82 protein-coding genes, 1 tRNA gene, 1 pseudogene and 1 riboswitch are annotated in these 91,741 nt (G+C 40.2%); of the genes and pseudogenes, 32 read left to right on the forward strand and 52 right to left on the reverse strand.

Features of this window, described 5'->3' with window-relative positions:
• Positions 1–516: 516 nt before the first annotated feature.
• Positions 517–1,314 carry a TPM domain-containing protein gene (locus CUU59_RS07550; RefSeq protein ID WP_099951356.1) on the reverse strand — a complete coding sequence of 266 codons (798 nt, stop codon included), beginning with the start codon at positions 1,312–1,314 and terminating at the stop codon, positions 517–519.
• Between the two features lie 472 nt (positions 1,315–1,786).
• Positions 1,787–2,344, reverse strand: a complete 558-nt coding sequence (locus CUU59_RS07555; protein WP_099951427.1) for a LemA family protein — start codon at positions 2,342–2,344, stop codon at positions 1,787–1,789.
• Between the two features lie 332 nt (positions 2,345–2,676).
• On the opposite strand from CUU59_RS07555, the gene CUU59_RS07560 reads away from it, so the two are divergent.
• The gene (locus CUU59_RS07560; RefSeq protein WP_169922894.1) at positions 2,677–10,860 is read left to right on the forward strand and encodes a S8 family serine peptidase; all 8,184 of its coding nucleotides are present in this window, start codon (positions 2,677–2,679) and stop codon (positions 10,858–10,860) included.
• 919 nt (positions 10,861–11,779) lie between these two features.
• Here the strand turns inward: CUU59_RS07560 and CUU59_RS07565 are convergent.
• From CUU59_RS07565 to dnaA, 29 genes are all read right to left on the reverse strand, one after another.
• Entirely contained in the window at positions 11,780–13,552 is a 1,773-nt protein-coding gene (locus tag CUU59_RS07565; protein ID WP_169922895.1) for an ATP-binding cassette domain-containing protein, read from the reverse strand.
• Complete coding sequence (locus tag CUU59_RS07570) at positions 13,552–15,333, reverse strand: ABC transporter ATP-binding protein (protein WP_099951359.1); 1,782 nt, start codon at positions 15,331–15,333, stop codon at positions 13,552–13,554. The genes CUU59_RS07565 and CUU59_RS07570 overlap by 1 nt, the downstream gene beginning before the upstream one ends.
• A 385-nt stretch (positions 15,334–15,718) precedes the next feature.
• On the reverse strand, positions 15,719–15,943 hold the full coding sequence (locus CUU59_RS07575; RefSeq protein WP_099951360.1) for a helix-turn-helix domain-containing protein: 225 nt from the start codon (positions 15,941–15,943) through the stop codon (positions 15,719–15,721).
• A gap of 174 nt (positions 15,944–16,117) precedes the next feature.
• The gene (locus tag CUU59_RS07580; protein ID WP_169922896.1) at positions 16,118–16,690 is read right to left on the reverse strand and encodes a nucleoside triphosphate pyrophosphatase; all 573 of its coding nucleotides are present in this window, start codon (positions 16,688–16,690) and stop codon (positions 16,118–16,120) included.
• 594 nt (positions 16,691–17,284) lie between these two features.
• Positions 17,285–17,905, reverse strand: coding sequence for an HAD family hydrolase (locus CUU59_RS07585; protein ID WP_099951362.1), 621 nt, complete (start codon positions 17,903–17,905; stop codon positions 17,285–17,287).
• Between the two features lie 214 nt (positions 17,906–18,119).
• On the reverse strand, positions 18,120–18,848 hold the full coding sequence (locus tag CUU59_RS07590; protein ID WP_099951363.1) for a stalk domain-containing protein: 729 nt from the start codon (positions 18,846–18,848) through the stop codon (positions 18,120–18,122).
• Between the two features lie 136 nt (positions 18,849–18,984).
• A complete protein-coding gene (locus CUU59_RS07595) occupies positions 18,985–19,191 on the reverse strand; it encodes a hypothetical protein (RefSeq protein ID WP_099951364.1) in 207 nt (68 codons plus the stop codon).
• Between the two features lie 24 nt (positions 19,192–19,215).
• Positions 19,216–19,482, reverse strand: coding sequence for a hypothetical protein (locus CUU59_RS07600; protein ID WP_099951365.1), 267 nt, complete (start codon positions 19,480–19,482; stop codon positions 19,216–19,218).
• Positions 19,469–19,669 carry a hypothetical protein gene (locus CUU59_RS07605; protein ID WP_099951366.1) on the reverse strand — a complete coding sequence of 67 codons (201 nt, stop codon included), beginning with the start codon at positions 19,667–19,669 and terminating at the stop codon, positions 19,469–19,471. The genes CUU59_RS07600 and CUU59_RS07605 overlap by 14 nt, the downstream gene beginning before the upstream one ends.
• Positions 19,670–19,783: 114 nt before the next feature.
• Positions 19,784–20,797 (reverse strand): 5-methylcytosine-specific restriction endonuclease system specificity protein McrC, encoded by a 1,014-nt coding sequence (gene mcrC, locus CUU59_RS07610; RefSeq protein ID WP_099951367.1) that lies wholly within the window; start codon positions 20,795–20,797, stop codon positions 19,784–19,786.
• Positions 20,794–22,890, reverse strand: a complete 2,097-nt coding sequence (locus CUU59_RS07615; RefSeq protein WP_245870584.1) for an AAA family ATPase — start codon at positions 22,888–22,890, stop codon at positions 20,794–20,796. Before CUU59_RS07615 ends, mcrC begins: the two co-directional genes overlap by 4 nt.
• A gap of 47 nt (positions 22,891–22,937) precedes the next feature.
• Positions 22,938–23,345: an HIRAN domain-containing protein gene (locus CUU59_RS07620; RefSeq protein ID WP_099951368.1), complete on the reverse strand. Its 408-nt coding sequence runs from the start codon at positions 23,343–23,345 to the stop codon at positions 22,938–22,940.
• Complete coding sequence (locus tag CUU59_RS07625) at positions 23,335–24,144, reverse strand: DnaJ domain-containing protein (protein ID WP_099951369.1); 810 nt, start codon at positions 24,142–24,144, stop codon at positions 23,335–23,337. The genes CUU59_RS07620 and CUU59_RS07625 overlap by 11 nt, the downstream gene beginning before the upstream one ends.
• A gap of 132 nt (positions 24,145–24,276) precedes the next feature.
• Positions 24,277–25,170 (reverse strand): diacylglycerol/lipid kinase family protein, encoded by an 894-nt coding sequence (locus CUU59_RS07630; protein ID WP_099951370.1) that lies wholly within the window; start codon positions 25,168–25,170, stop codon positions 24,277–24,279.
• The gene (locus tag CUU59_RS07635; protein WP_169922897.1) at positions 25,170–26,051 is read right to left on the reverse strand and encodes an RluA family pseudouridine synthase; all 882 of its coding nucleotides are present in this window, start codon (positions 26,049–26,051) and stop codon (positions 25,170–25,172) included. Before CUU59_RS07635 ends, CUU59_RS07630 begins: the two co-directional genes overlap by 1 nt.
• Positions 26,038–27,360 (reverse strand): CapA family protein, encoded by a 1,323-nt coding sequence (locus tag CUU59_RS07640; protein ID WP_146036083.1) that lies wholly within the window; start codon positions 27,358–27,360, stop codon positions 26,038–26,040. The genes CUU59_RS07635 and CUU59_RS07640 overlap by 14 nt, the downstream gene beginning before the upstream one ends.
• Positions 27,344–27,904 (reverse strand): DUF5317 domain-containing protein, encoded by a 561-nt coding sequence (locus CUU59_RS07650; protein ID WP_099951374.1) that lies wholly within the window; start codon positions 27,902–27,904, stop codon positions 27,344–27,346. Before CUU59_RS07650 ends, CUU59_RS07640 begins: the two co-directional genes overlap by 17 nt.
• Before the next feature lies 1 nt (position 27,905).
• A complete protein-coding gene (locus CUU59_RS07655) occupies positions 27,906–29,231 on the reverse strand; it encodes an NAD(P)-dependent oxidoreductase (RefSeq protein ID WP_245870585.1) in 1,326 nt (441 codons plus the stop codon).
• Positions 29,225–30,013, reverse strand: coding sequence for a sulfide/dihydroorotate dehydrogenase-like FAD/NAD-binding protein (locus CUU59_RS07660; protein WP_099951375.1), 789 nt, complete (start codon positions 30,011–30,013; stop codon positions 29,225–29,227). Before CUU59_RS07660 ends, CUU59_RS07655 begins: the two co-directional genes overlap by 7 nt.
• Positions 30,003–31,175, reverse strand: a complete 1,173-nt coding sequence (locus CUU59_RS07665) for a triphosphoribosyl-dephospho-CoA synthase (protein ID WP_099951376.1) — start codon at positions 31,173–31,175, stop codon at positions 30,003–30,005. Before CUU59_RS07665 ends, CUU59_RS07660 begins: the two co-directional genes overlap by 11 nt.
• A complete protein-coding gene (locus CUU59_RS07670) occupies positions 31,175–31,978 on the reverse strand; it encodes a SigB/SigF/SigG family RNA polymerase sigma factor (RefSeq protein ID WP_075574365.1) in 804 nt (267 codons plus the stop codon). The genes CUU59_RS07665 and CUU59_RS07670 overlap by 1 nt, the downstream gene beginning before the upstream one ends.
• Entirely contained in the window at positions 31,979–32,317 is a 339-nt protein-coding gene (locus CUU59_RS07675) for an ATP-binding protein (RefSeq protein WP_075574364.1), read from the reverse strand.
• Positions 32,314–32,604, reverse strand: a complete 291-nt coding sequence (locus CUU59_RS07680) for an STAS domain-containing protein (protein ID WP_075574363.1) — start codon at positions 32,602–32,604, stop codon at positions 32,314–32,316. The genes CUU59_RS07675 and CUU59_RS07680 overlap by 4 nt, the downstream gene beginning before the upstream one ends.
• Positions 32,604–35,015, reverse strand: a complete 2,412-nt coding sequence (gene gyrA, locus CUU59_RS07685; protein WP_099951377.1) for a DNA gyrase subunit A — start codon at positions 35,013–35,015, stop codon at positions 32,604–32,606. The genes CUU59_RS07680 and gyrA overlap by 1 nt, the downstream gene beginning before the upstream one ends.
• A 7-nt stretch (positions 35,016–35,022) precedes the next feature.
• The gene (gene gyrB / locus CUU59_RS07690) at positions 35,023–36,933 is read right to left on the reverse strand and encodes a DNA topoisomerase (ATP-hydrolyzing) subunit B (protein WP_099951378.1); all 1,911 of its coding nucleotides are present in this window, start codon (positions 36,931–36,933) and stop codon (positions 35,023–35,025) included.
• A gap of 13 nt (positions 36,934–36,946) precedes the next feature.
• Positions 36,947–37,987: a DNA replication/repair protein RecF gene (recF, locus tag CUU59_RS07695; protein ID WP_099951379.1), complete on the reverse strand. Its 1,041-nt coding sequence runs from the start codon at positions 37,985–37,987 to the stop codon at positions 36,947–36,949.
• On the reverse strand, positions 37,987–38,193 hold the full coding sequence (locus tag CUU59_RS07700; protein ID WP_099951380.1) for an RNA-binding S4 domain-containing protein: 207 nt from the start codon (positions 38,191–38,193) through the stop codon (positions 37,987–37,989). The genes recF and CUU59_RS07700 overlap by 1 nt, the downstream gene beginning before the upstream one ends.
• A complete protein-coding gene (dnaN, locus tag CUU59_RS07705) occupies positions 38,190–39,287 on the reverse strand; it encodes a DNA polymerase III subunit beta (protein ID WP_099951381.1) in 1,098 nt (365 codons plus the stop codon). The genes CUU59_RS07700 and dnaN overlap by 4 nt, the downstream gene beginning before the upstream one ends.
• 149 nt (positions 39,288–39,436) lie before the next feature.
• The gene (gene dnaA, locus CUU59_RS07710) at positions 39,437–40,810 is read right to left on the reverse strand and encodes a chromosomal replication initiator protein DnaA (RefSeq protein ID WP_099951382.1); all 1,374 of its coding nucleotides are present in this window, start codon (positions 40,808–40,810) and stop codon (positions 39,437–39,439) included.
• A 502-nt stretch (positions 40,811–41,312) separates the two neighbouring features.
• On the opposite strand from dnaA, the gene CUU59_RS07715 reads away from it, so the two are divergent.
• Genes CUU59_RS07715 through CUU59_RS07725 form a run of 3 tightly spaced genes read left to right on the forward strand, consistent with a single transcriptional unit; the run spans position 41,313 to position 42,813 of the window.
• Positions 41,313–41,783, forward strand: a complete 471-nt coding sequence (locus tag CUU59_RS07715; RefSeq protein ID WP_099951383.1) for a Fur family transcriptional regulator — start codon at positions 41,313–41,315, stop codon at positions 41,781–41,783.
• Positions 41,783–42,292 (forward strand): chromate transporter, encoded by a 510-nt coding sequence (locus CUU59_RS07720; RefSeq protein ID WP_099951384.1) that lies wholly within the window; start codon positions 41,783–41,785, stop codon positions 42,290–42,292. The genes CUU59_RS07715 and CUU59_RS07720 overlap by 1 nt, the downstream gene beginning before the upstream one ends.
• Positions 42,289–42,813, forward strand: coding sequence for a chromate transporter (locus CUU59_RS07725; RefSeq protein ID WP_099951385.1), 525 nt, complete (start codon positions 42,289–42,291; stop codon positions 42,811–42,813). The genes CUU59_RS07720 and CUU59_RS07725 overlap by 4 nt, the downstream gene beginning before the upstream one ends.
• Positions 42,814–43,832: 1,019 nt before the next feature.
• Here CUU59_RS07725 and CUU59_RS07730 read toward each other — a convergent pair.
• Positions 43,833–44,414 carry a hypothetical protein gene (locus CUU59_RS07730; protein ID WP_099951386.1) on the reverse strand — a complete coding sequence of 194 codons (582 nt, stop codon included), beginning with the start codon at positions 44,412–44,414 and terminating at the stop codon, positions 43,833–43,835.
• Positions 44,415–44,677: 263 nt separating this feature from the next.
• Between CUU59_RS07730 and CUU59_RS07735 the strand changes: the two genes are divergently transcribed.
• A complete protein-coding gene (locus CUU59_RS07735) occupies positions 44,678–46,651 on the forward strand; it encodes an HsdM family class I SAM-dependent methyltransferase (RefSeq protein WP_099951387.1) in 1,974 nt (657 codons plus the stop codon).
• Complete coding sequence (locus tag CUU59_RS07740) at positions 46,638–48,245, forward strand: restriction endonuclease subunit S (RefSeq protein WP_169922898.1); 1,608 nt, start codon at positions 46,638–46,640, stop codon at positions 48,243–48,245. Before CUU59_RS07735 ends, CUU59_RS07740 begins: the two co-directional genes overlap by 14 nt.
• An 84-nt stretch (positions 48,246–48,329) precedes the next feature.
• Here the strand turns inward: CUU59_RS07740 and CUU59_RS07745 are convergent, their stop codons facing one another.
• Both CUU59_RS07745 and CUU59_RS07750 read right to left on the reverse strand, forming a co-directional pair.
• Positions 48,330–48,680 (reverse strand): Spx/MgsR family RNA polymerase-binding regulatory protein, encoded by a 351-nt coding sequence (locus CUU59_RS07745; protein WP_099951389.1) that lies wholly within the window; start codon positions 48,678–48,680, stop codon positions 48,330–48,332.
• Positions 48,677–49,318, reverse strand: coding sequence for a hypothetical protein (locus CUU59_RS07750; protein ID WP_099951390.1), 642 nt, complete (start codon positions 49,316–49,318; stop codon positions 48,677–48,679). The genes CUU59_RS07745 and CUU59_RS07750 overlap by 4 nt, the downstream gene beginning before the upstream one ends.
• A 96-nt stretch (positions 49,319–49,414) precedes the next feature.
• Here CUU59_RS07750 and CUU59_RS07755 point away from each other — a divergent pair, with 96 nt between their 5' ends.
• Positions 49,415–50,479, forward strand: a complete 1,065-nt coding sequence (locus CUU59_RS07755) for a patatin-like phospholipase family protein (RefSeq protein ID WP_169922899.1) — start codon at positions 49,415–49,417, stop codon at positions 50,477–50,479.
• A 359-nt stretch (positions 50,480–50,838) separates the two neighbouring features.
• On the opposite strand, the gene CUU59_RS07760 is transcribed toward CUU59_RS07755, so the two are convergent.
• The gene (locus CUU59_RS07760) at positions 50,839–51,102 is read right to left on the reverse strand and encodes a DUF3160 domain-containing protein (RefSeq protein WP_099951392.1); all 264 of its coding nucleotides are present in this window, start codon (positions 51,100–51,102) and stop codon (positions 50,839–50,841) included.
• Between the two features lie 14 nt (positions 51,103–51,116).
• On the opposite strand from CUU59_RS07760, the gene CUU59_RS08205 reads away from it, so the two are divergent.
• Positions 51,117–51,290 carry a helix-turn-helix domain-containing protein gene (locus CUU59_RS08205; protein ID WP_169922900.1) on the forward strand — a complete coding sequence of 58 codons (174 nt, stop codon included), beginning with the start codon at positions 51,117–51,119 and terminating at the stop codon, positions 51,288–51,290.
• Between the two features lie 171 nt (positions 51,291–51,461).
• Here CUU59_RS08205 and CUU59_RS07765 read toward each other — a convergent pair whose 3' ends face one another.
• The 14 genes from CUU59_RS07765 to CUU59_RS07830 form a co-directional block, all read right to left on the reverse strand.
• Positions 51,462–53,501: a DUF3160 domain-containing protein gene (locus tag CUU59_RS07765; protein ID WP_099951393.1), complete on the reverse strand. Its 2,040-nt coding sequence runs from the start codon at positions 53,499–53,501 to the stop codon at positions 51,462–51,464.
• A complete protein-coding gene (locus CUU59_RS07770; protein WP_169922901.1) occupies positions 53,491–54,105 on the reverse strand; it encodes a hypothetical protein in 615 nt (204 codons plus the stop codon). Before CUU59_RS07770 ends, CUU59_RS07765 begins: the two co-directional genes overlap by 11 nt.
• A gap of 379 nt (positions 54,106–54,484) precedes the next feature.
• Positions 54,485–54,892, reverse strand: coding sequence for an IS3 family transposase (locus CUU59_RS08380; protein WP_099951395.1), 408 nt, complete (start codon positions 54,890–54,892; stop codon positions 54,485–54,487).
• 206 nt (positions 54,893–55,098) lie between these two features.
• The gene (locus CUU59_RS07780) at positions 55,099–55,614 is read right to left on the reverse strand and encodes an adenine phosphoribosyltransferase (protein ID WP_075574345.1); all 516 of its coding nucleotides are present in this window, start codon (positions 55,612–55,614) and stop codon (positions 55,099–55,101) included.
• 13 nt (positions 55,615–55,627) lie between these two features.
• The gene (locus tag CUU59_RS07785) at positions 55,628–56,128 is read right to left on the reverse strand and encodes a DUF4446 family protein (RefSeq protein WP_099951396.1); all 501 of its coding nucleotides are present in this window, start codon (positions 56,126–56,128) and stop codon (positions 55,628–55,630) included.
• Positions 56,129–56,136: 8 nt separating this feature from the next.
• Positions 56,137–57,267, reverse strand: a complete 1,131-nt coding sequence (locus CUU59_RS07790) for an aminotransferase class V-fold PLP-dependent enzyme (RefSeq protein ID WP_099951397.1) — start codon at positions 57,265–57,267, stop codon at positions 56,137–56,139.
• A 1-nt stretch (position 57,268) separates the two neighbouring features.
• On the reverse strand, positions 57,269–57,910 hold the full coding sequence (locus tag CUU59_RS07795) for a cyclodeaminase/cyclohydrolase family protein (protein ID WP_099951398.1): 642 nt from the start codon (positions 57,908–57,910) through the stop codon (positions 57,269–57,271).
• Between the two features lie 72 nt (positions 57,911–57,982).
• Positions 57,983–58,864 (reverse strand): PhzF family phenazine biosynthesis protein, encoded by an 882-nt coding sequence (locus CUU59_RS07800; protein ID WP_099951399.1) that lies wholly within the window; start codon positions 58,862–58,864, stop codon positions 57,983–57,985.
• A 21-nt stretch (positions 58,865–58,885) separates the two neighbouring features.
• Positions 58,886–59,713, reverse strand: coding sequence for a ParB/RepB/Spo0J family partition protein (locus CUU59_RS07805; RefSeq protein WP_099951400.1), 828 nt, complete (start codon positions 59,711–59,713; stop codon positions 58,886–58,888).
• Between the two features lie 9 nt (positions 59,714–59,722).
• Positions 59,723–60,487 (reverse strand): ParA family protein, encoded by a 765-nt coding sequence (locus tag CUU59_RS07810; protein ID WP_099951401.1) that lies wholly within the window; start codon positions 60,485–60,487, stop codon positions 59,723–59,725.
• Positions 60,488–61,220: 733 nt separating this feature from the next.
• Positions 61,221–62,018 carry an ABC transporter ATP-binding protein gene (locus CUU59_RS07815; RefSeq protein ID WP_075574338.1) on the reverse strand — a complete coding sequence of 266 codons (798 nt, stop codon included), beginning with the start codon at positions 62,016–62,018 and terminating at the stop codon, positions 61,221–61,223.
• A gap of 7 nt (positions 62,019–62,025) precedes the next feature.
• Entirely contained in the window at positions 62,026–62,703 is a 678-nt protein-coding gene (gene cbiQ, locus CUU59_RS07820; protein WP_099951402.1) for a cobalt ECF transporter T component CbiQ, read from the reverse strand.
• On the reverse strand, positions 62,703–62,987 hold the full coding sequence (locus CUU59_RS07825) for an energy-coupling factor ABC transporter substrate-binding protein (protein ID WP_099951403.1): 285 nt from the start codon (positions 62,985–62,987) through the stop codon (positions 62,703–62,705). The genes cbiQ and CUU59_RS07825 overlap by 1 nt, the downstream gene beginning before the upstream one ends.
• Positions 62,971–63,696 carry an energy-coupling factor ABC transporter permease gene (locus CUU59_RS07830; RefSeq protein ID WP_099951404.1) on the reverse strand — a complete coding sequence of 242 codons (726 nt, stop codon included), beginning with the start codon at positions 63,694–63,696 and terminating at the stop codon, positions 62,971–62,973. The genes CUU59_RS07825 and CUU59_RS07830 overlap by 17 nt, the downstream gene beginning before the upstream one ends.
• Positions 63,697–63,769: 73 nt before the next feature.
• A riboswitch (cobalamin riboswitch) is annotated at positions 63,770–63,951 on the reverse strand.
• Between the two features lie 110 nt (positions 63,952–64,061).
• Between CUU59_RS07830 and CUU59_RS07835 the strand changes: the two genes are divergently transcribed.
• The 11 genes and pseudogenes from CUU59_RS07835 to CUU59_RS07890 all read left to right on the forward strand — a co-directional run bounded on the left by CUU59_RS07835 (position 64,062) and on the right by CUU59_RS07890 (position 73,756).
• Positions 64,062–65,264 carry a helical backbone metal receptor gene (locus CUU59_RS07835; protein WP_099951405.1) on the forward strand — a complete coding sequence of 401 codons (1,203 nt, stop codon included), beginning with the start codon at positions 64,062–64,064 and terminating at the stop codon, positions 65,262–65,264.
• A gap of 3 nt (positions 65,265–65,267) precedes the next feature.
• The gene (locus tag CUU59_RS07840) at positions 65,268–66,287 is read left to right on the forward strand and encodes a FecCD family ABC transporter permease (protein ID WP_099951406.1); all 1,020 of its coding nucleotides are present in this window, start codon (positions 65,268–65,270) and stop codon (positions 66,285–66,287) included.
• Positions 66,284–67,048 (forward strand): ABC transporter ATP-binding protein, encoded by a 765-nt coding sequence (locus CUU59_RS07845; RefSeq protein WP_099951407.1) that lies wholly within the window; start codon positions 66,284–66,286, stop codon positions 67,046–67,048. The genes CUU59_RS07840 and CUU59_RS07845 overlap by 4 nt, the downstream gene beginning before the upstream one ends.
• Before the next feature lie 73 nt (positions 67,049–67,121).
• Entirely contained in the window at positions 67,122–67,703 is a 582-nt protein-coding gene (locus tag CUU59_RS07850) for a hypothetical protein (protein WP_099951408.1), read from the forward strand.
• A gap of 10 nt (positions 67,704–67,713) precedes the next feature.
• A complete protein-coding gene (locus tag CUU59_RS07855) occupies positions 67,714–68,133 on the forward strand; it encodes a GTP pyrophosphokinase (RefSeq protein WP_099951409.1) in 420 nt (139 codons plus the stop codon).
• Positions 68,134–69,084: 951 nt separating this feature from the next.
• Complete coding sequence (locus tag CUU59_RS07860; protein WP_099951410.1) at positions 69,085–69,408, forward strand: ArsR/SmtB family transcription factor; 324 nt, start codon at positions 69,085–69,087, stop codon at positions 69,406–69,408.
• Between the two features lie 145 nt (positions 69,409–69,553).
• Complete coding sequence (gene arsD, locus CUU59_RS07865; RefSeq protein WP_099951411.1) at positions 69,554–69,922, forward strand: arsenite efflux transporter metallochaperone ArsD; 369 nt, start codon at positions 69,554–69,556, stop codon at positions 69,920–69,922.
• A gap of 13 nt (positions 69,923–69,935) precedes the next feature.
• Positions 69,936–71,666, forward strand: a complete 1,731-nt coding sequence (gene arsA, locus CUU59_RS07870) for an arsenical pump-driving ATPase (RefSeq protein ID WP_099951412.1) — start codon at positions 69,936–69,938, stop codon at positions 71,664–71,666.
• Between the two features lie 9 nt (positions 71,667–71,675).
• Positions 71,676–72,043 (forward strand): annotated as a pseudogene (locus CUU59_RS07875) (arsenate reductase/protein-tyrosine-phosphatase family protein).
• A gap of 31 nt (positions 72,044–72,074) precedes the next feature.
• Positions 72,075–73,133 (forward strand): ACR3 family arsenite efflux transporter, encoded by a 1,059-nt coding sequence (gene arsB / locus CUU59_RS07880; protein ID WP_099951413.1) that lies wholly within the window; start codon positions 72,075–72,077, stop codon positions 73,131–73,133.
• Positions 73,134–73,327: 194 nt separating this feature from the next.
• Complete coding sequence (locus CUU59_RS07890; RefSeq protein ID WP_099951414.1) at positions 73,328–73,756, forward strand: arsenate reductase ArsC; 429 nt, start codon at positions 73,328–73,330, stop codon at positions 73,754–73,756.
• Between the two features lie 46 nt (positions 73,757–73,802).
• Here the strand turns inward: CUU59_RS07890 and CUU59_RS07895 are convergent, their stop codons facing one another.
• From CUU59_RS07895 to CUU59_RS07905, 3 genes are all read right to left on the reverse strand, one after another.
• The gene (locus CUU59_RS07895) at positions 73,803–74,330 is read right to left on the reverse strand and encodes a DUF4358 domain-containing protein (protein ID WP_099951415.1); all 528 of its coding nucleotides are present in this window, start codon (positions 74,328–74,330) and stop codon (positions 73,803–73,805) included.
• A complete protein-coding gene (locus CUU59_RS07900) occupies positions 74,331–75,146 on the reverse strand; it encodes a GDSL-type esterase/lipase family protein (RefSeq protein WP_099951416.1) in 816 nt (271 codons plus the stop codon).
• Positions 75,147–75,166: 20 nt separating this feature from the next.
• Positions 75,167–75,243: transfer RNA gene (locus tag CUU59_RS07905), tRNA-Pro, on the reverse strand.
• 714 nt (positions 75,244–75,957) lie between these two features.
• On the opposite strand from CUU59_RS07905, the gene mgtE (CUU59_RS07910) reads away from it, so the two are divergent.
• The 13 genes from mgtE (CUU59_RS07910) to CUU59_RS08385 form a co-directional block, all read left to right on the forward strand.
• Positions 75,958–77,325, forward strand: a complete 1,368-nt coding sequence (gene mgtE / locus CUU59_RS07910; RefSeq protein WP_099951417.1) for a magnesium transporter — start codon at positions 75,958–75,960, stop codon at positions 77,323–77,325.
• An 8-nt stretch (positions 77,326–77,333) separates the two neighbouring features.
• Positions 77,334–78,707 carry a magnesium transporter gene (gene mgtE / locus CUU59_RS07915; RefSeq protein ID WP_099951418.1) on the forward strand — a complete coding sequence of 458 codons (1,374 nt, stop codon included), beginning with the start codon at positions 77,334–77,336 and terminating at the stop codon, positions 78,705–78,707.
• A gap of 8 nt (positions 78,708–78,715) precedes the next feature.
• A complete protein-coding gene (cysS, locus tag CUU59_RS07920) occupies positions 78,716–80,104 on the forward strand; it encodes a cysteine--tRNA ligase (protein WP_099951419.1) in 1,389 nt (462 codons plus the stop codon).
• Entirely contained in the window at positions 80,089–80,472 is a 384-nt protein-coding gene (locus CUU59_RS07925; protein WP_245870587.1) for a ribonuclease III domain-containing protein, read from the forward strand. Before cysS ends, CUU59_RS07925 begins: the two co-directional genes overlap by 16 nt.
• Entirely contained in the window at positions 80,472–81,179 is a 708-nt protein-coding gene (gene rlmB, locus CUU59_RS07930) for a 23S rRNA (guanosine(2251)-2'-O)-methyltransferase RlmB (protein ID WP_169922902.1), read from the forward strand. Before CUU59_RS07925 ends, rlmB begins: the two co-directional genes overlap by 1 nt.
• Before the next feature lie 9 nt (positions 81,180–81,188).
• Complete coding sequence (locus CUU59_RS07935) at positions 81,189–81,695, forward strand: NYN domain-containing protein (protein ID WP_099951421.1); 507 nt, start codon at positions 81,189–81,191, stop codon at positions 81,693–81,695.
• A 71-nt stretch (positions 81,696–81,766) separates the two neighbouring features.
• On the forward strand, positions 81,767–82,399 hold the full coding sequence (locus CUU59_RS07940; RefSeq protein WP_099951422.1) for an HAD family hydrolase: 633 nt from the start codon (positions 81,767–81,769) through the stop codon (positions 82,397–82,399).
• Between the two features lie 264 nt (positions 82,400–82,663).
• A complete protein-coding gene (locus CUU59_RS07945; protein WP_075574273.1) occupies positions 82,664–83,902 on the forward strand; it encodes an AI-2E family transporter in 1,239 nt (412 codons plus the stop codon).
• On the forward strand, positions 83,889–86,516 hold the full coding sequence (gene alaS, locus CUU59_RS07950; protein WP_099951423.1) for an alanine--tRNA ligase: 2,628 nt from the start codon (positions 83,889–83,891) through the stop codon (positions 86,514–86,516). The genes CUU59_RS07945 and alaS overlap by 14 nt, the downstream gene beginning before the upstream one ends.
• A 661-nt stretch (positions 86,517–87,177) precedes the next feature.
• Positions 87,178–88,011, forward strand: a complete 834-nt coding sequence (locus tag CUU59_RS07955; RefSeq protein ID WP_099951424.1) for a transglutaminase domain-containing protein — start codon at positions 87,178–87,180, stop codon at positions 88,009–88,011.
• Positions 88,012–88,254: 243 nt separating this feature from the next.
• Positions 88,255–89,631, forward strand: a complete 1,377-nt coding sequence (locus tag CUU59_RS07960; protein WP_099951425.1) for an MATE family efflux transporter — start codon at positions 88,255–88,257, stop codon at positions 89,629–89,631.
• Between the two features lie 490 nt (positions 89,632–90,121).
• The gene (locus CUU59_RS07965; protein WP_099951426.1) at positions 90,122–91,450 is read left to right on the forward strand and encodes an ATP-binding protein; all 1,329 of its coding nucleotides are present in this window, start codon (positions 90,122–90,124) and stop codon (positions 91,448–91,450) included.
• A 157-nt stretch (positions 91,451–91,607) separates the two neighbouring features.
• Positions 91,608–91,741, forward strand: a 134-nt coding sequence (locus CUU59_RS08385; protein WP_146036086.1) for a hypothetical protein, incomplete at its 3' end; no start/stop codon positions are given.

Here is a 91,741-nt window from a genome sequence, read left to right on the forward strand (position 1 = left end):
AAAAGGGCCAAGTATTACGAAGAAAAAGAAAGAGCATAAAGAAGCTTTCTTGCTATATGATAAATTTTTGAATAAGCTTTATGTCAAGGGCTATGCAAGTTGCTTCGCAACCCTTGACAATCGCATTCAAAAATTTAGTTAGCAAGTAGAAAGCATTCTTTTAGATGAACAAATTATTTGTCCAACTTTTTGGGAACACCCCACGGTCCACATAAAGTGGACCCTACAACGTTCTTAAAAATCGTTTTACTTTTACATCACTCTAAATTTGCTATAGCCGTAAGATTCACTTTATCTTTTATAAATATATTTCGCTGGAAAATTTGATGAGATTTGGAGTGGATGAATTTTTTGCCGACGCAGCTGTGCTCAAGTGTACATTTACATGAAATTTGCGAGGAAATTTCGATGAGAAAGGCGCAGTGCAGAAATTTTGCGAGTGAGGTGTACATATGGTACTCCGCAAGGAGCAAACATTTCGAAACGAGTGAAGGTCGCCGTTTTAACCGCAAATTTTTACCAGGAGCCGGAGCTACCTCCTCCCCCAGACCTCCCCCCTCCTCCAGAGAATCCACCACTACGGCCGCCACCAAAGCCACCGCCAAAGCCACCGCGGCCTCTACCACCGTAGTAGGTGCCGCCACCGAATGGATTAAAGAAGATGCGTGGGCCTCGGCCTCCGCTTTTTAGGAGAAAGAATAGTATTAGTAAGAGGATTATAAGTCTAGTCGCGCTCATGGCATCTTCTCCAGTGTCTGTGGAGACTGGTCTGATGCCCTCAAGTTTTACGCCTAGATAATCCGCAATTAGACCTAAGCTTATATTGTAGCCATCCATGATGCCCTGCTCCATATTGCCGTCTTTAAATTCGGGGATCATGACGTTTTGTATAACTTGGTTGGCCCTTTGGGCTGGCATAATTTTCATGAGCCCGTAGCCAACTTCGAGTCTAACTTCCCCTTTTGAAGTAGCGGTCTTTGGCTTAACCAAGATCAAAAGGCCCTGGTCGTTTTTGTCGCCAATCTCCCACTTCTCAAAGAGCCTGGTCGCGTAGGACTCTATGGTCATGTCATTTAAATCACTTACGACTGCCACTACGACTTGGACACCGGCCTTGTCATAGAGCTCGCTGGAGTGGTCTATGATAAATTTCTTGGAAGACTCGGACAAAGTTCCCGTCTCATCGTAGGCATAAAAATAATAGTCTTGATCGGGAAGTGAGTCATAGTCGAAATCACTTATCCTATCCGCATTTATGGAAAATGTAAATATCATCATAAATGCAATCAAAATATTTAAAAATTTTTTCATCATTCACTCCCCTCCTTTCTTTGTGTATCAATCTCGTCCTCGCGGCATCAAACCCCGTGTCCGAGATGGCTTCGCCTTACTTTTAGGGCAAGACTTTTGCGGGCGACATAAAGTCGCCCCTACAAACGTTCTGAACAATAATCGTAGGATAAATGCATTCATCCATTTTATCGCTCTCTTGGGCATACGAGGCGGTGGCGACAATAAAGTCGCCCCTACAACCGCAGAGCGATTTAAAAAATAAATACCATTGGGAAAAATTAAGATAAAATTATCTTCTCTCGATTTTAATACATCTCTTAATTTCGTAGGAAAATTTGATGAGATTCATCTTTACATAATTTGTTAGATAAAATTGATGRATTTTTGYAGCTTGAGACTTTTTAGGAATGAGGCGTAGTGAGTCCTACGCCGCAATGACGAAAAAGTCGAACACTGCAAAAAGTCGCAATTTTAGCAACAAATTAACAGCAAATTATTTGTTGAAGTCCACTTTCGGTGTCGCCTTATCTTCTTCCGATATTTGGAAGTATTCACTAGGTGAGAAACCAAACATAGAGGCAATAATTTTCTTTGGGAATCTCTTGACGTCTTGGTTGAAAACCTTGACCTTGTCATTGTAACGCATTCTTTCAGTTGAAAGTTCATTTTCAATCGATGAAAGTTCAGCTTGGAGGGCCATAAAGTTTTCGTTGGCCTTGAGTTCTGGATAATTTTCCACAACTACATTGATGTCGCCAATAGCCTTTGACAGTTCAGCATTTGCCTCTGCTGCTTCTTCAGGAGTCTTGGCATTTAAAACCTTTGATCTGGCCTCGGTAACCTTGATAAAAATATCTTCTTCATGTTGGGCGTAGCCCTTGACCGTTTCAACCAAGTTTGGAATGAGGTCCGCCCTCTTCTTCAATACGTTTTCAACTTGGGCCCATGCAGAGTCAACCTCTTCATTTTGGCCAACAAGACCATTGTACATGCCGCCAAAAATTACAGCTAGCACAACAATTACTATTATAATAGGTAAAAATTTCTTCATAATTATCTTCCTTTCTATATTAAATATCTTATGCCTATTATTACCCAAAAATTTTATAAAATAAATAAAAAATAAAAAGAAAGATAAATTACTAGTATAAGTGTGACCAATAAATTTTTCGAAAAAAATTTTCATAAATTTTCGCTTTAGTTGTTGACCTTATAAGTAATTTTTGTTACAATTAGATTACAGGTTGATGAATACCTTGTGTCATCAACAAAATGTGTAAGGACCATCTAGTGTTTTTTATTAAATTTAATGCGCTAAACCGAAATTTGCTTAGCCATATAATTCTAGTGGCCTGCACAAAAATATTTTTAGGAGGATTATTTATGAACAAAAGGATTGTTTCAGCTTTACTTTCAATTCTAATGGTTTTATCGCTATTTGCTGGCTTTAAAACCCCTGTACTAGCTGAAGAAGTTGGGGAGTATATTATCTACATAGCTGTAGAAAAATATGCTCCTCTTTACGTTAAGGCATACGAAGACAATGATTATGACAAGGCAATTGCCCTTGCTGATGAGGCGCTTGACTTCTACCAAAAGCAATTGGAAGAAGCCATACCGAGCTTAGAAGTTATTTCAAGGATAGAACTTCTGCTCCCTTCCCTCTGCGTCAAGACAGGCCAAAAAGATTTAGATCTTATTAAGAAATTTGACTTTGTAAAAAACATCTACGCTAACGAAATCATTCGTGAGGCCGATGTTGTTCGCTCAGACATTGCTGTCTTCCAAGACAAGACCGTGATAACCGATTCCATCAAGATGGTTAATTCAAATGAGCTAATCGGCAATGACGATGTTTTGCAAGAAAAATACAACGGCGCTGGCACAGTGCTTGCTATCATCGATAGTAATATGGACCCTAGCCACGAGGCATTTTATCTGACCAATGGCGGTCTTGCTAGACTTAGAAAACCCGACATCAATAGTCTGCTTACGACTGGCAAATTAACTGTAAAAGATAATAGTGCTGACAAGAAATTGTATGAAAAAGTTTACCGCAGCGAAAAAATTCCTTTCGGCTGGAATTACAATAATAATAATGAAAACCTAAATCCTGAAAAGGAACTTGCTGCTCACGGCCAACACGTTTCTGGTACAGTTGCAGGTAATGCGGTCCAAATCGATGGCAAGACTTGGAGGGGTGTGGCTCCTGAAGCTCAGCTTCTCATGATGAATGTTATGAGACAAGGATCGACTTCATCAAATATTTACATTAGAGCTATGCAAGACGCCATTGTTATGGGCGCAGACGCTGTTAACATGAGCTTGGGCTCAACCAAGGGTCTACCAAATAGTGTTCCTAAGTACATTACCGATGCAATCAACAACGGTTATGCAGCTGATACTAACATTGTTATAGCTGCTGGCAACGAGGGCGAATACCAAGGTAAATTAAACATAGAAAATCCAGATTTTGGTACTATGGCATCTCCTGGTATTGCTACTAATGCTATTACAGTTGCATCTTTGGAAAATAAGACTATGTATGCCCAAGTTATGGAATACGAAGGCATGAAACTTCCCTTTAGAAAAGCCGGAGATATATTCTTCGAAAAGGGCGACTACGAATTTATGGACTGCGGTCTAGGTAAACCTGAGGACTTTGAAGGCAAGGATGTAGAGGGAAAAGTCGCACTAATTAAAAGAGGCGGACTTACCTTTACTGAAAAAATTAAAAATGCTGAAGCTGCTAAAGCAGTTGGCGTAATTATTTACAACAATGTAGAAGGCGAATTGGGTCTTGCAATAGAAGGAACCAAGATTCCGGCAGTAGCTGTAGGCCTAAATGTTGGTGAAAAGCTTCTTAATGGAAAATCAAATACTGTTCACATCGACATGACTCCACGCGAAACGGCAAACCCAGAGTACGGTGAGCTAAGTGCTTTTACCAACTGGGGTCTGGCAGCTGGTGGTTACATGAAGCCGGATATCACTGCTCCTGGCGGCCACATTTACTCAACTCAAACTATGGGCAATACCTTTGGCGACATGAGTGGTACTTCTATGGCGACACCTCACGTAACTGGTGGCGTTGGCGTTATCCGCACTCGTCTAAATGACTTAATGTTTGCTGGCGAAGAACACAAAGCGGCTTTAACAAAGACCATACTCATGAACTCTGCTGTTCCACACATGGATCCAGTTACAGGATTTACAACCTCGCCTCGTCGTCAAGGCGCAGGTATCATGAACCTTGTAAAGGCAAGCAAACTTGATTTTACAGTTGTTGATAAAGATACCAAGATTGCTAGCAAATATGTAGGCGATGTTAATGATGAAATCACACTTAATTTAACTATTCATAATTACTCAGCTGAGCCAAAGACATTAACTCCATTCGTTCAAGCAACTATCGAAGCCCACGAAGGAAAGACTCTTTCACTTAGACCTGATAAATTATTTGACAAGAACTTTGATTATAAAATTGAAGTTCCTGGCCAAACAACTAAGGATGTTACAATTACATTCCCTATAGAAAACACTGAGAAATTTGCTGACTTTACTAATGGCGCTTTTGTTGAAGGTTTCCTTCACTTGACTGACCAAAATGGCATGGAAGCTTCCTTCCCATTCGTTTCATTTAAGGGCGAGTTCGGCAAGATTCCTTCGATTGAAAAACCATTATACGACTTTACTTTTGAAAACGGCGACGAACCGATGTACTGGTCATATAATTTCAAGAAAAACGATTGGTTTAAGTATTCAACACACTTTGAAACTATACAAGGATCATATGTAGGCGAAGACGGCAAGAAATATAACAATATCGTTATAGCTGGTCTTAAGAACTTTGATGATATCGATGCTTATAAGGCAGAAGCTAATGGCGTAGAACCAAAACCTGTCTTTGAACCTGTAGTTATCTCACCGAACGGAGATAATTATAATGACGCACTGGGTCTTAACCTAGTTATGACTAGAAGTGCCAACGTTAAGGCAACAGTTATTAACGAAGCAGGCGATGAAGATGATTATCCACTTGGTTTAAAATTAACTAATATATCATTTATACCAGATGATAACTCAAGAGCTACTTATCTTGGCTACACTTCACCAGGCACTATACCTGTAAAGGATTTAAAAGATGGTAATTACACTCTAAAACTATCTGCTGAAGCAGTTAAGAGCGCTAATGAAAATTATCCAGCTACTTTCAGAGAAATGAAGTTTATGATAGATACACTTGCTCCAGAATTTAAAGATGCTCATTATGATGAAAGTGCAAGAACGCTTACTTTTAATTTATTAGAAGAAGGTTCTGGATTAAGAGAATTTACTATAAAAGTAGATGATAAAGATATTCCATTTACAAATGAAGATGGTAAGATTACTGTAAAATTAGCTGAAGGAATTGAATTAAAAGATGTAGATATAAATGCTGTAGATAAAGGCTTTAACAAAAACGATGTAACAGCCGAGATGCTTGTATTTAAGGACATGTTTGGTTCACTTGAAGTAGAGATTAAACAAAATGGCAGAGAGCCACTAAATCTTGAATACAAAGTAGTGGATGAAGCTGGAAAAGAAGTTAAGTCTATAGAAAATCTTAAGTTTGGCAAATATAAACTAATCGTTACAGATTATTCAAGCAAATACGAACTCAAAGGCGAAAATGAAAATCCATTTGAAATATCGGAAGAAAATAAAGAGCACAAGATAGTTCTTGAATTTACAGAAATTCCAACAGCGAAATTATCAATAAAAGTTGAATCTCAAGATGATTTAAAAGCTGGTGACTTTAGACTATTTGCAAAGAATATTAACACTGAAAAAGTTATTGAATTTGAATATTCTCCTACATTTGGTGAATACTACGACGTAGAACTTCCATACGGCGAATACGATTTCTATGCAGAATTTAAAGAGGGCCTAGATGGTTATGAAATAACATTCCAAGAAGACATGCCCTTTACAGTTTCTAAAGAAACAGATTTTGAAACTATATATGCAAATATCAAGAGAACCGGCTTCTATAAGGTTCACGTTACAACTGAAGGCGTGGGTACTGGTCCTAAGTATATGGCAAAGAGCGAAAAAGGAGCTATAGTCGAGCTTGACGATTTAGCTGCCGGTACATGGATGATATTCCCAGCAGAGATGCCAGAAGGCTATTATCTTGAAAAGCCTTATGAATATGTAACACTAACAAATGAAAAGCCTCAAGCAAATGTAACATTCACATACAACGAAATCGGCGACAAGAAATTTAAATTTACTATTAAAGACAACTACGAAAATGCTGATTATTACATCTGCGACTTCTATGGATGGGTAACAAATGGCAAAGAAGGCAAGGCTTATGAATATGATAAAGCTGGCGTCGAATTAACACCAGGTTATTACTACGTCGAAGCTATTGCTGATAAAGAAAAATTTGGCGAGACAACTATAACCATTGATAATCAAAGCTATGAACAAGACTCGACTACATTTAAATCTGTTACAGAGCCTGTAGAAGTAGTATTTAATTGGATGGCTTATTCTGAGACAGATAAGGTTGGAGAAGGTATTATCTTTGTAAATGAAGATATCTTACCAATGGATAAACAAAAAGGATCATATGAATATGTTTTAACTGGAGCAAAGGGAGAAGCTATCAGTAAAACTTTTGGTATGAAAGATATAGACTCTTGGTTTGTTGACCTTCCATATGACTATTACAAGGTAGAAGTCAAAGGACTTCCTGAAGGATACACTGTTGATAAAAAAGATTTTGTTGTAGCATATCCGGAATTCCAAGTTGAACTCAAAATAATTCCTCAAGAGGAAGAAGAACCAGAAGAAAAAGTAAAAGTAAACTTTGAATTCTACTACGACGATGAAAAAATTAGCCCAGTTAGCTTTATACTAGATGGAGATGAAGAAACTAAATATACAGATGGCGAAGTAGAAATCACAGTTGGCGAGCACGCACTTGAAGTATTTGAACCATATGAGTATATTCAAAAAGAAGAATTTAATACAATAACAGTTACTAAAGATACAAAGAACTTACGTATAGAGCTCGAAGACTATAAGGAACCAGAACCTGACCCAACCCCATCAGGTGAGGGTACTCTTAAATTTGAGATTTGGGAATCAGACGGAAAAACTGAAAAGCAATCTGATATGTTTATCTCAGCATGGGCAGGGGCGATATATTTATCAAACAATGAAGTTAAGGATAAAGTTCCATATGGCACATATAAAGTTGAATTAAGCGATTATATGCTAGATCAAACTAAATATGATTTAGACAAATCTGAAATTGTAAAAACAGTTACAATAGATGATAAGAATCCAAATGCTGTAGTTAAATTTGTTCTAATGCTTAAAGGATCAACACCAGAACCAGACCCTAAGCCTGACAAACCAACAAAGGGTACAGCTAGCTGGGACTATGAGTACGATGGAAGTTCATCAAAAATTTTCCCAAGTGTAAAACTTTATAAGATTGTTAATGGACAAGACACAGTAGTTAATAATTTCCCATTGCAAAACGAAGTGTTTACCCTTGATTTCGGCAAGTATGCTTTTGTGCTAGCTCCATCAATATATCCAAAACTTGATTATGAAAATTCAAGAATAGAATTTGAGCTTACAGAAGAAAATCCGGAGTACAAAGCTGTATTTAAAATTTCAGATGCGAAAGAAACACAAAAAGTTAATGTTGTTAACTTTAAAGGCATAGATGAAAATTTATCAAAGGTCCAATTTAAAGTAATTGATCCAAATGAAAATGAAGTAAAAATTACAAAAACTGCAAACGGATTTGAATTCCCTGCAGTACAAGGCTTGCAATATAAAATAGTTGCCGAAGGCAATAAATATCCTTACTTCCCAACTCATATAGTAGCTTATCCTAAATCATCCTATCCACCTACTATTAGTTTTACAGTGCCTCTACCGGTAAATGTAAAATCACTTGCAGGTGCAAAAGAAATTTCAGCAAAATACGCTGTAATAGTTAACGGCGTATACAAGGTTTATACAGAAGATCTAACTATGATTCCTTATATACCAACAGGAACACAAGTATACCAAGTGAAATTCTTATCTTGTGATCAAGGATACAAACTTAAAGACGAAGAAATCAAGGAGTTTACAGTTACAGACTACCAAAAATTTGAGCTAACATTTAACTTTGAGCGCGATGAAAGCGAAGAAATAGTCAATAAAGATAACCTCGAAGCTCTTATCAAAGAATATGATGAATTAAAAGAAACAGACAAGTATAAAAATGCTGATGCGGCGAAGAGACAAGCATACGACGATGCTATCGCCGATGCAAAGGCAGAGCTTGAAAAGGACAAAACTACTCAAGAGGCCATCGACGATTTAGCTGAAAAAGTAAGATCAGCTCGTGATGCCATCATTGGTTCTATGGAAGACCTAAAAAAAGAAGAGCTCAAGAAACTTTTGGACGATGCAGAAAATGTAAGATCCAAAGACACTTACATCTTCGACACAGACGAAGATAAAAAGGCCTACGACGATGCACTTACAAATGGGCAAAATGTTTACGACAATCCAAATGCCACAGAAGAAGCCATCAACAATGCTATAGCAGATATCAAAGCAGCCCTCAAAAACCTAGACGGCTTTGATGAAGCAGACAAGTCTGAGCTAAAGAAACTTTTGGATGACTACAATAATATTTGCAAGTCCAAGAAATATTGGAACTCAACAGAAAAAGAAAGAGAAACCTACCAAGATGCTATAATCGAAGGTACAAATACTTTCAACAACAAAAAAGCCAGCCAAGAACAAGTCGACGCAGCCATCAAGGCTATCGAAGATGCTTTGGCAGATCTAAGCGGTATGGAAGAGCCGACCGAAAAAACTGACCCAGTCATCCTTAAAGACGCCTTTGTAAATGACAAGTATGTCAGAGGTACCGGTACAGTTGGAGCCACCATCTACTACGAAGTTGTTGGTAAGGAAGGCGCATTCGCAGACACAAAATCCAATCTAAGAACAGGTATGAGAATCGGTTCAACCGGCAAGTTCTCTATAAATGTAGGACAAGTTCGCCAAGGCGAAGAAATCATCGTCTACCAACAAGAAGTGAACAAACTCATTAGCGATGGAGTTAAGTTAAGAGTTCTCCCACTCGATAAGACAGAACTTGAAAATTTAGTCAAAGAAGCTAATGATATAAAATCTGACGAAAAATTCATCTACGGACCAGCAGACAAGAAAGAAAATCTAGAAGAAAAACTAACTGAAGCCGAAAAAGTTCTAAATGATGAAAACTCATCCAAGGAAGATATCGACAATGCTCTTATTAACCTAAAGAGTGCCTTGGCCATGATAAAAGACCTTAAGCTAGAAAAAGTTACTCTAACCTTCAAGGCTGAAAACGGCACAGATGATTTGACCCAAGAAATTATCAAGGGACAAAAAGCCCAAGAACCTGCAGAGCCAGTAAAAGAAGGCTATGAATTCCTAGGCTGGTTTGCAGGCGAAATCGCTGAAGAAGAATTTGATTTCAACACTCCTATCGAAGAGGATACAGTTCTCTACGCAAGATGGGAAGAAATTAAATACACAGTTACCTTTGACCCTGCAAATGGAGAAAAAGAATGGACAGTTCAAGTACCAAGTGGCAATACAATTGCAAGACCTGAAAAAGACCCAATCAAAGAGAACCACACTTTCCTAGGCTGGAAATTGGATGGTGAAGACTACGACTTTGCTGCAAAAGTAATTAAGGATATGAAACTTATCGCAGCTTACAAGAAAAATGAAGTCGCACCTGAGCCACAACCAGAACCACAACCTGAGCCAAAGCCAGAACCATATAACCCTGGTTACAAGTACGAACCATACGAACCTTACAAGCCAAGTACACCAGAAGTTGAAGAACCAAAGAAAGAAGAAAATAAAAAAGAAGAGGCAAAGAAAACAGAAACTGATCTTAAACCAGATGAGGAAAAGAAAGACTATGGAATCATAGAAACCAGGCCAATCTTACAAGCCGAATTCAAAGATCTCAAAGATGATGCCAACACAGAGGCAATTAACAATGTAGTTGCTCGTGGCATCCTAAAGGGAACTGACCAAGGCACCTTTGAAGGAGAAAAACCAGTTTCAAGAGCTATGGTTGCAACAGTCCTCATGAGAATATCCAAGGACAAAACTGTAAATGCCGGACTGACCTTTGGAGATATCAAACTCACAGATTGGTACTTCGACGCAGTCAGATGGGCAGCTAGCCATGGCCATGTAAAAGGATTTGAAGACGGAACTTACAAGCCAAACAAGCTGATCACCAGACAAGAAATGGCAGTTATCCTTGCCAGATTCCTAGAAAAACATGGAATCCAAATGCCAGAAACCGAAGAGCTGACCTACAATGATATCGACGGCCTGCTCGACTGGAGCAAGGACTCCGTAATCAAAATGGCAAAAATCGGCCTAATCAAAGGACAAACCGACGGCATGTACTATCCTAACAGTGAATTTACTAGAGCAGAACTTGCCGTTCTCCTAGACAAAATAATCACATGGATTGAAAACAACTAAAAATTGCTAGCGAACAATTACAAATCGCAGGCAAAGGAAAAGACGCCCCCACGGCGTCTTTTTTGTGTTTCGATAAATGCGATTTAAATAATAATTTCGATTTTAATATTTCTTAATTTCAATAACCTTGATCTAAATTTCGCCCTGCGGTGTAGAGGCCGATTGCAGCCACGCCCAAGAGACGAGCCTCGAAATTTTCAGGTAGCGTCCGATTTATTTCGGACTAAAAATTTCGAAAAGGCGAAGTCGATTGGCAAGCGTTGACTCACGCAACCTCTTGTTCAATCGTTGGACCGAAGGGAAAAACGATTGAGAGCAAGAGTCTGAGGAGAATTTCGGCCATTACGTTACCGATACCAGGTTAACCCCGGTTGAGGGACCGAGGTTTATAAAGCAGAATGTATTTCATTAATAATATGTAAATAAAAAGCCCACGTATAAAACGTGGGCAATGAATTTATTTTTCTACATACAATTTGCTATGGCCGTAAGATTCACCAATCGGTCAATTTCTTGGCGACCATTTCAGGATCGCCGCTACGGGAAATTGACCTCTTGGGCAAGACTTTTCGGTCCACATTCTCCTCAGACTATTTCAATCAATCAAACATCGCCTTTGGCTCGTTTTCTTGAGAAATAGGTTGCGTGAGTCACTGCTAGCCAATCATCTTCACGCTTTCGCGTTCGATTCTTGGGCAGGGCTGCAAGTGGACCCTACAACGTTCTGAAAAATCGTTTTGCCTTTATCCCTCTCTAAATTTGCGAGGAAACTTCGATGAGATTCATCTTTACATAATTTGCGAGGAAAAACGGATGAGATTCACGAAGTACAGAAATTTTGCGAATGAGGTGGGCTCAAGTGCCCTCCGCAGTGAGCAAACATTTCGAAACGAGTGAAGGTCGCCGTTTTAACCGCAAATTACTCAGAGTACCATTTGGCCTGTGCCTGCACCATCGAATAATACTCTCCCTTTCTCTCCATCAACTCTTCATGCGTGCCCCTTTCACTCACCTTGCCCCCATTCATGACGACGATTTCGTCGGCAATACGGGCTGATCCAATTCTGTGAGTTATTAGTAAACCAATTTTGCCTTCAGAGATTTCGCGGAGTTTATTATAGAGTGCAGATTCTTCCAGTGGGTCGATTGCCGCTGTTGGTTCGTCAAAAGCGATTATGTCGCGGTCGCGGTAGACGCCACGGGCGATTGCCACCCTTTGCCATTGGCCGCCGGAGAGGTCAACGCCGTGGAAGTCCCGGGCCAAAATTGTAGATCCTCCTTGGGGAAAGATTGCCATATTTTCTGAGAGGCCAGCTTTTTCTAGGGCTCCCTTGTAGGATTCATTTTTATTTAGGTCTGAGATTTCTATGTTTTCATCCAGTTGCATTTTGTATTTATAATAATCTTGGAAGATTGCGCTTGCTTTTTCCCTGAGGTTAGGTCCTATAATTTCCTGATTCATTTTATCGTAGTATTTTATATTACCTTCCCCACTATCATATAGGCCAAGGATTAATTTTAAGAGTGTCGACTTGCCTGACCCGTTTTCTCCAACTATTGCGAGTAATTTATTTTTCTCTAGGTCTAGGTTAACATCTTTTACTGCATAGTCTTCAGCTTTTGGATATTTAAATGACAGATTTCTTACAGATATTTTTTCTATATCTGTAAGATTTTTTCCAATTTCCTGGTCTGGTTCATTCATTAGCTGTAAGTAAAATTCTATACCGCTGTATCTCTCAGCTATTGGTTGGAAGAAGTTGGTCAAAAATTCTTCAATCATTTTAAACATAAATTCCATTGACCCAATTGTGGCTGCTAAAAATCCCGCATCAGCATCACCCAAGAGGGTGGCTCGAATTATCAGATAAATTACTCCGACATATGCACTTGCAGATACTAGTTGCAGAAGGGTTTCTATTATAAATATTTTTAAATTTGCCTTTAGCTTTAAGCTTTTTACGGCTTCCCATCCGGTTTTATACTTTCCGTACAAGAAATTATAAAAGCCCCCCATACGCATTTCTTTGGCAGCTGGCCCCACAATGTATTTTCTGTACTCATCACGAACTCTGGTTATTTGTGTTTCTTCTTTGCGCATTTTCACAAATATTTTTACCTTGACAAAATAAGCCAAAATCGCTGGTAGCAAGAGCAGTGGAAAGATTAAGGCCAAACTTGCATTTTTGCCTGCCATGTAGACTGTTGGTATGATAAAAAGTGGTAGGTATCCGGCTATGCTCATAATCAAAAGGACCAAGAAAAGTATGACGTCTTGAGCCCCTGCCCTTGCCCTTGAAAGCTTCAAGAGATTGTCTGGGTCTTCAAAATAGAGGGGCTTTAAAGTTTTTATCTTCCTCATCATATTGTTTTCTATAACCTTGTAGCCAGATTGGATAAACTTGTTAATGTAGAAATTTACAACTGCATTTATAATTTGCTGAAATATTATAAACGAAAAGAATATTCCCATCCACAAGGCAACAGTTTGGACTGGCCCGCCATTTATATACTCATTTACATATTGGAAAAATTTTGCCTGAACAATTATATTTAATCCCAAAAATGTCGATTGCAAAAAAGATGATATTAAAGTCATCCAAAAGTCTTTGGAGTTTTTCTTTAACATAGGTTTTAATGCGATTGGTGTAACATCTTTAAATGTTTTAAAAAATTTCTTTAGACCCTTCATTATAAATACCATTCCTTTTGTGAGTTATACATTTCAAAATAATCTCCCTCCAGAGCCATCATTTCTCCATGTGTGCCGTGCTCATAAACCTTGCCATCTTTAAACAAAAAGATTTCGTCGCTAAGCGAAGTGGACCCCAACCTATGTGAAATAAAAATGGTTGTGCGACCACTAGTTAGCTTGCCCATTTTATGGTAGAGCTTGGATTCAGTTGTTGGGTCCATAGCGGCAGTTGGCTCGTCCAGAACTATAACTGGAGAATCGGATACAACCGCACGAGCTAAGGCTATTCTCTGTCTTTGACCGCCAGATAAATCTGCTCCCTCTTGGTCCAGCTTGCCAATCTCCGTTTCAATTCCATCCGGCATCTTGTTAACCATTTCTCTTAAATCTAAGTCATCAATAGTTTCATTGATTTTTGCTTCCCTATTCTCATATCCCATAGCAATATTATTTCTAATGCTTGTTCCAAAAATCGTGTAATCTTGGAAGATTGCAGAGAAATACGCCCTCCGCTTGGCAAGAGGAATTGTACGTGCGTCTACTCCATTGATTAAAATTTCTCCATCGTAATTGTCGTAAAGACCAAGCATCAGCTTTATAACTGTAGATTTACCGCTACCATTAGCGCCTACCAATGAATAGTGACGGCCCTTATCAAATCTAAAACTCATACCCTTTAGGATTTCACGATCTGTACCCGGATAAGTAAAATAAACATTCTTAAATTCTATAGATTCAAAATTAGGAACTTCATTTGGTCTAACGAGAGCATTCTCTTCCTCGTCAAAGGACATAAATTTAAAGAAATCATTGAAAAATAATTTGGCGGTTGTAAATCCATCCATAACCTGTGGCACAGTCCAGCCAACACTTTGAACAAGGGCAGTAATAAGTCCAATAAGCGATGAATAGATACCAAAACTAATGATTCCAGCCCTTAAAGGTTGTAAAAGAATAATGGCAACTGAAAGCACAATCAAAGAAAAGACAACAGACCCAGCCTTGCTTCTAATAAACCAGTCACGCATAACCTTAAACTGAGCATCGTGAATTTGCATAAACTTATCTAGGTCTTTTTCGTTGTAATGGTCGGAATAGTCAAATAAGTAACGCTCTTTTGCGGCCTCCTTGCTCAAGAGCACCTCATCAAGACTATCGACATACCTCTTTTTGTCATTCAAAGACTTGTCTTCCTCATAAGTCTTCTTAGCGCCCTTATTGGCCAGCCACAAAAGCGGCATAACAATTACCAAAGTAACCGGCACAATCCACCAAACATACCTAGTAATGGTAATCATAGCAGACACAACTGTAAAACCTACAATAAACATCTGCTGATAAGTCATAATCACATTTGAAAATTGGGACAAAGTATCCTTATCAACCTGCTTTATAAGATCCAAAGATTCATTATCCTCAAGCCGCCAATACTTTAATTTGGTGTGCTTGTCGATAATCATCTCATTCAAAACGCCCTCAAGCTTTACATTAATAACAGATGATAGCCATTCCAAAAGCGGTTTGGAAATCATCTGATAAGCCATAAGGGCACACAAAATTCCCGCATACTTAAATACTAAAGACAGATCATCCATCTTTCCAACTTGGTCAATAACAGCATCAACTGTAAGACCCATAAAAATTGCAATGGCAGTTGGGCTAAGACCCCTAAGAATTGTAAAAACAACGTGAAAAATCACTGCCAGAGGAGCAGTTTTAAAAATCAGGCCATAACCCTTTAAACTTGCCCCCTTAACCTTTTCATCTTTCTCTTTCATAATCCCTCTCCTTTTGTTTTATTTTTTATACGCCATATGTATGGGTAAAATGTTTTGTAAATTTAATCTCGTCCTCGCGGCATCGAGCCTACTCGTACGAGGTCGTCGCATGCGAATATTTTTTGCCAATGTCCTTCATCGAAATTTCGCCTTGCGGTGTAGAGGCCGATTTATTTCGGCCTGGGGTGTTCCCAAAAAGTTGGACAAATAATTTGTTCATCTAAAAGAATGCTTTCTACTTGCTAACTAAATTTTTGAATGCGATTGTCAAGGGTTGCGAAGCAACTTGCATAGCCCTTGACATAAAGCTTATTCAAAAATTTATCATATAGCAAGAAAGCTTCTTTATGCTCTTTCTTTTTCTTCGTAATACTTGGCCCTTTTTTCATTTGGACTTAGGTAGTTGTTCTTTTCTTCTTTCTTGTAAAGTTAAGGTGTTTCTTTTGTTTGAGTCCATAAAGGCATCTGGTCCGTATTCGTTGTATGTTTGGATCCAACCTTGAAGGGTTGTTTTGGGTATGTTGTTAATTTTTACAAATTTTCTAAGTGATAGTTTTGAGTTTAGATATTCTTCTACTTTTTTCTTTTTGTAGTCTTTGGTGTAGTCCATGTTCTCCTCCTTTTGTGTCCAATTTTCGGGGAACAGGACAGCCATCTCGGACACGGGGTTCAATGCCCCGTGGTCGAGGATTTAGGCTACGGATATTTTTGTAGCCATGTACCGTCCACTTTATTGTGGACACCTCAATCACCTAGGCTCGATGCCAGGTGATTGAGACCTATTTTAAATCAAATATCTTATAGATTCTATCGGCAATCCCACGACGTTATAATAGTCGCCCTCTATCTCTTCCATAAAATACGCCCCCCTGTCTTGTATCCCATACGCCCCCGCCTTGCCTGTGGAATAACCATCCCTCACATAGGCTTTGGCAAAGGCCAGATAATTCTCATCCATAGGAATAAAGCGAACTGTAGATGTAACCGTTTTGTTAATTATATCATATTTACCTATAATAGCAAAGCCCGTCATCACCTCATGACTTTTGCCTGCCAAAGATTTTAGCATTTCAAGAGCGTCCTCGTCATCTTTGGGCTTGCCCAAGGGCTTATCTGCAAAGACCATGGTGTCAGCCGCCAAAATAATCTGGTCATCGCCGACCTTTTCTTGAATAGCCCTCGCCTTTGCCAAAGCCAGGGCCTTCAAGCACTCTTCACGTTCATTTTTGTCCGCCAAATCATATTTATTTCTAATAATATCCTCGTCAATGTCCGGCGCCATGGTCACAAAATCAATGGCAAACATTTCAAGGATTTCCCGCCGCCTGGGCGAAGATGATGCAAGGATTATAGACATAAGCACCCTCCTTCTTTTTTTATAATATCTCGTCCGCCTAAGCGAACGAGTGGCGACCATTTCAGGATCGCCGTTACAACGTTCTAAAAAATATTCGTAATCTATTGGTTTTTACGACAAATGTTCATACCCGCAAGGGGCAATCACATTCGCCGAATGTCTGGGATTTTCCTCAGATTGTTGCAACCAATCAAACAAAATTTTTTGTCCGAAATTCTCCTCAGACTCTTGTCCTCAATCGTTCTTCCCTTCGGTCTAACGATTGAACAAGAGGTTGCGTGAGTCAACGCTTGCCAATCATCTTCACGCTTTCGCGTTCGATTCTTGGGCGTGGCTGCAATCGGCCGCTACCAACGTTCTTATCAATATTTATATTTATATTTTTATTGTGCATAAAAATTTTTTATTGCTGAGCATAACCAATTTGTTAGATAAAATTGATGAATTTTTTAAACATATATTTCGCTAGAAAATTTGATGAAATTTGGAGTGGACGAATTTTTTGCCGACGCAGGTGTGCTAAGTGCACTCCGAGGAGGCAAATAAATTGGGGCCGCTTCAAAGGTCGCAATTTTAATGCGAAATATCGCGATTTTAACCGCAAATCTTTAATATATCTTTTGGCTCTTTAAACGATATCGCCTTTTCTTTTAGGTGTTCTGTGGTCCCCCACTCTGCAATTCCGTAACTTATTCCTGCGTCGATTGCGGCCATATGGTCGGTCACAGCATTGCCAATATAAATGGTCTCTGCCGGATTTAGTCCGTGCTTTTTCATATACCAGACCAGCATGTCGCCGGAGGGTTTGGGATTAGCCACATGGTCCCTGCAGGCGTAGTCGTCAAAGTACTCGCCCAGACCATTGTGGGCCAGGGCGTACTCGCACTCATCGGTGTCGCGATTAGACGCCATTCCCATAAAATTAACTTTAGTTTTTATTTGGTCCAAGACCTCCTTCATGCCGGGGAAAAATTTCAAACTCCCAGACAAATCGTGAAAGTGTCTGTAAAGCTCGGCCATATTTTCCTCATTGGTTTCTAGCCCTAAGGCCTTCAAAGTCTCCAACGAAGGATTGTGAAAGGCAAAGTCTCTCTCCTCCCCCTCTAAGTGGCGGCCAATTTTATCCATGGCCAGGCGGTCAAAAGCCTCTATAGTCTGCGAACGGGAATCCAAGAGAGTCCCGTCCACATCAAAAATAATATTCTTAAAAATCATTTAAAAGTCAACGCTCCCCAAAAGTTCTAAAACTTTTTTAATATTATCCATAAAAACCTCCTAAAAATTCTTCTTCGTGGCAATAATCATAAACCACCACATTTATTCTACACTAAATGCAAAGTAAAGTAAACAAAAAGCAGAGGCCGGAGCCTCCGCTTATTTTTTAATTTTATTTGCCCTAGGGCTTTTAGTGAAATTCTATAAAAGAATTTTATCTAACCATAATGTCTGTAAATGCTGAATTTGACTTCATAGAGTTGGAAATAACTTCATATTTGATTTCAAGAAGTCTAACACCTGTTACATTTAGGTTTACATCAACCGGAAGTTGGCCAGAGATTATATCATAAGACTGAATAATAGTACCATCTGCTATAAAATCAAAACGAATTGTACTTCCCTCTTGATCGGCACCCAATTTACCTGTTAGATTTGTATATTGTCCATCAAGATTAAAATTGGTATGACCTTTTCTGTCATAATATGACCTATATAGAACCCCATTAGTGTATTCTTTACCAGCTAATGATAGGGACTTCCTATCACTTGTTTTATAAACATTAGCTCTTTCTATGCTAAATGGATCCATAACATCTGTTAAATATTGGCCAGTGCTTGGAGCTGGAGTATTGTTTTGATTATCTGCAACTGGAGCTGCGGCGCCATCGCCAATAAAAATAGTCTTGGTTGCATCGTCCCATTGAACATTCTTGCCCAAAGCTTCTGCAAGAGCACGGACTGGGAGATAAGTGGTGCCTTCATAAGCAAATGGCTCGATCTTGTTGCCAGCCATGTCATTACCCATGACTACTTCCTTGCCGTCAACCACAAGCTTGATACCCATGTAGTCAACTGTGATGTTCTTTCTAAAACTTGCAGCAAAAATTGCTGATGAAAGTAAAAGAACGCCTACCAAAATAAATACTAAACGTTTTTTCATAATATAAATCCTCCTATATATTATTATATATAAATTTTACCACAAGAGTCATGTAAAGTAAATATAAAAACCCCCAGTCGTGGGAAATTAAATTTTTCACTTATTCAAGATTTTTCTGTCCGTACATACGAGACATTTAGCCATTAAGCCAATCCTCAAAATTATAACCCCGGGCTTCCAGCTGATTTTTGATAGAATCGAGGGCAAATATATAACCCGCTACAACCCCCTCATCAAAATCGCTCTTAATATTTTGCTTCCAGTATTCTTTACTATCTATAAGCACTTCAATAATTGCCTTTAAAGTCTCCTGAGACCAAGTCCAATCTTCATTCTCTATCATCTTTATCTCCTTTAATTCTATAAGCTAATCAATACCCGCGTGCCTCAAAAAGTCTTCGTCAATATACATTTGATATTTCTCTATCAAATACACAAGGCTTTCTTTCCATTGATATTTGTCGTCCCCAAAAATTTTATTCATTCCCAATTTCTTTTTTGTGACTGGGTCTACAAAAGATCCAGGAATTGCTGCAATTTGTTTATGTGATTTTAAATATTTTATTAAATCCTCTTTGTTTTTATAATTCGCTCTTCTTTCTAAATTGTATTCTACAGTTTTATAATTTATCATTTTTATCTCCTTTTATATTTTTTATAGGACTATCATCAACAATTTCAAAAATATCAGGTGGATATAAATAATCCTCACCCTCCTCGTCAATAATCCTGTACCATTCCTTCTCAATACTAATTACATCATAAACCTTGCCGTGCAATAAGTAAATAGGATCTGACTCACCCAAGAACCTGATCTTCATACCCCCACCCCCTCATATTAATAATAAACTAAGCTTGTTACAAGAACTTTGCTAAAGTGTTAAGCTTGTATTATAAATGCAAAAAGCCCACATAAGTGGGCCTGGGTGCGGGTGTTAAAAATTTCCTATTTGCTCTAGTTGAGCTTTTATTTTTGCAAATTCACAATCGAGGTCCAGGGTTTTTACGCTTATGGTATTTCCGGACATTTGATAGGTCTTATCTGGAAGTATTAGTTCATCAGTTTTTGCATAGAGGAGAAGTCCCGAGACCTTGCCACTTTTTTCTACATCATAATTTTTTACATAGGTATAAATTTGATAGAGGTTGGCCGAGTGCAAGGTGTTGGCATTGTAATAGTTTTGGGTGGTGCTTGCATAATATTTGGCATCTATTATCAAAGTTTTTTCTCCCTTTTTAAGCATAATGTCACTTTGCATTATAGGAAGCATGTCTAAATCTTCTCCGTCTATATCCCAGGGGATTTGCGAAGCAGATGCGCTGAGGTCCGGCCTTTCCTTGCGGTAATATTCAAGAATAAATTTCTCGTACAGCCTACACATCCTCTGCTCATCAAAAAAGTCCATGAGCCTGGTGGTTCCATCGTCATTTGTATGGAGGAGGCCTTTGATTACCAAATAGCAAATAAATATGAGCATCTGGTAGCTTTGATTGTTCTTGTTAAATTTGATTTTCCAATTAATATTTTCAATCCTTAGAGTTTGAACTCCTACAAAATAAACCCTTAATTTTCGAAGTTGCTTTTTTCTTCCCCTGTCAATATCACTTTTTATAAGGACTTCCATAGTGGTTTTGATAATCCTATTAAAATAAGAATTGACAGAAAATTCGTAGTAAGAGCAAACGAGTTTCCTCTTTAACATGGCCTGGCCTTTGATTGATGCGGATATATCAACTTTCCCCCTCAAAGTTGCCAGGGCTTCAGTTTGATTTATATATTCTTTTTCAAGGCCCCTTTTAACCTGGGCCGTTATCCCTTTGATAAGAATTGCTGCGCAAAGGTCTCCCCCGTTTTCAAATTCTTCCGTCTCCAGGTCCTTGTAGCCCTGCTCTTTTAAAATCTGAAAAGCATAGGAGAGCATGTAATAAATGTTTTTTATAGGAATCATTTTATGGCATCCCTGAGGATTGATGACCAGTTTAAAACCTTGGACGGTTCATCAAACCAATATTCTTTTATAAGAGGGATAATTTCATATTCTACTACAGATTTTAGCCAAGAGTCTGTAATCTCGGTGTCATTGCAAAAATAGCTGTGGCCTATTCTAAAGCCTTCACCCAGTGATTCATCGTCTTGGATTGCATTATTCAAACTCAAGACGCTAGTGATTAATCGATTTAGCTTTGGCGAATTCTTTTCTGCTAAATAGTTTTTAAATCCTTGAGATTCAAAAGCTGGAGGGAAGTCAAAAAAGGCAAACCTCCTCCTTAGGGCATAGTCCATCAGGGCCAAACTACGATCGGCTGTGTTCATCATTCCAATTATGTGGATATTTTTTGGAACAGAAAACCATTCATCAGAATAAAGCATCTTGATTTTCTCGCCCCGCTTATCATTTTCGATTAGCATCATGAGCTCGCCAAGGATCTTGCTTAGGTTGCCCCGATTTATTTCGTCAATTATGAAAAAGTATGGTCGGGCCTCATCTTCTTCTGCCCGCTTGCAAAACTTATAAAAAACTCCATCAACTAATTCAAATCCATCCTTTGATGGCCTGTAGCCTTGGATAAAATCCTCATAAGAATAACTTTGATGAAATTGAACCATGGCCACCCGGCTGACATCCTTCTCTCCCATAAGAGAGTAAGCAAGACGCTCAGCCACAAAGGTCTTGCCGACGCCAGGCGCACCTTGGAGGATGATATTTAATTTTTTATCCAAAAGATTGGCAAGTGTCGTGTAAGCATCCTCATCCATGTAGACTTCATTTAGAAAATCTTCTTTAGTATAAGTCTCATATATGGACTTAGTTGGAGGTGTTTCTGGCTCTACTTTTCCTCTAAACAAATTTTGCAGGCTTTTTAAATAATCTGAAAATTCAGTAATACATGTCAGAGTTTTCATGGGCGCCATTTCTTCGCTTTCCCGTTCACCCTTGTCTGTCCAGTTGACCTTCCTGATGTGTTTGAAGTCTTCTCTGTTTTCATCATAGATGTAATCTGAAGTGACCTCGCCCTTGCCAATTATAGTGTTTCTTCCTTTCTTGGCAAAAATTATATCCCCAACCTTAATTTCATTTGCAAATTGCCAGAGACAAAGACTATCATTTGTAGGTTCTTTCTCTGAATTATAAAGGACTTTCATTTTCTCCTGAATCTTTTCTCTTGACTTAAAGGTCTTAAGGTCTGAAAGTCGGTCCCAGCCGATTCCCATAATGCCAGCTTCATAAAACTCTTCCCACTTGCAAGCATTCTCTCCTGGAGAATATATCCAATAATTTTCTCCTTTAGAATTGATTTTCGTGGTTTTACTATGGAGCCAAGCCCCATAGGACAAGGCTGGAAAACTCTTGTAAGAAAAATCTTCAGAAGAAAAAGCTGCCTTTGCCATTTGGCAAATACTTAGGTAAGTTTCGCCATCAGGCAAATCCTCTTTTAAACCCATAATAATATTTACAAAATCCTGAGGGGCATTATTTATATACTTAAAAAAATCCCTGCTAACTGAATCCAAGCTCATAAAAGTATAGGGCCTAATCCAATAAAGGCCCATGGTTATATTCCACTTAACCCCTTTTTGCTTAATAACGACATCGTATTTTTCAACAAAATCCTCCCTGGCCTTAGCTGAATTATTATCAGCGTAAGTAAGGGCTTTTGCAAAAAAATCCCAGAGATTATCTACATCATCATCTTTTCTATTTCCCTTGTAGGCAAAAAACCAGGCATTCAAGGGCATAACCACAGGAATGCCATCAAGAGTCTTTGGTACCTCAGCTTTTACAGAAAAACGCTTTGCAAACTCTTCTAACAAAGCAATCCGATTTACATCATTCATGCGCTTATTAAAAGAAGCAAACACAGTAAAGGGGCAAATATCATCATAATCATCCTGACCCTTTTCCTTGAATGGGTAGTCCATGTTCAGAGTCTTATAAATATCTTTCAAAATATCCAGGAGCTCTGCCCTCTTGTCCTTGTATTCCAAAAGCTTAGAAGCCAGTTCCATATAAAAATATGTCCATTGAAATTGCTTTTCCATTACAGCCTCCTTTTAATAATTCTTTCCTTCATTATATCACAGTCGTCTTATATTTCCCACAGATAGATCCGTATCTCGACTTTAAGCCAGTCGTCTTGCCACTCTTTGGAGGTGATTTTGCCGTAGAGGTTTTTGCCGGCGTCCATGAGGCGGGCGAAGACGACGTTGTCGGCGCGGGGGACGTAGCCGATTTTTTGGTAGCCGATGGTTTCAATGCGGATGGCTTGGGGGTCGTGGGGGTTGGTTGGTTCTCTGTAGAAGTTAACCTTGTCGCCGATTTTAAGGAGGGGCTCTATGGATTTGATTTTTTCTATGTGGGTTGTCCCTGCCACGTGGGTGTCAAATAAATAGATTTCCCTTTCAAAGGGTTTGGGCATGTCGATGCCTCCAGCGTGGGCGGATATGAGGGCGAGTTTTTCTATGTCGTCGATTTTTGCTAGGTCTTTATCTGTCATCGGTCTCCTCCAATAAATTTTTTATGATTTCCTCCAGTGTGTCTATGGCATCTTTAAAAGATTTTTGAGCCTCTTTGAGTTCGGCGATTTTTTCTTCTTTTTTGATAGAGTCGTCTAGGATTTCCTTCCAAATGTATGGCGTGGTCGTTTTAATTTGCTGGATTTTTTCCTTGACTGCGTCAATGCTGTTAAGAAGCCTATATCTTTGTTCGGCCATTTCTTCCATGGTGGATTTGGTCTCGACCTCGACGTCTGCATCTACGACTTCGGCCAAGACTTGCATAAGGCTTAAATTGCCGTCCTTGTAGGCTTCGACGACCTTGTGGAAGAGTTCGATTTTGTCTGGGCTTTGGTCGGGGTGGAGGTCAGGGTGGAGTTTTTTGATGAGTTTTCTGTAGAGACTTTTGATTTCCCTGGTCTCTTCTGTGGTCAGGACTTCTTTTTCCAATTCTCCTGCGGCCTTGGTGATTTCCTCTGCCTGGTCGTCAAGGCGTTTTTGGTAGTCTGCAAACTCTTTGTCAAGGTCAGTGTCTATTATTTTTAGATCGATTTTTTCGTGGCGGTATTTGTGAAAGCGAATTCTCTCGGCCTTGCGTTTGAGGCGGAGGTAGAGGCAATAATCTTTGTAAACCAGGTATTCCAAGGTCCCAATCTCTAACATGTACTGGGTTTTTATGTTCTTGCAGATGATGTATTTGAGTTCGTCATATTTAAAAATCGTTTCCGTGAGTGTGTTTTTTAATTCTTGGATTTCATTTTTTAAATTTTCATATTCTTGGGATAGTTCAATATTTGCCATGGTGGTCCTTTCTATGTATTTTTGTGCGCCGATTGGTCAATTTTTTGGCGACCATTCGAATAAAAATTTTGTTTATTGGTGGTTTTTATTTTCCATAAATTATGCAAAAAAAGACCATTCTCGTGGCCTTGTTTACATCAAAAAATTAATGGCTTGGGGGAGGATTTCAAAATCGATCTCCCTAGTCTTACATACATCGCCGTCGTAGTTAAGATAGGTGTCTTGGCCCAGGCTTTTGATTTTGCCGGACTTGACTTCATAAGTAGATACGCATTTCATATTGAGATGCCTGCCTTTTTTGTACCTCATCATAAGGAGGGCGACTTTTAAATAGGATAAAGTTTCGACCAGGCTTAGGTTGATGATCCCGTCCCTGATGTCGGCCAGAGGGGCTGCCTTGAAGCCTCCGCCATAATAGGATCCGTTTGCTAGTGTCAGGAGCAAATATTCTCCTTGGCCAGAAATTTTTCTCCCGTCGACCAGGTCCAGCTCATAGGAAAGTGGAAAGACCCGGTCGTTTTTTAGTGACTGGAGGGCGCCCACAAGGTAGGACATGCCCTTGTACTTGCGGACGTTATTTACATTATTTACAACCCTGTAGACTGCGGCGGCGTCAAAGCCGATTGATCCAATGTTTATAGAATAGCGGTCGTTCATCTTGATTATGTCGATATTGGTCTTCTGGGCATTTTTAATTTCACTTAGGACTTGGTCAACCGTCTTGCCATCATGAATGGTCCGGCAAAAGTCGTTGCCAGTTCCGCAGGGGAGGACGCCCATGTATGAATCCATCCCCACCATAGCCGAGGCGACTTCGTTGATGGTCCCGTCTCCTCCGCAAGCGTAGATGGCTATGTCCGGTCCATATTTTGCCGCCTGGTCCTTGGCAATATCAAAAGGCTGGCCAGCGTAGGTCGTGTAGATGATCTCGTAGTCCTCGCCCGCCATTGCAGCTTTTATTTTATTTTCATCCGGCAAATTTTTCCCATCTGCCGCCTTGGTTGACATTATAAACAAATATTTCATCAAAATATTCTCCTGATTAATTCCTTCATATCATCTGGCATTTCCGCAAAGACGTCGACTTCCCGTCCGCCCGCATTGGTCCGCAACCTGTACGAATGCAATGCCTGGCGATACATGCCGTCGATCCCAACCCCGTACATCATGTCGCCCAGGATCTGTATACCTAAACTCATCAAGTGAACGCGGATTTGGTGGGTCCGCCCAGTTTTTATCTGGGCCTTGATAATAGAATAAGGTCCCTTATTATAAAGGGGCGTAAAAATGCTGTGGGCCTCTTGGCCTTCGCCCTCTGCTGCAAGAATCCGCCTGGTCCCAATCTCTTCGTGTCGGCCAATGGGCAGGTCGACCGGAGTTTTTTCGTAGAGGTTGCCCTTGCAAATGGCTATATATTCTTTGATTGTCGTATCCTTGTGGATTTTCGAATAAAGGCCCTGGGCTAAATCCGACTTGGCGATCAAAATAATCCCCGAAGTGTCCAAGTCCAAGCGATTTATAAAACGGACTTGCTGGCGGATGCCAAGCTTATAAAAAGTGTTCTTTGCGTAATCGCGAAAGGTAATGCCGTCGAAATTTCTGGTCTCGTGGGTTAAAATTCCAGCCGGCTTATTCATGGCGACAATGAGGTCGTCCTCAAAGAGAATTTCCCCCTCGGGCGCGCCCGGTGTGTAAGGCTGGTCGGATTTGTCAAATTCGTCGTCTATGTGAAAGGTGATGGTCGACCCTGCGTAGACGGGCGACTTGCCGTGGATAATTTCCCCGTCCACAAAAATCTTGTCCTGGTAAAAATACTTCCGATAATTTCTGTGGGAAATGGACAAGTCCATGAGGGCGTGGTTGAGATTGTAAGCGTCTTTTGAGACTTTAAAGTTAAGAATCTGCATTTGTGTCCTTAAAAATTTCCATAGTTCGATCGTAGGATTCTTGGAGGCGACCTTTGATAAAGTCGTCAAGGCCATTGATCTCGCCATTTAATCCAGCTTCGCAAGGATAAATTGTAAAGGATAGGGGCTTATTTATCCTGTTGACCCAGGTCGGATGATAGGTAACTGTGTCTGCGTAGACCCGGTCGCCAGATGATTTGATCTGAAGCTCGACGATGACCCCGTCCTCACCATAGGGTGATCCGCCCATGTACTCCCGCCTTTGGTTGGACAGGAAGTTCCCCATAGAATAAATGCAATAGGTCTGGAAGCCCTCGTGGTCTATAAATTCCGCCGGCTCGATGACGTGTGGATGAGAGCCAAGAATTATATCGACTCCGTTTTCAGCGAAAAATTTGGCCCAGTACTTTTGGTAATCGTCGGCCGTCCGCCTGTACTCCGTTCCCCAGTGGACGATGACAATTGTCCCCTGAGCGTTTTCTTTGGCGTAGGCAATGTCTTTCAAAACTTTTTCCTCGTTAAGGGTGTTTACCATATATTCCTTGCCTTCAATGTAGCGGTCAAGACCGTTGAGGCCGTAAGTGTAATTTAAAAAGGCGATTTTTCTGCCCTCGATTTCGACAATAGTTGGCTCAGTATTTTCGTCCTTGTAAGTGCCCACGTGGGCCAGCTGATAAAAATCTGCAGTCTCGATGGTCCTGATTACTCCCTGCATACCGCCATCAAGGGCGTGGTTGTTGGCCAGGGCCACCAGGTCAAAGCCCACGAATTTTACAGCGTTCATGGCATTGTGTGGAGTCCTAAAGGCCGGATAGCCGGAGAAATTGGCATCGGCTATTGTGCTTTCAAAGTTGGCAAGAGCGTAGCCCTTGGAAAGAAGGGGTCGCAGGTAGCGGAAGGTATTCATAAAAGAATAGGTCCCGTCAGCTTGTCTGGCCGCGTCCAATTGGGGGGAGTGGAACATAATGTCCCCTGCCACCATGAGGGTCGCCTGGTAATCTTCATTTGTATTTTTATTTTGATCAGAAAAATCTAAATTGCCATTTGCTTCTTCTTTTTCATTTTCGCTTGAGTTTGAACTTGAATTTGAATCTGCATTTGCATTTTCACTTTCGCTTGAGTCTGAATTTGAATTTAAATCTGTATTTTTATTTTCACTTTCACTTGCGTCTGCATCTGCATTTGAATTTGCCAGTATTTCCTTTTCATCAGTAAGCTGGGCCTTGTCCTCAGTCTTGTCTCCAGGCTTGCAGGAAACAAATAACAGGGCCATTATTAATAAAAGTATAATTCTAAACTTTCTCTTCATCTATATAATCTCCTTTTAAAACGCTGAGGCCCAGGACCAAAATTCCCGCTGCCAATATAATATCTCCAATGGACACGACCTTGGGGAAGGGATAGGGCCGCATAAAGGGAATGACGTCCCCCAGAAATTTAAAATTTGTCCCCTGGTCCATTATAAAGTGGTGGAAGCTGGCTCCTTTTTCAGTCAGCTGGTAGGCCTCGGGGCTTGCAATCAGCTGGTAATATTCTCCGCTGATGGGCATCCGCATGCCGTTTAATAACATGACAATAAAGTTTAATAAGCTCCCAATAAAGACCAATAAAATACCCCTATAATCTCTGTTGAAATACAAAAAGGCGAAGAGTAGGGTCTGGCTCATGAGGGAGAAAAACCTCAGGGCGCCAAAATCCACGCCGATTTTAATACACAAAAACACTATAACCTTTATCCCAATAAAGGCCGCCAAAAATTCCCAGGCCCGCTCGGGCAGGCTGGACAAATTTTCAAATGAATAGCGTTTGTATATTGCGATTACAAACAGAATTATAAGGGTCTCTGCAATCATTTTATTTTTCCTTTAATTTTTTTATTATATTTTTCCCGGCAATCCTCCCAGATTGGTAGGCCAAGATGACGGTAGCCGCGCCGGTAACTGCATCTCCGCCCGCGTAGATCCGTGGGTTTGAAGTCTGTAAGTTCTCGTCAACGACTATGAGCCCGTCCTTGGTTTTTATATTTTCCTTTTCATAGTCGATCAGTTTGTTGGGCTTAGTGCCAATGGCTATAATTACCAAATCAGCAGGTCGTCTGACTTCCTCGCCGTCCTTGGTAAAGATAATTTCATTTTCTCCAATGGCCTTTGGACTGTAGCCAAAGTGCATGTTCACGCCCTCTTCAATGGCGTGGTCGATTTCTTCGACACGAGCAGACATGTCCTCGTAAGCCCGCCTATAGTAGAGGTCGACCGAATCGTAATAGCGTCTGGCCACCCTGCTGGCGTCCATGGCCACATTGCCGCCGCCAATTACAGCCACGGATTTCCCCAGGGGCATGGGCGTGCGATAGGCCTCGTCATTGGCCCTTAATAAATTGACCCGGGTTAAAAATTCGTTGGCGGTTAAGACATTGTTGGCCTCTTCGCCAGGTATGCCCATGAGATTTGGAAGTCCTGCGCCGCTCGCTATAAATACATAATCGTGGATGGCCAAAAGTTCCTCGAAGCTCATGGTCTTGCCGACAATTACTCCCTTATGAACTTCCATGCCTGAGGCGATTAGATTTTCGATTTCTTCATTTACAATTTCTGCTGGCAGGCGGAATTCAGGGATTCCGTAGACCAAAACGCCACCCAGCTTATCAAAGGCCTCGTAGACTACGGGCTTGATATCTGCGCGAATTAAATCTGCAGCCAAAGCCATGGCGGCTGGGCCTGATCCCACAATGCCGATTGAGCCGATAAATTCATGCTTAGTAGCACGGGTTTTGCCACGCATCTTGTCGCCGACATAGCGTTCCAGCTTACCGATATTAATTGGTCTAGCTAATTTATTGTAGATGCACAGGCTTTCGCACTGGGTTTCCTGTGGGCAAACCCGGCCAGTTACGCAGGGGAAAGCGTGTGAGCTTTGAATTGTTTTGTAAGCCGACTCAACGTCGCCAGATTTAACTTCCATTATAAATTTTGGAATGTCTATGCCAACTGGACAGCCCTTAACGCACTTGGGGTCCTTGCAATTTGCACAGCGTTCTGCTTCGACGACAGCCTCTTCATCGGTAAATCCCAGGTTGACCTCATTGAAGTCCTGGATCCTCTCGTCAGCTGGTCGGTCAGCTGAATTTATCCGGTCGCGCTTGGCCGGTTTTAAATTTTTTTGCATTTCTAGATCTACCATCTCTTTAGCCTCCTTAGGGCGTCGTCCCAGTCCACTTCCTCGCCCCTAAATTCCGGGCCGTCTACGCAGGCAAATTTGGCCTTGCCCTCGACCATGCACCTGCAAGATCCGCACATGCCTGTCCCGTCAACCATAATTGGATTTAGGGAGACAATTATAGGTATGGATAATTTTTTTGCAGTCAGGGTCGCAAACTTCATCATAATCATAGGGCCAATGGCGACAATGCGCGTAAAGTCCGCCCCCTTGTCAACCAAGTCCACCAAGGCATCTGTGATAAGGCCGTTAAAGCCCTTGGACCCGTCATCAGTTGCTATGTGTAAATTGGCGACTGCTGCCAATTTTTCTTCATATATAAGTAAGGATTCATTTCTGGCGGCCAGGATTACGTCGGCCTTGATTCCGTGGTCGTGCAAGAATTTCGCCTGTGGATAAACGGGGGCCGCGCCAACGCCAGCTGCCAAAAATACCACGCGTTCTTTTTTTAATTGATCTTCGTCCATGAGGGCAAGGTCAGATGGATTGCCCAGAGGTCCGCAGACGTGGTAAAGTTCATCAGCCTTTACAAGATCGCAAGTGGAATCGCCCACTTCCATGACAACTATAGTGACTTCGCCAGTCTCTTTGTCGGCGTCGGCAATGGTCAAGGGGATCCGCTCGGACTTTTCGTCGGTTTGGACTATTAAAAATTGCCCGGGCTTGGCGTTTTTAACCAGGGCCGGGTCGGTGAATTTAATTTGGTAAATATTTTCTGCTAATTTTTCTCTTGAATTAATTTTCATTTATTATCTCCAATGATTTTGCAATAATTTCTGATATATCGTGAGCCCTCATAACCATGCAGGCCTTGGCTGTTCGGTTGCAGATTAAGCACTTGCGCTGGGGCAAATTCAGAGCCTTCCTATCGACCATAGTTTCTCCGTAGATGTCTATGTCTATTAGGGAATTTTGTTCCAATTCAACAGCCGCTAATTTTACGACGACTGGGTCTGCGTGGCCCAAATCGTAGATGGCCCTGTATCCAGTCTGGTCCTTGATTTCTTTAATAAGTTTAAAATTTTTATCGTAAATTTTTTTGTATTTTTCGTAAAAGCCTAAAAATTTTTCATGAGTCTTTATCCAACCAGGAAAAACCAGGGATAAGATGATTTTATTCTGGTAGCCCAGAGCCCCGACTTCTTCTTTGGTCGCTAGAATCTCCGCCTTCAAGGAATTCGAATATGATTTTTCACAGGCCAAAAAAGTCTGGATAAAAAAGGAATTTATAAGTATATCAGCCGCTCCGCCTGGAGACAGGCTATTTTTTTCAATTATCTTTCGAAGATCGCCTTTTGCCTCTTGGGATTTCAAAGATTTTTTGGCCAGGTCTTGGACTTGGGCTAGCAAGTCTTCTCCGCCCCTCCGTAAAATATTGGTATCCATGAGTTTTGAAATAATAAAATACAGGCGGTCGGATTTTTTATAGGCCAGGCTATCAAAAGTTATCTGATAGGCGGAGGCCACCTCTGCCCGGGCCCCAGATCTCTTTTCTTTTAATAGAAAATTTAATTTTAAATCCTCCAATTCTTTGGAGATTTCCACCTGATAATTATTTTTATCAATAAATAAGCCCCGAGATTTTATCCGCCCGGTCAAGTAGACGAGGATCCCTAGCTGAAAGATGGCCCCCATGTGGGTGTTCACTCCCCCGGTTGCTCTAAACATTTGGCGTTCCGCCCTTTGGCCCAAGTTTCTGACCTTAAAAAAAGGCTCTTTAAAAAAACCTAGAGAAAAGGCTTGTTCAAAATAAGACTCCAGGCTCCTAATCCCCCGCCGCATCAAAAAATAATCCATATCTCTATGGGATCCGTTTGATACAGGTGTGACCAGGCCTGGTTTATCAATCATGTCCAGCTCTTGGACCATGGCCCTGAGGGCCAGGGAAGAAATTTTTTTCTGGTACATTATTTCTTGGCCTTGGCCTTTTTTTCTACAGTCCCATTTTTAATGGCTGATTTTTGTAGCTCTTTGATAACGCGTTTTTCTATCCGAGAAACCGTCATCTGCGAAATGCCAAGCTCTTCGGCAATGGCAATTTGCGTTTTGCGGTTGATAAATCTTTCGATAATAATGGTTCTTTCGATTTCGTTTAAATTTTCCAGCTCCCGCTTGATAAAATCTAAGTTTTCTATCCTGTCATAGGTTGGGTCGTCGTCCCCAATGACATCGGACAAAAAGAGTTCGCTGCCATCGTCATTTGATTCGATGGAAATATCCAAACTGCCAGGTGTGTAGACCTTGGATGCCTCCATGACCTCAATTACCTCTTCTTCAGACAAATCCAAAAAGTCCGCTATATCCTTGGCCGTTGGCGCCTCGCCCATAACTTGGCTGAGGTGGATTTTGGCATTGGAAATCTTTTTGGACTGCTCTTGGATCCGGCGGGGAACTTTTATAGTCCAGCCCTTATCCCTAAAGTGCCTCTTGATCTCACCCATAATGGTCGGGGTTGCATAAGAGGTAAAGGCGTAGCCCTTGGATGGCTCAAAGCGGTCCACCGCAAGGATTAGACCAATGCAGGCTACCTGGTAGATATCGTCAAAGTCAATGCCCCGGTTTACATACTTGCGGGCCAGGATATCGCACAGGTACATGTTTTTTTCAATCAGTTGGTCGCGAATGGCAGGATCTCCGGTCTTATGAAATTCTTCAAACAGTTTATTTAATTCTTCTTTGCTGGGTTTCTTGTCGACCGTAGACTTTGTCATCTATGCCCCCCTTTTAAATTTAACGCAAACGGAGTCCTCTTGGATTTCCAGTTCATCACAGAGGGCTTCCATAATTTTTATAGATAAATCGTCCTTTTGGTCTTCTTCAACTAATGAGAAGATGGACAAGTATTTATCGCAAAGTTTAATATGGGTGACAAATTTATCAAAGTCGTCTTTGATGGCCATGACAAGCATCTCACTTACAACTAGCTTGATGTCTTCCATGGTGTCCACATCAAAACCAGCCCGGCTAGCTATACCTGAGGCCAAAAGCCTCAGGCTAGTCGTGTATTCTGCCTTGGCAGGTAATTCTAATTTAATATCTTCGCAGCTCATTTTATATCAAACACCTCTTCAAGTTCTGTTATAACAAAGATTTTTTTGATCTTTGGGTCCACATTGACAATCCTTAGCTTGTAGCCGTCGTCGTTTAAGACTTTTTGGATGGAGATAAGGACGCCTAGACCTGTGGAGTCCATAAAGCTTACGTGTGAAAAGTCCAGGACTATATCGGACTTGGATTTTTCGTATTCATCTAAAACTCTCACGCGGACATCTTGGGCGTTAAAGATATCTAATTCGCCATCAATATAAATTGTCCCGTCTTTTTTAAATATATTCATTATTCCTCCGTTTGAATTGCTGAAACAATTGTTTCATCGACTAGGTCCATGAGTTTGACCCCTGATGTGGCCCTGCCTGTTTCCCTGATGCCATCTGCGTCAATCCTGATGATTGTGCCGTTTGATGAGATGAGGAGCAGGTCTTTGCTTTCATATATTACAAGGCTGGTTGCCACGTCGCCTGTCTTCTTGGTGACCTTGTAGGTTATAAGTCCCTTGCCGCCCCGGCTTTGGCACTTGTACTCTTCAATTGAAGTGGCCTTGCCGTAACCCTTTTCACTTATGGATAAGAGTTTGGCGTTTTGCATAACTGGATCAGATGAAACAACTACGTCGTCCTTGTCCAGGCTAATTAATTTTACCCCACGGGCAGTCCTGCCTGATGGGCGGATGTCGTTTGCCTTAATCCTGATGGCCTTGCCCTTCTTGGTGGTTGTAATAATCTCTTCGTTATCATCGGTTAGGTAAACGCTGATGAGCTCGTCACCTTCGTTTAAGCCGATGGCAACAATGCCTGTCGACCTGATATTGGCAAAGAGGTCACGCTCTGTTCTCTTTATTATACCGCCCTTGGTAACAAAGGTGATGTATTCCTTGGTTTCGTTTTTCTTGACCGGTAAGATTGCAGAAATCTTTTCGTCGCCAGAAATTTGCAAGAGGTTAACAATCGCAGTTCCCTTGGCTGTCCTGCCTGCTTCTGGAATTTCAAAGGCCCGGAGTGAAAATACCCTGCCCTTGTCGGTGAAGAAAAATACCTTGTCGTGGGTGGTCAAAGTGTAAATGTCGTTTGGCTCGTCTTCACGGGCTGTGGACATGCCGCGAACGCCCTTGCCACCACGTCTTTGGGTCTTGTAGGCGGATTCGTTTACCCTCTTAATGTAGCCGCGGTCTGAAATAGTAATTACCACTGACTCGTCAGCTATCAGACTTTCGATATCGATGTCGCCTTCGTCTAGGACGATTTCTGAACGTCTTTCATCCCCGTATTTGTCGCGGATTTCGGTCAGCTCTTCCTTTATAATTTCTAAAAGCAATCTTTCATTTGAAAGAATTTCTTTGAATCTGGCAATTCTCTTGATCAGGTCTTCGTATTCGGCTTGGAGCTTGTCTTTTTCAAGTCCAGTTAACCTACGAAGTTGCATGGCAAGGATTGCGTTGGCTTGGATTTCTGTAAGTCCAAAGCCTGCCATCAACCTGTCTCTGGCCTCTGCGTCGTCTTTGGATGAACGGATGGTCTTGATAATTTCATCGATCCTGTCCAAAGCAATGAGTAGACCTTCGACTATGTGGGCCCTGGCTTCAGCCTTGGCCAAATCAAAACGAGTCCTCCTGGTTACGATTTCCTTTTGGTGTTCAAGGTAATAATATAAAAGTTCCTTAAGCGACAGGGTTTTTGGTTCCCCGTTTACAAGGGCCAGGTTGATTACACCAAAGGTGGTTTGCAGCTGGGTCCTCTTGTAGAGTTGGTTTAAGATGACCTTTGGATTAGCATCGCGTCTTAGCTCGATAACAATCCTCATGCCCTCTCTGTCCGACTCGTCTCTAATATCTGTAATGCCGTCGATTTCCTTGGTCTTAACAAGGTCGGCAATCTTAATAATTAAATTGGATTTATTTACTTGGTAAGGAATTTCCCTAACGACAATCCTGTTTCTCCCCTTGGAAGTGGTTTCAATTTCAGCCTTGGCGCGTAAGGTAATAAGTCCGCGTCCAGTCTTGTAGGCCTTTTTGATGCCAGCTGTTCCAACTATGTTGGCCCCAGTTGGGAAGTCAGGTCCCTTGATATATTTCATCAGGTCCTTGTAATCACAATCGGGATTATCCATCATATAAAAGAGGCCGTTAATTACCTCTACCAGATTGTGTGGAGCCATGTTGGTTGACATACCAACAGCTATACCCGAAGATCCGTTTACCAAGAGGTTTGGAAAGCGTGAAGGAAGAACATCTGGCTCTTGCAAACTCTCGTCAAAGTTTGGAGAAAAGTCTACAGTTTCCTTGTCGATATCCCTTAGCATTTCCTCAGCCAGCTTACTCATCCTGGCCTCTGTATAACGCATGGCCGCAGCCCCGTCCCCATCCACAGAACCAAAGTTACCGTGGCCGTCTACCAATGTGTACCTGGTGTTGAAGTCTTGGGCCAACCTTACCATGGCGTCATAAACAGCCGTGTCTGAGTGAGGGTGGTACTTACCTAATACGTCCCCAACCGTACGAGCACACTTTCTGTAAGGTTTGGATGAGGTATTGCCCAGGTCGTACATGGAGTACAAAATCCTCCTGTGAACTGGCTTTAACCCGTCCCTAACATCTGGCAGTGCCCTTGAAACTATAACGGACATGGAGTAATCCAGGTAAGATTTTTTCATTTCCTTTTCTATTTTTACATCTACTATATTATCTGGTCTCATAATTCACCTATATATCCAAGTTTGAAACGTACTTAGCGTTTTCTTCTATAAATTCTCTTCTCGGTGCTACCTTGTCACCCATAAGCATAGTAAAGATCTCGTCGCTCTTGTTCATATCTTCAATATTAACGCGGAGGAGAACTCTCTTTTCAGGATCCATGGTAGTTTCCCAAAGTTGGTCGTAGTTCATTTCCCCAAGACCCTTGTACCTTTGGATATTGATGCCATCGCGGCCAATTTCATCCAAAAATTCACTGAGCTCATCGTCAGAGTAGCAATATTTTAAGGTCTTGCCCTTGGTTACCTTGTATAGAGGCGGTTGGGCAATGTAGACATGGCCCTCTTCGATTAGAGGCGTCATGTACCTAAAGAAGAAAGTTAGGAGCAAAGTTCTGATGTGGGCGCCGTCGACGTCAGCATCCGTCATGATAATGATCTTGCCGTATCTGAGCTTTTCCATATCAAAATCTTCGCCAATACCTGTGCCAAAGGCTGTGATCATAGCCTTGATTTCCTCGTAGCCCAAAATCCTATCCAGCCTTGCCTTCTCAACGTTCATAATCTTACCCCTTAGAGGTAAAATTGCTTGGAAGTGCTTGTCGCGACCTTGTCTAGCTGAACCACCAGCTGAGTCCCCTTCGACGATGAAAACTTCTGTAATTCCATTGTCGTTGGACTGGCAGTCTGAAAGTTTACCAGGTAATGTCGCTGAATCCAAGATGGACCTGGACCTGGAGATTTCTCTGGCCTTTCTGGCGGCCTCTCTGGCGCGTTGTGATTTAATGGCCTTGTCGATAATTGCCTTGGCAATTTTTGGATTTTCTTCAAAATAAGCTGTTAGGCAGTCGCCCATAACCGAGTTTACAATGGAAGAAGTCTCTGAGTTACCGAGTTTTGCTTTTGTTTGCCCTTCGAATTGTGGCTGGGCCAGTTTAACTGAAATAACTGCAGTGATCCCTTCACGAACGTCATCACCTGAAAGGTTGGAGTCTTTTTCTTTTAAAATATTAAATTTACGACCGTAGTCGTTAATAGTCCTGGTTAAAGCCGTCCTAAAGCCTGATAAGTGGCTACCACCTTCTGGTGTGTGGATGTTGTTAGCAAAGGTCACCACATTTTCACTGTAGGCATCTGTGTATTGGATGGCGAACTCAACTTCTTGACCATCTCTTTCTTCATCGAAGTAAATTATTTCCTTAAAAATAGGAGTCTTGGACCTATTTAAATACTCGACCATCTCTTGGATACCGCCGTCGTACTTAAAGACCTTGTCCTTTTCTTGGCCAGGGCGTTTGTCAGCCAGTTCAATCCTAACCGATTTGTTTAGGAAGGCCATTTCCCTTAGCCTATCTTCTAGGGTATCGAAATCAAAAATAACAGTATCAAAAATTTCTGCATCTGGCATAAAGGAAATAGTTGTGCCTGTACCTTCAGCCTTGCCCACAATTTCCAGCTCACTAATGGCCTTGCCGCGGGCAAAATTTTGCTGGTAGATATTGCCATTTCTCTTGACCGTTGCCACCAGCCATTCGCTAAGGGCGTTTACAACTGAAACCCCAACCCCGTGGAGACCGCCCGAAACCTTGTAGGCATCGTTATTAAATTTACCACCTGCGTGCAAGATTGTAAGTACTGTTTCAACTGTTGACTTGCCTGTCTTTGGGTGGGTGTCTACTGGAATACCGCTACCATTGTCCTCAATAGTGGCAGATCCGTCTTCGTTAATTGTCACGCTAATGGTATCGCAAACGCCAGCTAGGGCCTCGTCGATTGAGTTGTCCACAACTTCGTAAATCAAGTGGTGGAGACCTCTTTCAGATGTGGAACCAATATACATACCAGGCCTTAGACGAACTGGTTCTAAGCCCTCCAAAACCTGGATATTAGAAGCTCCATACTCTCTCTTTTTATTTTCCATAAATACCTCTTTCTTATAAATATTTCATCTTGTTATCTTTTATTTCTATAATCGCATCCGCATCCATCAGTGAAGTCGAGGTCACAAATGCCGTCATACCCTTAATTTTATTTTCCAAATTCGCATTTCTAATGGAATCAAATTCATATAATAAATCGTCCAGCAAAATTATGGACTCGCGATTGGATAATCTCTTTAATATATCCAGATTTGCCAGCTTCATAGAGACCACAATGGCCCTCTTTTGCCCACGAGAAGCAGATGATTTTGCCAGCTGGCCATTAAATTCAATGACTATATCGTCCTTGTGGACCCCCCAGGTGGAATATCGCCGCCTCATGTCTTCAGCCAAGGCTTGGTCACGAAATTTCTCAGGATTTTCTATGTCCCAGGAATAGTCTATAGAAAATTTGACCTTCCAATTTGAATCTATATCGTAAAGATGCCTGGCCGTCCGCTTTTCCAAGAGCTCCATATACTTGATCCGGTCGTGGTTTATGGCCTGGCAAAGCTTGATGTAATCATCATCCATTAAATCCAAATGAAATTTGGGATTTGCCGTCTGCAAGTATTCATTTCTTAGCCTATAAAGATTGTTGAAGTCGCGGAGATTTTTCTCGTAAGACAGGCTGACATCTTGGATCATATCATCCAAAAACCGCCGCCTAAGTCCCGGGCTCCCATCTATTATAAAAGTGTCATAGGGTTCAAAGACAACCGCATTGTGGGTCTTGAAATTTCTAATCCTCCCCACCCGCTTGTCATTAATCTCACGGAGGACACCCTTGTCCTTTTTTATATAGACGATCTTTTCCATATCGCGAACGCCCTCTTTGAACTTGGCCCTGACCCCAGCTTGGGTCTGGTCTCTTTTCACCAAATCATAATAGGTGTCCTTAAAGACAGTTCCAGTTAAGGCCAGATAAAGGCCCTCCAAAAAAGTCGTCTTGCCGGCCCCGTTTTCCCCGTAAATCAGGTTCATGCCGGGCCTTATGTCCAGGGACTCATAGGAAAAATTTCTCAAATTATAAAATAAAATGCTCTTAAGTTCCATTATATAATAGAAATAGTCACTTCTTGGCCATTAAATTCAATCACGTCCCCGTCTGAAAGCTTATGAGAGGGCCTAGTTTCAACCTGGCCGTTTACCTTGACCTGGCCGTCCTTTATCAGGTGTTTGGAAACTCCGCCAGAATCAACTAAGCTCGCCAGCTTGAGGGCGTTTTTTAATTCTGTATCAACTCTAACTTCTAAAATCAATTTTGTAACCTCACTGGTAGTAAAATATATTTAAGGACGTCTTCACTTGTTCCGTAAACGTTAAGTGGACTAGCTGAATCCTTGAAAACCAGGCGGACAGTCTTGTCGGCAAAGAGGGAGACCCCTTCCTTTAAATACCTAGGATTAAAACCTATAACCAAGTCCTCGCCAGCTTTTTGGATTTCCATGTCATCTGAAGTTTCCCCCAAATTACCGGTGGAACCCAGGTGCATGTTGCCTTCCTTTATGTCCAGGCGAACCATATTTAAATTGCCCTTGGCCACAATCATGGACCTGTCCAAGCATTCCTTGAAAACATCCTTGTCCAAAACAACTTCAGTTGGACCGGACTCAGCCAAAAGGCCTGAGTAGTCGAAAAAGTCCCCGTCAAAGAGCCTGGTGTAGACTGCAGTTGATCCAAATAAAACCATGGCGTGGTTTTTAGCCCGCATTATAGTGACTTCATCATCGTCCTTGACCAATTTTTCCACTTCATAAAGGGAAACAGAAGGGACGATAAATTCGTCATTGGCATTTGAATGAATAGGCTTATCCACAATGGTAACCCTGTAGCCGTCCAGGCTGACCCCTGTTAGCTTTTCTTCGTTAACCTTGAATTTAATACCGGTGTAGATCATCCTATTTTCATCTATGGAAACTGAAATCCTATTCTTGTTGATGAGGTCCTTTAAAGCTTCGCCCTTGATTGTAAATCTGGTATCGTCGTTAATAGATGGAAACTCTGGAAAATCTCCAGAATTTAGGGCTTGGAAGTTCAAGCGACTCCTGCCCGAAGTAGCTTTGACGCCCATATTCTCGTCAACCTTAACCTCAATCATATCGTTGGATTTGAGTTTTGAAACAATATCATAAATTATATTTGAATTAAAAACATACTTGCCCTCTTCTCTTACATCGCATTCCACACTGGTTTTAACGGAAATCCTCAGATCAGTTGAATAGAGAATCAGGTCCTTACCCCTGGTTTCAAAGAGGATGCCCTCTAAAAGAGAAGACTGAGAACCCTTGCTAACACCGCGCAAGGCGATTCTGATAGCTGATAATAAATCACCAACACGAATTATAAAATGCATAATTCCCTCCTAAGTGCAAAAATTTTTGCCTTAATAATATACTATAAATATAGTAATAGTAGTAGGGCCTGTGAAATATGTTAAAAAATGGTCACAAGCCATTGCCTATAAGATTTTCCTTGTTTATATCTTGGGGATATTTATAAACATCATCTGAAGGATGATTTTTTAATATCCCTTACCATCTTGTCAACTGAGCGTTTTAGGCCCGGGTCCTTGGCTGTGGAATTTCTGATTTTATTCCAAGCATAAATAACCGAAGTATGGTCCTTGCCATAATAAGCTCCAATATTTGGAAAAGAAAGTTCGGTGAGCTCCCTGATCAGATACATGGAAATATGTCTGGCCTTGGAAACTTGGGCGCTTCTACTAGACCCAACTATATCTGAAACCTCAACTCCAAAACGTTGGGAAACGTATTCCAAAACCTGGTCGGGAGTAATATTTAACTCTCTCCTGGCCGCCATCTTCATCTCGGATAAAACAGCATTGCAAATTCTCTCGTAGCCCCTGACATCGCCTGGCTCAACATTCATAAACTTGGCCCTGACATCAGTCCTCCTAATGGCCGACTCCAGCTCGCGGATATTGTTGGTAATATTTTCTGCAATTATCCACATAACTTCGGATGGGACCTGGTATTTGTTAAATTCAGAAGTCTTTTCCAAAATCGCATAGCGGGTGACCTTGTCTGGCATCTTGATATCGGCTACAATTCCCGATTCAAAGCGGCTGACCAAACGCTCTTCTATGGGTTTAATCTCCTTGGGCAAGCGGTCAGAAGCCATTACAATTTGGGCCCCCTTGGACATCAGAGCATTAAAGGTGTGGAAAAATTCCTCTTGGACCACGTCCTTGCTTTCCAAAAACTGAATATCGTCTATAAGTAAGACGTCCAAATTCCTGTACTTGTTTTTAAAATTGGCCTTCATAGAAGGGTCCTTGGTATTTCTAATGGAAAAAATCAGTTCATTGGTAAAGGATTCGGTCGACACATAGTGGACCCGCTTTTCAGGATTTTCAGCCAAAACCTTGTGGCCGATTGCCTGCATCAAATGGGTTTTGCCAATTCCACTTTTACCGTAGATAAAAAACGGGTTAAAAACCGTACCCGGATTGTTGGAAATCGCCCAGGCAGTTGCGTGAGCCATAGAGTTTGCATCGCAGGTAACAAAATTTTCAAAAGTATACTTGGGATCCAAAACGGGCCTTATGCCCGGCATGGAAAAATCCACTTCAGGCAGGACTTCGTCTGCTTCTTTGACATACTTGTCCTCCTCTTCTGGAGTGATAAGCCTTAGTTTCATAGTAGAAATCCCAGCCATGGCCTTTTCCAAATGGTCTATAAACCGCCTCTCTACAATATTTAAAGTAAAGCGATTGGGAGCAAGCAATATTAAATTGTTATCCTTGATACAAATAGGAGTTAAAACGCGGATGTAGGCAGAAAATTCTGTAGGCGACATAAAATACTCGGCCTGCATTTTTTTCAGCACTTCCGTCCAAATTTCTACACTGGTCATAGGTCCTCTTTTCACAGCCTGTTAAAAACTTTCCAAGTATGTTGAAAGTGTTTTTCACAGGACAGATGTTAAATGTATTTAATAACTTGATGTTTACACAGTTTTGCCTGGCCAAAAATTCTAAAAAAACTCTTATAAAGATTGAAAAATACCTTTTGTTAAAGGATATTAACAATGGGGCGGATTTTTTCACATTTTACCCAGGCTGGCCTGTTAAAAACTAAAAAAATTAAAAAAATATCTTCAAAATTCCTTACATTTTCCACAGCTATTATACCACAAAAGCCCCTTCTATGCAAAGGAATTTGTATATTTATTATAGCAGATATGAAGTTATAATTCAAATGACCTGCATAAATGTGATTTTAAAATGCATATACAAATATTTTTTTAAAAGTGAAAATCAAAAGGCTTTTCAAATTTAAATAAATTCTCAATACGCTTGATATTTGAGAAATCTTATTATATAATTAGAATATATTATAGGTTATAGGAGGCAAATATGGGACTGGATAGAAATCAAGTCAAGAGCATTTTAAACGACAACGGCTACAAATTTACTACGCCACGCAGGCATATATACAATTTTTTTAATACGACCAAGTCGCATTTTACCATTCAAGAGGCCATTGCCGAACTGGAAAAAGACCACGATGTCGGCACGGCAACCATATATAGGAATATTGTTCTCTTTAACAAGCTGGGAATTTTGGACAAGGTAGTTCTCAAAGACAATGTGGTCAGGTACGAGATCAAAAATATAAAAAGAGACCACAACCACATGATTTGCTCCTGCTGCGGCAAGGTCATTGAAACCATGAGAAAGCCTGTGCCAGGCCTTTTACAATTGGCCGAAGACGAAGGCTTTTTGGTGGAAGACTATGAATTAAATTTTTACGGCCTCTGTAAGGACTGCCAAAAGACTTGCAAGTGCAAAGAGTCTAGCAAAAATAAAGGGGCATGTGACCATTAATGCTTTGGATTTTGTTTGAAAAGTTTTTTAAGATTGGCTTATTTTCCTTTGGGGGCGGCTATGCCATGCTCCCTCTTTTTAAGCGAGAATTTATCCAGGCGGGCATCATCACAGAGGAAGTTTTTTACGAGATAATCACCCTGTCTGAGATGACCCCGGGGAGTTTTGCGGTAAATGCGGCGACCTTTATAGGCAAGGAAAAAATGGGAATCCTAGGCGCTTTGGTATCCACCTTTGCAGTCTGCCTGCCCAGCGTCTTGCTCCTTATCCTCCTTATGGAGGTCATTAAAAAATACGACAAGTCGCCAGTTAAGGAAAAGATTTTCAAGGCTCTCCGCCCGGCCGTCTTTGGCTTTATCCTATCGGCCATTGCCATGCTCTTTAAACCAGCCATGGCAGACTGGACTTCTGTCATATTGTATTTGGCAAGCTTAGGCCTCATATATTCTAAAAAAGTTCACCCCATACTGGTAATATTTATAATGGGCTTTGTGAGGATGATTTTATGAATTATTTTAAATTTTTTCTGACCTTTTTAAAGCTCGGCTTTATCAGCTTTGGCGGAGGCTACGGTATGATACTCGTCATGAAAGAAGAGCTTATCAAAAAGAAATACATTAGCGAAGAGGACTTTATGGACGTCCTGGTCGTGGCTCAAAGCGTGCCTGGGCCCCTGGCGGTAAATATTGGAGTCGCCTCGGCCAAGCACATAGCAGGCAATCTCGGCGCCATAATTGCGGCAGTGGGAATTGTAATACCCAGCTTTATTATAATTTTAATTTTGACCTTGATTTTTAATTTGATCGAGGACAACCCTTATGTAGAAAAGTTTATGACTGGGACCAAACCAGCAGTTCTGGCCCTGATTTCCATGAGCTTTTTAAATCTCTTTAAGCATTACAAAAAAACCTGGCCGAGCTTAATCCTAATGGCCCTAACCGTTGTCTTAACCGTGGTCCTCAAAGTCCACCCGGCCTTGATACTAATAATAATCGTGGCAATCGGATATTTTATAAAAAATTTGGAATAGAAAAGATAAATGACAATCGGATGGTCGGTTGTCATTTTTTGTGGGAAAAACAATAATGGATAAAAAATTGGAATAGAAAATTAGAATTAAATATAATAAAAAATTAGCAATAGAAAATAATTTTGAAAACCCATGTTGTTTTAACAACGTGGATTATTGGGATAGAAAATACAATAGAGTATTCGAGTTTAATATATTAGAAAATTGAGATAGAAAATTGGATATAATTGAATATATAAGTACACAATAAAAAATTTTGTAATAAGAAATTGCAAAAAAATTTCAAAATCCATGTTGTTTTAACAACGTAGATTGTTGGGATAGAAAGGTCGAATTGAATATAATAAGAATTTGGAATAGAAAATTTAAAATATAAGTACGCAATAAATAACTTGAAAGAAATTGCACAAAAAATAAATTTTGAAAATCCATGTTGTTTTAACAACGTGGATTATTGAGATATTTTTACTTTTGAATTTTATGAGGATTGTAGGGATTAGTCTTAAGATATTTTTATAAATGTTTAGGGGAATTTTATTTTACTGGATGAAATAGGCTGATTTTAAAATACAAGTATGAAATAAATCATTTGAAAGAAATTGTGAAATAGTAATTTTTAAGATCTATGTTGTTTTAACAACGTGTATAATTAGAATAAGAAATTGAATTTAATATAAAAAATTTGCAATAAAGAATTTTGTAAAAAATAAATGCCAGTCATTATTCACCGCCCTCTTAAATCCAGACACGGTAATAAGGGGGTATTTTAATGAGAACAATAATTTTCAAAATCCATGTTGTTTTAACAACATAGATTATTGGAATATAAAATTTGCATTGAATATTCCAAAAAAATTAGAATAGAAATTTGAATTGAATATGTTAAATAATTGGGATAGAAAATGCAATAGAGTATTCGAGTTTAATATGTTAAAATATTGGGATAGAAAATTGGATGTCTAAGTACGAAATAAATAACTAAAAAAACTAAAAAAATCCCCCATCTCTGGGGGAAAATTTTACTTATCTTTTTTAATTAATTCGCCGCTTTCTAAATTGTATTCGTATTCAATGTCCTTGCCGGCCTTGGTTTTAACTTCGATTTCCAATTGATTGAAGGATCCGGTTTCCTCAAAATCAACAGAATATGAATCCAAGTAATAATCTGGGCCTGCGTCCTTTAGGGCAGCTTCGATTAATTCGTCTACTTTTGAAAGCAGAGATAAATCAATAGCTTGATTATTTGTTGTCCTATCTTTTTCTGCTTCTTCTTTGATAATTGAACCATCTGCAGCGGAAGTTTTTAAACCGTATTCGTGGGTCTCATCAAAACCTTCGATTTCGTATTCGTCGCCTGACATTTCCTTTTCAAAGCTGATCTCTTCGATGCTGGCATTTGGATACTTGTCTGTAAAAACCTTTACAGCATCAGCTAGGCTGATAATTTCAGCATCTGCCTTTGTATCTGTTTTTTCTTCTGTTTTAACATCTGCCTTAGATTCTGTTTGTGTGTCGGCCTTTGCTGGCGCAGGTGTATTAGCTGGCTTTTGGCAGCCTGCAAAACCCAGGGCCAGGGCCATTATTAAAATTAATTTCTTCATTAAATCATCCTTTCTTTTTTTGCGATACTTTACATATTTACCCAGGGATCGGCATTTTTACACATTTATATTTTTGCTTGTAGAAATCTTAGTTAGTAAGGAAAATATAAGCTTGTAATCTGTAGTAGAATATTATAGAATAAACATAAGAATAAGAAGCTTATAATAGGTAGGTTTTGAAATTTACCTAGGAAATTAGGGAAATAATTTGAGAATTTTGTAGGTATTTTAAGTTTGATTTATCGAAAATATTGGAGTTGAAAATGAGCAGAAAAGAAAAAAGTACAGATTTGTGGGTTTATGATTTATTAAAAGAGGCGGAATTAAATTTAGATGCCCAAGGCTCTACAATTAAAGAAATAGATGATGCACTTAAAACTGCTTCCAAGAGAGGTACGGGAAAAGTTGGTTTTCCTGAATATGTAGGAGTAATAAAAGATTTTATTATAGTTATTGAAGATAAGAGATCGCTTTCTATGCATGAAAAAAGGACAGATAAAGGAATATTGGCAGAGGATGTTTTATCTACCTGTGATTTTGCTGTAAATGGAGCATTATTTTATGCTAAGCACCTTATAAAAAACACATCTTATACAAAGGTGATTGCAATTGGTGTATCAGGCAATGAAAAGAAACATAGGATAAGTCCTTTATTTGTTAACGATAGGTTGGACTATTATGAACTTCCTGAAATAGAAACATTTATATCATTTAATGAAGATAACATTTATGAATACTATACAAAAGAAATTTTAAAAGAAAATACTAATTTTGAAAAAGAGACCAAAGAAATATTAAAAGATGCTGCTTTATTGCACGAAGATTTAAGAAATTATGGGTCAATTCAAGATAAGGATAAGCCGCTAATTGTATCTGGTATTTTACTTGCTCTTAGAGAAATGGAGTTCGGAAATTTTTCTATTGATATGTTGACAGGAGATTCTAAAAAAACTGATGGTCAAAAGATTTACGACGCTATAAGGGATAATCTCAATAGAGCAAATGTATCCCCTGATGTTAAAAGAGATAAATTACTGAATCAGTTTTCGGTTATCAAAGATACTACAAAAATAAATCAGATAGACTCCAACTTAGGTAAAACCCCAAACAGGCATTACACAGAGTTTTTATACAAAAGTATTTTTCAATCAATTAGATTTCACCAAAGTGGAGAAGATTTTTTAGGACGATTTTATGGGGAATTTATGTCTTATTCCGGTGGAGACGGTCAAACCCTTGGTATTATATTAACTCCAAGACATATTACTGAGTTATTTTGTGATTTGCTTGATCTGAAGCCGGATGACAAGGTAATAGACCCATGTTGCGGGACGGCAGGGTTTTTGATTGCTGCCATGCATGATATGTTACAAAAAACAGATGATGATTTTGTAAAAGATAACATCAGAAAAAATCAGCTTTTTGGTATAGAAGATCAATCGTATATGTTTACTATTGCCACAACAAATATGATTCTTAGGGGAGACGGGAAAAGTAATCTTGAAAATCAGGATTTTTTAAAGCAAAATCCTTCAAAATTACAACTTAAGGGTTGCACTGTAGGTATGATGAATCCTCCTTACTCTCAAGGGTCAAAGGATAATCCGAATATATATGAAATATCTTTTACAGAACATTTATTAGACTCGATTGTTGAAGGTGGCAGGGTTGCAGTTATTGTTCCTCAATCTACAATGACAGGTAAAACCAAATATGAGAAAGAAACCAAGGCCAATATTTTAAAACACCACACCTTAGAGGGAGTCATTACCCTAAATAAAAATACCTTCTATGGAGTTGGCACAAACCCTTGCATAGCTGTTTTTACAGCAGGTATCCCCCACCACCCAGACAAAGTATGTAAATTTATTAACTTTGAAGACGATGGATACGAAGTTGCAAAACATATTGGGCTTATAGAAACGCCATCGGCCAAGGATAAAAAGCAACATTTGCTTGATGTATGGTTTGATAGAATTGATGCAGAGACAAAATTCTGCGTTGAAACAACGATTGAAGCAGATGATGAATGGCTGCACTCTTTTTATTATTTTAATGATGAAATCCCGACCGACCAAGATTTTAGAAATACAATTGCAGATTATATTACTTTTGAAGTTAATATGATAACCCATGGCAGAGGGTATTTATTTGGAATTGAAGACGATGAGGAAGAATCCTCGGAAGAAGATTTCCTTTTAGCAGCTGACGATGGTGAAGACTATGAAGAAGAATAGATTATCACTAAATGATGTGGAATGGGGAGAATTTAGAATAGGAGATGTATTTGATGTATCTGGCACAATAACAACTCATCCTAGTAGTTTAAATAAACCTGGCAAATTTCCTAGAATTACTTGTGCGGGAACGAATAATGGTTTAGATGATTTTTACAATAATACTATAACTGAAACAGGAGGAGTATTGACTGTAGATAGTGCTACAGACGGCTATATATTTTACCAAAATAATGATTTTTTAGCCACAGATCACGTAGAGAAAATTTCAATGAAAAACGGACAGAAGATGTCAAAAGAGATAGGGTTATTTGTAAAAACAGCAATTGAAAATTCAAAAGATAAAAAATATGGATATGGATATAAGTTTAGTCAGTCTAGAATAAATAAACAAAAGATTAGTTTGCCGATTGATAACTTAAATAACCCCAACTGGAAATTTATGGAAGATTATATCAAGCAAGAGCAAAGAGAAATTGCACAAAAAATAGTTTCTTATTATGAGCAAAAAATGCTTGAAACAGGCTTTGATTTACTTGGACTTGAAGACCTCGAGTGGAAAACATTTAAAATAGAAGATGTTTTTGATATTAGACCTGTTAAAGGAAAGGTTATTTCTAATTATTCAGACGGTAATGTACCTTATATTTCGACTTCTAGTCAAAGCAATGGTTTAATAGGATTTGTTGATTCGGAAAAAGATATTAGTATGGAAAAATGTATATCAATAGATCCTATTGCTGGAAATTGTTTTTATCATGACTATAAATTTATTGGTCGTGGTGGAGCGGGTTCTGCTATCAATTTGCTTTATAATGAAAATTTAAACAGTCATAATGCAAAGTTTATTATAGGTTCATTAGAAACAGCATCTAAAAGTAAGGCATCTTATGGTCTAGCATTAAATGGAAACAGACTGAAAAATACAAAATTAATTTTACCTGCAGATAAAAATGGCAATCCTCATTGGGAATATATGAGTAAATTTATGCAAAAATTAGAAGCAAAAAAGCTCGAGAAAGTGCTTGACTATATATATATATATATATATATATATAGGTTAGCGGTTTGCAGGGAATCTGAACTAGCAGGTCTCTATGAAAAAGAATGGAAAGAATTTTGGCTTGAGGATATTGTGGATATTAAATCGGGACAAGATATTTATGCAAGAGAAAGAATTGAAGGCAATACCCCATATATAACTGCAACTGCACAAAATAATGGCATAGGTTATTTTGTAGATAACATAAACAAAACTTTGGAAGAAAAAGTTATAAGTGTAAACCGCAATGGTTCTGTAGGATATGCGTTTTACCATGATTATAAAGCTTTATATGGAAACGATACAAGACAATTAGTCCCTAAACATAAAAATAAATATTTTTCATTGTTCCTGACAAATGTTATTACTAAGCAGAAAGAGAAATATGGTTATGGTTATAAAATGGGAACAGGTAGGCTAAAGAGGCAAAAGATATTGTTGCCGATTAATAATTTAGGAGATTTGGATTTTGATTATATTGAGAAATATATGCAAATTCAGGAAATAAAAAAATATTATGATTTGATTTCTTATTATCAAAGTCAGATCTAAATTATATCGAAAAACTTTAGCTCTTTTTTGATTTTATTTTAATTTATAAACTTCAAAGAAAAAACGCCCGGCTGGGCGTTATTTTTATAAGGTCTCTATATATTTTTTGACATCTGGGCCCACGTAGATTTCCTCGTCATCGGTGATTAGGATTGGGCGTTTCACTAGCATGCCATCTGTGGCGAGGAGGTCGTATTTTTCCTTGTCTGTCATGTCAGGAAGTTTGTCTTTGAGGCCCTCATTTCTGTAGATTTGGCCGGATGTATTAAAAAATCTTTTGATGTCCAGGCCGGATTTTTTATGCCAGTCCTTTAATTCTTTGGCACTTGGATTGTCCTCTTTAATGTCCCTGTAGTCGTATTTTATTTTCTTTTCCTCTAGCATTTTTTCCACACCCCTGCAGGTGGTGCATTTTTTGTAGCAAATTAATTTCATTTCTTGTCTCCTTTCATATTTTTTGTTTTTCTTCTGCTGTCCACCAGATTTCCCCTGAGGAATTCTGAGTGGATGATGTATTCTAATCTTTCATTTATATAGATGGCAAACATTCGCTTGTGCCGGGTTTTGATTATAAAAAAGGCCATTGATAGGGCCACTGCGATTATGACGAGGACTATGAGGACGAAGGTCGCTATGGATATGCCAAATAGTGAACGTACATCCAAGTCCTTGATTGATCTCACTGTTAATAATACGGCACCAAATGATAGGAAAAATGGGAAGAGAAACTTCCATATTGGGGCGAAAAAGGACCCAAAGTTTACAAAACGATATTTAAAGTCCAAGAGGACGTTGATATTAGATGCAATCGTTATGACTTCGTCAATAGTGCCCTCATTCTTGTCATTAAATAAGTCCTTCATGACGTCTTCCAAGGCCTCTTCCTTGGCGTGGTGGATGAGATTTGCTATCCGCTTGAAGTGTTTTTTGAAAAAACCTTCCTTCTCGGTTAAATATAGGTCCTGAATCTCCTCCGCCAGGTCGGTTTTTATTGTATTTATATCCAAGGGGCCGTAGTCTTGGGGCTCGGTCTCAGTGTAAACAGTTAAATTATCTTTATCAAAGGTATTCATAAGTCCTCCATTTGTAGACTCTTACCCATTTTTAAGTAGACCTATTGCTTTTTTAAGAAAATTGTTGTATATTTGTGCCAAGGAGAGTGGAAGGAATTGACTAAATACGGATTAGTGCTTGAGGGAGGAGGCGCCAAGGGTTCTTACCAAATTGGAGCCTACCAAGCCCTCCAGGAATTGGGCTATGAATTTGAAGCGGTTGTTGGGACCTCAATTGGGGCCATTAATGGGGCCTTTATCGTTTGCGATGAGGTCGATAAGTGCAAGGAAATGTGGCGGACGCTTAACATGTCCGAATTTGACGAGCCTGAGCTTAAAGCTTTTGACGATAACGATGATATACTTACAATAATTGCCAATGCCATTAAGATTTTTAAAAATGGAAATATTTCACCAGAGCCTTTGAAACGCCTGGTTTATAATAATTTTGAAGAGGATAAGATTAGAGAATCCAAGATGCGTTTTGGCCTGGCTACTTTAAATGTGACCGACAGAAAGGCTGAGGACGTCTTTGCGGATGAAATCGAGGAGGGCTTACTTCTCGACTATATAGTTGGGTCTGCCTACCTGCCCTTTTTTAAGATGGAAAAGCTCCACGGTAAATATTTTTTGGACGGGGGCATGTACAATCGTATTCCCTTTAATATGGTAGTGGATATGGGCCTCACTCCTCTTATTATCAGGGCCAATCCCAAGGACCTAAGAGACCGGAATTTTCCCAAGGACGCTATCGTCATCGAACCTTCGACCAAGATCAATAACGTTTTAAATTTCAATACCCAAAAGGCCGACAAGCTCATTCAAATGGGCTATATGGATGCTATTAAAAAACTCAAAAACCTATCAGGCGACGAATATTATTTTGAAAAATTCACTGAAGCAGAAGCCCTAGAAATTTTTGAGGCCAAGGTCATGCCTGGCCTTATCATGACTAAAGAAGAGGGTCAAGTCTCATCGCCCTATCGCCTGCTCTTTGATAAATACCTGCCCATGGTCGAAGAAAACCTCCAGCTGGACTATGACTATCATCTAACGGATGCCCTGGTCGCCCTGGTTGAAAAATACATGACCAAGAAAAATCTGGACAAATTTAAAACTTACAAGATCAAAGACATAGCAGAACAAATGCAGGAAGCCGACTTCTACCCCAGCAGATGGTAGACACGACCACCCATGAGGGAAAATATGTAGAGAAGAAAACAATTTCTTTAACAGTAGGAGTATATTCTTTAACGACTATCAAGTTGTTAGCATCCGCCAGCTAATTAGCGACTGTCTACTCATTAATGCTTAGACATTCACTAGTACAATTACTCAAAAATTAAACTTATATAAGCAGATTAAGAATAAAATTCTTCTAATCTAATCCACACTAAAGCGTTACGCTTCAGTGTAAATACCAGTAGAGGCCAGCGTTTTTATAGCTATGTGTCAAATGTTAGGGAGAATCATTGAAAAATAATTCTCCCTTTCTTGTATTTTTTCCACAAAAAAATTGCAGGTTTTTGGCCTGCAATTTTTTAATAAATTCTGTCAACTATTTCTTCATAGAGTTCTTTTTCAAAGAATGGGTGAACTATTTCTATTTCTTCTGGATTTTCCGTATCCATTTGTCTGACACCTGTCCAGAAGCCGCCGAGTCTCATGGCAAAGTCTTCGTTGGTCATCCTTTCTTCAGAGAGGAATTCGTAGTAGTTAAAGACCGCACCCCTGCCCAGATAGTATTGGCCGTTTGACCTAAAGACTACATATATATCGTGTCCTGTTCCCCGAAAATTGGACACAAAAGGAGGAGAACATGGACTACACCAAAGACTACAAAAAGAAAAAAGTAGAAGAATATCTAAACTCAAAACTATCACTTAGAAAATTTGTAAAAATTAACAACATACCCAAAACAACCCTTCAAGGTTGGATCCAAACATACAACGAATACGGACCAGATGCCTTTATGGACTCAACAACTACCTAAGTCCAAATGAAAAAAGGGCCAAGTATTACGAAGAAAAAGAAAGAGCATAAAGAAGCTTTCTTGCTATATGATAAATTTTTGAATAAGCTTTATGTCAAGGGCTATGCAAGTTGCTTCGCAACCCTTGACAATCGCATTCAAAAATTTAGTTAGCAAGTAGAAAGCATTCTTTTAGATGAACAAATTATTTGTCCAACTTTTTGGGAACACCCCATCGGAGAATACGCCGGTCCCTACTTCCAGGTAAGAGCCTTCGGGTTCGCCCACTGCATTGGATCCTACCCTTTGGATGTCGGCTATATTTTGGGTTTCCCTCTCGCTGGCTCCTATGGAAAATTCTTCATCTTCTGGTGGTACATAGAAGCCTAGGAAAATGTTTTCCATCTCTCCGCCAATGGCTTCTAGCCTGTCGTTTTCGGCTTGGCTAATGGCTTCTTCACGTAGTTCTTTTTCGCTGACTGCCGATAGAAATTCCAAGAGGTCCTTGTAATCTTCCAGGGTTTTCTTTTTCTTTGCGTCAAGAATTCCATAAGCTTCTGCGTTTTCCCTTGTGTAATCGGTCATCCAAATGAGTCTTTGATAGACTTCGACATTTGGCTCTACATAGTGGTGGGTTGGGATTGGTTCAAAGCCGCCCATTTCTGCCCCAAATTGCTTGGAGTAAAGAATTGTATTGTGCTTGAGTTGGGCCCATGATGCCAGGGCTGTGTTTAGGTCCTTGTAGGCCCATTTTTCATTTTGCATAAAGGTCGGATAGCCAGTTAAATCTTGGTTGTTAAAGCCCTCAAGTGTCCACAGCCAGGTCTGGTAGATATTGGATCTTTTTTCCTCATCAGACCTGGAAGTGACTTGGGTCTTAATGGTTTCCAGCCTGTCTAAAAATTCATCCCACTTTAAATTCCTTTCACTTGTGGATGAAATCATATAGGCCAGGTCATTACCCATAACTGCCATTAGGTCAACGCCAGATGCGACTGGGCGCATGGAGGCTGGACGATCGTCGATGAGTCCTTGGAGCCAGATGTTATCCACAACCGCCCTTTGTGGGAGCAAGGACATTTGCATGCCCTTGGTCGGATTGATTTTCGGCCCTTCCATGGACTTTAAAACGTCGGCAACCTTTTTCACGACTATGTCTGAGCTAATTTTTTCCTTATCAAAATTGCTGTCGCCAGTAACATCGTAAACGATTTCAGCGAGCTTTAAAGGAGTTAAATCTTCTGTTGATTCCACCATAAAGCTGATGGGTTCATAGATTTCCTTCCACAGATTTGCAGCCTTTTCATCTATGACTAAGAGTCTGGATAAGAGGATGGCTGATCGAATGGCTTCATATTCGGGTTCATTGGAGAAATCTAAGACTCTAAAAAAGTTTTGCGAATAGAGCATATTGGCCTTAAAATATGATTTTAAGTCTTCAGACTTGGTGTAGTTGCCGCGGACCTTAAACATAGAGTAGTCGACTCGGGCTCCGGTGATATTGGATATGGCCATGGATTCACCATCGATATTGGCCATCTCTGCATCAGATATTTCCTCTACCTCTGCTGGCACATCGGCATCCTCGCCAAGGAGCCTGAGGCCAGTGTAAAATAAAGCAGCATTTCTAATAGAAGCTGGGTCCTCGTCCAGATCATCAAGAGCTGTCTCCAAGAGGCCCTCTGTCATGGCGAGGAGCTTGGATCTTAGGCCATTTGCCTCCATATTTTCCAGAAGGCCCAGATAGATTATATTGTAAAGGTGGAGGACAGAGTCCGTCGTTACAAAGGAATTGTTAAAGGTGTATTGGTTGTTTTCATAGACGGAAAATGGCTGTTGGTAGAGGTCGTAAGTGACCGCAAAGCCATCTTTTTCTATTGATTTAATGGCGTCTGGGAAAGTTTTGTACATGTAATCCATAACACCTTCAACATTGGCCAGGTTTTTTTCTATTACATAGGGCTCGACATTGGCTTGGGGCCTTTCGTAAGCAAAATCGCCTTGCTTAGGACCCTTTAGCTTAAAAAAGGACAAGAGCTGGGCTTCGTTAATTTTATTTTCTGCCTTACTATTATCTTTATCTTGGTCTTTGTCTTTGTCTTCCTTTTCCTTAACCTCTACTGGGTCAGGATCTTTTTCCTTGTCTCCGCTCGTAGACCCATCATGGCGCTTGCAGGATACAAATACTAGCATTAGTGCCAGGATTAGAGCGATAATTCTCTTAGTTTTCATATATACTTACCTCCTCATTTTTTAAGTACACTTGATGTTTTTGGTCGCCTACAATAAATAGGCCTTGGTCTATTAGGAAAAAATCTGCCTTGAAATCCAAATCAAATGATGAAATCAATTCGATTTTCAAATCGTACTGCCTGTACATATTCAAAGAATACTGGTCCTTATATTTCTCTATGGTGTAGATCTCGTCAAAGCCGTCGCCATTTAAATCGGCCAGGGCAAAGTCGACCATGGGCCTGATAAAACGCGAACAGCGGAACTTGGGCCGCAGGATCCCATCATCAATATAGTAGATGAACATGCGCTTGGCATAGACCTGGTGGGAGGGGGCCTTGTTGTAAACCCCGAAGGCAATGTCAAAGTTGGTCTCGTCGTTCACCCGGCCGGTCTGGACTTTATAAATATTGTGCTCGTACTTGCCCTTAAAGTCCCTGACGAATTTTTTATCTTCCGATTTAAAGATTAATTTATTGGAGTACTTGGACCAAAGGGGCCGGACCACAGTCATCTGCCAAGGGCGATTGTCCTCGTCAAAAACCTCAAAGGTCTGAGATTTTTTTGCAAAAAATATAAGCCAGATAAATACAAACAAAAGCAAAAATACCCATATTAATTTTTTCCTAGTGAATTTATATCTCATATCTAAGATAATTATAGTACTTTAGCATAATAATTGCAAGGCGGGAGAAATTTGGGGGCTTAAGGGGAAATATTTTTATTGATTTTTAATTTATATTTATTATATTGCGAATATAAATATTATCCGTAAAATATATGCGGGTGTACTTTTCGGGCTACATTTTTCTCAGATTGTTGACAATCGGTGGCCGAAATAAATCGGCCTCTACAAAGACGATTGTCAACATTTGCGTGAGTCACTGCATACCAATCGGTCAATTTTTATACGAGGCGGTGGCTACCATAAAGGTGAACTGCCCCTTGTCAAGTAGACACAACAATTAATTAAAAACACATATTTAAACTGCATACTCTCTGTACTCCAACGGAGCCATGCAGTTTAATCTTTTTTGAAACCTCTCGTTGTTGTAAAATTCAATATAATTAATAATTCTGTCTTTTAATTCTTCTAAAGAATTAAACTCTTTACCATAAAACATCTCTGTCTTTAATATACCAAAAAACCCTTCCATTGGTCCATTATCTATACATTTACCTACCCTTGACATACTATGCTTCATCCCTTGACCTTNAGTTCTTGACTTTAGAGCCTCTTCTCCTTTTTCCTTGTACTTTACATACCATGAGGCGACAGTTGTATCTCCTGCATTTATTTCCTTGGCTATTTCTATGAATGATTTGTTTCCTTTTTCGTATTCTTTACATGCTTGTATTTTTGTTTCTAAGTCAAATTTAATTTTCCCCATTTTTTCTCCTTTTATGGGTTTTTAATTAATTAGACTGTCTACTTTGCATGTATCATACCACCTTTATGGTGGCCATTTCGTCCGTGGAGACTCGATATCCAGCGGTCGAAATATTAAATATAAAAATTATTCCCAAAGCAATTATCACCCTCCCTAAATTTTCCCACAAAAAAACAGCCGCGTTTGCGGCTGCCCTACATTTTTTATTAGAATTCATATTTTACAATGGAATAGGTTTCGGTTTCCAATCTGTCCTTGCCTTTGAGGCCGGTTAGTTCAATCAAAAATCCTATATCCACAACTTCTGCTCCCATATTTTTGAGGAGTTTTTCGCAGGCCATAATGGTTCCGCCTGTTGCCAGTAGGTCATCGACAATCGCAACCCTGTCGCCAGGTTTGATGGCGTCCTTGTGGATGAAGAGTTCGTCTTCCCCGTATTCTTTTTCGTACTTGTAGGATACAGTTTCCCTTGGGAGCTTGCCCTTTTTCCTAACAGGGACAAAGCCTATGCCCAGCTCAACTGCGACTGTGCATCCAAAGATAAAGCCGCGAGCTTCAGGGGCTACAATGTATTTGATCCCCTTGCCTCTTAGTGGTTCTGCGAGTTGCTTGACCGCTTCCCTGTAGGCTTCTGGGTTTTGCAAGAGGGTTGTAATGTCCTTAAAGGATATGCCCTCTTTGGGAAAGTTTTCTATAACTGCTATTTCTTTTTTTAAATCCATAATTTCACTCTTTCTATTCTATAATATCGCCGCGAATTGCCTTGTCTATGGCGATTAGCTCCTCTTCTGAGAGGGGGATATTGGATCCCTTGTTTCTAATTGGCTTGGCATAGCTGATGGACTGGCTGCCAGCGTAAATGCTGGTCAAAATAAAGCCGTTGTAATAGGAGTCCAAAAATGCAATCGAAAAGGACAGGTCGCCACCTCGCCCTAATTTTTCATTGGCCAGGGCATTGTACCTGTAAAAGCCGACCTTGTTTATAGTAAAGCTGTAGGCCTGCTCCAATTTTGCAATCTTTTCTTCTCTCAAGATATTTCCCGTGTGGATGTCATTTATATCTTTTCTAAGTATGCCCAGTAGCTTTTCAAGGTCTATATCTTCGTAGCCGGCCATTTTGTCGAAGCGATTTTTTAGTTTTTTGATTCGATTCATGTTTATTATAACCAGGACTAAAAGTATTGCCGACAATCCGACTAGCCCGTAGATAATTTCCATTTGATATTTTTCTAACATGTTTTTACCTAATTATCTTGAATTATTTTTTCTAAAATTTTTGCGGCTTCATGGACCTCATCCATGGTGTTAAAGTAGCCAAAGGAAAATCTTACCATGCCCTGGTCTAGGGTATGGAAGTGTTTGTGGGAAAGCGGTGCACAGTGCATTTGGCTGCGAACGGCAACCTCCCCTTCCCTGTCTAGGGCCATGGCCACTTCGGCGCTGTCCCTGTCACTTATATTTAAACTTACTATGCTGGTGATTTGGTCATCGGATTCAATCCCGTAGACTATTACTCCAGGCATATCTTTTACCAGCCTATAAAAAGTCTTGGCCAAGTCTTTGACATGGGCTTCGATATTTTCTATGCCAACTTCATTAATCCAGTCTATACCTGCGCCCAGACCCACAATTCCGTGGAGGTTTTCAGTGCCCGCCTCGTACTTGTCGGGTGCAAAGTCCGGGTGGACCAGGGACTGGCTGCGTGATCCCGTGCCGCCAACCATAAAGGGTAAAACAGCGGTCTCGTCACGTACATACAAAAAGCCTGTTCCCATGGGCCCCATTAGAGCCTTATGGCCAGGTGCTGCCAAGAGGTCAATCCGCGCCTCTTCCACATCTATTGGCATGTGGCCAATGGATTGGGCTGCATCGACCAAAAATAATATATCTCTGGATAGGCTGTTGCCAATTTTTTTGATGTCTTTGACCCTGCCAACCAAGTTATCCACGTGGGAGATTGCAACCATCCTCGTGTTTGGCTTGATGGCTCTTAGGATATTATCCGCAAGGTCATCAATTGGACAATCCAAAATATCCAAGTCAACTCCCCTCTCCTCTAAAACGTGGAGGGGGCGGAGGATGGAATTGTGTTCATATACACTTGTAATGACGTGGTCTCCAGCTTGGAGAGACCCAAACATTGCGATATTTAAGCCTTCAGTACAGTTTTTTGTAAAGGCTATATTTTTTGTAGACTCTGCATTTATCAGGTCTTTTATTTTTTCGCGCACCTTAAAGACCTCACGAGCTGACTTCATAGCCAGCTGGTGAGCTCCTCTGCCCGGGTTTGCAGCATAGTCAAAAGCCTGGGCCACAGTCTCCTTTACAGAGGGAGGCTTGGGCCAAGAGGTTGCTGCATTGTCCAGATAAATCATATTATTGGAGTTTTGAGTAAACGATCTTTAGAGTTTCAGCTTTTTTATCTGCTGCTTCTTTTAGAAGTTCGTCTGCTTTCTTTCTGATGCCGTTTGCGTATTCTTCGTCTTTAATTGAATTTACGTTGATTAGTACATTAAAGAGAGCTCCTTCAAGTCCTGATTGAAGTAGAAGAGTGCCAACTCCAACGTCTGTGATAGCGTTTTTGTTGCCGCAGTTTGCGTAAATGCTTTGTAGATTTAGAGCCTTTAAGCAGAGTTCAGCTGCTCTTAGAGGAATTTCAAGAGCTTTCTTGTAGCCTTCTTGGATAGCTGCACTTCTAGCCTTCTTTTCTTCGTCAGTTTCCTTTGGAAGTTTGAAAGCTGCCATAACATCATCAAAGCTTGATGCGTCTGTGTCAACGATTTCTTCTAGCTCTTCTCTGATTGGATCGAGTTCAGCTTGGATTTTTTTCATTTCAGCTTTTTCGTCTTCTGTGAGACCTTCAAAAGCTTTTTTGTCGATTGTGAGGCTGCCAACCATTTGAGTTAGGGCAACACCGAGTGAACCTGCATAGGCTGAAACGCTTCCGCCGCCTGGTGCTGGAGCTTCTCCAAAAACTTCCTTATTGTAATCTCTTAAGCTTAAATCAATTAATTTCATATTGTCCTCCTATAATTTTAAAAATATTTTGCTTTTCTCTCCTATTATATATATGATGAACGTAGATGCAGTCTATAAATGCATTACGCTATCAGTAACTATCCTGCCAACTCCGCTCATTACGATTTGGCCATCTTCCCTGTAAATCTCAATTAGGCTGGGCCTCTTCATGGCCTGGCCTTGGTAGATTGTAATGTGGTCGCTGCCAATTTTATCCAAGAGGATTTTTCCAACTGAAGCCGCTGCAGAACCTGTGGCCGCTTCTTCAAAAAATCCAATGGCTGGTGAAAAATACCTGGTGTAGGCAAATTTCTTGTCCCCGTCAACTGAGGCGTAGACTAGGTATAAGCCAGATGCCTTGAGGTCTTCACTCAAAGTTATCAGGTCAAACATATCGGGCTTTGCCATATCTAAGGTCTCCTTGTCTTTGACAAAGACAATCAGGTCGTGGTTAAAGTAACCGCCCAGATGAATGTCGCCAAGCTTGTCTTCTTCGATTCTTAAAATCTGTCCAATCCTGGACTTGTCGACGCCGGCATTCTCTAGTTTAAAATATTTATTATCCATAACTATGCCGATCTTATCGACTTCATAGTCCTTGTAATCTATATTTACATCTAGGATTTCCCCGTCCTTTAATTCCAGCTCTGCCCTCTTGGTTCCCTCTTCTATAGGCCTGATGTAGCCCATGTTGGACAGGACATAAAAGGCGCCCAGGGCTGCGTGGCCAGAAAATTTTATCTCCTGGGTCGGGGTAAAAAATTCTATAAAAAATCTACCGCCCTCACGATTGTGGATAAAAGCACTCTGTGAGAGGTTGATCTCATTTGCAATTTGCGGATAATACATTTGAGGGACTTCTTCGCACTCCGGCACAACTGCGGCCGGGTTACCGCCAAAGCGGCACTGCGTGAAGCTATCAATTGTAATTAGCCTTAAGTCCATTAAATTCATATAATCACCCTTCTTATTATATCAAATGTGATTTAATAGTTCAATTAGTCGGTCCAGCTCGTCCATGGAATGATAGTCGATGACTATAGACCCCCTGCCCTTTTTGTCGTTGATGCGAACCTTAGCCATAAATTTATTTTGCAGGTCCTCTTCAATCTCTTTAATAAAAATATTTTCTACAGTCCCCTTGGCCTTCTTGGATTCTTTTTCCGTTTGACGGACATTTAGGCCCAGGGTTTTAATTTTTTTGGCCAAGGCCTGCTGGTCCTTTAGAGGCAGGCCAGATAATACTTTAGCGTGGCCAAAGCTAATAGCCCCAGACCTTACATCTTCCATTACATGGGGGTCCAGCTTTAAGAGTCTAAGGACGTTTGCCACATGGCTCCTGCTCTTGCCAATTTCCTTGGCAAAGTCAGACTGAGTTAGGCCAGCTTCCTTCATGAGCTCTTCATAGCTCAGGGCCTCTTCAATCGGATTTAGATTTTCCCTTTGAATATTTTCAATCAAGGAAAGCTTTTTGATGTCTTCCTTGGGGAAGTCTCTAACAATAGCTGGGATCTTGTCTCTGCCCAGGCTAATGGTCGCCCTGTACCGTCTCTCCCCTGCAACTATCATATACCCATCTTCAAATGGAGTTAACAGGATTGGCTCCAAAAGTCCGTGGGATTTTATACTCTCTGCCAATTCCTTTATGGCGTCCTCGTCAAAGTCCTTGCGAACTTGGTCAGGATTGGCCTTGATTTTACTTAGCTCTATTTCTTGGATTTCTTCCTTGGGGATGTGCTTGGTCTCTTCGACTTGTTCGAAAAGTGCGTCCAAGCCCTTGCCCAGTGATTTATTTTTTCTCATATAGACTCCTTATCTAAAGCGCTTGTCAAATTCATTCGCAAACTTCTTATAAGCTTGGGCACCGGCAGATCTTTTATCGTAGTCAAAAATGGATAGACCGTGGCTGGGTGCCTCCGCAAGGGTTACGTTTCTGGGTATGGAAGTTTTAAAGACCAAGTCCTTAAAAAATCCTCTGACTTCTGCCTCTACATCCTGGGCCAGATTATTTCTGGTGTCATGCATGGTTAAGACAATGCCCTTGATCTCAAGGCCAGAATTATAATTTTCCTTGACCAGGTTAACCGTCTTCATCAGCTGGGTCACGCCTTCAAGCGCGTAGTATTCAGACTGGATGGTCGATATAACCCCGTCGCTAGCGTTCAGGCTCATAAGCGAAAGTATGCCCAGACTTGGGGGACAATCGATAAAAATGTAGTCGTAAAGAGGACTGACCTCTTGCAATTTATTGCGAAGGAGATAATGCCAGTTGCCATTTACAGCTAGCTCGATTTCCATACCTGCAGAATCACTGGACCCAGCTATGAGCTTTAGGCCCTTGTGAGTGGTATCGGAAATCACAGAAGAAATATCTGCATCCTCCATGATGAGCTTATAGATATTGCCCGCAATTTCAGTGGAATCATCTGCCAGCCCTGAGCTTAAATTTGCCTGTGGGTCCACGTCGACAACCAAGACCTTGCGGCCCTTGTCAACCAAGGCTGCAGCCAAGTTCAAGGTCGTTGTGGTCTTGCCAACGCCGCCCTTTTGATTAAAAAAAGATAAAATATTTGCCATAAGCCCTCCTATAATTATAATACCATAAAAGGGCCAAGAATAAAAGACTAAGGGGATTTATTTTTTAAAATGTTCCACGTGGAACAATCAAGAAATAAATTGTGATTTAAAATTGCGAGCATACGGTCATGAAATTTGAAATAATAATGCGATTTGCAAATCAAAGATGTGGGACAACAGAATTGGAAGAAGAAATTTCAATTTAAAATCATGAACACAAGGCCGTGTAAAGTTAAATGAAAAACGCAATTTGCAATTGAAGGCACGCTGCTAGCATATTAGGAATAAAAAAAACAATTTCAAACGCAAGATGAAAATCAACAGAATTGGAAAAATAAACTGTAATTTAAAATTAGAAGCATATAGGCAGGAAAGTTGAAATAAAATTTTAATAATTAAACAAAGATGAACAGCGACAAAACTTGAAAAACAAATTGCCATTTAAAATTAAAAGTACAAGCACAAGAGCAAATAAAATAAAAATTGTTCCACGTGGAACAATTAATAAGTAATAACTTACAATGCAGACAAGAATGCAAATAAAAGTCAGACTTTAAATGCAAGTTAAAAACAAAGAAAACTAATCGTCAAGCACGACTAGAAATAAAAATGCAGGTGAGCGATAAAAATAAAGGAAGATATGATTAATATAAAACACATAAGCAAAGGTAATTACAACAAAAGCTAGAGCACAAGATAAAACACAAATAAAAATAATGTTCCACGTGGAACATTATTTGTTTAAAATCTTAATAAGGTCTTCAATTGTATTTATATCTGGGAGCTTGCACTCGGATTTTATCCTGGCTATTGTCGGCTGTCTGAGGCCGGCTTTTTCTAAAAGTTCTTTTTGACAGAAGACTTGGTCCTTGGTCCCAGATGCGATTATTTGCCCCTGGCTGAGAACGCTGGCATGGGTGCATATGTCGTAGATAAAATCCATATCGTGGGAAGAAATTAGAATGCCAACGCCCTCACTTGCCAAGGCTTTGATCAGCTGGGTCATGTTTTCCGTTAGTCGGGGGTCCAGGCCCGCTGTGGGTTCATCAAATAGGATATAGTCGGGCTCCATGGCGAGGACACCTGCTATGGCCACCCGTTTTTTCTGCCCGTAGCTAAGAGCGTGGGCAGGGCGGTCAAGCAGATCTTCTATCTCGAGTTTGTTTGCAAGAACCTTTAGTTTGGCCTCGATATATTCATCTGACCTTTTAAGGTTTCTAAGAGGGAATACTATGTCATCTCTGACATTTGAGTAAAAAATCTGCTTGTCTGGATTTTGCATGACAAGGTTGACCCTAGTCCTATAGTCCCTTAGCTCTTTCTTTTTGAAAATGACTTCTTTGCCTTCCAAAAAAATTTGTCCAGAGCCGGGCGTATTTAATCCCAGTATATTGAAGAAGAGCGTGGATTTGCCCGCACCGTTTTCGCCCACCAGAGCATGGACTGTTGATTTTTCAATTGTTAAATTTATATCCTTGATCCCAAATTTGCTTTGGGGGTAAGAGTAGTTTAAATTTTTGATTTCTAACATTGTTCACCTAATAATAAAAATTTCCGTCAAATAGCTTGAGGTCCAGGGCATCTTCCCATTCACCGTAAGAACTTAGCATGTCTATAAAGAGCTTGGACCCCATGAGGCCAGAGGATTTAATCATCATCCATTTGGTGTCGTTTGCGTGTTTTAATTCCATGGCCACATGCATGTCTTTAAATTCCATCATAAAAAAGTTTATATACCTGTACATAAGGATAAACTGCTCCACAAAAACTCGAGGTAGGTGGAGGTCCTTAAAGATCATAATGGTTTGGTTGATGGGTATTGTCAGGGCCATAAAGTATGTGCAAGTTATACATGCAAAGCTCCTCACAAAGGTCTGGTAGGCACTTGTAAGGGCCTGGGAATTGGTGCCGATGTAAAGTCTTCCTATTATAATATAGTATTCGACATTTTCCTTTATCTTTGTTATTGTAAGGACCATTGCAATCAAAGAAATAATAATAAAACCAAGGGGTAATTTATATAATTTAAAAAGTGGTCTGGCCGGAATTTTTGCCCCAAAAATCATGACTAGAACCACGGCTATAGCGATTGCTGCCTGGGCATAAATGCTGTTTATACTCAGGGATAAAATAAGTAAGGCAAAACCCAAGAGCATTTTCACTCTCGGGTTTTTCTTGGTAAAATTATTATTGTATGCGATTTGGTCAATCGTCATTATTTATTTGCTCCTTGTTTTTTGCCCTTATTATAGCCAAAGTAATAGCCTATAACAATTGCGCCGATAGCTGCTTGGAAGGCAAACAAAAAGCTTTCGATTTCGCCTGAGGCTGGTTCGTAAATACTTTCAAACCAAGGTTCGAAATCTGGGTTTGCTTCGGCTATTCTTTCTTCGGCTGCGTCATCAGCTCCGCCAAATTCTGCGTCTTTTTGAATCATAAAAGGCACTACAAATAGAGCCACCATTAAGATGATGAGGATTATCTTAGTTGACTTTTTCATATAAAATGCCTCCTTCGTACTTGACAATTGCGTTGTAAATAAGGACTGTTAGGATACCTTCCATTACAGCAATTGGAAGTTGGGTGATTGCAAAAATTTCCAAATAGCTTAGGACTGATGCACCGAATGTTGGATTAGGGAAGGCCAGACCGAGCTCAATTGAGGTTACGATGTAAGTCCCTAAGTCAGATAGGAAGGCTGCTAAAAATACAGCTATTAGGTCGCTTACATTCATCTTCTTCATTAGCTTGTAAACTCCGACAGCTATATAGGCACCAATAATGGCCATTGATAGGGCGTTAGCACCTAGAGTTGTCAGTCCACCGTGTGCAAGTAAGATGGCTTGGAAGATTAGAACAATTGTTCCAAGGACAAACATTGGGCCTGCGCCAAACAATATTGCCCCAAGGCCAATACCTGTTGGGTGTGAGCATGATCCTGTCATTGCTGGTAATTTAAGCGATGATAGCAAAAATACATATGCGCCAGCAAGGGCCAAGAGCATTTTCTTTTCAGGCTTATTTACTGTGATGTCTTTAATTGACTTGATCCCGTAAATCACAAAGGGGATAGCGATTACAAAGTAAATAGCCGCGTGAACCTTTGGCAAGAAGCCTTCTGCTATATGCATGGCGTGAATGCTGTTTGGGACCATTATTGCCATTGCAAAGAGAAGAAAAGCTGCCAGTCTCTTTTGAATTTTCTTCATAAAAAAACCTCCTATATATTCTGCTCCGACAGATATAATGGAGGGTACTAAAAAAATTAGACCCTTCCCACCGAAGCGTCTCTAACTAGTCGCAGGTATCCTGACTCGGCGTCACAGCGTTGACCCTGCCTTCCCTTTAAGTGGCAAGAGGTCGCTCAGCCTATACAGTAGCGGGGGCTGTCCGGATTTACCGGTTCCCTGATATCGATTAGCTATCAACAAGTTCATTCTAACACGAAAAATAAATTATTGCAAGCAAATTGATAGGGAATTATCATTTATTTGTAAAAATATATGTAAAAATTAATTGCAATTAAAAAACTCTTGTGCTACAATGTAGGCAAATTTGAAAAGGAGGTTTCGAAATGAAACAAAGACTACTCGCATTAGTGCTAGCCTTTATGATGATCTTCTCAATCGGATTAAGCGCTGCACCACAAAAGGTCGAATCAAAGGACCTATTAACACAAAACGCCCGCTCATTTATTGACGGTGACGAAATTAAAAATTACGGTCTCAAAGTTGAAGCCAAAGAAAAAACTCTAACCGTAGTTGACGGGGAAGACAAAATCAGCTTTACCGCTGGATCCAATGTCATGACCGTAAACGGCACTGACTTTACAATGGATACCAAGACAATCGCCAAGGACGGCAAGGTATACGTTCCATTTAGGATTTTGTTTGAAACATTAAATTACCAAGTCGGTTGGGACAAGGCTGCAAAAGCTGTTACTCTTGACAAGAAGGCAGAAGCTAAACTTCCTGTTAAAAATGACAAGTACGAAATAAATGAAACTCATTCCAAGATTGTATCAATCGCTCCATCAGTAACTGAAACATTATTTGAAATCGGAGCAGGGGACATGGCCTTAGGCAGAACTGACTACTGCAACTTCCCTAAGGAAGCTGAAAAAGTAACATCAGTCGGCTCAATGATGGAACCTGACATTGAAAAAGTGATTAGCTTGAAGCCAACTTGTGTGCTTGCACAAACTCACTTTAAGGAAGAAGTTTTGGCCAAATTACAAAAGGCTGGCATCAAGGTCTTTGCCATGGAAACACCAAAGTCAATGGAAGAAACTTACAAGTCAATCGAAACAATTGGCCTAATTACAGGCAAAAATGCAGAAGCCAGAGCCCTAGTTGCAACCATGAAGGCAAAGCTCCAAAGCGTTGAAAGATACACCAAAAAATTATCAGCTCCTACTGCATATATAGTAGTAGGCACAGGTGAATACGGTGAATACACCCACGGCAAGGATTCATTTATGGATGATATCCTAAGAATTGCCGGCCTTACAAATGGCCCAAGGGATGCAGAAGGCTTTAAGTATACCTTGGAAAAATTAATCGCCCTAAACCCACACTACATGCTAGTGCCAGCTTTTGCTATCGACCAAGTCAAGACAGACAAGGTTTACAAGGGCCTATCAGCTGTTAATGAAGGCAGGGTAATTGAAATAAATCCAGACATATTCTCTAGACCATCAGCCCGCGTGGTTGATGAAGGAATCAAGGCTCTCTTAAAGATTGCCCACCCAGAAGTTCTAAAGAATTTGGAATTTTAATTTATGAAAAAAACTTTTCTCTTATTGGCCTTGGCGGCTTTAATCGGCCTCATGCTACTGGCAATCGGCTTTGGCTCGGTTGATATTAGCTTTGCGACCATTATTGCAGCTATCAAAAATCTAATAAGAAATGGGGTGGATGGGATTGATTTTACTGATCCCATCCACTTTATTATATTTGAGGTAAGGCTGCCCAGGATTATTTTGTCGGTCCTAACCGGCGGGCTCCTGGCAATGGCAGGCGCTTCATATCAAGCCATCTTCCAAAACCCCATGGCCGATCCATTTGTAATGGGCGTGTCATCTGGGGCGGCTTTTGGTGCGACTATGGCCATTGTATTTTTGCCGGCGACCAGCTTTCTTGGCCACACACTTGTCAGTCTATCGGCCTTTGCCTGCGCGATTATAACTTCGCTTATAGTCTACACGGTCTCACGGACCAAGAGGGGAGTGGACAATTACTCAGTCCTCTTGACAGGTATTGTCATCTCGGCTATTCTTTCCTCGGCCATCTCCCTTATAATGATGGTCCACAAGGACGAGGCCATGTCCATTATCACATGGACCATGGGATCTTTTAATGCCAAGAGCTGGGTTCACGTGGGGACAATTTTTATACCGACACTAATTGCCTTTATCATTACCATTTACCACGGCAAGGACTTAAATCTTCTCGTAATGGGCGAGGAAGAGGCCATATCCATGGGCCTGGATGTAAAAAAACTAAAGCGAAATCTCCTTTTATTATCTGCACTCTTAACATCGCTGGCGGTTTCGGTCAGCGGAATCATCGGCTTTGTTGGCCTTATAGTCCCACATTTTATCAGGCTGATATTTGGCGGCGACCACAAGTTTTTGCTGCCGGCCTCTATGATAGTGGGGGGAATATTTATGGTCCTCGCCGACACCCTGGCCAGGTCGCTTATATCAGGCTTTGAACTCCCTGTGGGCATTATCACCTCGCTAATCGGCGGGCCCCTATTTTTGGTCCTCCTTATCAAACACAAGAGGAGTCTCCAATGAATATTTTAGAAATCAAGAATTTAAACTTCAGCTATGGCAAAAACCAAGTCTTAAAGGATATAAATCTTTCACTTGAAGAAGGAGGCAAACTTATAATTATTGGCCCTAATGGTTGTGGCAAGACCACCTTATTAAAAGTCATTTCAGCCTACTTACAGGCAGATTCAGGCTCAGTCACCCTTGATGGCAGGGACTTGCATTCTTTTACTATAAAAGATCGGGCAAAAATTATTTCAGTCCAACACCAAAATCCAAACAGCTCTTTTGATTTTACAGTCGAGGAAGTGGTGGAGATGGGCCGTTATCCATTTTTATCTTGGACGGGTAAACTGGGCGAGACCGACAAAAAAATCGTGGCCGAACAAATAAATATAATGGAATTGACAGATTTAAAAGATAAATCCATCCTCGAGACCTCTGGTGGAGAAAAGGGGAGGACCATGACGGCCAGGGCCTTTGCCCAATCGCCAAAGCTCATCCTCATGGACGAACCAATTGCAGCCATGGACATAAACCACCAGATTAAGCTCATGAAGACTGTAGAAAAAACCGAGGATAAGAGCTTTATAATTGTCCTCCACGACCTCAACCTAGCCTCGGCCTTTGCAGATAAAATTGCCCTTATGAAAGAGGGGCAGATAGTCGCCCTTGGCAGGCCAGAGGAAGTTATAAATGCCGAAAACATCCGCCAGGTCTACGAGGTCCAAGTGGATGTAATTATGAAAGACGGCAGGCCCTTTATCATCCCAAAATACAGATAAGAAATAAATTCTGGCAATAATTATTAAATTATGGTAGAATAAATATAGAATTTTCTAAAAAAGGATGATTACGATGAAAAAAGATAAAAAATTAAAAGCCTTTGGCTACACCAGCCTCAAGGGCAGGATAATATATACGATAGTTACGCTGATAGTAATATTTATTGGGATCAAAATCATAGACAGCAAGAGTCTGCATTCTTATAATCTAAATTACAGGACCAGCGAGGTCGGCCAGTACCTAGATTTAATGAGCATCTTTGTATTTGTCTACAGCCTCTACTTTATGCTCTACTCATCTCTGGGAGTCTACGACGCCTTTGATTTTATGACCTCCCACCACTCCTACTCGCCCCTGATTTTTACGGTGATTATGGTGGTCCTTGGAGTCATGATGGCCTTTACCGGCATAGACACCATCGGCAGAATGTTTGAAATGAACGGACTATTAGTAGCTCGCCACCAAAACACATTCTCTGGTGTCTACCTCTTTGCCTCAGCTCTAAAGGCAGTCCTCTACAGCGTCCTCATGTATGTGGTTAGAGTTGGTTCGACCTATGTAATGAAAAAACAAAACGAAAACCTCATGAAAAACAACATGGACATGAGAAGCCGGAGGGAAAGACTGGAAAAAATGTTCAAGGAAAGCGAATAAAGGGGCAGTCATGATAAATTATATTAGAGCATTTGCAATAATGCTAAAAGCCCACAAAGGGCAAAGGGACAAGGGCGGCAAGCCCTACTTCACCCACCCCTTAAGAGTTTCTAGGAGGACAAAGGACAAAAGGGCCAAAATCGTCGCCCTCCTCCACGATGTCATGGAAGATAGCGACAAGTATACCTGGGCTGACCTGGATTTTTTGGACCAAGAACAAATCGCAGCCCTAAAAGTCCTGACCCACCAAAAAGACCTCCCATACTTTGAATATATAAATGCAGTCAAAGAAAATACCCTGGCCAGGCAGGTAAAATTGTCCGACCTGGCAGATAATATGAATTTAAAAAGATTAAAGACTATCACAGATAAAGACTTGGAAAGAGTCGAAAAATATAAACAAGCGCAGAGAATGCTCAAGGCACAGTAGAGTGCCTTTTTTATTTGTGGAAATGTTTGTGCAAATTTTTATTTGTAGAAATTTCTATTTGTAGCTATTTATTTACTTTTGCAAATTTTCTTTATTTGTCTCTTCCTATTGCTTATCCTCCCATATACTTTTCTTTACCTTTTATATTCTCATTATATTTTCTCTATTCCTACACTTTTTAAGTTTCATTTTTCCCTGCACAATTAGAATGCTCCTTCATCACCAATAATAATCACTTTTCTCTACTCCAATTCGCAGTGAAGCGTAACGCTTTATCAGGCAGCGGACTAGGAGGGGCTTGTATGAAGATGAGGTGAGAGGGTGAGAATGGTATGGGTGTATAGAATGAGAGTATGATTATTATACGGGTGGGTGAGCGGTGTGTAGAGCATGATTATGAAGCGAGTGAAGGTGAATATTAATATAAATTTTCCGCTGTTCTAGCCCAATTCACGTTGAAGCGTAACGCTTTATCAGGCGGCGGACTAGAGGAGGGGGTGAATATATGCGTGCTATATGTATGAGTGAGCAATGTGTAAGTGTGTGAAATGTGTGTACTATGAGCTGTGTATGTGTATAAGATGTGTGTATGATGACTTGTGTATGTGTATGAATTGTGTGTATGTGGTGTGTAAAGTATGAGTATGAATTTCATGTATAAAACGTGTGTATGTGTATAAATTATGTGTATATGTATAATGTACTGTGTATCTGCATGAACGAAATATATATGCCTGGCGATTAGGTATTTAGAAATTCAAGCGCGAGTTATCGAACCTACGTGCTTGAGGTGTACGCAATTCTAAAGGATGATTTTGATTTTGTTTTATGGCTGGGCTGCCATGGCCCTAGCTATGTAAAAATATTTTTTAAAAAATTTTGCAAAAACATATTGAATTTTTTCTATATGTATGTTATAATAAACTTAAATTAAGAAGGGAGTGACTTTTAATGGCTGAGAACATTTATGAAAATATATCCACCAAGCTCAAGGCAATTTCTGATCAAAAACGCTTGAAGATTGTCGACATGCTTTCTTGTGGAGAGCTATGCGCTTGTGAGATTTTGGAAAAATTTGATATCAGTCAGCCAACCTTGTCCTGTGATATGAAAAAATTGGAAGAGGCCAAGTTGGTTAAGAGCAGGCGAGAGGGTAAGAATATCTACTACAGCTTAAATCAAAAGGCTTTGGGCCATTTGCTGGACCAGCTTACAAGCGTTTTTTCTGACGACCCCGATTGCATTTGCCACTCAAAAGAGCGGATGGATTATTAATTTTTTTATAGAACAGATAGAATTATTCAAATATGTATATGTATAAGGAGGTAGATTGTGGCAGTATAAGGAAGTAAATTATGGCAGACATTAGAGAAGAAGTTAGGAAGTATTATTTAAAAAATTTAAGAAAGGGTGTAAAAAAATGAAAAGAATGTCAATTTATGAACCAGCTATGTGCTGTGATACAGGTGTTTGTGGAGTTAATGTAGATCCTGAACTCGTACGTATGTCAACAGTAATCAACAATTTGAAGCAAAATGGTGTCACTATCGAAAGATACAATCTATCAGGTGAACCAATGGCATTTGCCAATAATGCCAAGGTAAAAGAGGCTTTGGATAAAAATGGAGTCGATATACTGCCATTAATCCTTGTAGACGACGAGATAGTCATAGAAGGCAGATATCCAAAGAATGAAGAAATAATGGAACTTTTACAAATCTCTAAAGATTATTTTAAAGGCAGTAAGCAAAATAAAGGCTGCTGTGGAGATAACAGCTCTTGTTGCTAAGGGGGGATTTATTGTGAAGGAATTTAATCTTGAAAATGTAAAATTAACTAAATATCTATTTTTTACAGGCAAGGGAGGCGTTGGTAAAACATCTGCAGCTTGTGCAACAGCAGTGACTTTAGCAGACGAAGGAAAGAAAGTACTACTTATTAGTACAGACCCTGCTTCAAATCTTCAAGATGTTTTTGAAACTGAATTAGGCGGTGAAGCAAGGCCAATTAAAGCAGTAGATAATTTAGAGGTTATCAACCTAGATCCATTGGAAGCGGCACATAACTACAAAGAAAGTGTAGTAGCTCCTTTTAGGGGCAAGATGCCTGATTCCGTTATTGAGAATATGGAAGAACAGCTATCTGGATCTTGTACAGTTGAGATTGCTGCCTTTAATGAGTTTTCTAATTTCATCACAAATTCTGAGTTCGATGCAGACTATGACCATATTATATTTGATACAGCTCCTACAGGTCATACACTTAGAATGTTACAGCTTCCTTCTGCTTGGACTGATTTTATCAGTGAAAGCACACATGGAGCATCCTGTTTAGGACAGCTATCAGGATTAGAGTCTAGAAAAGAAATCTATAAACAGGCAGTTGAAAATTTAGCGGATGGGGCTTTAACAACCCTGGTATTAGTTACAAGGCCTGATAATACACCGCTTAAAGAGGTAGTCAGAGCATCAAAGGAACTATCTGAGATTGGAATAAAAAATCAAATATTATTGATTAATGGTGTTATAGAAAATTATGATGATGAATTATCTGAAAGTATATATAAGAAACAACAATCAGCCCTTGAAAATATGCCAGATATGTTAACTAAGTTTGATACCTATACGATTCCATTGAGATCATATAACATTACTGGAATCGAATCTATAAGAAATCTCCTTAAGAAGGATCAAATAAATGAAGAAAAAGAGGAAGTAAAGGGCAAACTCTTTAATTTAGATGATGTTGTTAACGATCTTATAAAAAATAATAGAAAAGTAATCTTTACTATGGGTAAGGGCGGTGTAGGTAAGACTACTATTGCAGCTTCTGTTGCCCTCAAGCTAAGCAAACTTGGTAAAAAAGTACATCTAGCTACAACAGATCCCGCTGACCATTTAAAATTTATTATAGATAGTTCAAGCGGACTAGCTATGAGTCATATTGATGAAAAGGAAGAATTAAAAAAATATCAAGATGAAGTGCTTGAAAATGCAAGAAAAACAATGAGTGATGATGATATAGCTTACATTGAAGAAGATTTAAGATCACCATGTACACAGGAAATAGCTGTATTTAGAGCTTTTGCAGAACTCGTGGAAAAAGCAGACGATGAAATAGTAGTTATTGATACTGCTCCTACGGGTCATACCCTATTGCTCTTAGATTCAACTTTAAGTTATCATAGAGAAGTTGAAAGAACACAAGGACAGATACCTGAATCTGTAAGAAACTTGTTGCCTAGATTAAGGGGAGAGGAAACAGAAGTATTAATCATTAGCTTGGCAGAGGCAACCCCATATTATGAGGCATATCGCTTAGAAGAAGATCTAAAGAGGGCATCAATTCATACTAATTGGTGGGTTGTTAATTCATCCTTGTACAAAGCAAATCCAAGTAACAAGATGTTATCTGCCAAAGCAAATGAAGAAGTTAAGTGGATTAACAAGATATTAGATCATACTTCAGGAAAACTTGCCGTCGTTGAATGGACAAAAGAAGACCTTCGTGGTGATAAACTCTATAATATATAGTAGTCAAAGATGAAGAAAACTAAAGTTGCCTTTGTTAGTGTTCACAATTTATGTGGAAGTCAAATTGCTGAAGCACTGACAAAAAATTCGCTGGAGATACTATAGAGCTATATTCTGCAGAGACAGAATTAAAGGATCAAATAAATCAGGATGCAGTAAGGCTTATCAAAGAAATTTATGATATCGATATGGAAGAGACTCAAAAGTCAAAACTTATAGATGATATTCCTAAAGTTGATTATCTAATTACAATGGGATGAGATGTCCTTTGTCCAATTATGCCTTATACTGTTAAAAAAGATGATTGGGGACTTGAAGATCCCAGCGGAAAAAATGATGAAGATTTAAAAGAAGATAATTTAAAAGACCTATTATAAGAATAGGCAGATAAAAAAAGAGGTGAAATTGATGAAAGAAACAAACGAAAAAATTAGTTTTTTTGAAAGATATTTAAGTATATGGGTTTTACTCTGCATGGCTGCAGGTATTTTGATTGCTAGATTTATGCCATCTGTTCAATCTTTCTTACGGTCATTGGAATTTAAGGGTCAAAACATAATATTAACAGTTTTAATGTGGCTTATGATATACCCTATGATGGTTAGGATAGACTTTAAATCACTAAAAAATGTAGGAAAACATCCCCAAGGTATAATTATTTCTACAATAGCAAGCTGGGCAATCAAACCATTTTTAATGTTTGGTCTAGCTACACTTTTCTTCCATTCTGTATTTAGCCAGTTAATACCCGCTAATCTTGCTAATGATTTTGTTACAGGAGCAGTACTCTTAGGTACAGCCCCATGTACAGCCATGGTCTTTGTGTGGAGCAGTCTTACCAATGGAGACCCAGCGCAAACCCTTGTACAGATATCGGTAAATGACATCTTGATACTCTTCCTGTTTGTACCACTTGTACAGCTCCTTTTAGGTTTAAAGGGAATAACTCTACCCATGGATGTTCTCATAATGTCAATAGTGCTTTTTGTTCTTATTCCTTTAGTGGGCGGGTTTTTATCAAGGTACTTTATAATAAAAAATAAGGGAAAAGATTACCTGGAAAATAACTTTATAAAAAAGTTTGACGGAGTAACTACCATAGGACTTCTTCTTACTCTTGTTATTATATTTACTTTCCAAGGAGATATGATAGTAGAACATCCACTTTATGTAGTTTTAATAGCGGTTCCACTAATACTGCAAAATTTGATTTCATTCTCTCTAACATATTTTGTAAGTAAAGTAAGTAAACTACCTCATGAGATTGCAGCGCCAGCTTCTTTAATAGCAGCATCTGACTTTTTTGAACTTTCAGTGGCTGTAGGCATAGCCCTATTTGGTGTAGATTCTCCTGTTGTTCTTGCATCAACTGTAGGGGTTCTTACAGAAGTTCCCGTAATGCTACTCTTAGTAAGGATAGTTAATAATACAAAAAGATCCTTCCCGAGCCTTGAAAGAGATAAATAAAGTTAAGACCTTAGAAAAATGTGCGACTATAAAAATTTAAGCTGACCCCCTGCTTTAGGTAAAATGCAAATTGCAAGTTATGGACTTATGTTTTTACTCCAGCCTTAGTTATAAAGGGCAAAGTATACCCTATGGGAAAGTTTTAAATAAGGATAAAGTGAAAGATTTATTAGAAGAGAAAGGTATAAATTAAAATGAGAAAGCCAAAAGTTGCATTTATATGTGTACACAATAGCTGTAGGAGCCAGATTGCAGAAGCCTTAGGGAAAAAATATGCTGGGGATGTGTTTGAATCCTATTCAGCTGGGACACAAATAAAAGACCAAATAAATCAAGATGCTGTCAGATTAATGAAAGATATATATAATATTGATATGGAGAAAACTCAATATTCAAAGCTGATTTCCGACCTGCCTAATATTGATATATCAATTACTATGGGATGTGATGTAGTCTGCCCGCTTGTAGAAAATCAATATACAGAGGACTGGAATTTAGAAGATCCAACAGGTCAAGATGATGAGTTTTTTAAGAAAATTATATCTGAAATAGAAAAAAATATTAAGGATTTAAGCCTTAGAATTAAGAAAAATGAGATTAATTTGAATGGAAAATATTTGTAATTTTGCCCACAAAAAAACAGCCTGGTAAAGGCTGTTTTTAAATGTTTTATTTTATTATTTCCGCTTTGGATTTTTGAACTTCTTCCTTTGTGTCGCCCACCAAGAGGACCACGTAGTCATCTACTTCGAAGACTTCGGCGGCCCTGAGCTTTTCGGCTTCGGCTGGCAGGTAGCTGGAATAGAGTTCGATTTGGTTTTTCAAAAATTTGTCCAGGGCATCTTTGAGGGCTTTTTTGTCTGAGCCCTTGATGACCAGGATTTGGTTGTTGTTTAAGTTTGTCTCTGGATACATGTACTTGTATTCATCGTAGAGGCTTTCGTCCAGGCCAATAACAAGTGATAGCATGTCTGAATCGCTATCGTCCATGGTAGCTGTGTCCATATTGTCTTTGGCTAGCTGGAAGATTTCGTCGATTGTCTTTGCAGGTTTTTCAGCTGGCTTTTCGGATTTGTCTTCAGCTTGATTTTCTGCTTTATCTTCTGCTTTATCTTCTGGATTATTGGCGGTCTTGTTGCCGCAGCCAAGTGTGAATAGTCCTAGCAGGATTGCCAAGATTAGTGCTGTTTTTCTCACCTATGCCTCCTTGTAATTTTCTTGGATAAACTTCAACCAATAGCGGTAAAAATTTCTATTCAGATGGATGCCGTCTCCTTCATAAAAGTCGGGATGGGCTTTGAGGTAGGGTCTTAGGTCGATAAAAGGGATGCCAAATTCATTTGCCAAATTTGCTAGCCCAGCATTGTAGGCGCTGATCCTTTGGTTGTTGATCCTGGCCATAGCTTTTTTATTTGAGCTATCGGCTGGCAGGACACTGGTGATTGCAACCTTGGTCTTGGGCAAGTTTTGATTGATTTGACTAATTAGGCTCTTGTACCTTTCGATAAAGACATTTACATCATCCACGTAAATCGAATCGTTCATGCCAAGCATTATATAAATATACTTGGGATTTTTCTTTTTAATTTTATCAATACTATTTAAAGATTTTTTGAGATCTTGACCGATGTCGGCCATAACATTATCAGCCTTAACATGTTTGTAGTACATCAGACCGTTTGAAATGCTATCTCCAATAAATAAAGAGTCCTTGTAGACCTCCTTGAAATCCGTCCCATCTGACGGATTTACATCATAATTCGGACCAGAACTCTCAGCTTGTAATAGTATATTAGCTTTCTTGACGCTTTGTTCAGCAGATTTTTGCTCTTTTTGACTTGCATGCACAGAATTTTTTAAAACTATGCCGTAAGTCTTTTCAAGGTCAAGGCTATTTTTAACTTCAAGGCCTTTTGCAAGCGCTTCATTTACAAAGCGAGTGTTTGAAATGTGGATAAATAATCCTAAAATTACCAAGAGACATAGGGGACTAAATTTTAGAAATTTTTTCATAATTACCCCCTATAAAAAAATGGTCGGGGTGAGAGGATTTGAACCCCCGGCCCCATGCTCCCAAAGCACGTGCGCTACCAAACTGCGCTACACCCCGATACTTAAATATTTATTTTGACAATTCAGAATTCTTACACCTCAGGTGTAAAGAAATTCTGGTCTTTGTCGGCTCGTCTCATTGCCATTGGTTAGTTTTCCCAACCAACAAAAACTATTATACATAAGAAATTAATCTTTGTCAAGCAGTTTTTACAAAGAATAAAAAATAATTTTATATGGGAGGCGTATGCCAATCGAATAAAAATTTATGGCCGAAATTCTCCTCAGATTGTTGCAAGCAATCGAACAAAATTTTTCATGTAGCGTCCGATTTATTTCGGACAAAAAAATTTTGCTTTCTTGGGGAAACAATTTTTACAAAGAATAAAAAATATTTTCTTTTTCAAAATTTTCGTCTCCGACTTTTGAAATAAAAATTGCGTTTTATTTTTCAAAATTTTCGTCCGCGCGTTTTGAAATGCAAATTGCATTTTATTTTTCAAATTGTCCGCCCGCACGCTTACAAATAAAAATTACGTTTTATAAATCTCGACCAGCTTCGTGGTCGAGTGGCGACCATTTGCATGCGAGGCGGAAGTTGTAGGGGTTACCTTTATGGTAACCACCGCCTCGCGTGTAAGGATCGCCGTTACGCCACAGCCATTTTTGAGAAAGTGCAAAATCTCGGATAAAACTATATTTTTAAAAATATTTTGATTGAATGCCTTTCTTCTATATGTTATAATGATAGGATGAGAAGGGGGTGCACACAATGAGTGAAAACAAGAGAATGTTAGAATTAGAGAAGCTTTCAGATGAGTTTAGGGCTTTGATTGAAAAAAAGGACTTAAAGGCGGCCCGCGAGCTTTTGCTTTCTCTAAATGAGATTGATATTGCTGATCTTATTGACGAGATGGACCCGGTTTCGGGTGCTGTTTTATATAGGATGCTTCCCAAGGATTTGGCGGCTGAGGTTTTTGCATACTTCGACTCTGAGCAACAAAAGGCCATTATAGATGTGTCCACTGATGTTGAAATCAAGAGTATTTTGGATGATTTAAACATGGACGATATGGTCGACATGCTCGAGGAGATGCCGGCTTCTGTTGTCAACAAGATTTTAAAGTACACTTCTCCAGAGGAGAGGAATCTGATAAATGTGTTTTTGAAGTACCCTCAGGATTCTGCGGGTTCTATTATGACTATTGAGTATGTGTCTTTGAAAAAGAAGATGACTGTTGCCGATGCTTTGGAGAAGATTCGCCGCGAGGGTATTGATAAGGAGACTGTCTATACTCTTTATGTAACTGACAAGGAACGCCGCTTAGAGGGGATTTTGTCCCTGAGAGAGCTTTTGGTGGCAAATGATGACGATGTGATCGAGGATTTGATGGAGTCGGATGTTATTTACGCCCACACACACGACGACAGGGAAGATGTTGCTAATCTTTTTAGGAAGTATGGTTTCAAGGCCCTGCCTATTGTAGACAATGAACGCAGGGTGGTTGGGATTGTAACGGTTGACGATATTATGGATGTTATGGAAAGCGAGACCACGGAAGACTTCCAAAAGATGGCTGCTACCACACCAAACGAGACTCCATACCTTTTGACTTCTCCATTTACCCTGGCCAAGCACAGGATTCCCTGGCTTTTGGTTCTGATGATTTCATCGACTATTACGCAAAATATTATTAACGGCTACGAGCATTTCTTGTCTTCGATTCCGTTTTTGGCTGGCTTTATCCCCATGTTAATGGATACGGGTGGTAACTCGGGGGCCCAATCGTCGACTCTGGTTATCCGCGGTATGGCCACTGGTGATATCAGGGGCAAGGACTGGCTCAAGGTTTTGTGGAAGGAAATGCGGATTGCACTTTTGTGTGGCCTCACCCTGGCTATTGTAAATTATTTTAAGGTTATTTACTTGGACGGGGTTCCAGCAGATGTGGCCCTGACCGTTTCTTGTTCGCTGGTGGTGGCTGTGCTTGGTGCAAAGCTGGTGGGAGGACTGCTTCCTATGGGGGCTGCCGCCCTTAAGCTGGACCCGGCTATTATGGCGTCGCCACTTATTACGACCATTGCTGACGCGACGAGTTTAACTGCGTATTTTATATTCGCTCAAATGATTATTAAATAGGAGTTTTTATGTCAAATTTACACAACAAAACTGTAGAGCTTGACAGGATAGAAAAGAGATTGAAGGAGCTTGTGGAGGCCAAGGATTTCAAAGGCGTCCGCGTTTTACTTTCGGTTTTAAACGAGGTTGACGTGGCAGACCTTATCGATACCTTGGACGACAAGACGGGGGCGATTATCTACAGGACCCTGCCCAAGGATATGGCGGGCGAGGKTTTTTATAATCTATCCTACGACCAGCAGGAGGAAATTGTCCGCACTGTTTCAGATACTGAGCTCAAGAGCATTATCGAGGACATGTACATGGACGACAAGGTGGACCTCTTGGAAGAGGTTGACTCTGATCTGGTGGATAGGATTTTAAAGTATTCCAGTCCCGAAGACCGCAAGCTGATTAATCAATTCTTGCAATATCCTGAAGATTCTGCAGGATCGATTATGACAATAGAATATATTTCATTAAAGAAGGAGATGACGGTCAAGGAGGCCCTCCACAAGATAAAGACCGAGGGCATCAAGAAGGAAACCGTCTACACCCTTTATGTAACCGACCAAAGTCGCAAGTTGGAGGGGATCGTATCCTTGCGTGAGCTAATCATTGCTTCTCCGGAGACAAAGATTATAGATCTTATGAATCCAGATGTGATTTATTTAAATACCCACGACAGCGAAGAGACGGTTGCTGAGACCTTTAAGCGTTATGGCTTTGAGGCCCTGCCCGTTTGCGATAAGGAGAACAAGATCGTCGGCATTATTACCGTTGATGACATCCTGACCCTTATGCAAGAATTGGCTGATGAGGACTTCCAAATCATGGCTGCTATTACGCCAAACGATGAGGAATACCTGGAGACATCTGTTTTCACCCACGCCAAGCACAGGATTATCTGGCTCTTTGTCCTCATGATTTCGGCTTCTATTACCCAGAGGATTATCAATGGCTACGAAGGACTTTTGGCCTCGACAGCATTTTTGTCCGGCTTTATACCCATGCTCATGGGCGCCGGCGGTAACTCGGGTTCTCAGTCGTCGACTTTAATTATCCGCGGTCTGGGAACTGGGGAGATCGAAACTAAAGACTGGCTAAAGATTGTATTTAAGGAACTTCAAGTGGCAATTATTTGTGGTCTTGTCCTGGCGGTCGTAAATTATTTCAAGATTATCTACATCGACGGGGCCCCGGCCAATATTGCCCTCACGGTTTCACTGACCCTAATCGGATCAGTGACTGCGGCCAAGCTCCTGGGCGGGCTTTTGCCACTGGCTGCCTACAAGCTCAAGATGGACCCGGCTATTATGGCATCGCCACTTATTACGACAATTGCAGACGCGACTACACTTGTAGTTTACTTTACCCTAGCATCTAGCATTATAGGATTTTAGGAGGACTTATGAAAATTTTTAACTCTTATAGCGGAAAAAAAGAAGATTTTAAACCCATAAATGAAGGCCAGGTGACCATGTACGTTTGCGGACCAACCGTCTACAATGACATGCACTTGGGCAATGTCAGACCCCAGGTTGCCTTTGATGTTTTGAGAAGGTATTTTATCTTTAAGGGCTACGATGTAACTTACGTTTCCAATTTCACTGACGTGGATGACAAGATTATAAATAAGGCCAACGAGGAAGGCGTTGATATCAAGACCATTTCCGACCGCTATATCAAATCGGTCGAACGCGACTACACGGACTTAGGGCTTTACGAATATCCAATCGAGCACCCAACTTGCACGGACCACATGGACGATATTATTGATTTTATCCAAGGGCTCATTGACAAGGGCTTTGCTTACGAAGCCAATGGGTCGGTTTATTTTCGCGTCCGCAAACTCAAAGACTACGGCCGTTTGTCCAACCGCAATATCGAAGACCTGGAAATCGGCGCCCGCATTGAGGAGAACACCGAGAAGGAAGATCCGCTAGACTTTACCCTGTGGAAGGAAAAGAAGGAGGGCGAACCCTATTGGGATAGCCCCTGGTCCCAGGGCAGGCCGGGCTGGCACATAGAGTGCTCGACCATGATTCGCTCGCGCTTTGGGTCGACCATTGACATACACGCTGGCGGCGAGGATTTAAAATTCCCCCACCACGAAAATGAAATCGCCCAATCAGAGGCCCTAAATGACGCGCCTCTGGCCCATTACTGGATGCACAACGGGATGATAAATATCGACGATGTCAAGATGAGTAAGTCCTTGGGCAATTTTTTCTACGCCCATGAATTTATAGAAAAGGAAGGGGCTGAGCTCCTCAGGTTTTTCATTTTAAACGCCCAATACAGGAAGCCCCTCAACTATTCCAAGGCGGCAATCGAGTCTGTAAGGGCCATGATAAGCCGCTTGAGGAACGCCAAGGACAGGCTAAAAAGCCTCATTGAAAAGGCAAGTGAGGGACCAGAAAACAAGGACCTAAGAGAAGGAGTCGACAAAATTAAGGAAGATTTAATCAGCCACATGGACGACGATTTAAATACGCCAGACGCTGTGACTGACTGGCTCAGCTTGGCAAAATTAATCAACACAAGCTTGGATGAAACTACTTCGCTGGATGATTTAAAATACGTAAAGTCTGCCTTTGACGATTTTGTTTTGATCTTTGGCGTTATTGAAGACGAAGAAACAACGATTGATGCGGACATAGACGCCCTCATCCAAGAACGAGAAGAGGCTAGGAAAAATAAGGACTACGCCAGGGCTGATGAGATCAGAGACCAGCTCAAGGCTGAGGGGATTGTCCTCAAGGATACCAAGGACGGTGTTAAGTGGCAGAGGCTTTAAAGAAAGAATATGCCCTAATGGACGCTCTTAACCTGGCATTTTTGGGCGATGCTGTCTACGAACTCATGGTTAGGCGGGACCTTGTAAGTGAAAACAGGCATGTGGCCGACCTCCACAAGGAGGCCGTCAGATATGTATCCGCCAACGCCCAGTGCAGGGACTTTAAAAATATCGAAGAGCTCTTGACCGAGGAGGAGCTGGACCTGGTTAGACGGGCCAGAAACAAGAGCCAGCACCCGCCCAAGCATACCAAGATTCAGGTCTATAGGATTGCAACTGGCTTTGAAGCCCTGGTTGGCGCCCTGTATTTGTCGGGGGCCAGGGACAGACTGGAATATCTTTATGAGGAGATAAAAAGGAGAAGATAGTGGAGATAATTGGAATTAGAGCTGTTAGCGAAGCCTTGAAAGCAGACGGCAAAAAAATTCGCCTAATAGTTCAAGATAAAAAAGCCCCAAAGTTAAGGGAAATTTTGGATTTGGCTTACGACCAAGGCCTGGAAGTCAGAGAAGACAGGAATTATTTTTATAAGTTCAAGTCCTCCCACCAAGGCGTTTGCCTGGAAGTGCCCGAATATGAGTACATGGACCTGGACGAGTTTTTGTCAAGGCCAAAAGAAGACAGAAAGGCCATAGTAGCCCTTGACGGCGTTGAAGACGTGGGCAACTTTGGATCGATTATAAGGAGCGCATCGGTCTTTGGCATAAGCGCAATTATTATTACCAAGGACAGGTCGGCCCACATTACACCGGCTGTTATCAAGACTGCCCAAGGTGGACTTGAGGACCTGCCTATTATAATGGTAGTAAATCTGGCACGAGCCCTTAGGGACCTCAAGGACGCAGGTTATTTTGTCCTGGGCACAGATATGGAGGGGGACGACGTCGGCGAAGTCTTTGATTCAGACGTAGTTATGGTTATTGGCAGCGAGCACTCGGGCATGAGGCCGGGCGTAAAAAAAGAATGCGACAAAATCTTAACCATACCCATGGATAAAAAATCGAGTGTTGGCTCACTAAACGCTGCAGTTGCCGCCTCAATAGTTTTTTACGAATACCACAAAAAACAAATCTAAAGATGGCTTATGAAGGAAGTTTTTATAGTTGATGGCTACAATTTAATACACGCAAGTCACCTAAAAGACCTCCTGGAAATATCTTTGGAAGAGAGCAGGCGGTCCCTGGAGACCATTCTATCGGGCTACGGCAAATACATTGGCAAGAAGATTATCGTGGTCTACGATGGCCACATGGTCAAGGATAATCGGGGGGAAACTTACGAGAAGGATGACCTCACCATTGTATTTACACGTGAAAACGAAACCGCCGACTCCTTTATAGAAGCCGCGACCTACAAGTACGCAGATCGATACAAGATGGTCGTGGTGACCAATGACCTGGCAGAGTCTACGCTTGCCTTTAACGAGGGCGCAAGTCGGATGGGGTCAAGGGCCTTTTTTGCCATGATTGAAGACAGCCTAGATCTGGAGAAAAAAATGCACCAAAGGCAAAAAATCAAAAACGACCACCTGGTAGAGGAAAGCGAAATGGAAAGAGAACTCAAAAAGTGGCTGGAAGGCAAGGATCAATAATATTTAATTTTAGATTTTAATTTTTATATTGTAATTTTTATTTTTACTGCATTTTCAATTTTGGAGATTTTATGGACCAGAGATTTTTTAAGAATTTTATTTTTGATATAGACGGGACGATTTTGGATTCGCGTTTTGCCACTATTGAGGCTTTTGAGCGGATGACTATGAAAAAGATCGGCCGGCCTTTGACTGCAGAGGAGAAGGCTATTACCCTTCACTTGCCTGTAATAGATGTCTTGGCGGCCCTTAAGATCGAGGCAAATGCAGAAAATATGGGAGAGCTCTTTGCACATTTTGATGAGCTGGCCCACGGGATTGGAATGTTCGCTGGCATGGAGGAGGTCTTGGCAGAGTTAAAGGCCAGGGCAAACTTTATGGCCTTTGCTACCAACCGGGACCGAACTGGCAGCCATATTGTCCTGGACCAAAATGGCATGGATAAATTTTTTGATACTTTTGTTTGCAAGGACGATGTCGAAAATCCTAAGCCTAGTGGTGACATGTTGGTCCTTTTGATGAAGGAAAATAATTTAAATCCCGACCAGACCATTTATATAGGAAACGCCCTTAGCGACCATCTGGCTGCAATCGACGCCGGCATAGCCTACGGGGCCTCGGAGTGGGGGACTGACGAATATTTAAATCACGACAAGATTCTTTTAAAAGGGCCGGCTGATATTTTAAAGCTCTTGGAAAAGTAAAAATAATTTAAATTTAAATTGTGGCGACGCCCACAATTTTTTTGTGGAATTTTTTTGAAATTGTTCTTAAAGTTATTTTGCTTTATTTTTTGCAAATTGTTTTTAAAATTATTTTGCCATTTGTTTGGGACTTTATTTTTTAAAGTTTTACTAATTTTTTGCTAAAAGCAAAGCAAAAGGCGATTGGCCATTGGTTTTTTGTTGACGGAAAGCCTTTTATGGAGTATAATTTACCTATATATTGAGTTTAAGGAGGTAACGGTTATGGACGCTTTGGATTTGATAAGAGAATCTCTTAACAAACTCACCTTTGACGTTGTGGTTCAAAGGGCGATTTGGATTATCCTTGGCATTTTAATGCTGACGAGCTTGTATTATCTGATACAGATTGCCAACAAGCACGTGGATGAGGATAAGCAGATTAGGGTCTCGACAAAAAAGGTTTTTAAATGGTTTTTAATTGCCCTGGCAGTTTTTATTTTTTATTTGATTTTAAAGACCAATGCGAGCCTTAGGTATTTATTTAACACCTTTATTGCATCGCTCATCATAGCCTATGTATTAAATCCGGCGGTTAGGCGCTTGGAGAAGAGAAAATATATGAATAGGACCCGGGCTATTGCTGCTATTTATCTGATAGTTTTGGTTATCTTGGTAATTTTTTCTCTTACAATTTTGCCAAAGACGGTCCAAGAATTTAAAAAGCTTATAAATAACCTACCTTCATATGTAAACCAAGCCCAACAGCTGGTAAATGACTTGTCTGTCAAAATTGCTGGCAAGGAGCTTTTTGATATCAAGACGGTTGATTGGGGAGAATTTATACAAAATATGATTCAAACGGCCAGGAAGAACATGGGAGGAGTTTTGTCTGGGGTTAAGACAACTGTTTCCAAGACCCTGATGATCGTTTTGATTCCTCTATTTGTCTTTTATCTTTTGAAGGACAAGGAATTGTTTGTGGCAAAGGCCAAGGCTTTGATTCCAGAAAAACGCAAGGAAAAGACCCTGCAAGTCTTATCCAAGATCGATAAACAGGTCGGCAATTATGTAAAGGGTAAACTCCTGTCTTGCCTGGCCCTAGGGATTATGATTAGCATTTTCTTAACCATAGCTGGAGTAGACTTTGCCTTTGTAATCGGGATTATCTCCATGTTTGCGGATATTATTCCCTATATTGGACCCCTGGTTGGATTTATACCAGCCTTTATATTTGCAATTATAGACAGCCCTGCCAAGGCGCTGGCTGTTATAATTATATTCCCAGTTTCTAACTGGCTACAAAATAACATTATTATGCCAAAGATTTTTGCAGACACTCTGGGCATGCACCCCTTTACAGTGCTTATAGCAATACTGATTGGGGGCTTCCTCTTCGGTTTTGTGGGCATGATCTTTGCCCTGCCGATTGTGATTATTGGCCAGGTTGTTTACAACGAATACAAGGATTATAGGAAAAATAAAATTAAAGAAGAATCGAGGATAGAAAATGACAGAAAATAAAATTGGTATGCACGAGATAAGACGCAGATTTTTAAAATTTTTTGAATCCAAGGGCCATCTCGTTCATCCATCATATTCACTAATACCAAAAGATGACAAGAGCTTATTATTGATTGGGGCTGGTATGGCTCCACTTAAAAAATATTTTACCAAGGAGGCCACACCGCCAGCTTCACGGATGACCACTTCGCAAAAGTGCGTCCGCACTGGCGATATAGATAACGTTGGCAAGACCCTCAGGCATCTTACATTTTTTGAAATGTTGGGCAACTTCTCCTTTGGCGATTACTTCAAAGAAGAAGCCATCACTTGGGCCTGGGAATTTCTGACTGAGGTTATGGGCCTTGACAAGGACAGACTTTGGGTTAGCGTTTACAAGGACGACGACCAGGCCTTCAACATTTGGAAGGACAAGGTTGGAATCCCAGAAGAACGCATTGTCCGCTTGGGCAAGGAAGATAACTTCTGGGAGCTAGAAGTTGGACCCAGCGGTCCCTGCTCTGAAATCCACTACGACAAGGGTGTGGAATTTGGTTGCGGAGATCCAAACTGCAAACCTGGCTGCGACTGTGACCGCTTCCTAGAAGTTTGGAACCTGGTCTTCACCCAATTTGACAAAGACGCTAATGGCAATTACAATCCCCTCCCAAATCCAAATATCGATACGGGCATGGGCCTTGAAAGAATTGCCTGCGTAATGGAAAATGTAGAATCAGTCTACGATATTTCTACAATTAGAAAAATTATTACCGAAGTCGAAAGACTGTCGGGTAAAAAATACGACGTCGAAGAAAAGACCAACACCTCAATGAGGATCATCGCTGACCATACCAGGGCCATGACCTTCCTCATCTCAGACGGGGTTGTCCCTTCAAACGAAGGCCGCGGCTATGTCTTGCGCAAACTTATGAGAAGGGCGGTAAGACACGGCATGCTCCTTGGCATCAAGGATATGTTCTTGGTTGAAATTATCAACAAATTCATCGATGACTGGAAGGAAGCCTATCCAGAACTCGACGAAAACAGGAGAATTATCCTGGAAGTTGTCCAAACTGAAGAAGAAAGATTTAAACGCACAATCTTTACCGGCTCAGAACTTCTAGATGCCAAGATGAAAGACCTCAAGGCTCAAAATAAAACTGAAATGTCAGGGGCAGACGTCTTTGAACTCTACGACACTTACGGTTTCCCAGCTGAAATTACTGAGGAAATTTTAAGCGAAAATAAATTAACCTATAATAAGGAAGAATTCGACGCCGCCATGGAAGAGCAAAAAACTCGGGCACGCGAAGCCATCGACAAGTCCGACTCAGGTTGGAAGAAGGATGGCAACGACGAAATCTTCAAAGGTCTGTCAAACGATTTCTCTGGCTACAGCGAAGTCGAAGGCGACACAGAAATTACAAATATCTTTATGGATGACAAAAAAGTCGACTCCATTAAATCTGGCGACAAGGCATTAGTTGTCCTTGCTAACACTCCCTTCTACGGGGAAAGCGGGGGCCAAGTTGGCGACATCGGAACTCTTACAGGCGACGGCTTTGCTATGGACGTTATCGACACACAAAAGACCAAGGGCGGCCTCTTCCTTCATAGCGTCAAGGTTACAGATGGCTCAGCCAAGGTCGGAGCCAAGGTCTTCGCAAAGATCGACAATTTCCGCAGGGAAGACATCAGACGCAACCACTCTGCCACCCACTTGCTGCACGCAGCCCTCAGACAAGTTCTGGGTACCCACGTCCACCAAGCTGGATCACTGGTAGAAGCTGACCGCTTGCGTTTTGACTTTAGCCATTACCAAGCCATGACTGAGGAAGAAATTGCCAAGGTCGAAAGAATTGTAAACGAAAAAGTCTTGGAAGCAATCCCAGTTGTAACTGAAGAAAAATCTCTTAAGGAAGCCAAAGAAGAAGGCGTTATGGGTCTCTTTGAATCTAAGTATGGGGAAATCGTCCGTGTTTTAAAGATGGGCAAGTTTTCTATGGAACTCTGCGGAGGCACCCACGTTAAAAATACATCCGAAATCGGCCTCTTCAAAATCGTAATGGAAACGGGCACAGCTGCAGGCGTTCGCAGGATCGAGGCCATCACAGGCCACGCAGCCTATGAGTATGTCTTGAATAATGAAAAACTAATCGAAGATATAGCAGGCAAGCTAAAGGCAAATCCTACAGATATCTTGCAAAAGACCGAAGACCTGGTCGGAGAAAATCGCGAACTTAAAAAAGAAGTTGAAAGCCTAAAGGCAGAGCTCTTAGCTGGAGCTGCAGGCGATTTGGAATCCAAGATTGTCGACTACAAGGGCCACAGACTCCTTGCTGAAACATTTGAAGATGTGGATGCCAATGAGCTCAGAAGCATTTCCGACGAAATGAAGGGCAAGTTTGACGACATCCTGGTAATCCTCGGCGCAAAAAACGGCGACAAGGTCAACCTCCTCGTCTCAACAACTCAAAAGCTAGTCAAGGAAGGGGTAAATTCTGGACAAATCGTCAAGAAAATCGCCCAAGCCCTGGGCGGCAATGGTGGCGGTAAGCCAGACATGGCCATGGCCGGAGCCAAGGACGTAGACAAATTAGAGTCCGTATTTGCTGACATCACATCTTATTTATAAATAGAATATAAAAATAAAAAACAAAGGAGGCGGAAAATAAAAACCGCCTCGTTTTTTGTTGGAATTTAAAATATATATAGCCAAGAGCCAGGATCCCCTGGCTCTTTTTTATTGGGAAAACAAATGTTAGGCGAATCTTTATTTAAATGCTAACATGATTTTATTTTTAGGCACAAATTGTAGGATAATCTTTTAAAAATAACTATATATACATAAAATAAAAAAATTTTTTGAGGCAAAAATCAATTTTTTAGAGAAAAGTTGAATAAAAATCAATTCGAAATCGGGAAATACATCCCGTGTTTTAAGATACAAGGCAATTATTTTTTAAAAACCTCACCACAATATGTAGTGCTTTATCTAGAATTAGCTTTTAATTATCTCTTTACTAAAAAATTAATCTAGGGACAAATAACCATAGTTTGTGCAATAAAAATATAATTTTTTGATAAAAAAATTAGAAAAAACAGTTTGACTTTATCTAAATAAAAGGGTAAGATTAAAGTAACAAAAGAGCTATAAATAAAGCTTTATAAGGATTTCTTAAAAAACAAGTTCAGAAAGAAAAAATCCAGAGATAAATACATATTATAGAAAATAAATTTAAAACTAAAGAAAGCATAAGCACAATATATAGTATAAATCCAAGGAGGAGTTAAGAATGTTAGGTAAATTTATATTATTCTACGCATCAATATTATTAAGTTTTAGTCAAACCGCTTATAATAATGTAGTAAAAGATTATACAGAGAAGGCTGGCAAGGTTGAATCCTATGTGGACTACAATATAAAGGGTAAACCTGAAGGAGTTTATGTTGAAAAGTACTATATTGGATCAGCAACAAATATAGGAAAAAATGACAAGAAAGAAATCGCCGATTGTTTAAAGGAAAATTTAAACCAAGTCGATTCAGCTGGCCTTTTAAAAACTTACAGCATCAGGGAAGAAAATGGAAATATGTACTACTGCTTCCACTCACCTCACAGCGAAGAAAAGACCAAGGCCATCCAAAATCAAACCAGAGGATACAAAAAAGAAATGCAAGCCGCAATTAATTCTTGGGGACCAGGTTTAAATGATCTTCAAAAGTTGGAAAGAATCAACCGCTTTATAATTGACAAGCTGACTTACGATGAAAGTGGACTCAGTCAAGATATTTATAAAAAGCAAACCCCATCTGGTTATTGGCAAAACACCTGGCCTGCAGCCTATGAAACAAAGACTGCTTGCTGCAGTGGTTATGCAGAATTATTTGACGTCATGGCAAAACTCGCTGGCCTAGAATCCAAGGTCGTCAGCAATGATGTTCACGCTTGGAATACAGTCAAGCTTAACGGCGAATGGAAACACTTCGATACAACTTGGAACGATTATTTGGAAGATGAAAAGCTGTATTTTAATCTTAGCTTTAGCGAATTAAATCAACTTGATGCAAAGCTAGATCAAGAAGCCTTTAATCATAGTCTAAGCAAAGTTTACCTAGCACAAAAATAAATATAATGAAGAAGATGGCGGCGGCCATCTTTTTTTGTTGGAAATTTTTGCCTGTACAATATGTGCTGAGAATGAAAGGATAGAAAAGATTATAAAGTTTTTTAGATAATAATTTGTTAGAGCCCCCATATGGATGATCTTTTTTATCCTGCCAATATAAAGGCGGACAAGACTTTTTTTAAAGATCTAATTGTGTTATAATACTTTCTATGATACTTTTAAAACTTTTGTGGGAGGAATAATATGAAAAAAGAAAATGTTTTGGCTACTGAGCCCATTTCAAAGTTGCTTTTTAAATTTGCCCTGCCATCTGTCATTGCAATGATTGTTGGGGCTTTTTATAATATCGTCGATCAGATTTACATAGGAAACAGCATTGGGGTTGTGGGAAACTCTGCGACCAATGTGTCCTTCCCCCTAACCACCATGTGCATTGGCCTGTCGCTTTTGATTGGCATTGGGGCTGCGGCCAGATTTAATTTATGCCTGGGCGAGAAAAAGGAAGAGGAAGCCGGCAAGTATATGGGGTCTGGCTTTTTGATGATAATTATTGCAGGACTGCTTTTAACTGTTCTTGTAAAAATTTTTTTGCCAATTCTATTAACAATTTTTGGGGCGACTGCAGAGAACTATGAATACGCCAAGACCTACACTGACATAACTTCCTATGGATTTTTATTTTTAATCCTGACCAATGCAGGCACGGCCCTAATCCGGGCGGATGGGTCGCCAAAGTATTCTATGTATGCAATCTTGGTGGGCTGCATTGCAAATATAATCTTGGATCCAATTTTTATCTTTTCCTTGGATTTGGGGATGGCTGGAGCCGCCTGGGCAACCGTTATCGGCCAAATCCTCTCGGCCCTTATGGTAATATCCTACAGCCGCCACTTTAAATCGGTCGATTTAACAAGGGATGATTTTAAATTCAGGCCAGACTATATGGCAAATATTTTAAAGCTGGGCATAGCACCCTTTATAAACCAAGTTTCCATGCTTTTTGTGCAAATTATTATGAACAATTCCATGGTCCATTACGGGGCCCAGAGTGAATTTGGAACTGTGATTCCCTTGGCAGTTGTGGGAATTTGCATGAAGGTCTTTATGATATTTTTTGCCTTTGCCCTTGGCATTTCCCAAGGCATGCAGCCGATTGTCTCTTACAATTACGGGGCTGGCAATTACAAGAGGGTAAAGGAAGCATATCTCACAAGTGTCAAGTGGGCAATGGCAATACTTACCCTAGCATTTTTGCTGTTCCAATTTGCACCCGATCAAATTTTACATTTATTTGGAGACGGCAGCGAAGAATATTTTAAATTCGGTAGATATTATTTTAGGATAAATCTAATGATGACCTTTTTAATCCCAATCCAACCCATCACTACCAACCTCTTAACCTCAATTGGAGAAGCCAAGTGGGGGGCCTTCTTGTCCCTAACTAGGCAGGTAATATTTTTTATCCCATTGGCACTAATACTTCCAAAATTCTTTGGCATAATGGGACTGGTTTACACAGGACCAATATCAGACTTTCTCTCATTTGTACTAGCAATAATTTTAGCCAAAAAAGTCTTCCAGATGATGGACCAAAAAGAAGCTTGGGACGGAGAAGATTAGATAAAAATATTTGTGCATGCATGACCCACAAACCTTCACCCTACAAGGGGGATCAGGCTTGTGGAATGGTGACCATTTCAGGATCGCCGCTACCTGCAGAGAGAGATTTGAGTGAAGATTATTGGTAAAATAATAAATCTAAAACACCCCCAGGAAAAAATATGCCTGGGGGTTTTATAATGTTATTTCGCAGGAAAATTTGATGAGATTTGGAGGGGGAAATTGAATCGGTCATGTAGCGTCTACCTTTATGGTAGACAAACCGATTCAATTTTCCAAGTATTTCGCAAATTAGACAGCAAATTACAGAATTATAATGTGGATTTGTGGTAAAACGGGCCATATTATAATGCGGATTTGTGGTAAAACGGGCCATATTATAATGCGGATTTGTGGTAAAACGACCTATATTATAATGCGGATTTGTGGTATAATGTAGGTAAATGAAGTGCGGATTTGTTTTTTTCTAGTATATGGAGGTGAAGGGCGCATGTTTAAGAGAAAAATCTATAAAGACCTGATGGAATGGAAAACAAACTCTAATGGCAAGACTGCCCTCTTGGTAGAGGGGGCCAGACGGGTTGGCAAGTCCACAATCGTAGAAGAATTTGCAAAAAATGAATATAGGTCTTATATTTTAATTGATTTTGCTTTTGCTCCAAAGGCTATCAAGGATTTGTTTGATGATTTGCATGATTTGGATTATTTTTTTCTCCAACTGCAATTGCAATATGGTGTAGACTTGCACGAGAGAGATTCTCTGATAATTTTTGATGAGGTTCAATTTAATTCTTTGGCCAGACAGGCTGTTAAAAGACTAGTTGCAGACGGACGTTACGATTACATTGAGACGGGGTCTTTGATTTCTATTAAGAAAAATGTTCAGGATATTTTGATTCCTAGCGAGGAGAGGCGGATTGAAATGTTTCCCATGGATTTTGAGGAATTTTTGTGGGCAATTGGCGATGAGACTACCAACAATCTCTTAAAGCAGGCCTTTGACCAGGGGATTTCTTTGGGAGATGATCAAAACCATAATATGATGAAAAAATTTAGGCTTTATATCTTGGTGGGCGGAATGCCCCAGGCCGTTAAGGCTTATGTAGAAGAAAATAATTTTAGGATTGTTGATGATGTAAAAAGGGATATTTTGAATTTGTATATGGAGGATTTTTATAAGATTGATCCAACAGGTAAGATATCGCTTTTGTTTGAGTCCATACCAGCTGAACTCGCCAGAAATTCCTCCAGATACCAGGTGTCAAGCGTCCTTAACAACCATAGGGCCAGTTCAATTATGGAGGAATTGGCTGAGCTTAAGGCCTCAAAAACTGTCCTCTTTGCCTACAATGCTGACGATCCAAATGTAGGCCTGTCCAGCAATTTAAATTTGGATAAGTTTAAAATCTACCTAGCAGATACGGGCCTTATGGTAAGTCTTATGTTTAAGGATAAGGATTTCACAGAAAATCTTATTTATAAAAAACTTTTGGCAAATAATTTATCAAAAAATTTGGGAATGGTTTACGAAAATGTTATTGCCCAGACCCTGGCTTTTAATAGGCATAAGCTTTATTTTAATTCCTATTATGACAAAGACCAAAAACGAACTTTTGAAGTAGATTTTCTTTTGACCGATAAAAATAAAATAAATACTATAGAAGTAAAGTCGTCAAATTATCGGGCCCACCAATCCCTGGATGAATTTTCAAAAAAATATTCAGATAGGATTGGTAAAGAATATATAATTCACACCAAGGATTATAGGAAGGATGGAAATATTATTAAAATTCCATTTTATATGGCACAATTTCTATAGCAAATTTCACAAAAAAGGAGGCGGTTTTTACTTTCCGCCTCCTTTTATTTTTTTTTATTGCATAGTAATCGGTCAATTTCTTGGCGACCTTTTCAGGTGGTATGATACATGCAAAGTAGACAGTCTAATTAATTAAAAACCCATAAAAGGAGAAAAAATGGGGAAAATTAAATTTGACTTAGAAACAAAAATACAAGCATGTAAAGAATACGAAAAAGGAAACAAATCATTCATAGAAATAGCCAAGGAAATAAATGCAGGAGATACAACTGTCGCCTCATGGTATGTAAA

The sequence above is a fragment of the Ezakiella peruensis genome, assembly GCF_900215725.1.
Taxonomy (GTDB): Bacteria; Bacillota; Clostridia; order Tissierellales; family Peptoniphilaceae; genus Ezakiella; species Ezakiella peruensis.

Coding starts and splice junctions, on each gene's coding strand:
- CUU59_RS07550 (WP_099951356.1), bottom strand. CDS start 1,314: ATGATGAAAAAATTTTTAAATATTTTGATTGCATTTATGATGATATTT.
- CUU59_RS07555 (WP_099951427.1), bottom strand. CDS start 2,344: ATGAAGAAATTTTTACCTATTATAATAGTAATTGTTGTGCTAGCTGTA.
- CUU59_RS07560 (WP_169922894.1), top strand. CDS start 2,677: ATGAACAAAAGGATTGTTTCAGCTTTACTTTCAATTCTAATGGTTTTA.
- CUU59_RS07565 (WP_169922895.1), bottom strand. CDS start 13,552: ATGAAGGGTCTAAAGAAATTTTTTAAAACATTTAAAGATGTTACACCA.
- CUU59_RS07570 (WP_099951359.1), bottom strand. CDS start 15,333: ATGAAAGAGAAAGATGAAAAGGTTAAGGGGGCAAGTTTAAAGGGTTAT.
- CUU59_RS07575 (WP_099951360.1), bottom strand. CDS start 15,943: ATGGACTACACCAAAGACTACAAAAAGAAAAAAGTAGAAGAATATCTA.
- CUU59_RS07580 (WP_169922896.1), bottom strand. CDS start 16,690: ATGTCTATAATCCTTGCATCATCTTCGCCCAGGCGGCGGGAAATCCTT.
- CUU59_RS07585 (WP_099951362.1), bottom strand. CDS start 17,905: ATGATTTTTAAGAATATTATTTTTGATGTGGACGGGACTCTCTTGGAT.
- CUU59_RS07590 (WP_099951363.1), bottom strand. CDS start 18,848: ATGAAAAAACGTTTAGTATTTATTTTGGTAGGCGTTCTTTTACTTTCA.
- CUU59_RS07595 (WP_099951364.1), bottom strand. CDS start 19,191: ATGATAGAGAATGAAGATTGGACTTGGTCTCAGGAGACTTTAAAGGCA.
- CUU59_RS07600 (WP_099951365.1), bottom strand. CDS start 19,482: ATGATAAATTATAAAACTGTAGAATACAATTTAGAAAGAAGAGCGAAT.
- CUU59_RS07605 (WP_099951366.1), bottom strand. CDS start 19,669: ATGAAGATCAGGTTCTTGGGTGAGTCAGATCCTATTTACTTATTGCAC.
- mcrC (WP_099951367.1), bottom strand. CDS start 20,797: ATGATTCCTATAAAAAACATTTATTACATGCTCTCCTATGCTTTTCAG.
- CUU59_RS07615 (WP_245870584.1), bottom strand. CDS start 22,890: ATGGAAAAGCAATTTCAATGGACATATTTTTATATGGAACTGGCTTCT.
- CUU59_RS07620 (WP_099951368.1), bottom strand. CDS start 23,345: ATGACAGATAAAGACCTAGCAAAAATCGACGACATAGAAAAACTCGCC.
- CUU59_RS07625 (WP_099951369.1), bottom strand. CDS start 24,144: ATGGCAAATATTGAACTATCCCAAGAATATGAAAATTTAAAAAATGAA.
- CUU59_RS07630 (WP_099951370.1), bottom strand. CDS start 25,170: ATGAAATATTTGTTTATAATGTCAACCAAGGCGGCAGATGGGAAAAAT.
- CUU59_RS07635 (WP_169922897.1), bottom strand. CDS start 26,051: ATGCAGATTCTTAACTTTAAAGTCTCAAAAGACGCTTACAATCTCAAC.
- CUU59_RS07640 (WP_146036083.1), bottom strand. CDS start 27,360: ATGAAGAGAAAGTTTAGAATTATACTTTTATTAATAATGGCCCTGTTA.
- CUU59_RS07650 (WP_099951374.1), bottom strand. CDS start 27,904: ATGATTGCAGAGACCCTTATAATTCTGTTTGTAATCGCAATATACAAA.
- CUU59_RS07655 (WP_245870585.1), bottom strand. CDS start 29,231: ATGGTAGATCTAGAAATGCAAAAAAATTTAAAACCGGCCAAGCGCGAC.
- CUU59_RS07660 (WP_099951375.1), bottom strand. CDS start 30,013: ATGAAAATTAATTCAAGAGAAAAATTAGCAGAAAATATTTACCAAATT.
- CUU59_RS07665 (WP_099951376.1), bottom strand. CDS start 31,175: ATGTACCAGAAAAAAATTTCTTCCCTGGCCCTCAGGGCCATGGTCCAA.
- CUU59_RS07670 (WP_075574365.1), bottom strand. CDS start 31,978: ATGACAAAGTCTACGGTCGACAAGAAACCCAGCAAAGAAGAATTAAAT.
- CUU59_RS07675 (WP_075574364.1), bottom strand. CDS start 32,317: ATGAGCTGCGAAGATATTAAATTAGAATTACCTGCCAAGGCAGAATAC.
- CUU59_RS07680 (WP_075574363.1), bottom strand. CDS start 32,604: ATGAATATATTTAAAAAAGACGGGACAATTTATATTGATGGCGAATTA.
- gyrA (WP_099951377.1), bottom strand. CDS start 35,015: ATGAGACCAGATAATATAGTAGATGTAAAAATAGAAAAGGAAATGAAA.
- gyrB (WP_099951378.1), bottom strand. CDS start 36,933: ATGGAAAATAAAAAGAGAGAGTATGGAGCTTCTAATATCCAGGTTTTG.
- recF (WP_099951379.1), bottom strand. CDS start 37,987: ATGGAACTTAAGAGCATTTTATTTTATAATTTGAGAAATTTTTCCTAT.
- dnaN (WP_099951381.1), bottom strand. CDS start 39,287: ATGCATTTTATAATTCGTGTTGGTGATTTATTATCAGCTATCAGAATC.
- dnaA (WP_099951382.1), bottom strand. CDS start 40,810: ATGACCAGTGTAGAAATTTGGACGGAAGTGCTGAAAAAAATGCAGGCC.
- CUU59_RS07715 (WP_099951383.1), top strand. CDS start 41,313: ATGGGACTGGATAGAAATCAAGTCAAGAGCATTTTAAACGACAACGGC.
- CUU59_RS07720 (WP_099951384.1), top strand. CDS start 41,783: ATGCTTTGGATTTTGTTTGAAAAGTTTTTTAAGATTGGCTTATTTTCC.
- CUU59_RS07725 (WP_099951385.1), top strand. CDS start 42,289: ATGAATTATTTTAAATTTTTTCTGACCTTTTTAAAGCTCGGCTTTATC.
- CUU59_RS07730 (WP_099951386.1), bottom strand. CDS start 44,414: ATGAAGAAATTAATTTTAATAATGGCCCTGGCCCTGGGTTTTGCAGGC.
- CUU59_RS07735 (WP_099951387.1), top strand. CDS start 44,678: ATGAGCAGAAAAGAAAAAAGTACAGATTTGTGGGTTTATGATTTATTA.
- CUU59_RS07740 (WP_169922898.1), top strand. CDS start 46,638: ATGAAGAAGAATAGATTATCACTAAATGATGTGGAATGGGGAGAATTT.
- CUU59_RS07745 (WP_099951389.1), bottom strand. CDS start 48,680: ATGAAATTAATTTGCTACAAAAAATGCACCACCTGCAGGGGTGTGGAA.
- CUU59_RS07750 (WP_099951390.1), bottom strand. CDS start 49,318: ATGAATACCTTTGATAAAGATAATTTAACTGTTTACACTGAGACCGAG.
- CUU59_RS08205 (WP_169922900.1), top strand. CDS start 51,117: ATGGACTACACCAAAGACTACAAAAAGAAAAAAGTAGAAGAATATCTA.
- CUU59_RS07765 (WP_099951393.1), bottom strand. CDS start 53,501: ATGAAAACTAAGAGAATTATCGCTCTAATCCTGGCACTAATGCTAGTA.
- CUU59_RS07780 (WP_075574345.1), bottom strand. CDS start 55,614: ATGGATTTAAAAAAAGAAATAGCAGTTATAGAAAACTTTCCCAAAGAG.
- CUU59_RS07785 (WP_099951396.1), bottom strand. CDS start 56,128: ATGTTAGAAAAATATCAAATGGAAATTATCTACGGGCTAGTCGGATTG.
- CUU59_RS07790 (WP_099951397.1), bottom strand. CDS start 57,267: ATGATTTATCTGGACAATGCAGCAACCTCTTGGCCCAAGCCTCCCTCT.
- CUU59_RS07795 (WP_099951398.1), bottom strand. CDS start 57,910: ATGAAATTAATTGATTTAAGCTTAAGAGATTACAATAAGGAAGTTTTT.
- CUU59_RS07800 (WP_099951399.1), bottom strand. CDS start 58,864: ATGAATTTAATGGACTTAAGGCTAATTACAATTGATAGCTTCACGCAG.
- CUU59_RS07805 (WP_099951400.1), bottom strand. CDS start 59,713: ATGAGAAAAAATAAATCACTGGGCAAGGGCTTGGACGCACTTTTCGAA.
- CUU59_RS07810 (WP_099951401.1), bottom strand. CDS start 60,487: ATGGCAAATATTTTATCTTTTTTTAATCAAAAGGGCGGCGTTGGCAAG.
- CUU59_RS07815 (WP_075574338.1), bottom strand. CDS start 62,018: ATGTTAGAAATCAAAAATTTAAACTACTCTTACCCCCAAAGCAAATTT.
- cbiQ (WP_099951402.1), bottom strand. CDS start 62,703: ATGACGATTGACCAAATCGCATACAATAATAATTTTACCAAGAAAAAC.
- CUU59_RS07825 (WP_099951403.1), bottom strand. CDS start 62,987: ATGAAAAAGTCAACTAAGATAATCCTCATCATCTTAATGGTGGCTCTA.
- CUU59_RS07830 (WP_099951404.1), bottom strand. CDS start 63,696: ATGAAGAAAATTCAAAAGAGACTGGCAGCTTTTCTTCTCTTTGCAATG.
- CUU59_RS07835 (WP_099951405.1), top strand. CDS start 64,062: ATGAAACAAAGACTACTCGCATTAGTGCTAGCCTTTATGATGATCTTC.
- CUU59_RS07840 (WP_099951406.1), top strand. CDS start 65,268: ATGAAAAAAACTTTTCTCTTATTGGCCTTGGCGGCTTTAATCGGCCTC.
- CUU59_RS07845 (WP_099951407.1), top strand. CDS start 66,284: ATGAATATTTTAGAAATCAAGAATTTAAACTTCAGCTATGGCAAAAAC.
- CUU59_RS07850 (WP_099951408.1), top strand. CDS start 67,122: ATGAAAAAAGATAAAAAATTAAAAGCCTTTGGCTACACCAGCCTCAAG.
- CUU59_RS07855 (WP_099951409.1), top strand. CDS start 67,714: ATGATAAATTATATTAGAGCATTTGCAATAATGCTAAAAGCCCACAAA.
- CUU59_RS07860 (WP_099951410.1), top strand. CDS start 69,085: ATGGCTGAGAACATTTATGAAAATATATCCACCAAGCTCAAGGCAATT.
- arsD (WP_099951411.1), top strand. CDS start 69,554: ATGAAAAGAATGTCAATTTATGAACCAGCTATGTGCTGTGATACAGGT.
- arsB (WP_099951413.1), top strand. CDS start 72,075: ATGAAAGAAACAAACGAAAAAATTAGTTTTTTTGAAAGATATTTAAGT.
- CUU59_RS07890 (WP_099951414.1), top strand. CDS start 73,328: ATGAGAAAGCCAAAAGTTGCATTTATATGTGTACACAATAGCTGTAGG.
- CUU59_RS07900 (WP_099951416.1), bottom strand. CDS start 75,146: ATGAAAAAATTTCTAAAATTTAGTCCCCTATGTCTCTTGGTAATTTTA.
- mgtE (WP_099951417.1), top strand. CDS start 75,958: ATGAGTGAAAACAAGAGAATGTTAGAATTAGAGAAGCTTTCAGATGAG.
- cysS (WP_099951419.1), top strand. CDS start 78,716: ATGAAAATTTTTAACTCTTATAGCGGAAAAAAAGAAGATTTTAAACCC.
- CUU59_RS07935 (WP_099951421.1), top strand. CDS start 81,189: ATGAAGGAAGTTTTTATAGTTGATGGCTACAATTTAATACACGCAAGT.
- CUU59_RS07940 (WP_099951422.1), top strand. CDS start 81,767: ATGGACCAGAGATTTTTTAAGAATTTTATTTTTGATATAGACGGGACG.
- CUU59_RS07945 (WP_075574273.1), top strand. CDS start 82,664: ATGGACGCTTTGGATTTGATAAGAGAATCTCTTAACAAACTCACCTTT.
- alaS (WP_099951423.1), top strand. CDS start 83,889: ATGACAGAAAATAAAATTGGTATGCACGAGATAAGACGCAGATTTTTA.
- CUU59_RS07955 (WP_099951424.1), top strand. CDS start 87,178: ATGTTAGGTAAATTTATATTATTCTACGCATCAATATTATTAAGTTTT.
- CUU59_RS07960 (WP_099951425.1), top strand. CDS start 88,255: ATGAAAAAAGAAAATGTTTTGGCTACTGAGCCCATTTCAAAGTTGCTT.
- CUU59_RS07965 (WP_099951426.1), top strand. CDS start 90,122: ATGTTTAAGAGAAAAATCTATAAAGACCTGATGGAATGGAAAACAAAC.